Source organism: Shewanella sp. KT0246, from assembly GCF_019654955.1.
In the GTDB taxonomy this organism is placed as follows: domain Bacteria; phylum Pseudomonadota; class Gammaproteobacteria; order Enterobacterales; family Shewanellaceae; genus Shewanella; species Shewanella goraebulensis.
Genome location: NZ_BPEV01000005.1, coordinates 1 through 115343, shown reverse-complemented (window position 1 = coordinate 115343; position 115343 = coordinate 1). Strand labels below are relative to the sequence as shown.

The following is a 115343-nucleotide window of genomic DNA, read 5'->3' as shown; positions in this document are numbered from 1 at the left end:
CCTGGTAAATTGACTGACGAAGAGTTTGAAGAAATTAAAAAGCATCAAGTGTATGCCGTAGATATTATGAAAGAAGCGGAAGGCTTATCGCAAGTGAGTAAAGATGTTTGCTTAATGCATCATGAGAAACTTGACGGTAATGGCTACCCTAAAGGGCTGAAAGGCGATGAAATACCACAACATGGACGAATGAGCTGTATTGTGGATATTTTTGATGCCCTTACAGCCACTCGTTGCTATAAAGAAGCAATGAGCCCAGCAGCTGCATTTAAAATCTTAATGAAGTTAACCCCATTTCATCTCGATCAATCACTAGTTTATGAGTTCATCCGCTGCGTCGGGATTTACCCTGTGGGTTCACTAGTGCAATTATCCGATGAAAGAGTCGGCATTGTTTGGGAATCAAAGGGTCGTGATGCATTAAACCCTGTGGTGAAGTGTTTTTATTCGCAAAAGCATCGACGTTATACCGATGTCACCTTTGTAGATTTACGTAAATCAGATTTAAATATCGAACGAGGTATTTCACCTCGTTCGCTTGAAGTCGACCCTAGCCCATTTTATTAATGTTTTTCCAGTTTTGACTACTTAAATAGATAGTTAAGTCATTGTTAAATAAGATTGCTTAACTGTTTATTCATTTGCTCTTGATGGTTTGATAGCTCCTACTAACTGCTTCACACTTTTAAGTTTTCTTGCTGTATATTCTCTTTGGCTTACTCTCAACCCACTCTCGGAGATAATATGAAATCCTTGGTTAGCATCAGTGTCATTATCCTTTCGTTAGCGTTACTTATTCCAGGGGTGACACAGCCAATTTTGACCATACAAGGCAGTATTGAAAAAGCTGAACTGGTGGAAACTGGGGTGAATATGTTTACTGAAAGTCTATCTGAAAGCTCGCGTGGTAATGCACGAAGCATGATGGACATGGCGATAAGTATGTTCGGTTTTGACACTATCGAAGGTGAAGTTGAGGTGTTTTATAAAACCCGCAGTATTGTCGATACTGTGGATGAGCTTTATCAGTCAAATAATGTGGTTGTGGCAGGGTTAGTTGGCTTGTTTAGTGTGGTATTTCCTGCGATGAAACTATCGCTGCTGTTAGTTATCTGCTTGCCTTGGTTTTCTCGTCAACAGCAAAGTGTGGTTAAGGTGATTAGCGCTATTGGAAAGTGGTCAATGGCAGACGTGTTTGTGGTTGCCTTAATCATTGTCTACATGGCGGGTAATGCTTCTGCTGGGATGGGGGAGTTGTTGAAAACCACAGCTCAATTTGAAACTGGCTTTTATTTTTTTAGTGCTTACTGTGTGTTTTCTATTGCTAGTCAGTGGTTGGTGTCTGCTTTGTTTATCAATACTTCAACTCAGCCTTTTAAAGGGGAACGTTTAAAAGTAATGAGTAAGGCAAGTAAAGAGGCATAAAGGTAAGGTAACGAGCTCATATCACTTAATGTTAAGAAATGAGCTTTAATGTGTAAGTGTATAACTTAGAAACAATCAGTATTGGCGGCTTAAATAGACAATTTAGATAATGAACCTGAGTATTTTCACTGAGGCAATTTTTCATTGTTTAAAAATAGGTTTAACAGCAAAGCCAAAATCAAACTATTTAAAGTCATTGCGATTATTAGTTTGTGTATTATTGCCATAGTTGCATCTGTGCAAACAACGGGACTTACTCGCGCGGTGATAGAGCTATTAGCTTTCGGCGGACTTATTGGGCTGGCGTTAGCTAAGCCGTACATTCAGCCGCAAGATGCACAGGATTCTGAATAGTCAGCGTTTAAATTTTTCAGCCTTCAAACTCTTAGTTCTAGGCTCGTAGTTCTAAGCCCATAGTTCTAACCTCATAAGTCATCAGCGATAAATAACTAGTGATAAATCCTATTTATTGCCCAATCCATAAAATATATCCAAGTGATGAGCTACCAATAGCAAGCCAGAGTAATACGCCCAATAGTAATGGTTTAGGCCCGTTGGCGCGCATTTTACTCACCGTGATCCCCGCGCCAATCAAAAATAAGCATACAATCAATAATTGTTTAGATACGTTAAATAGTACTTCATAAACTGGTTGGCCTTGAGGAATAAAGTAAGCCGTTAGAATGGCTAAACAATAAAAACCAATAAAATATGGAATAGATATTTTCGACTTATCACCACCAAATATAATGGCGCTGAGTAATGCGATTGGAATAATCCACAATGCACGGGCCAGTTTAATCGTGGTTGCTGTTTTTAAGGCTTCATCGCCATAGGCTGATGCTGCGCCAACCACCGAAGAGGTATCGTGAATTGCAATGGCGCTCCAAACCCCAAAATCATATTGGCTTAATGATAAGGCGTGACCAATGGTGGGGAATAAGAATAACGCGGCTGAATTGAGTAAAAAAATACAGGCTAACGAAACCGCAATTTGATCATTCTTAGCATTAATTGCTGGTGCAACAGCGGCAATTGCACTACCACCACAAATTGCAGTACCGCAACTAATCAAATGTCCGGTCTTTTCTTCAAGCTTCATTAATTTAGTTAAACCAAAGCCTAAAATAAGGGTAAAGAAAATAGACCCCACAATTAAGCCTAAATTATTACTGCTCGCAGCAATCGCTTCAGGTAAGTTGATGCCAAAACCTAAACCGACAATCGAGTAAGCTAATAATTTTTTTGTGATTTTATTTAGATCGATACTGACTGGCACCATGCCTAAACTGGCAAGAGTAAAACCCATTAACAGAGCTATTGGAGAAGAGATAAACGGCGCTAGACACATTAAACCTACAGCGACAAAAAGCCATAATTTGAATTTCGAAGAAAAACCAGTAGTCATGAACAATCACTCAAAATATCGATGGCTTATTGTAGCAACTCCAGAGTCATTGAACGATAACTGAAGATGAAAAAGCATCAGCTAAAGATAATTGTGGATGTTAACTAAATACATTCAGTTATAGGTCGCGAAATATCGTGACCTGATTATAATAACAGTAATATTGACCATTTTGATGGAAGGGAATGCAATGACATCGCCAAAAAACTTTGCTTCTAGTCACTTTTTACCAGAGAACACACTACTGCTTAACGCGATTACTGAAGGGGTTTATGGCTTTGATCTTGAAGGTAATGCAGTATTTATTAATCCTGCGGCAGAGCAAATGACGGGATGGAAAAGTGCTGAATTGATTGGTAAAAATATCCATGATTGTCATCACCATAGCCACGCTGATGGTAGCCATTATCCACAACATGACTGCCCGATTTATCGCACTTTGCATGATGGTGTGGCTCGACAAGTTTCAGAAGATGTATTTTGGCGAAAAGATGGCACTTGCTTCCCTGTTTATTATAGCTCTACACCTGTTTACGATAATGGCGTTTTAATCGGAGTAGTCGCGATATTTCGAGATGTGAGCATTCAAAAGCATACCGAAGACTCATTGCGCGAGGCATTAGCACAGGTGCAGGCTCTGTCGGAGCGACTCGCCTCTGAAAACCAATATTTGCTGACTGAACTTCAAGGTAAACAAGGTGCAATGGGGCTATCTGGTAATAGCCAAGCAATTAGCCATTTAACTCAGCAAATCAATCTGGTGGCTAATACTGACAGTACAGTGTTGATTTGCGGTGAAAATGGCACAGGTAAAGAGCTGGTGGCACGAAGCCTTCATCAATTAAGTCATCGTAAAGATCACCCACTAGTGAGTGTAAACTGCGCGGCATTTTCAGCTTCGATTTTAGAAAGTGAGTTATTTGGTCACGAAAAAGGCGCATTTACAGGCGCGATAAGCAGACGTAAAGGTCGTTTTGAATTGGCCCATAATGGTACCTTATTTTTAGATGAAATTGCTGAGCTAAGCCTTGAAGCCCAATCTAAGTTACTGCGAGTTATTCAAGAGCAGTCCTTTGAGCGAGTTGGCAGTAGTGAAACCATAAAGGTTAATATTCGCCTAATTGCCGCGACTCATCACGACTTACAGGCAAGGGTAGAGCAAGGCTTGTTTAGAATGGACTTGTATTATCGCCTCAATGTATTTCCAATTTTGGTACCGCCCTTACGCCAACGAAGTGAGGATATTCCAGCATTAGTGAGCGATTTGGTGGACTCTTTAAGCCAGAAACTGGGTAAAAAGATAACTAAAGTCAGTGCAAAAGGTTTGAAAAAACTTCAGCAATATTCTTGGCCTGGTAATGTACGCGAGTTGCAAAACTTAATTGAGCGAGAAATTATTCTTAGCCAAAATCAAACTTTGGACTTTAATAGTCTATCGCTTGGTCATGCTCAAGTAAGTGGGCAAAATACAGCTTCAGTAACCAAACCTATTTTAACCATGGCACAGGCGGAAACTGCTCATATTGAAGAGACACTTAATGCTGTCCAGTGGCGGATCTCGGGCCCGACTGGCGCTGCGGCAATACTCGATATGCCACCCAGTACTTTACGTTCAAAAATGAAAAAACTATCCATTAACCGATAAACCGAATCATAACCTCTAATTTGAGATCACGATATATCGCTAATAAGTGATATTTCGTGACTTTTAATATTCCCTAATTTAATTTTGTTATTTATAATCAACAACTTAATTTGCTGTAGTGGTTGGCGTAGGTTTTGCTATTTAGCTGTGAGCTAATAAAGGCAAATTAGGACCAGACCATGTCAAAAGCAGCAATGTCAAAACCAGCGACGTCAAAGCCAGTCTCGAGTCGGCTACCCACACCATCTACCCAGCGCATTCCTGTTGTTAATGTCAGCGCCTCTGGCAAAATTCATGTTCGCGAACAGAAAGGGGTATTTCAAAAAATCCGTCAGCAAACTAATACTTTGCTGATTGCGATATTTTTCCTGATCCCTTTCATCAATTTCAACGGGCGTCAGGCTATTTTGTTTGATGTGACCGAACAGCAATTTTTCTTTTTTAATATCACCTTATGGCCGCAAGATTTTACCGTGTTGGCTTGGGTCTTTATGGCTGCCGCATTCGCATTGTTTTTTGTCACGGTATATTGGGGCAGAGTTTGGTGCGGCTTTTTATGCCCACAAACCGCGTGGACTGCGATGTTTATGTGGGTTGAAGCGAAAGTTGAAGGTAATCATCATCACCGCACCGCATTAGATAATGCGCCCTTATCTATGTCCAAAATCGGTAAAAGGGTATCAAAGCACACTGCTTGGGCTGTTATAGCATTGCTGACTGGCTGTGGTTTTATGGGCTACTTCATGCCCGCCCGGGAGTTATATTCGGATATTTTTAGTTTCAGTAGCGGGTTTTGGACCGGTGTTTGGGTTTGGTTTTTTGCACTATGTACTTACCTTAATGCAGGGTGGATGCGAGAAATGATGTGTTTACATTGTTGCCCATATTCGCGTTTTCAAGCTGTGATGTTCGATGCGAATACTAAAACCGTTAGCTATGATGCTGCTCGTGGTGAAAACCGTGGTCCGCGTAAGCGTAACAAGAAGCAATTAGCACTGGTAAATGATAACAAGCCTGCTGGTTTAGGTGACTGTGTCGATTGCCATTTGTGTGTTGATGTTTGCCCAACAGGTATAGATATTCGTAATGGCCTGCAATACGAATGTATTAATTGCGGCGCCTGTGTCGATGCCTGCAATCAAACGATGGAAAAGTTTGGCTATCTTCCAAACCTAATCAGCTTTACCAGTGAAAACGCACTGAAAAAAGGTGAAAAACCCTCGTTCTGGTCAGTAAAAGCATTGGGTTATGCCGGTGCATTAGTGGTGATGCTAGTCATGATCGTACTGGATTTACAAAGCCGTACTGACATTCAATTAAACGTTATTCGTGATCGTCAAAGTCTATATCGTGTGGTCAGCACCGAGCTAAACAAAGAGGTCACTGAAAATAGCTATTTACTTAAAATCCGTAATAAAACCCAGCAAGCCGCTTTTTATAATATCAGTATCAGTTACGACAACTTATCAGCTTATGATTTTGCGATTGCAAATGACACTGTGGTGTTGATTAAAGCGGCTGAGCAACTTGAATATCCTATTACAGTCACCAGCTCGATGAAGCACCCTGATAAACAGGGGTTATCTCAAACACGCGAAACGCTGACATTTTTTATCACCGAAGTGAACTCGGGCGGTGAAATTGTCCAAGGAAAACCGCTTAATCAAGTGGCTCAAGCTTCACGCTTTTTTAGGCCTTAGTCATTCAACCTTAAGGATAAATACAACTTGATTGAAATTTTTGATGACGTTCCAATATAGGGCAGGATGAATAAAAAACGAGCTATTATAGTGCTTTAACTCATTAGCTTATGGTACACCTTTATGTTAACAAGTTGTTTAATTTGACTTTTTTATAGTGGCATAGAACTCGCAAAACATGACCAGAATTAAATCTAGGAGTGTGAAGCTATGTCGTATATTGAACCAAAAGAGTTCGCAGCCAAAATGGTCGATGCTGGTGAACAAAAAATTTTCATGTCAACCAAAGATACATTGGTCCGTGCTTTTATGGCGGGAGCTATTTTAGGTCTAGCAGCATTTTTTGCCATTACGGTGATAGTTAAGACTGGCAGTTTGCTAACGGGGTCTCTCTTATTCCCTGTTGGTTTTATCATGCTATATTTAATGAAGTTTGATTTGTTAACTGGGGTATTTACCTTAGTGCCATTGGCGGTTTTGGATAAAAGAAATGGCTGTACAGTAGACCAAATGCTGCGGAATTGGGGCCTAGTGTTTGTGGGCAATTTCGCCGGCGCCCTCACGGTTGCTTTCTTTGCATCGTTTATTTTAACTTATGGTTATAACACTGATGGTGGCGTACTCGCTGCGAAAGTGAGTAGCATCGGTGAGTCACGTACTCTGGGTTATCAAGAACATGGCTTTGCGGGTTGGATGACCATTTTTATTCGCGGCATGTTGTGTAACTGGATGGTATCAATGGGAGTCGTTGGTGCAATGATTTCTACTTCTGCAAGCGGCAAAATGATGGCAATGTGGATGCCCGTTATGCTGTTCTTCTTCATGGGTTTTGAGCACTCAATTGTCAATATGTTCCTGTTCCCATTCTCAATGATCATGGGTGGTGACTTTACGGTTATGGATTACCTCGTTTGGAATGAAATCCCTACCGCACTGGGTAATTTAGTGGGTGGATTTGTGCTTGTTGGTTTACCGCTGTATTTAACTCACGTAAAAGAAAGTCCAGTGCGTAAGCGCAAACAAGCTGAAGCTCGTCGTGAAAAGCTTGCTTAATATTGGACACTTAAGTGAGTTCTTACCGCCACACGGTTACGTTAATGACACTGTAATTGTTGTGGCGGCAAGGAAGCTTTAATGCAAAATTTGCTTAAACTCACGATTGCACAACAAAGCGTTTGCGGACTAAAGCAGATCAATCAAGATTGCTGTGGCAGTATGCAACCAGATAATGCCTTGATACATAGTAAAGGCGTAGTGGTTGCGATTGCTGATGGTATTAGTTCTAGTGAAGTCAGTGGTGTTGCCAGTGAAAGTGCGATAAGTAATTTTATCAGTGATTACTATGCAACCTCTGAAGCCTGGTCAGTTAAAAAATCAGCGCTTAAAGTGCTGCAGGCACTTAATCATTGGCTATATGCTCAAAGCCAAAATGGCCCGCATCGTCATGACTTGAATAAAGGTTATGTCTGCACTTTTAGTGGGTTAGTGTTTAAATCAAATACAGCACATATTTTTCATTGTGGTGATTCTCGCATCTACCAATTGAGCGGGAATAGTTTAGAGCAATTAACAGAAGATCATCGACGTTATGTCGACGATGAAGTCAGTTACCTTAATCAAGCATTAGGTATTAACCCGTTACTCAATAGTGATTATCACTCCTGCTCGATTAACTTGGGCGATATTTTTGTATTGACCACTGATGGTGTGCACGAGTTTTTACCAACGAGAACCATTGCCAATGCCATTAATGATGCAATAGAGCAAAACAGCGATTTAGCCAATGTTGCGCAAGAGCTGGTTCAGCAAGCGCTTGATGCTGGTAGCGATGATAATTTGAGTATTCAAATTGTGCGGGTAGATTCTCTACCTGATCCAGACGTCAATGAGTTCAAACAGTTATTGAATCGACTCCCTTTACCGCCACCATTACATAGCGGCCAAGAATTCGAAGATGTGGTGATTCAACGTGAACTATATGTGAGTAGTCGCAGCCGAGTTTACCTAGCTCAAGATACAGCCTCTGGTCAGCGTGTGGCAATTAAGGTTCCTTCTGATGAAATGCGCCAAAATGAAGACCACTTAGAAACCTTGTTAATGGAAGAATGGGTGGCACAAAGGGTATCTAACACGCATTTATTAAAACCAGTTAAGTCACGTGTTCCTAAGGGTTACCTTTACACGGCAACAGAGTATGTTGAAGGTTGCACGCTAGCCCAATGGATCCACGATCATGAACAGCCCGATTTAGATTCAGTGAGAACGATAGTGGTTCAAATCGCTCGGGGGTTACAAGCTATGCACAGACAAGAGATGGTGCACCAAGATTTACGCCCTGAAAACATCATGATCACCACAGAAAGTGTGGTCAAAATTATTGACTTCGGTGCGACAGCTGTTGCAGGAATCATTGAAACTCAAGGGATTGATGACCACATTTTGGGTACGGCCCAATACAGTGCTCCTGAATATTTTGTGGGTGAGCTTGGCGATGGTCGCAGTGATATTTTTTCTCTGGCGGTAATAACTTATCAAATGCTGACAGGTCAGTTGCCCTACGGGGTGGATGTTGCCAAAGCAACGACGTTAAAAGCGCAGCAAAGCTTACGCTATGTTCCTGCCCGAAGTAGAAATGCCGCAGTGCCTCAGTGGGTAGATTATGCCCTTGAAAAAGCTCTTGAAGTGTCCCCGTCAAAACGCACTGCTGAAGTATCGGAATTTATTTATAACCTTAAACATCCTCACCCTAAATCAATACGTGAGCACACGCCTTATATTGATAAAGACCCCATTTTATTTTGGCAGCGTTTATCTTTCTTATTAGCACTAGGGTTAGTGATAGCCTTATTTTATTAAGCACGACCTTAATGCTTGTCAGTATTAACGCAGCAGCAAGAGTACTGCGTTAATACAAACCCGATATCGAGCTTTCATCAGGCTATCAAGGATTAATTACCATGCTTTATAAGGTAAAAACTTACCGTTCATGGTAATCACGACCCTATCGCCCTTAGGATCAGTTTGTTTTGCAACATCCATTGAAAAATCAATGGCGCTCATTATGCCATCACCAAATTGCTCCTGAATGACTTCTTTCAATGTGTCGCCATATACACCAACCACCTCATAGAGGCGATAGACCAGTGGATCTTGTGGTACATCACGTTGCCATTGTTTGGTTGGGTAAGCCGTGAGCGCAGCTTGTGAACCTGCAGGAAGCTCAAGTAGCTGGCACAATTTATCGGCGACGTTCTCTGGCATGCTGTTCATGCCTAAACATGCTGAGGTGACCCAAACACAGCCCATTTCTAACTCATCTGCAATATTTTGCCAGCTTAGTTGGCGGGCATGTTTCGCTAAAATAATTGCTTCAACCACTTGTTCTTTATTCATTATAAATTCCTATAGGCATGATAAACGTCTATAAGAACGCGCAAGAGTTAGACCATTATTAAATAGTATATTAATCAGCAAGTTAATTTTTATAGGATAGGAGCACGGCTATTTTAGTGCATTATTAGCTAATTGTTGGTGCGACAGGAGGAGAGGTTTGTATTCACTGACAAAAAGGCCGGCAATGATGCCGACCTTGAGAGTGCAATGTAATCTAGTGGCTTATCGAGCTGATTAACGCTGGTGAAGTGCGTAATCAGTGCCATCTTTTGCAGTAAACACTTTGCAATTTCCTTCAGTAGGTAAGCAGCGAGAATGCAGCATGCTTACCCATTGTTTGTAAGGTGTCGGTAAGTTTTTAATTGGCAGTGCCACTTGAATATCTTCAATGTGAGCAGGATCGTTAGCGCCTAGCTCGCCATTTCTGTCAAAGCATACTTCAACATGGGTATCGTTATTTTTTAATACCACTGATGTCGGGTCGCTTTTATGTCCCGTTAGAGCAACAAACTGACACGGATTTTGTAATCCACATTGGCTGCCATCTTTCATAAACGCTAAAAGATGAGTGTAGTAAATAACATAGCTACTCACATCGGCATGTGTGCCTTCGGTTAGCGGGAAGTTGTCATCTAAAAATACTTTCGCATTGGTAATTTTATCAGCGTTAGTACTGGTCGCCACAAATTGTTCCTCAATGAAGCTGTTAAGGTTGTGAGCTGCTGTATTGGTGTGCATTGTAGTCATAGTCATAACCTTATCCTCTTCGTTTGGGTCATTACACTGTCTGGTCAATCTGTCAGTTCAGTGTTACTTCTCTTAGCTTTGATTCAAGTTGCAAGCTGCGGTGAACGATTTCCAAAAACTGTTTCCCGATTGCTTAATTTGTAGTCTAGTGTATTTTTCACTACAATTTCACAATAAAAATTTTACAGTGTGAATTTTACAAAATGCGTAATGAACAAAGCTTGATGAGAAAGTCACATTTCCTGGGTACAAAGATTCGCAATCTGCGTAAACGTAATCATCTGACAATGGAAGATTTGTCGGCCAGATGTATACGTGTTGATTCGAGTTCTGCGCCTTCGGTGTCGTATCTATCAATGATAGAACGGGGTAAAAGAGTGCCCAGTGCTGGCATGCTGGCGGTGATTGCCACCGTGTTCCAAAAAGATGTCGACTGGTTTTTAGATGACATGCCAGAAGAGCAATCAATCACCCCTGAAAAGGGACGCCGTGGCGGTATTAGCGGTATGCCACTCGAGCCAAGTTTTCTATTTTCGAATGACATTTTACAAATCGCGATACCTGAAATGCTGTCACAAACAGGCACATCAGGCAGACAATTTGCCCAGTTACTTATTCGTGCTCACCAAGAACATCATCAAAATCACTTTCCAGATTTAGAACGCGCCGCTGAAGATATTGGCAGAAAACAGATGCCGCTTAGCGCTGATGAGATGCTTAGCATTGCTAAGAGTATGGGGCTTAAAATCAAATGGATTGATGAAGTTCCGACTGAAGTGTTAGATGAAACTGGCGCTCGTTCTTCTCGGTTAACCACCTCATTTTTTGAACCACCTGCGACAATTTTTATCAATAAAGCGCTCAAATCCAATGCGCCAAGGCTTAAATATGACTTGGCAGTGCACATTGGACATTGCGTGCTCCACAATAAAGATGGCCTGAAAAGTGTCATGACATCGGGGCGTCGAGTTGAGGCGGATGATGATGCAACTGTGCAGTCAAACACACTTAATGCCCAAGATATCTTGCATGCATGGCGTGATTTTGAATCAAGCTTTTTTGCAGGGGCATTACTCTGCCCTAAAGTGCCATTCAGACAGCTATTAGATCGTCATGGCTACGAAATTGATATCCATAAACAGTTACAAGTATCGGCGTCGGTTGCCATGCGCAGAATGACAGTTGTCTCTCCTTACCCCCATTGGCATTACTTTGATGCGTATGCACCAGGTAAGCTTAAAGCGGTGTATCGCGGCAATGGTATTCCACTGCCTTGGGGCAATATGCGCATTGTGGAAGATCCTTGTCATCATTGGGCTGTATTTAGAAAAATCAATGAACCATCAACAGGAACCTCAGCGCAAATATCTATTTTGAATGTGGGTAATGAGCCGCGAATTTACTGTTGTGAATCAATAAAAGTCGATGATTCAGCGGGTAATCCACATGTGTTATGTGCAGGGATAGATTTAAACCCCGCCATTGAAGCGCAAGGTAAAGATGCCGACAAAATTACCCAAGACTTAAAACAAGCTTGTGTTGATAATGGCGGCTTAGTCGCGATACCTAAGGCGATAAAAGCCGATCTCACCAGTGTGGCAAAAATCCTCAATATTAATTGGATTGAACGTGGAATTGAAAACGATGCCAGAGTGATCTGCTCACGGGGTGCGGTGTGCCCACGTCAACCAAGCTGTTATGCTAGCGGTAAAGCTCAATGTGAGTAGTTTTTCCTGCTATTAATGATTGTATTACATCTAAAAATGCCCTGTTAATGAGTCTCCATTAACAGGGCATTTCGTTATTTGAAGGTACTATTAAGAAGATGATAAAACCACTCTTCGAGCTCTTTTTGAGCTGATTGAATTAACTCATCTTTTTCACTATTTACATCAAAAGGGCAATCTTCACCAAAAGCTTGCTGTAACGCTTTAATTTGTTTTGCATTCCATTCCGGGTGAAATTGAACGCCAATTTGCCGTTGATGATGAAACACCTGTTGTGGCCAACTCATTGAGCTAGCGCTTATTTTTACTTTAGATTCAGTAAAGTTAAACCCTTGGTAATGCCATTGTGGTACCAGCATTGAGTGACCCGTTGAAAGTTTTACAGTTTGCCAGCCTAATTCAGGTGTACTCAAAGTGTCTAAGCTAGCGCCTAAAGTTGATGCTAGCAGTTGTGCTCCTAAGCATATTCCAAGAATAGGCATATCCAACTGAACAGCTTGCTTGATAAGCGCGAGTTCTTCTTGCATCCAAGGCGGGTTATCAATCACATCCATCGGACCACCTAATATGATTAAACCATCAATGTCAGCGAGTTTCGGTAACTCGCTATGGGGCGCCATAAAGAGAGTGATTTGATGCTGATGATTATCAGCCCAACCAGTTATTCGCCCTGCGCCTTCAGCAGGGTGGTGTTGAATGATAACTAATTTGAGTTTTCGCATTTTTTTACTCAGCATTTATTGTAACTCGCCTGTTTCGAGATAAATTTCAATCAGTTGTTGTGGCTTAATTGAAAGACTTTTAGCGAGCGCATCAATATTAGGGTGCAAGTTTCCAATTAACGGGACAGTGACTTGGGGTTGGGCTGAGAATTTATGGTCAACTACCCGTAAAAGGTGGTCTGCTTCCGGCCGATTTTCAATGAGTTTAATTAAAAAATGATGCTGACTTTCAGCATTGGCGGCAATCACCAAATACTGCGCATTTGGCGCTTTATTTTGATCGGTCAACATACTGAGTTCGGAGAAAACTATCACTTTATCAATCACAATTTCTTGAGCCGAATAACGGGTGTTACCACCTCGTTCAAAGTGGCCTTCAACAACATCGATCTGCAAGTGGTTCAGGGGATTAGTATGTATAGGGTGCAAACGCATTAAATCAAAAGGCTTTGGTACTATGGTCCATAACTGATCTGCTTGGTTTGATTGTTGGGTTAGCTTTTGTTTTACCGCATTATCAATATCGGGATCTCGGAAGTGAAATTGCATCACCATTTGCACATTGTGTGGTTGGTGATACATAGGTAGATGCGATGCAAATAAGCCTTCATGACTACCAAACAGGGTCATGCCATGCATGCCAAAGTGGCTGTCGTTTGCATCTGAAGCTGGGGAAATAAGATTAACTATAGCGATGAAAAATAGAGTTAAAAACTGAGGTCGGTACATTGGCGGCTCCTATCTGGAAATTAGTCAGATGGGGCCGTCCCCGTATGAATATCTATTGGAGTAAAGCACTGAATAGTGATTTTACCAATAAACTGAGGTCGTCCTCGGAATTTATTTTACTACAAACAACTAACAATTCGAAGCCGTAGAATTTGATAGATAAAATGACTGTTTTTTAAACAAACCATAGTCTTAATATCTGTATTGCTAGTGATTGATTATAAATAACAAAGTTACTGTTGAATCTATAATACAAACGCTGCAAAATTCGTCATAGCATAATATTTATGTCAGGAATCATTTGCCCAAGGAAGCGGGAATATCAATTATACCTCTTAATATAACCCTGTTTACTTCTAACTTGAGCATTGATTTGTTACCTAACATTAGGTGAATTTTTAAGGATAAAACTATCTGTAATAGATAGATTTCAAGGAGCTACCATGAAGTACATCATAATGATGGTATGGGGAGTGCTGTTGTGCATTTCCAATGTCACTTTTGCGGCATCAGTAGAAGACTATTCTCGTCACAGTGATTACCACAGTGTCAAAATATCCCCTGACGGCAAGCATTTAGCCGTATTAATGAATGATGAAGGCAAGAAGAAGCTCGCTTTTTTGCGTACCGACAACTTTGAACTCACTTTTGCGCTTAATTCCAGTGGTCGGGATCAACCTGCAGATTATTACTGGGTTAACAATGAACGGGTGATTGTTCAAGTGGTACAAAGCCGTGGGAGATTAGAGCAACCGATTAATTTGGGTGAAATTTTTGCGGTTAATTATGATGGCTCTAAGCGAAAAATGATTTTCGGTATTCGCGCTCAGTCAGGCATTGCTTATTCTGGTTATGGTGGATTTTTACTGGATAAACTCGAGGATGATAAAAAGCACGTATTAATTACCAAGCGATTGCTGAGCCGAGACGGTAATGTATTGCCTGAGGTGACCAAGCTTAATGTCTATACTGGTAAAGAACGTCGAGTTAAACGGGCACCCATTTCTTACAGTCAGTTTTTAGTGGATAACGATAGTGTGCCAAGGTTTGTAGTCGGTACCGATAAGAATTTTGACACTAAAATTTATTACTCCGAAGGTAAGGGGGAAGACTGGCAGCCCTTTGAGTCAAAGTTTGAAGGTGAATTTACCCCACTGGCTTTTAGTAGCGATAATAAATCAGTTTATGCGTTAAAAACTGAAGAGAATAAACCGCAAGGGCTGTACCGGTATGATTTAGAAACTGAAAAAGAAACCTTTTTATATCGCAGTGAGATTGCTGACCCAACTTATGCCATTAGTTCTGACTTAAACGAAGTCTATGGCTTGAGATTAGATGAAGACTATTCTAGCTATATTTTTATTAAACCAGATACTCAGGAAGCGAAGTTACACAAAGCCTTAATTCAAGCATTTAATGGCGATAGTGTCGAAATTACCAGTAAAACCAAAGATGGTAAGCAAATGGTGGTGCGTGTTTCTAGTGATCGCAACCCTGGCTCGTTCTATATATTCAATACCGACACGATGAAAGCGCGATTTTTATTGTCTAGTCAGCAATGGATTAAAAAAGAACAACAAGCATCTACCGAACCTTTTCGAATCAAAACACCAGACGGCTTAGTGCTTAATGGGTATCTGACATTGCCAATAGGCAAAAAGCAAAATTTACCGACAGTGGTATTGCCTCATGGAGGCCCGCATTATCGAGACTATTGGCAATTTGATCCACAAGCTCAAATGTTGGCTAATGCCGGTTATGCCGTGCTTAAAGTGAACTTTCGCGGCTCTGAAGGTTACGGAAAAAGCTTTATGGAAGCAGGTTACGGCCAATGGGGCACAGGGATACAGGACGACATTACTTTAGCCCTTAATTATGCCATTCAAACAGGGGTAGCAGATAAAGAACGGGTTTGTATTTTTGGAGCAAGCTTTGGTGGATACAGTGCCTTACAAAGCGCAATTAGGGCTCCTGAAATGTATAAGTGCGCCATTGGGTATGTCGGTGTTTATGACTTGCCTATGATGTTTGATGAAGGCGATATTAAAGGTGCGACATGGGGAGGGGCATACCTGAACACGACACTTGGTACAGATTCTGCTGAACTTATTGCGCAATCTCCAAGTCGTAATGTCGATAAACTGAATGCGCCAGTACTGATTATTCATGGTGAGGATGATCAACGCGCTCACTTTGAACATGCATTAGCACTCAAAGAAGCCTTAGATAAAAAAGGTCACCCATATGAGTGGTTAGTGAAAGATAAAGAAGGCCATGGTTTCTATAACGAAGATAATATTTTAGAAGCCAATAAAGCCATATTAGCTTTCTTAGATAAATACATTGGTACCAACTAAGCTGGGCAATTAACTTCCTTAGGCCCCTACAATAATTATGTTTGCAGGGGCTTTTTTATGTCGAAATCTAACCGGCAAAGACCAAATGAGATGCGGATCACAAACTGATATCGATTGACGCATAAGTTAATCGACATGTTATTAGTTTGGTATTATTTTACGCTCGATTTACTTGATGATGTAGTAGCGACCAAATCTTATTGGCGTTACAAATAAACGGTTCGCACACACCCACCTCCTTAACTTAGTTAATAACCTGTCTGTCTCGAAGGGGAAGCACTTGTGTGTGGACTCTCTAAAATCTGTTTTAGTTGTTCGGATAAATATAATGAACAAACACTTCGAGCTTATTGATAAACCGACATTCTTCGGTGCGTTAACCTTGTTATTTGCTGTTGTTATTCCTCTACTGATTTTTCCAAGTGAAGGTGCTGAATGGATTGCTGTCGCTAAATTATTTATGACAGACAAGCTAGGTTTTGCCTATTTAGGTTTAGGTCTTGCTGCTTTTTTCTTTATGATTTACATCGTTTTCTCTGATATCGGTCAGATTAAATTGGGGGAGCCTGATGAGTCTCCAGAATTTGGGCTAGCATCTTGGGCTGCAATGCTGTTTTGCGGTGGTATAGGTGCCAGTATCTTATATTGGGGCACCATTGAGTGGGCTTATTACTATCAAAATCCACCATTTCAGTTAGAACCAGGCAGTGAAGAAGCTATTCGCTGGGCGGCGACTTATGGCTTATTCCACTGGGGACCCATTGCTTGGTGTATTTATATGATCCCAGCAATACCGATTGCCTATTTTTTCTATGTACGTAAGCAACCAGTACTAAAAGTGTCTGCTGCATTAATGCCGGTAATAGGTGAAGCAAACAGCTTCGGCAAGCTAGGGAAATGCATTGATGTGCTGTTTATTTTTGGTTTACTAGGTGGAGCAGCGACAACGTTAGGTCTTGCTGCACCATTGATTAACGAGGGGATTAGTTATTTATTTGATATTCCTGCCACTACTGGCAGCCAAATCATGGTGCTCATGGTTTGTACTTCCATTTTTGCTTACTCAGCCTATATGGGCATGGATAAAGGTATTAAAATCCTCAGTAATATTAATTTCTGGGGCGCGTTAGGCTTATTGCTGTTTGTACTGGTTTGCGGCCCGACTATTTTCATGTTGGAAACAGGGCTAGATTCAATTGGCCGTATGCTATCTAACTTCTTTGTTATGGCTACTTGGGCTGAACCTTTTGGTGGCATGGGGACATTTGAGGATACCCACTTTCCGCAGGATTGGACGATTTTTTACTGGGCATGGTGGTTGGTTTTTGCGCCGAGCATGGGACTATTTATTGCCCGTATTTCTCGTGGCAGAACCATTAAACAAATGATCTCAGGAGCGGTGTTTTTTGGTTCTTTAGGTTGCTCAATGTACTTTATTATTTTGGGTAACTATGGGCTGTCACTGCAGTTATCGGGTCAATTAGATGTGGTGGGTCTGTTAAACACTGAAGGACCAACTCGCGCAATTTTTGCCATATTAGAGCAACTTCCGTTTAGTACGGTGGTCATTGCATTGTTTACTTTGCTGTGTGTCATTTTCACGGCGACAACCTTTGACTCCATCTCTTATATTTTGGCGTCAGTGGTGCAAAAAAATGTCACCGAAGATCCCATGCGTTGGAACCGATTATTCTGGGCATTTATGTTGTCGTTTATGCCGTCAGCATTAATGTTTATGGGGGGCTTAGCTACCTTGCAAACTGCAGCAATTGTAGGCGGATTACCTTTATTAATTATCGCGGTAATGTTGATGATTTCAGGTGTTAAAGCCGCGTCATTGGATCTAAGCCATCAAGATGATTATGTTGACCCTGTGATTAATATTTCAGACTTGCCGGATGTTGATCCTTGGAGCAAAGAAGGCCAAGCCTTAGCACGCTTTGAATTGTTACGTGACAATGCTATTGATGCTGCCAATGCAGAACGAGAAGCCAATGACTCTATTTGGATACTCAAAAAGCAATTACGCAAAGAGGCATTATCTCGCGGAGAATCCAGTGTCGATTTGGGTGATGCGCCTGATGATATTATTGCCAACTTACAGCAGCTTAATGAAGATGCCTTAAAAGCAAAAGAAGCGAAGCTGGCAGCGTCTGAACTTGCACAACAAGCTCGAGTTTCTTTCGACGCCTTAATGCGTGAGAAAGAAGAGGAGGAAGCGTTAGTGGCTCATGAGGAAGTGAAGCAAGCGATTCAAGCAAGGTTGAACACACCGAATTAGTCACATTTTTAGTTAGCATAGAAAAGCCGCATATCGCGGCTTTTTTCATTTGAAATTGCAGTTAAATAAGTGCTTTAACGCATGGTAACAAATTCTTCTGCGCCTGTTGGATGAATAGCTACAACCGCATCAAAGTCTGCTTTGGTTGCGCCCATTTTCATGGCTACGCCAAAGCCTTGGAGGATTTCATCCATACCAAAACCAATGCCGTGAATACCCACAACGACTTCGTTTTCGCCTGCGCAAATTAACTTCATTTTGCATGCTTCACGGTGTGCAGTAATCGCAGTATACATAGAGGTAAACCCTGATTTGTACACTGTAATGTTATCTTCGCCGTATTGTTCAATGGCTTCTGGTTCAGTTAAGCCCATAGTGCCAATCGGTGGATGACTGAATACTACGGTTGGAATAACGCTGTAGTCCATTTTCGCATTTGGCATGTTGCCAAATAGACGCTCTGATAATAAGCGACCAGCTTTAACGGCAACAGGCGTCAGCTCAACGCCGCCTTCCATAATATCACCGACACAGTAAATACCTTTAGCAGTGGTATTTTGTTGCTCGTCAGTGACCACATAGCCCTTGTCATTCAGTTTTACATCGGTATTTTCTAAACCGATGTTGCCAGTTGATGGTGAACGGCCAATCGCCCAAATTAAGCTATCGACAGTGATGCTTTCACCGTTTTCAAGCTCTAGTGTTAGGCTGTCATCAGCATTTTTAACCACTGCTTTTGGAATGCTATGGGTATGAAGTGTTGGCCCATTGATGTCCATCGCTTCAACTAAAGTGTCAGTCAAAATTGGGTCAAAATTACGAAGTGGTGCATGTTTGCGAACTAATAAATGGGTTTCGCTACCTAGCGCATGCAATACGCCAGCAAGTTCCACGGCAATATAACCAGCACCAACAACAGCAACACGTTGAGGTTGCTCACGTAGGGCAAAGAAACCGTCAGAATCGATACCGTATTCAGCACCTGGAATATTAGGAATCGTTGGCGCGCCACCAGTGGCGATAAGGATATGATCGGCAGTGTAATGCTCGCCATCGACTTCAATGGTTCTACCGTCGACAAACTTACCGTAACCGTTTAGCAAAGTAACATTATTGCTGGCAAAACCACGTCCGTAAGCATCATGGATACGACCGATATAGGCTTCACGGTTATCAACTAGGGTGTTCCAGTTGAAGTTATTTACGGTCACGTCAAAGCCATAATCTTTGGCAAATAAATGCATTGCTTCAGCTACATGAGCGCCATACCACATGACTTTTTTCGGTACACAGCCGACGTTTACGCACGTACCGCCAACATGTTTTGCTTCAATAACCAAAACTTTTGCGCCGCGCATTGCTGCACGATTACCAGATGCGATACCACCACTGCCTGCACCTAGGCAGATATAGTCATAATGTTGAGCCATGTTAACCCTCTCTATTTATTACTTCTGCCAAGCTATCAATTAATTACAGCCTGACTTTAATAAGTGTCTTTTTGAGTTCGAATGATTTTATTGCAGCCATTGTAGGGTGGAATGCCATCACAAGCTAGTTTCAAAGACCGTATTAAATTGTAATTTATTGCAACGGTTTGAGAGGTTGTAAGATGAAATTGACGTCAACGTTTATATTGGCAGCTTGAATGTTGTGCTTGAGTAGGCCCCGAGGTTGCGCAGTTCATACAATCCCATTCTTTTTGTCTGTGACCTAATTCTGTTTGATGATATTCAGCTTGCTGTTGTTTGATGTGACGCTTCAAATAGGTTATTCGACTGGCCAACCAGCGACAACTCGGATCGTTAGCGACTGTCATTGTAGCTGCTGTATTGGTGCTTTTTGATGCCTTTTTTATTGAAGCCTTATTAGAAGATAGCTGCACTGACTCAGATCTATCTAATTGCATTTCATCTGCAGAGTATTCAAGTGCACTTTGCGGAGTTGGCAAAGTGATAGGGTTGCCTTGGTTATCAAGTACGCTGCCAATAGCGAGTGAAGGCAATGGCTTTTTAGTGGAATGCTGTGCACGATGACTTTCAGTTCTGCTTGATTGAGTCAGTTGGCTAAGGTCGCTAGCTTGAGTGGAGCTAATGAGTGGTAAGGCTAAGATCACAACGATTAAAGGTATGAGTTGGTTGTCGCCAAACTTGTTGGCAAGTCTATCGTTGAATAGACGGGAAAGTCCCTGAATTTGTTTCATCAGCATTCCTTTGCTTGTAATGAGCCTGCATCATGACTTGATACGGCTCACTTAGCTTAGAAGGGAATACTGGTGTTTGCCAGAAGTGACTGGAATCGAGTGGGTTATTTTTTTAGGTGTTAATTTTGAAGTATTAACATTAAGCCTAAAAGCTCCAACTTAAGTGAATACCACCATAGCTTTCATCTAAGCTGCCAGTGTAGCCATTAACTTCCGCTTCTTTTTTAATGTCATCCATGGCAATAACATGGCTAAAGTGAGCACTGATTGCCATATTGCTGCTCAAGGCATAACTGGCTTCAACCCCCATTTGGAAATGGTTTGCGCCATTATGTTCTTCGGTAGCGTATTGGAAATCAAATCCTTGGGTGATATATGGGGTGACAGAGAATTGTTCGGTTAATTGCCAAGGACTGTGCAGGCTGACCTCGACAAAATACCCACCCGCTTCTGTTGCATAGGTATAAGCGATTGATGGAATTAACCAATTTACACCTGTGTAAGCTATTTCAGCAAAAAACTCATTATCGTGGCCGCGTTCGTCGCCATAAAACTCAAGTCGTTGATAACCCACTATGGTTTCTAAATCTTCATGTAGGTGTAAAGCGTACTCTAAACCAAAATTCCATTCGGTGTAGTGCTCTGTATCACCTCTCACTACTGCTGCGTAAGTGGTGAGGTCCCCTGAGGTAACGGATGCACCGCCAAGATAGACGCCACCGTCAGCTAAGTTATTTCGACCTTCTGATATGTATTTTGAATCCCAGCCTAAACCAACATCAAATTCAAAATCTTCAGCATGAACTTGGTTAGATAGAATTGCTGAAAAGCTGAACAATGATAAAAGTAACGGGTTAAAATATGTTTTCATATCAGTGTTATTCTCATCGGTGATGTAAATATGTGCTAAGAATATATGATTTGAAGTGATTAGGAATGAGAACGAGTTAGATTTGCGATCGACTTGTCAATAATTATCATGTAAAAGCTGTGTAAATTAGTTTGTGCAACGGTTCACGTTTTTTAAGGTTATTTTAAGGTAGAGCTTAATCGATCTATGCTGATTGAAAAGTTTAAGCTATTTAAGTGCTAATTTTACTGTCCGCGGCCTGTTAATTAGCTGGCTTCAATCAAGCTGTAGACTTGAATTCATCAACTCTAGCCCTTATTAATGAACTACAGGCAATTATTACCCTATTTCCCGAGGAATCACCTATGAGCAACACATTGCTAGATAATCCTTTATTAGAGCAAAGCGAGCTACCGCAGTTTTCGAAAATTAAAGCGGAGCATATTCAACCTGCTGTTGAACATGCTATTGCCCAATGTCGCAGCAAAATTGATGAAGTGTTAGCAGATAACAGTACTTACTCATGGGAAAACTTAATTGAGCCACTAGAAGAGGTAGATGATCAGTTGAGTAAGATATGGTCTCCGGTATCACACATGAACTCAGTCACCAGTACTGATGAATGGCGTGAAGCTCATGATGCTTGCCTGCCGCTATTGTCTGAATACGGTACCTTTGTAGGTCAGCATCAAGGGTTATATCAAGCTTATAAATCGATTCAAGAATCAGCAGACTTCGAGCAGCTTTCTACAGCGCAGCAAACCTTACTGACTCAAAGCTTACGTGACTTCGAACTATCAGGTATTGGCTTAGACGATGAACAAAAAGTGCGTTACGGCGAAATCGTTAAACGCTTATCTGAGCTAACCAGCAGTTTTTCAAATCAATTGCTTGATGCTACGCAAGCATGGACTAAGTTGATTACTGACGAATCACAATTAAATGGACTACCAGAGTCAGCAGTTGCTGCGGCAAAAGCCATGGCTGAAGCGAAAGAACTTGAAGGTTGGTTATTTACATTAGATTTCCCATCTTACTTACCCGTGATGACCTACAGCGAAAACCGTGAGTTACGCGAAGAGTGCTATCGCGCCTTCGTCACTCGTGCATCGGATCAAGGCCCGAATGCTGGTGAGTTTGATAACAGTGCCAACATGGATGAAATCTTGGCGTTACGTCATGAGCTGGCACAATTATTGGGTTTTGATAGTTATGCTGATAAGTCGCTAGCGACTAAAATGGCCAATGACCCTAGCCAAGTATTATCATTTTTAAATGAGCTTGCACTTCGCTCAAAAGAGCAAGGCAAGGCAGAGCTTGCCGAGCTTAAAGCGTTTGCGAAAGAACACTTTGATGTCACTGAAATGGCATCTTGGGATTTAAGTTTTTATGCTGAAAAATTACAACAGCATAAGTATGAAGTGTCACAAGAGTTATTACGACCATATTTTCCTGAAGACAAAGTGTTATCAGGCTTGTTCTATACAGTGTCACGTCTATTTGGTTTGAGCATTGAAGAGCAACAAGGCTTTGATAAGTGGCATGATGATGTGCGTTTTTTCCACATTTATGATGCTGAAAAAGCCCATCGTGGTAGTTTCTACCTTGATTTGTATGCACGCAGCGGTAAACGTGGCGGCGCTTGGATGGATGATTGCCGTGGTCGCCGTGTAACAAGTTCTGGGCTGCAAAAACCAGTTGCCTATTTAACCTGTAACTTCAATGGTCCAGTCGATGGTAAACCTGCACTGTTTACTCACGATGAAGTAACCACATTATTCCACGAATTTGGTCATGGTATTCACCATATGCTGACGCAAATCGAAGTCGGCGGCGTGGCGGGTATCAATGGTGTACCGTGGGATGCAGTGGAGTTACCGAGTCAATTTATGGAAAACTGGTGCTGGCAAGAAGAGGCATTAGCTGAAATCTCAGGTCATTTTGAAACGGGTGAGCCTTTACCTAAAGCCTTATTAGACAAGATGCTAGCGGCTAAGAACTTCCAGTCAGGCATGATGATGCTTCGTCAGTTAGAGTTCTCGTTGTTTGATTTTAGAATGCATCATGAGTTTGATGCAGAGAAAGGCGCAGATATTCAAGGGATCTTAGATGAAGTTCGTAGCCAAGTTGCTGTGAATGTACCACCTGCTTTTAACCGTTTCCAACATGGTTTTGCACACATCTTTGCTGGTGGCTATGCAGCTGGTTACTACAGCTATAAATGGGCAGAGGTGTTATCAGCAGATGCATTTTCTCGTTTCGAAGATGAAGGGATCTTTAACCCAGAAACAGGCAAAAGCTTCCTTAACAACATCCTTGAAATGGGGGGCAGTGAAGAGCCTATGACCTTATTTGTGCGATTTATGGGGCGTGAGCCGAATACTGACGCATTATTACGTCATTCAGGCATTAATGCGTAATCTTTTGAGAAATAGACAAGCATACTGTTATAAGTGATTGTTTAGGCACCGCAAAAATTAAATGATAAAAGGCACCTCAAGGGTGCCTTTTTTGTCTTTATGCTACTTAGGTCAATTAATTTTGCTGATGAACTTATTAATTCATTAAAGTTACATTACTATGTTATCGATTGCATAATTTGAACGGATTCGTATTTTGACAGAGCAACCTTCTCCAGAAGAACAAGTTTTCTTCACCTTAACACCGGGTAGAACGGTGGATATACAAATTGATTTCCCAGTAAAATTTAGAACCAAAGCGACATTGGTGGGTTATGAGCTGGGAAAATATATTATTTTAAAACACCCTGCACCACAGCAAATGAATAACTATAAAGACGTGTTTGTTGAGGGTAATGGTGTGGTTGTGCGTTACCTGTTAGAAGGTCAACAGGGTGAATGCTATGCATTTAAATCTATTATCCGCAATATCACTAAAATTCCGGAAAAGTTTATTTTTCTGTCGTACCCTAAGCAGATAGAAAACCGCCAATTACGCACCCATCAGCGTTACGTGACACATTTACCTGCAGCCATTCAAGCTAAAGACGAGAATGACGCCAGCCATGGAACTCAATTAAAAGGCATTATTTCTGACATTTCATCCAAAGGATGTGGCTTCGTTTTTAAAACTGACAACCCCAATCTAAAAGTGAGTCAGAAAGATATTATCGTGATGATACGCAATCCTAATAATGAGGGGGTTTGTATCCCTGCCAAGGTATGTAATAGCCGTTTTGAAGAGGGTAAGGTAAACGTTGGTATTAAGTTTGAAAAAGATGACGAACAGATTAAAAGCTTGCTGAATCAACTGTATATAGAATTGTAGTGGGTGAACTTAATTGAGATAAAGATAAAAAAGCGACTGGTATCAGTCGCTTTTTTATTATCGATATTTTAGCTTGTATGGTTAAGCTAACTTCAAATCATATTGCTGGCGATACATCACCATGTCTTCAATCGTCAATACTGGCATATTGTGCTTAAGGCCAAAAGCGACTATTTCAGGGGCTTTTGCCATAGTGCCATCTTCGTTAGTGACTTCGCATAGTACGCCAGCTGGTTGCAGCCCTGCCATTTGCATTAAATCTACCGTACCTTCAGTGTGACCGCGACGTGACATAACGCCGCCAGCACGTGCACGAAGTGGGAACACATGTCCTGGGCGAGCCAAATCAGATGCTTTAGCGTCAGCTGCCGTGGCAGTTTTAACTGTTGTCACGCGGTCTTGGGCTGAAACGCCCGTGGTCACGCCTTCTTTAGCTTCAATAGACACTGTAAAAGCAGTTTGATTGGCGCTATTGTTATCCGTCACCATTGGCGGCAGTTCTAGCTTGTTGGCTTGCTCATCAGTTAAACATAAACACACAATGCCGCTGCATTCACGGATCATTAATGCCATTTGCTGACTGGTGAGGTGCTCTGCTGAATAAATAATATCGCCTTCATTTTCACGATCTTCATCATCTAGCAATAATACGCCGTTACCTTCTCGTAAAGCAGATAAGGCTTTTTCGACACGTTCGATAGGATCGCCAAATGGCGAAAGTAGTGATAGCTGATTCATGGTTAACTCCTAAAAAAATACCAGAATCAGGGCTTTAAAGAGGGTTTTTACGCCAAACGAAATACACCAGTAAGCACAATGCTCACTGGCGTATTTCTATTCTCTCTCATCCGGACTATAACCGTCGGCTCTGGAATCGTAGACATTACATCTACATCACCAAATCTGCTGACCTCGACGAATCGAGCGCTCGCGGGCTTAGTTAAGATTACATAAAGGTAAGTTAACATCACCGCCGGTGGGGAATTTCGCCCCGCCCTGAGAATTAAAATAATCTGCTTCACACCCAATGTGCTAAACAGCGCCGTCATGGTAAGCCAAAAGTTTGGATTTAAAAAGTGATAAGGCACTCAGAGTTCATAAATATTTTTATCATCAAGGTGGCTGAACTTTGGCGGATACATTTTCGTATAAGTTGTTCTATTTAATGATTTGTTAATTTAGAGAGTGGACTTGATAGCTGGTATGACCTCTGTTAGCCTGATGCGTTCATAAGGAGTAAGCAGTATATGAATTTATATTTTCGTCTCATTTGGTTGATGTTGTGGCGTAATCGCCAAGCTAAAAAAATTGGTTTTTTAGATACCAGCCGTATTAGTTACCGTGCATTGCCGCTAGATTGCGATATCAATATGCATTTAACCAACTCTCGTTATCCTGCATTTATGGATCTTGCTCGAACTCACATGATTGCAGAAATGGGACTAATGCAGAAATTTCTAAAGCTGAAATGGCTGCCTATTGTGAATGCATCAGAGTTTACTTTTTTCCGTGATATCAAACCGATGGAAAAATTTGAAATCGAAACTCGCATTGTTGGATGGGATGATAAATATTTTTATATTGAACAACGCTTTGTTACCGCAAGAGGCTTACATTGCATCATGCATGTACGTGGCGTGTTTATTTGTAAGGGTAAACAAGTTCCGATTACTGATTTAGTTGCTGCAGCGGGCTATGAAGGGCCGACACCCGCTATGCCTCCGGAGCTGGTTAAGTGGAAAGAATTTTTACAAGTTAAGAAAGACCAAAACCTTGCTCCTAAATTGAGTTTAGCTTCGTAAACGTTATTATACCCAAAGATAATAATGTATTGAGTAGGTAACCCAAGTGGCCACATTAGAGAAGTTTAGCGATATTTTTGACCGCGCAGCCGAACGTAAAGGTGGTGCTAAAGCGCTAGGCTTATTAATGCCGCAAACATTAGATGCTGATGAGATTGGGCAATTTACCGATGCCCAATTGCTATCTGCAATGAGCAAGCAAGTGTTTCAGAGTGGTTTTGTTTGGCGAGTGGTTGAGAATAAATGGCCTGCTTATGAAGAAGCCTTCTTTAAATTTGAGCCTTTTAAAGTTTTAATGTTGTCTCCTGATCAAATTCAAGAGCGTGCCACAGATGCCACGCTTATTCGTCACCAAAAGAAAACCCAATCCATTGTTGATAATGCTTATATGGTGCAGCAATTGGCAGCAGAGCATGGCAGCTTCGCTGAGTTTATTGCTAACTGGCCAGAAGATGACATTACTGGGCTTTGGCAAGTACTGAAGAAAAAAGGCAGTCGCTTGGGTGGTAATACTGGGCCTTATTTTTTGCGCACGGTTGGTAAAGATACCTTTTTATTGACCAACGATGTGCAATCTTATTTAAAAGCCAATAAGGTCGTTGATGCAGGCTTTACCTCGCAAACTGCGCTAAGACAGGCGCAAGCTGCGTTTAACCATTGGCAACAAGAGTCTGGCTTAAGCCAAGCTCAAATCAGCCGTATTATTTCATTAGGAGTGGGTGACAATCGCGTCTAACGACGGGCTAAATTGATGCATTTTGATAGCGACACAAAAACATTTTGGCGACTTCATTGGCTATTTCTTGCTGCTCATCATGGTTAAGTCTGTCAGCAAATTGCATGACTTGAGGCCAAAAACAACTTCCTTTAATCAAGCTATGTATTTGCTGTAGCGCCAATTCCTCATTAGTGACTGAAATCTTTTTGTCGGCCATGGCTGCTCTTATCCAGCGCATTGTGGCGCTTTCTTGCTTTTTAACACGTTGAAACTCTTGGTTCATGGACTCTGGTGTATAGAAAAAATGCCCAATAGCCATACGTGTCAGCTCTATGTACTCATGGCTACTGATAAAATTGATTTCTTTAAATACCACTTCCGATAACTGCTCAAGCAAAGGTGTATTGCTTTGGTATTCTGCAACATTATGTTTGAAAGAGCGGTCCCATAGATCAGCCATTAAGTTCATAACGATCGCTTCTTTAGTGTCAAAGTGATTGTAAACCGTGCGCTTAGACACGCCGGCAACTTCGGCCAGCTTGTCCATACTGGTTGCAGCAACACCAAACTCAGTGAAGGTCACTTTGGCTGCGTTGATGATGGCAGCACGTTTTTTTTGGCTCAAAGTCATTTTTTCAGTCGGCATGGTTTTTACTCGTAATGTAAATCTCGAGACATTCTACACTGGGTAGTTTACTTTTCAATCATATTTTAATAAACTGCACCGTGTAGTTTACTTTCTGGGTTTTACAATGAAATATTTTTTGATTTTGGTGGGGGTATTGGTGATGGCTTTTTCAATTAAATCATTTTTTGCAGCTGATAAAACAGACGTTGTTAAATTTGAAAATACCGATATTCAATACCAATCAGGCTTCAGTGATATTTGGAATATCGCTAAAAGCTACATGACAACCAAACGTTTACATCCAGCTCCAGTGGTTGAAGTACCTGTACAGCCGATTACGGCAACCAGTTTAAGCTTTAGTAATGAAGATCAGCTATTTCGTCTAGGTCATTCAACGATACTTATTCGTCTTGATGGTGATTATATCCTGTTAGATCCCGTATTCAGTCAGCGTGCTTCGCCAGTACAATGGGCAGGGCCTAAGCGTTTTCATCAATCGCCGATCAGTATTGAGCAATTACCGCCAATTAAAGCGGTCATCATTAGTCATGATCATTATGATCACCTTGATAAATCAGCCATTACCGAGCTAAGCGACAAAGCCGAGCATTTTGTCACGCCCGAAAAGGTGGGCGATTATTTAATTGAATGGGGTGTTGAGCCGAGTAAAGTCAGTCAGCTTTCTTGGTGGCAAGAGCTTAATATTGGAGAGTTAACCTTAGCGGCAACACCTGCACAGCATTTTTCAGGTCGTGGATTACGTGATCGTGATACAACGTTGTGGGCAAGCTGGGTTATTAAAGGCACTAACAGCAATCTATTTTTCAGTGGTGATGGCGGATATTTTTCAGGTTTTAAAGAAATTGGAGAACGTTATGGGCCATTTGATATCACGATGATTGAAACTGGCGCCTATAATGAAATGTGGAGTCAGATCCACATGATGCCTGAACAAAGCCTGCAGGCACATATTGATTTAAATGGTTCTGAATTTGAAAGCAGTGTGTTGATGCCAATTCATAATGGCACCTTTGACTTGGCGCTACATGATTGGTTTGAACCTTTAGAGTGGATTAGCGACTTAGGCAAACAGGCCAATGTGTCAGTGATTACTCCCGTTTTCGGAGAGCCTGTTAATGTAGCCTCACCGCAAAAAACACAGGCTTGGTGGCGTGAGATGCTATCGAATGATGAATGGATTTTACAATCTCAATAATTTTTTGCTAATAGATAGAAAAATATCTGGTTTCACCTACAATAAACCAAATAAAATACTATTTCATATGCATTTTTTTTAACGTTATGTTGTATATTGGGTTTTTTTTAACTCATTCAATTGTAACGTTGTAGTAACATTCTAGGCTGTTTAATTTTTGTTAGCACAGCCTTGTTAACAAGCTTGAAACAAAGCCGCAAAACTTATTATTTGTTTACAATTTATAATATTTTAAGTGGTTGTTGAGTTCACATGGGTATGCGATAACAGTGCCCATAAAGTTTAGTCAATTTAAAACGTTAGGATTATCGCTATTTAGCAATCGTTACGTAATGAAGCGTAAGGTTACTGATGATGTCATTAGGAGTAAGAACAGTCATGCACAAAGCACTGAAAATAGCCTCAGTTATCACTGCGGCTTTATGGATTACCGCTTGTGGTAAAGCCGATCAAGGCCATACCCAGCAAAAAGCGCCTCCCGTTCCTGTAGGAGTGTTGAGTGTGACTGAGCAACCTCAAGCTATTCAAGTTGAGTTACCTGGTCGTAGCCGCGCTTATTTAGAAGCAGAAGTTCGTCCACAGGTATCAGGCATTATCACTAACCGTGGTTTTGTTGAAGGTAAGGATGTTGAAGCGGGCCAATCACTATATCAGATTGATTCAGCTACATATAAAGCGGCGCTCGTCAGTGCTGAAGCAGACTTAGCAAGTGCAAATGCTTCTTTAGCATCAGCAAAAGCAACGGCGGATCGTTACGCTGCACTTGTGCAAACTAATGCGATTAGTAAGCAAGACTTTGATGAAGCAGATGCAGCTTACAAAGAAGCAATTGCTAATGTTACTGTAGCAAAAGCGGCAATTAACACAGCAAACATTAATCTTGAGTACACTGAAGTTAAAGCACCTATTTCTGGTCGTATCGGTAAATCAAGTGTAACTCCAGGCGCTTTGGTAACAGCAAACCAGTCTGGCACCTTGGCTAAAATTCAGCAACTTGACCCAATCAACGTTGATATTGCTCAATCAAGTGCACAGTTATTACGTTTAAAGGCAAAACTGAGAGACGGCAAACTACAGCAAAGTGATAACGCTGAAGTTAAGTTGGTTCTTGAAGACGGCACTATTTATGAGCAAGCTGGTACATTACAGTTCGCTGAAGTGAGTGTTGATGAAGCAACAGGTTCAGTCACTTTACGTGCTGAATTCCCTAACCCTGATGGGGTGTTATTGCCTGGTATGTATGTCCGTGCAATTTTGAATGCAGGTCAAGATCCTAAAGCAATTTTAGTGCCTCAAAAAGCTGTGACGCGTAATACCAAAGGCCAAGCTGTTGCTATGGTTGTTGGTGCAGAAAACAAAGTTGAGTCTCGTATCGTGACCACGGCAGAAGTTATTAATCATCAATGGCGTATCACCGATGGTTTAGTCGCTGGCGATAAATTGATTGTTGAAGGCTTACAGAAAATTCGTCAGGGTGCCGTTGTGACACCACAGGTACTTTCAGCAACCCCAGCAACTCCTGCAACTAAATAGGGTAACGTTATGGCTCGTTTCTTTATCGATCGCCCTATTTTTGCTTGGGTGATCTCAATCTTAATCATGCTGGCAGGGATCTTGGCTATTAAAGATCTTCCAGTAGCACAATACCCAAGTATTGCGCCGCCAACCGTAGAGATTACAGCGTTCTATCCAGGTGCGTCTGCAAAGACCATGGAAGACACAGTAACTCAGGTCATTGAGCAGCGTATGACAGGTATTGACCACTTACGCTACATTGCTTCAAGCAGTGACAGTTTCGGTAATGCCACCATTACCTTAACCTTCAACGCTGAAGCAGATCCTGATATTGCGCAAGTACAAGTACAGAACAAGCTTCAAGCTGCAATGACCTTGTTACCGCAAGAAGTACAGTCTCAAGGTGTTAACGTTGTAAAATCAAGTGCGGGTTTCTTGATGGTTGCTGCGTTCGTATCTGAAGATGGTTCTTTACAAAAAAGCGATATTGCCGATTATGTTGCTGCGAACATTCAGGATCCACTTAGCCGTGTTGCTGGTGTAGGTGAAATCCAATTGTTTGGTGCACAGTACGCTATGCGTATATGGCTTGACCCATTAAAGCTAACTCAATATAACTTAACCAGTATTGATGTTATGGCTGCGATTCAAGAGCAAAACGCTCAGATTTCAGCGGGTCAATTAGGTGGTGCACCTTCTATTGCTGGTCAAGAGTTAAATGCAACTGTAACAGCGCAAAGCCGTTTACAAACACCTGAACAGTTCCGCGAGATTATCCTTAAATCAGACTCATCAGGTGCTAACGTTTATCTTAATGATGTTGCTCGTGTGGAATTAGGTTCTGAAAGTTATTCAGTTGAATCTTTCTATAACGGTAAACCAGCTTCTGGTGTCGGTGTTCAGCTTGCTACAGGAGCTAACGCACTTGAAACGGCTAACAATATTCGTGAAAAAATTGCCGAGTTAGAAGCCTATTTTCCTGACGGTTTACAAACTTATTATCCGTATGACACAACACCATTTGTTGAGAAATCAATTGAAGGGGTTGTCCATACTCTGATTGAAGCTGTGATTTTAGTGTTCCTGATTATGTATCTGTTCTTACAGAACTTCAGAGCAACATTGATTCCGACAATTGCTGTACCTGTGGTACTGCTGGGTACATTTGCCATTTTATCAGCAACTGGCTTTACTATTAACACCTTAACCATGTTTGCGATGGTGTTAGCAATTGGCTTGCTGGTGGATGACGCCATTGTTGTGGTGGAAAACGTCGAGCGGGTCATGGCTGAAGAGGGATTAAGCCCACTTGAAGCAACCCGTAAATCGATGGATCAGATTACTGGCGCATTGATTGGTATTGGTTTAACCCTATCAGCAGTATTTGTTCCGATGGCATTTATGTCTGGTTCAACGGGTGTGATTTATCGACAATTCTCGATAACGATTGTGTCAGCGATGGCATTGTCAGTATTGATTGCGATGATCTTAACTCCGGCACTGTGTGCTACGATGCTTAAGCCTATCCCTAAAGGTCATACTCACATTAATACCGGTTTCTTTGGTTGGTTTAACCGAAGCTTTGATAAGTTAACTTCGCGTTATGAAGCCAGTGTTGCAGCCATCTTAAAACGTACTGTTCGTATGATGGGTGTTTATCTTGTTCTGGTTATCGCTACCGCATGGATTTTCATGCGTATGCCGACGGCGTTCTTACCTGATGAAGACCAAGGTATCTTGTTCACTCAGGCTATTTTGCCAACTAACTCAACCCAAGAAAGCACCATTAAAGTGCTTGATGAAGTCAGTGATTTTTACCTGAATGAAGAAGGCGATACGGTCAAATCTGTATTCAGTGTTGCAGGCTTCAGTTTCGCTGGCTCTGGTCAGAATATGGGTATTGCATTCGTTGGTCTTGAAGACTGGGCTGAGCGTGGTGAAGGACAAGATGTTCAATCATTGTCTAACCGTGCAATGGGTCGCTTCATGCAAATGAAAGAGGCGTTAGTGTTTGCCTTTGTGCCACCTGCGGTAATCGAGCTAGGTACGTCGAATGGTTTCGATATGTATCTGCAAGATCGCAGTGGTAAAGGTCATGATGCACTTATTCAAGCTCGTAACCAGTTACTGGGTATGGCCGCACAGAATCCAAACCTAGTTGGTGTACGTCCTAACGGACAAGAAGATGCACCTATGTACGAAATCCACGTTGATCAAGCTAAAATTCGCGCCTTAGGTGTTGATATTGATAATGTAAATAGCGTACTGGCAACAGCCTATGGTGGTTCTTACGTTAATGACTTCATTGACCGCGGTCGTGTGAAGAAGGTATATGTTCAAGGTGAAGCAGAATACCGTATGCAACCAAGTGATTTAGATTCTTGGTACGTGCGTAACTCTGAAGGTGAAATGGTTCCTTTCTCAGCCTTTACAACAGGTACATGGGAGTACGGTTCACCGCAACTGCAACGCTTTAATGGCTTACCAGCAATTAATATCCAAGGTGCAACAATGCCAGGTTATAGTACTGGTGACGCGATGCTCGATTTCGAAGAAATGGTGAAACAACTTCCACCAGGATTTGGTTTAGAGTGGAACGGTTTATCATACGAAGAAAGATTATCTGGTAACCAAGCGCCAGCGCTTTATGCTTTATCTATCTTAGTTGTATTTTTGGTACTTGCAGCGCTATATGAAAGTTGGTCTGTACCGTTTGCGGTTATCTTAGTTGTACCACTGGGTGTCATTGGTGCACTGCTTGCGATGAATGGTCGTGGTTTACCTAACGACGTATTCTTCCAGGTTGGACTATTAACTACGGTGGGGCTCGCAACCAAAAATGCGATCTTAATTGTAGAATTCGCTAAAGAATTCTACGACAAAGGTGCAGGCTTGATTGAGGCGACATTGCACGCAGTTCGTGTACGTTTGCGTCCAATTCTAATGACTTCATTGGCATTCGGTTTAGGTGTTGTACCATTAGCTATCAGTACTGGCGTAGGTTCTGGTAGTAAAAATGCCCTAGGTACAGGTGTACTAGGTGGCATGATGAGTTCAACCTTTATTGGTATCTTCTTAATTCCATTATTCTTCGTTGTGGTAGAGAAAATATTCAGTAAGAAAGAGCGCAAAGGTTACAAGCCGCCAGAAGCGGAAGCACAAACTGAAACATCAGATAAGAGTTAATAAACCCTCTTAACTGGTTCATACTAAAAGCCTGCATCAAGCAGGCTTTTTTATGTCCGAACATAAAATATAGCGATACATTGAGCCGCATTGATCTTTAGCAAGGGCTATAAACGTAGTTAACAACAGCTAGTCGTTAACTGATAGAAGTGGCCAATACGAGCAATTGATGCAAGTCGTCATTTTTATGAGGGTTAACTGAATAGACATCGGCATATAGGGACAGTAAAGATATGACAAACACACAGCCTGTTAAGTTAATGGCCTTTGGTTTTATGCTGATAGCTGCAATAACAGTGTCGAACCAAGCTAACGCCGCGCCTTCTTTAAGTCATATGGTACAAAACGAGCTGGGTGAGCAACTCAGCTTAAGCGAGTTTAAAGGTAAAGTCGTGTACGTGGATTTTTGGTCTTCATGGTGCGGCCCTTGTAGAAAGTCTTTCCCGTGGATGAACCAAATGCATGCTAAATATCAGCAACAAGGTTTGGCCGTTGTTGCCATTAATCTGGATGTTGAATTGCCGTTAGCATTGAGTTTTTTAAAAGACTTTCCCGCTGATTTTGCCGTTCGTTACGATCCAGATAGTGAGGTCGCAAGGCTATTTGCACTCAAAGGTATGCCAAGCAGTTTTATCTTCAATCGCCATGGTGAGTTAGTGCAGCAGCACACAGGGTTTAACTTGAATAAGCTCGAGCAATATGAACAAGAGCTCGTGCAGTTGTTGACACCAGACTCCCTTATTCAACTGAATAATAACCTAAAGTAACCCTGTGGCTGCGAACTGATATATGTTAAATCGCCACCATGTTGAATCATTATCTGTCGCGACAAACTTAAACCAATACCAGATCCCTTTGGCTTAGTGGTAAAAAATGGAACGAACATCATTTCTACCACATGTTCTGGAACTCCAGTGCCACTATCTCGAATATCTAGACTGACTTGAGCTTGGCTATTTTGTTGCAGCGTCAATTGAATTTGTTTATTCGTCTGCGCTGTCACTGCTTCAGTGGCATTTTTAAGGAGATTTATAAGCACTTGTTCAATTTGAGCAGAATCAGCCATTAGAGGATAATCTTTGTGATAGTTGAACAGGAATTCAATATTTTGCTGCTGCCATTGATGTTCAAAAAGTTTTAAGCTGCGTTGAACGATTTCCGTTAATGAAATGATTTTTAGCTTTGGTGCTGGCAGCTGACTCATAGTCCTAAAACGACCAATAAATTCATCTAAATGCCGAGTTCGGTTAGCAATAGTATCTAGCGCTAACGCTAAGTCATGTTTGTCTTCTAAATCATCAAAGACTAATGTGTCAGGGATGAGAGTTGTAGCGGTTTGCGATAGTGAAGAAAGTGGCGTAATTGAGTTTGCTATTTCATGGGTTAGCACCTTAGTGAGCATCTTGTATGCTTGTTGCTCCTTAGCTTGAAGAGCTAAGTAAATTGATTGGATACTTACTAACTTTAATGCTTTTCCATCAATTACTACACATGTTATTTGTACTGATAATCGATCTTGTTGTTCGCCTTTTTTCCAATCTACTACCAGTTTACGATCCGTTGAGCTGCCATTAATACACTCGGCTAAAGCGGGGAGTTCAGCAATGTTTTTTGGTAGAGCCCCTAATAGGCGCTCACTCGCTGGATTTTTCTGGTTGATCTGCCCATCGTCACCAACAACAAAAATGGCAATATCCAAGTGTGATAGCAAGGTTTGTAAATAATGGCTTTGGCTTTGCGCTAGAGTTTGGCTGTGTTTTAGCTTTTGATTAACTTCTTTGAGTTTGGTTTGTAGTGGGTGATGGTGAGATAACCCAAGGCTGGTATCACCATTAGCTATCGCGGTTAGTACGGTTGAAACTTGATGTTGTTGGTTTAGAAACTGGTTTATGATCGTGAAGAAAACCCCTATAGCAGCAATAAGCATAACAACGATAAGGGCAGTTATTCCGTCTTGCGACCATTGAAGCCCAATAAGCACCGCCAAAGTTATTAAAGCGATAAGAAGGCGAACTAATGAGAAGGTATCTTTATTTGGCATCAGTTGATTAAAGCTCATATTTTTCTAACCTGCGATACAGTGCACCACGTGTTAAGCCAAGTGCTTTCGCTGCGTGACTGACATTACCTTGGAAGTGCGCTAGTGCGGAGGCAACCGTATGCTTTTCAACATCTTGCAAGTTGAAATTGTCTGGTTGCTGAGCTGAAGGTGATGGTGTAACTGTTGCTCCAGTATTACTGATAATGGCTGAAATATCTAAATGACTTCCTTCACTGAGAATGACAGAACGTTCAATTGAATGTGCTAACTCCCGAACATTACCTGGCCAACGATATTGACATAAGCGGGATAAATCACTCGGAAATATGCTCAAATGACGTTGATATTTTTGCGAGAAGTGAGACAGATAATGTTGTATTAATAATGGGATGTCTTCTACACGTTCACGTAAAGGAGGAAGTTGAATCTCAATGGTATTGATGCGATATAAAAAATCTTGTCTAAATTCGCCAGAATCGATTGCTTGTAGCAAATTATGATTAGTTGCGCATATGAGGCGAGTATCAAAATTAATTGGTTTATTACTGCCAATAGGTGTTACTTGTCTGTTTTGCAGTACCGCGAGCAATTTCGCTTGTTGTGATAATGGCAAGTTACCGATTTCATCAAGGAATAGGCTGCCATTATGAGCTAATTCGAAGCGACCAACCCTATCTTGTTTAGCGTCGGTAAAAGCCCCTTTTTTATGGCCGAATAATTCACTCTCAAACAAACTATCTGAAACTGACCCCATATCTACACCGATGAAAGCCTTATCTGCGCGTTGACTTGATTGGTGCACAGCACGAGCTGCAAGCTCTTTGCCCGTTCCACTCTCACCTAAAATTAGGATGTTGGCGTCGGTTTTACCAGCTTTCTCTATAGTATTAAAGACCTGCAACATGGCAGGGCTTTCACCGAGAAATGGGATATGTTGACCCGCTAATGCATTATTGAGTCCACGATTCTGTCGACTGAGGTTATCGCGTTCTTGTTTGGTCTGTGCGTGAGTAAACGCCGCTGCAACCACTGCAATTAATGCTTCGTTTTGCCAAGGCTTAGCAATAAAGTCAGCTGCTCCAGCTTTTATCGCTTGAATAGCTAAGTTCATATCGGCGTATGCCGTCATCATGATCACAGTCGTACTCGGTTTAAGTGACAGTATTTGCTGTAGCCAATACAAGCCCTCTTTTCCGCTGATCGCATCCTGAGTGAAGTTCATATCTAACAACACGACATCAATTTCAAATTGTTGTATGTAGTGGCTTATTTGGTGCGGATCAGTTGTTGTTTTAACTTGTTGATAATGCTGCTTAAGCAGTAAACGGGATGCTGTCAAAATATCCGCATTGTCATCAACAATCAAAATACTGCCTTGGGACCTATTCATTGTGCTCTATATGTAGCTAAACGGTTAAATTAATGTACTTATGATTGTCGTTATACACAAGGTTAATGTCCAAAAATGGACAGATTATCGTTTTATAGTGTTCTGTTTACGGACAGTATAATGATTAGTGATTTTTAGAATAACCTATTAGCTATTGATTTTATGAGATTTTTATTTTTGGCATGACTCTTGGAATATGTAAGGAACATTAAAGGATTAGGACGTTCAACATGGACAAGAAAATTACTCCCAATAAAGCAAGACAATGGAAAAAGTGGCTAATCAAAGCATGTTTACCAGTGTTTATTATCAGCATCATTGTTTACTGGCAGTCATTTCAGCCAGAAGGAAGGATGCAAAAGGTAAATCTGAGCAGTGTCACAGTATCGACTGTAGTAGAAGGTGAGTTTGCTGACAGTTTACGCCTAAGGGGCAGTATCAGTCCGAAAACAACACTATTTCTGGACACTATCGCAGGTGGTCGAGTGGAGGAGCGTTTGGTTGAACAAGGAGCTTATGTTGAAAAGGGGCAGCCATTATTGCGCTTAGCAAATACAGCATTACAACTGGATGTAATGAGCCGTGAGGCACAAGTGACCGAACAGCTGAATTTTCTTCGAAATACCCAGATGACAATGGAAACCAATCGCTTAAACCTTAAACGTGACTTGCTAGAAGTTGAATTGCAGTTGGCACATCTCAATCGAAAGATCACTCAGTCTCAGCCATTAGTTGAGCAAGGTGTATTAGCTCAAGAGCACTTGCTGAATTTGAAACAAGATAGAAGCTACTACCAAAAACGACAATCGCTGACTAAGCAACGCCAGCAACAAGAAGATGCGATTAGAGAATTACAGGTTTCTCAGCTTAAAGACAGTGCAGTAATGCTTGAATCTAATCTAAATTTTGCCCGTAAAAATGTTGAAAACTTATTAGTAAAGTCACCTATTAGCGGATACTTAAGTGAGTTTAATGTTGAACTGGGTGAGTCTAAGTCAGCAGGCAGCCGTTTGGGACGAATCGACATTCCGGGTAAGTACAAATTGGTGATTAATGTTGATGAGTATTACTTAAATCAAGTGCAGCTAGGGATGCTAGCTAAGCTGTCTTTCAATGGAACTGAACATGAATTGAATATCACCAAAATCGACAGTCGTGTAAACCAGTCATCATTTAAAATCGAGTTTGACCTTCCTGAAGCTATCGTTGGCGTTAAGCGTGGCCAAAGCCTTGATATTGACTTGATGTTTAGCCCTCAAGCCAGCCAAGCGTTATTACTTGAGCGTGGATCTTATACCGTTGAAACCGGTGGTAACTGGGTGTTCGTAGTAAGCGAGGATGGACAAAGTGCGAGCCGTCGCCAAATTAAATTAGGTAAGAAAAATCAAAAATATTATCAGGTGATCAGTGGCTTGAGCTCGTTTGACAAAGTTATCACCTCTGGATATAGCGCATTTGAGAAAGCCGATTCCTTACAGCTTCTACTTTAAATTTAAAACAGCACTTATTTTACAAATTATTTAACGATTTAGGGATAAAACAAAATGATTAAATTACAAAACTTATCACGTGTATTTCGTACCGAAGATGTTGAAACAACCGCTCTAAATAATTTATCTCTCAATATTGAAGAGGGAGAGTTTCTTGCTGTAATGGGGCCATCTGGATGTGGTAAATCAACCTTACTATCGATTCTCGGGATGTTGGACTCACCGTCTGAGGGACAGTTTTATTTTGACACGACCGAGTTAAGTCAATTTAATGAAAAAAAACTAGCTCAGGTGCGCAAGTCGAATATTGGTTTTGTATTTCAGAGCTTTAACCTTATTGATGATTTAACCGTGAGAGAAAACGTCGCATTACCATTGCAGTATCAAGGGATATCGAAGTCACAACGAACTGAACGAGTTGATGCGATGTTGAAGCGAGTTAATATTGATCACCGAGCTAGTCATTTACCCCAGCAACTATCAGGTGGCCAGCAGCAAAGAGTCGCGGTAGCTAGAGCGTTGGTTATTAATCCTAAACTTATCTTAGCGGATGAGCCCACGGGTAATTTGGATTCAAAAAATGGTGAAGAAGTCATGATGATGCTGCGGGAGTTGAATCAAGCAGGAACGACAATCGTGATGGTGACTCACTCTGAAAAAGATGCCAAGTTTGCTAGTCGTGTAGTTCGCTTATTCGACGGTCAGATTATGCTTGATAACGCGACTGAAACTCAACGTGAGGTGCAGTATGCTTAATAATTACTTTATTTCAGCATTACGAGCATTTAAGCGCCAAAAGCAGCATGTATTGTTAAATCTATTTGGTCTATCAATCGGTCTTGCTGCTGCAATAATGGTGGCCTTATTTGTGAATTTTGAACGCTCCTATGATCAGTTTCAGCCACAACATGAAAATACCTACAGAGTGTCGCAATATTTTATTCCTATATCTGCAAGCGCACCAATATCTAGCCCAGCACTAGCGCAACATCTTGATCGTTTGACTGGTGTAACCGATATTTTTACTTTGACTATTTTAAATAGCATGATCGATGATCAAGTCACCATTAAAGGCGAGTTCGTTAAGTTAGAAAACTTGTATTCCGCAACACCTAATATATTAGATTTTATTGATATTAAATTGCTTGATGGCTCACTCGAAACAGGGTTAACTCAACCTGATAAGTTGGTCATTACTCATAAAGAGGCGTTACGTTTGTTTGGTAATACAAATGTCGTTGGTGAAACTCTTCAGCGTAAAGAAGGTCATTGGACGGTAGCTGCAGTTATTGCTGATTTACCTGAAAATAGTCATTTTTCTTTTGACTCATTAACATATATGCCCCCAGCATTATTGAGCACCATGACGCTTGCATCAAACAATGGTTATAATTATTTACGAGTTAAAGAGGGGGCAGATGTTAAAGATATCGCTGAGCAGGCGCAAATATTGTTTAATGAGTTAGCGTATGAATCCCAAGAAATCGTAAATGTTACCCTACAACCTTTAGCTAAAATTCATCTAACCTCTCACAGTCGTTATGAATTGAAAGAAGGTGGTTCAGAAACCACAGTATTAATCTGTATCGGTTTAAGCATCTTGTTGATTGTTATTGTCAGTGTAAATTTCATCAACATGAGTATCGCGCAGTCAAGCCAACGAGCAAAAGAAGTAGGTGTACGCAAAGCTTTAGGGGCATCAAGGCTACAATTGGTTTGCCAGTTTCTGAGCGAATCTATTTTACTGACAACCATCGCAGCAGTGATAGCCTGTTCAATAGTGGAGCTCTGCCTGCCGTGGTTTAATGGCCTTGTCGAGCGCAATTTAACTTTAGATTACGCCTCCAGTTTTAGTGGCTTTATTCTAATCATTACATTACTTGTTGGCTTGGTTGCAGGGCTGTACCCAGCGCTCTTTATCTCTTCCTTTAGCGCCAAACGTGTTCTGAGCGGAGATCTGCAACGAGGTAAAACTGCTATCTGGGTGCGTAAATCTTTATTGGTGTTGCAATCAGCGTTATCAATCTCACTCATCATTAGCTCTATCACTTTATATCAGCAGCTTCGCTTACTTGATACTTTGCCTGTAGGTTACCAGAAGCAGCATAAATTACTGATCACTGGCTTAGACACCAATGATGTGTTCTATGTCAATAATTCAGCGCTTTTGGGTGAAATTCAACGTATTCCAGGTGTAAATTCTGTCGCTGCTTTCGATACTGATCTCACTCAGGCTATCGGAAGTTCGATAATGTTCTCTTGGCCAGGAGGCCCAGAAGATGGCGAAGTGATTCCTTTTATCGGTGCAGGCTTTGACATTGCTAAAACTCATGGGTTTAACCTTATCGCAGGTCGTGATTTCTCTGCTGATTTTGCAGCTGATTGGTATAAGAAGCATGATGATGGCGTCGCGACAGCATCAATCTTAATAACAAGACAACTGGCTAAGCAGGCAGGATTTCAGGACCCACAAAATGCGATTGGACAAGTATTGACGTTTAACGAAGCTGATCAAGGGAAAGTGGTTGGCGTGATTGAGGACCTAAAAGTCGGTTCGGTCAAAGATGTGTCTATGCCTGTGGTGATCATATGTGGGATGTCGTATCAGAATGTAGCCAGATTGGTAGTGAACTTCGATGCGGAGCATTATGGAACAGTAAAAAGCGACATAAAATCCGTATTAAAAAGGCAAATAAACAAGGAAATTTCAGAGCTTGAACTAGTATCGGATAATTACCAAATGATTTACCGGACAGATCGTCAGGTGACAGAAGTAGTGATGATTTTCTCAGCGCTCGCCATTATCCTTACGTGTGTTGGTATTCTAGGTTTAGCATCATTTAGTGCACTAAGACGCAGCAAGGAAGTCGCGATTAGAAAAGTGTTGGGCGACACAGTATTCGGTTTGGTGAATTTGTTGGCAAAAGAATTCATGTTGTTGGTTGGAGTGAGTGCGCTAATTGCTTTTCCGCTGACCTACTGGCTGGTGAATGATTGGTTAAGTCATTTTAGCGAGAGAGTTTCTCAATCAATGGTGTCATACGGTATTGCTGTAACTATGGTGGCAACGATAACTTGGTTAACAGTAGCTTGTATCGCCTACAGCGTGGCTAGTGCCCGACCATCATTGAAGCTACGTTACGAATAAAGAGAAACTACTTGAATCTCTAGATGGATATTCGGCAGCCAATTGGGCTGCCGAATATCGTTTGATTATCGTGAATGTTGGTAGATTACGGCGTGTAGTAAGTCGCAGCACCAGGACCTACAGGGAAACCAAGTACGAATACCCATAGGAAGAAGAACAGTGTCCAACCAATAAAGAACACGATTGAGTATGGCAACATGGTGGCGATGAGTGTGCCGATACCTAAGTCTTTCTTATAACGACTTGCTACCGCAAGGATAAGCCCGAAGTAACTCATCATTGGGGTGATCAAGTTAGTGACAGAGTCACCAATACGATACGCTGCTTGGATGGTTTCTGGGGCATAACCTACTAACATCAACATAGGCACAAAAATAGGTGCGGTGACTGCCCATTGTGCAGAAGCACTACCTAGCATTAAGTTAATCACGCCACACAGCATAATAAACAACACGAACACTAATGGCCCAGTTAAGCCAATACTGCTTAAGGCATCTGCGCCCGTTACCGCAAGAACTGCGCCTAAGTTTGTCCATTTAAAGAAAGCAACAAACTGCGAAGCAAAGAACACAAGAACGATGTACATGCCCATGGTGCTCATACTGTGTGACATTGCATTAATCACGTCAGTATCTTTATTCATGGTGCCAACGACTTTACCGTAAACTAGTCCTGGTATCGCAAAACCAATAAAGATGAAGGCGACAATTCCCTTTAAGAAAGGTGAACCAGCCACTAAGCCGGTATCAGGGTTACGCAATGCACCCCAGTCAGGCACGATAGTTAGGGCTAATAATGCGGAAAACACTAATACTGAAATTCCTGCCATTTTTAATGCATGTTTTTCAGTTTGTGTGACTTTATCCATCTGTTGTTCAGATAAATCATCAGCCGCTTCTGAAACATCATATTTACCTAATTTGGGCTCAACAATTTTCTCAGTAACAATCGCGCCTAAGGTGGTGATTAAAAACGTAGACACGAACATGAAATACCAGTTTACTTCAGGGCCAACGATATAATCAGGGTCAATCATTTGCGCAGCGGCTTCAGTGATACCAGACAGTAATGGATCGACGGTGCCGAGTAGCAAGTTGGCACTGTAACCACCTGAAACCCCAGCAAAGGCAGCTGCTAGACCCGCTAAAGGATGACGGCCCAATGAATGGAATATCATTGCTGCCATTGGGATAAGCACCACATAACCTAGCTCTGATGCTGTATTCGAGACAATACCTGCAAACACAATTGTTAGGGTAACCAAACGCTTTGACGCGCCCATTACCAATAAACGCATAGCGGCAGAAAGCAGGCCTGAACGTTCGGCAATACCTACACCTAATAAGGCAACAAGTACGGTACCTAGTGGCGTGAAGCCAGTAAAGTTAGTGACGAGGTTTGAGACAATCATTCTCAAGCCTTCGGCATTCATTAGGCTGACAACGTGAATAAGGCCGTCTTCGCTGCGACCTGAACTACCAATTGGTCTAGGGTCTGCGACCGTGAGTTCGAAATAGCCTGCGATACCACTGAGAGCGATCACGGCTAAACAGAACATGGCAAATAAAGTAATTGGGTGAGGTAATAAGTTACCTAAACGCTCAACAATATTAAGGAATTTTACGAAAGCCCCACTTGAAGCGAGATCTTGTGGTGTATTGTTGGTTGGTGGTGCCCCATTATTAGGCGGCGTAGTATTTGATGATGTAACGGACATGATCTTCCCTTTAGCTTGGCTTAATTATTATGAGTTTGAGATTTTGCCAACTTACAGACTAGCTTATAAATTTTAAATTAAGCTTAAATTAACGATGAAAAAGTTGATAAATAATACTTAACAACAGTTATTCAATCAACGCAACGTAATAACAACTCATTTTAATGAAAACATCCAATAAAACCATGATTTTTTTGTGTAAGGGTATAAAAAACACCCATCACTGTTTTGTTTTAGCTTTATGTTTTTTAATGATAAAAAAAATAATATCTATTTTTTGTTCATGATTTTATAGTTTAATCAGTATTTCGTTGTAGCTAAATGTAAAGCATTCATTTTATAAGGTTTTAATCCTGTTTTTAATCGGGTTTTTGGTTAGATTGTAAAAATGTGTTTAATAAAAACACACCGCTTTTAACCGACTAGGATGAACTTTGAACTGATTTGTGGCTATTATGGGGAGATGAGACAGATAACATTAAGCTTAACTGGACTCGATAGCCAAAGGTGAATAAATAGTAAGCCTAGTGTTTTACTAATTGACTTGCTCAAGTAACCAGCTGTGATTGATACAAAAAAGACAGATAGTTTTATTAAATAATTATAAGAAGAATGAATAAATTACTGAGTTTAACTAACAGTGTTGCTACTATTTATGCCGCTAGCGCCTTGCTACTCGGTAGTACCTTTGCTGGGTATGAGTCTGAACCATTGGCAATAGAAAAAGCCAAAGTATCCATGACGCCAATGGCAGAAGAAAGTCTTGCTACTGAGTTAAAACTACAAAAATCGCTTTCTCCTACAGCCGAAGTAAGTGCTAAGGTGGCACCAAAAGCACAGCAAGCAAAACCAGTAAAGCCAAAAAAACAGTATCTTCAATCTTCGTCTCATACTAAACCTACCCGAGTATATGAGCCTCAGGTAGAAGTTAAACCAGAGGCTAAGTCACAGCAGGTGTTATTAGCCCCAATTGTAGTACTCCCTACAGAAAAACCGATCCAAGGTGTAGAAAGTAAAGATGTAGAAAGTCGCCTGCTGTTAAAACCTAAAAAGCAGCAAGTACTTCACCCTGCAATTGTGGCTTTGCCTGATGAGTCGCCTAAACCTATGTTAGTACTGCAACCTAAAGTCATCAAGCAGCCACCGATTGATATAAATACTGTGCAAACACCAGTTAAATCAGTAAGCAAGCCTAAATGGGTTAAGCCATTAAAAACGGCTTCTTTTTCTGATCAAAGCCTGAAGACGAGTAATAAGCCTAAGCGGAAAATCTATCAATATGAGCAGGGTGGTATCACCACCTTCTCTAATATCGTGCCGAACAGCGCAGATTTTGAAGTTTTACTTTATGACTGCTTTGCTTGCCAAGTGAACTCGCAAGTGGATTGGCACAGTATTCCTTTGTTTGCATTTAAACATAGCGATCATGTTACTGATGCTGCAGAACAATTTGATTTAGACCCAGCGCTGATAAGAGCAGTTATTCATGCAGAATCCGCTTTTAATGCTAAAGCGCGCTCAAAAGTCGGTGCAATTGGTCTTATGCAGCTCATGCCAGCAACCGCCAAAGAGTTAGGAGTCAGCGACGCTTTCGACATTAAGCAAAATATTTGGGGCGGCAGTCAGTATCTGGCCTATTTACTAAAACGCTTCGATAACGATATTGATTTGGCCTGCGCGGCATATAACGCGGGACCTACTACAGTCACTAAATACCAAGGCATACCGCCTTATCCTGAAACCCAAGCCTATGTAGAGCGAGTCAAAATACTCTTAAAACGCTATCGCACTGCACTGCAAAGTTAGAGGAACTTATGAAACAAGCATTACAACTCACCAAAACGGCCGTCGCATTGACTGGCCTCATCTCATTAATTAGCTTTGGCGCGAGTGCTGCCCCAGCACCTTCTCAAGAAGACTTACGTTTATATGATATTGCCGCAGCTCCAAAAGCTAAGCGCTTACATGATGATGTCGCCAAACTAGTAAGCTTTGGTACAAGACATACCTTATCGGAAACTAAATCGGATACGCGTGGTATTGGCGCGGCAAGGCGTTGGATTAAAGAAGAATTTGAACGTATTTCAGCTGACTGTGGCGGATGTCTTGAAGTCGTGATGGTAGGCGAAACTGTTACAGGAAAACGTATCCCTGAGCCGACTGAAGTGGTCAATGTTTTTGCAATTCAACGAGGCAAAATTGACCCTAAGCGAGTCGTGATGATGAGTGGCGATATTGACTCTCGCGTGACCGATCCAATGAATTTTACTTCAGATTCACCGGGTGCCAACGATAATGCATCAGGCGTTGCTGGAGCATTAGAGGCGGCGCGAGTACTATCTAAATATGAGTTTAATGGCACCATTGTTTATGCTGCGTTGTCTGGTGAGGAGCAAGGCTTGTACGGTGGTGATGTATTGATTAATTATGCTAAAAAGCATGACTGGCAAGTTCAAGCTGTGCTCAATAATGACATGATTGGCAACATTGCTGGTATTAATGGCGTGATTAATAATTCTACCGTTAGGGTATTCTCTGAAGGGGTGCGAATTGCGGAAACCAAAGAAGAAGCAAAAGAGCGTTACTTTAGTGGCGGCGAAAACGATTCAGCCTCACGTAACTTAGCCCGAAACATTAAAACCTTGGCTGACCAATACATGACAAATTTAGATGTTATGTTGGTATACCGTCTTGACCGCTTTGGTCGCGGTGGTCACCACTTACCATTTAATAAAGCGGGCATGCCTGCGGTTAGGGTGATGGAAACCAATGAGCATTATGATCGTCAGCACCAAGATTTACGTACCGAAAACGGTATTGAATATGGCGATGTGATTGAAGGTGTTGATTTCAATTTTAACGCTAAGCTAACCGCATTAAATGCGATCAGTTTAGCCTCAATGGCATGGGCGCCAGCGCCGCCTACAGGCGTTAAGATTGAAGGGATAATGCAACCCGACACTAAAATTCAGTGGAATGATAATATTAATAAAGATGTTGTTGGCTATCGTGTTTATTGGCGCCTAACAACTGAGTCAGAATGGACCCACAGTCGCTATGTTGGCAAAGTAAACGAGTTTATTATGAAAAACATGGTGATAGATAATTATCTCTATGGCGTTGCTGCTGTCGGCAAAGACGGCAATACCAGCCCTGTGGTATTTCCTGGTGCAGCTGGCGCTTTTTAATATGAACGCTTTTAGATGTTAAGCAAAAGGGAGCAAAAAATGTTAAACAAGGATGTATACATTGAATAAAATATTAATCTTGTCAGTAATCATTGCAGCGAGTGGCATGCTCACAGCTTGCACTAGTAATAACGTTAAAACAGCTTCGATGAATGCTGGTTGTGATTTTGTCGTTGGCGCGGCCAATAACAAGGTTCAGCGCGACGAATGGGAATCTAGGCCAGGTAATACTCGTAGCGATCCACAGCAAGATGTTGCAGTGGGCCTTTTCAGTGCCTTGATGGGTTTGATTACTCGCCCTTTTTCTGCCGATAAAGGATGCGTATAGCTGGTTTTATTTTATCACCTGAAATTCATGTATTAAAAAGCCACCAATAACGGTGGCTTTTTGTTGATGTATTATTGAGCGCTTTTAGCTATTTCACTCTGGCACTTTTTATTCAGGTGCTTTTTACTAAGCACTTTTATTCAGGTACTTTCTATTCAGGTACTTCTAGCTTAACCACTGTTTTACCGCCACTTTGACCTAGGCAGCGCTCTAAGTAATCCAAAGTTTCTTTAGCCGCGGTATCTAGCTGCCAAGGTGGGTTAATCACCCATAATCCAGCAGATGTCATACCAAAGGCATTGTTGTCTGGGGTAATTGATTGCTCAATTCTAAGTTGATTTTTAATGCCGCTATCAGCCAAAATTTTCAACATAGCTTCAGTCTGCGCTCTATCAACCACAGGATACCAAAGCATATATACACCTGTTGCAAAGCGTTTGTGAGCTTTAATGATTGCGTGGGCTACATCTTGATAGTCAGTTTTTATTTCATAACTTGGATCAATTAGTGCAACACCGCGGCGCTCGAGCGGTGGTACAGCAGCAATCAGTCCTTTTAAACCATCACCTTTTACTACGCGAACATGTCTGTCATCAGCAAATTGCTCATCAAGTGAGGCAAAATCAGTCCCGTGTAGCTCATGTAATACCATGCGGTCTTTCTCACGCATGTTCATATCAACAAAAGCAGGAGAACCCGGGTAAAAAGCCAGATCTTCTTCACCTTGGTTGAAGTGTTTTACATCTTCAATATAAAGCTGCAAGGGTTCTGGTAAATCATCTTTGCCCCAAAGCTTAGCGACACCATCTAGATACTCACCTGTTTTCTTAGAAAACTCATCGGTTAGCGCATAACCGCCAGCACCCGCATGACTATCAATGTAAGCCATTGGCTTATGTTTTTTGTGCATGAGTTTAAGCACTTGCAGTAACATTGAATGCTTGAGTACATCGGCATAATTGCCAGCGTGATAACCGTGACGGTAACTTAACATGAGTAATCCCAGATTATTTGAACAGCTTAAGGCTGTGTAATATCTGCATTATAAGTTTTCTATGCCATCAGGTATAGGTATTCACTTTCGCTGGGTTTTGGCATAATACTGATAATCTCATTGAGCCTTGGACAACCCTTTGCAAATACCTGTTTTTTTTAACCAGCAATACCCATCTTTAGTTGATATCAGCGAACGCTGGGGCTTAGTGTGGGATAAAGAAGCTGAGTTTGAATTACGCTTCGAGCAAAACACCTTAACGCTGCATAAACGTGACGAACCTAAGCTTGATGGCATTGAAGTCGATTTTGTTTCAGGTGCGGTTGCGCATCGGCGCAAGTTCGGTGGCGGTCGCGGTCAAACAATTGCTAAAGCCGTTGGTTTGAAACAAGGTATTTCTCCTACGGTTGTTGATGGCACAGCAGGCCTAGGCCGTGATGCGTTTGTGTTAGCGAGTTTAGGTTGCAAAGTGATTATGGTTGAGCGTCATCCTGTGGTGGCCGCTTTACTTGAAGACGGACTACGCCGTGCTTATGAAGATGCAGAAATTGGAGAGTGGATGCGTGAACGCATGAGTCTATTTCATGGCTCAAGTATTGAAGCGTTAGCTGATGCGGCTGCGCAGTCAGGTGAAGAAATTGATGTAGTGTATTTAGATCCTATGTATCCACACCGTGAGAAATCAGCGCTAGTGAAAAAAGAGATGCGCGTGTTTCAAACGCTTGTTGGTGCAGATTTAGATGCCGATGGATTATTAAAGCCTGCCCAAGCATTGGCAACAAAACGTGTGGTTGTTAAGCGCCCAGATTATGCCGAAGATTTAGATGGAGTAAAACCTAGCATGGTATTAGCGCAGAAGAAAAACCGCTTTGATGTTTATGTAAAAGCGGCTATGAAGTAAGCGTGTCTTTATTAATGGGTTAGTCGATTCGCAATAAAAAACCGTCAGGATCTTTAACGAGTTTATTAACACTATTACTTTGCTGTTCTTCAACTCCTTTTAAAGTGAGTCCTGCAAAACCGCTGTGGGTCGATGTATGGTAACTAAAGTCTTCATCCTCAGCGGTGCCGTCAAATTGCTGCAGTTCTAATAGCGTTTCTGGGTATTGCCATAATATTTCCACAATTTTGGCATTCATTGATTTGCCGATTGATTGGCTGGCTGAATTGATTGCAGCTTGTAAATCGGCAAAGGCTTGTGCGTGTTTATCAGCCAGAAAGTATAAGCTCATGTTGCGCTCGTCTGAGCGGAAAGTATGTACTAGCTCTAATCCCAACTCTTGGTAAAACGACAGACTTAATGCAATGTCTTTGACTCTTAAGGTCGATAAATTGAAGTGCGCGGCACTGCCTAATGGGTAATCTGGCGCTTGCTTTATTAATGAGCTTTGGGTGTGTTCAATCAAATGTGTTTGGATTAACTCAATGCTGTAGCCGTCAGGATCTTCAAGGTGACATAAATACGCGAGATTAGGGATTTCTAAGCAAGGCGTAGTGGTAATGCCATTATCGATGAGGTTTTGACGTGCCGTTTTTAAGTGGCCTACCGCAATTGAAAATTTCCAATAGCCATCCACTCGACTTGGTTGCTTTGCAATACTAAAGACGCGCTGAGGATCATGTATTAATTCAAGTTGCGCATGGTTCGCTGCGCTGGGAAACTGCAATAAATAATGACAGCGGCCGCCAATTTGATCCTGCTTTACCAGCTGCATTCCCAACTGCTGCAGATAAAACCCCAAAGATTGCTCAGGGTTGCTGATATATAAACTGTGGTGAGTTATCTGCATTGATTTACTTTCCTTATTACTCAGCTGCGTTAACGCTCGCCTTGAACTTCAAATTCATCGCTAGCTAGGCGTGCTTTGCCATCTGCTTCAACAACCCAAAGCTCACGATGCACAACACCAAAGGCTTTATTCATAGTCCAGCTTGAGGTCAATATATAGCCATTATCACCTTCAGCTTCCCAAGTGACATCGGTGTAGTCAACATCTTTAAATCCTTGATCCATAATACCTTGCCAGAATGCTTCAATCGCTTCACGACCTTCGAATACGCCAAATAGGCGTGCTGTCATAATGCAATTTTGTTGGTACTGGGCGGCGCATCCTTTGGCATCTTGATTATTAAAAGCGCTTTGCCACGCTGCAATACCATTTTTACATGCGGTTAATACTGGGTTTTCTGTAGTGGTTGATTGAGTCATTATTTAATCCTTAAGTGAGTGATGAACCCATCGAATGAGACTGATATTAGTCTTGTCACTACTTCGGAAAAACAGCTATATTTACAATCACTGTTTAATAAAACTGAACAATAAAATGAATCGATTTCGTCAAATGGCCGTGTTTGCCCATATTGTTGAGTCTGGATCAATTACTGGCGCAGCTGACTCACTTGAACTGTCAAAGTCAGTGATCAGCCAGCACTTAAAAGCACTAGAAACAGAACTTGATGTGGTGCTGTTAAAGCGAACAACGCGCAGACAGTCTTTGACGTCTGCGGGTGAGCAGTTTTATCAGCAATGCAAAGCTTTGAATCAAATTGCCAGTGACGCTTGGTTTGAAGTCGAGCAAACTAAACTTGCTCCTCAAGGGCGAGTGCGTATTACTGCACCGAATGCATTAATGGAAACGTTAGTTACACCGGCCATTAGTGGTTTACTTAAACAATATCCATTGCTGGAACCAGAGTTAATCAGTCATGATCAACATTTAGATTTATTATCCGAAGATATTGATTTAGCTATTCGGGTTGGCCAATCAGAACAAAGCATGTTGATGCAAAAACGTATTGGATCATTTCGAGATGTTTTGGTGGGCAGTAAGTCGATTATAGAGAATGCCGACATTGATACACTGCCGTATGTTGCCAACACTTGGCAGGGTAAAAACATTGTTCATCAGTTTGAGTCAAATGCACATCAGTTCAAGCAATACACCGCGAAAGCCCATTGTGTGACCAATTCGTTTCATACCTGCTTAGCCCTGATTCAATCTGGCTGTGGAATCGGAATTGTGCCTGATTTTCACCTTCCAAAATTAAAAGCAGAATTAGTCGAAGTGTTTAAAAATCGAAAATTAACTATAAATACTGTGTTTGCGTTGCATCCGTTTGGCTCTAAAGTGCCACTTAATGTGAAGGTATGCACTGAGGCGATTAGGAAGCAACTAGTAATGACTAAAGCAATATTTTAAGTGGAAGATATCTGGAAATAAGGTATTGTTTTATTTGGTGTTGCTTGTTTTTGCTTCGCTTAAAATTCATTGAATTAGAAAGAGTCATTTAACGTTAAGATTATTTGTGTGAAAGTCTAAGGAACGGACAATTGAAAAAACTATTAATATATGTGCTTTTAGGTTTCTGCGCTTATAAAGCGTGGCAAGACTTTGGACCAAAAGATAAGCTCCCACCATTATACAACGAGTCATACGTTGCGGTTTATGGAAGAGACTCTTGTGGGCATACACAAGGTTTATTGAAAAAGTTACGCCAAGAAGGTATTGAACCATATTATTTTGTAGTTGATGACCCTGAAGTCGCAAGCAATTTACATCAAAGAATGGAAACGCAGGGAATTTCGAGCAAACGCTATAATTTGCCTGTCGTCGATGTGAATGCAAATTTAATCATTAGACCAAGCCCCTCTCAAGTTCAACAAAATTATTATGTAAATAAATGAAGCTGAATGATTGTCAGTATATTTTTGTTTACAGCTTTTATGTTGTGATATTTTCTACAGATAATCATCTCTAAGTCATTATCTAAAAATCAACAATATTTATGGCTTACACCCATATGGACACAAAGCGCCGTTAAATATAAAAGTGAGCCTTGAGGCAATCACAGCCGTATTTTAATCATTCTCAGACCACATTCTGAAACACATAGTGTCTATTATGTTGCATTTTTCAAATTGTCGGTTGAGAGTGTAAGCAAGTATGTCTCAACTGGCTTAGCTAGTTTTATCAGTTTTCCAGTACTGGTCATTTTGCTTTTTATATTTAATTTTATGTTTTATAAGTATTAATTGTGGTTTTTAAATCGATTTTCAATATGGTCGATATGTTGTTTGTGGCATATAGCTGGTTATGTAAATGGGTTAAGGTTGTAGTTTTGTAAAGCCGTGCAAAGTTGAACAATATCAGTATGAATTTTTGCTGCAAATCTCTAAAATTATTAACATAAAAATAATCACACTTTGGAATTTTGGTCGATGAACAAACATTTCACTGTAGCGTTAATAGCCTTATCGCTAAGTGTCTTAGCAGGATGCACCAGTCAGTCATATTTGGATGAGAAACAGGTGACCCCTGAGCTGCCACAAACTTGGTACACCAGTGCCCAAGCATTAAAAGAAAATCAGCCTTGGGTTGAAGCCATTGCCACTGACCAATTATTGGAACTTGCCAGTATTGCGCTAAATCGTAATCAAGATTTGATTAAATTAGCGTTAGACGTTGAAATCAAAAAGCAGCTTCAGACTGTCAGCGATTCAAACTTTTGGCCAGAATTAACTGGCGGGCTAACCTCTGGTCGTAATGGTGATAATGACACCCAAACTAACACCAATAGCCTGAGTTTCGACTTAACTTATGAGCTTGATATTTGGGGTAAGTTATCTGACAACGCTAAGGCCACTAAGCTAGATTTATTAACTGCACAAGCCAACTATCAACAAGCGCGAGATAACCTTGTCGCAGATGTAGTAAGTGCGTATTACCAAGTGGTAACGTCTCAAGAGCTAGTAAAGTTATATGAGCGCCGCACTGAAAATGCCAGAGTAAGCTTTGATATTATTGAGTCTGGTTATTTCCAAGGGCTTAATACGGCCCTTGATGTGTATTTAACTCAAAATGCTTTTTACAACGAACAATCCAACCTCTTCGGCCAACGCAATCAGTTAAATTCCGATATACGCCAATTAGAACGATTACTGGGCGGTTATCCTGCAGCCAAGTTGCTGGTGGATGCTAAATTACCATTATTGCCTCAAGGCATAAAAATTGGTATTCCGAGCGAGCTCGTTAAGCGTAAACCTTCCTTGCAAGGGGCGTGGTATCAGCTGTTATCTCAAGATGCGACCGTCGCTTATACTCAAAAACAGCGCTATCCGTCGCTGCGCTTAGGCGGCAGTGTAGGCAGCAGTGGCAGTGAATTTGATAATCTGTTTGATGGTGACTTTAGCAGTTGGTCTGTATTTGCTGGGTTAACCTCACCGATTTTTAATGCAGGACGGTTAAAAGCGCAAACTGAGCAGCAAAAGCTGATTTTAAAGCAGCAAGAGCAACAATACCTCAGCACCTTGTTTACTGCATTCGAGCAAGTGGAAAACACGCTGGGTTTAGATGCCAGTTTACAACAACAGTATCAAGCCACACTTAAGTCACAAGAAAATGCACTGCAAGCCGAAACACTTTCATTTGAGCAGTATCAAGTTGGGCTAGAAAGCTACACCACAGTTTTGGATGCGCAAACTCGCTCGTTTGTGGCGCAAACCTCTGTGATCAATTTAAAAAATCAAATCATTGCTAACCGTATTCAATTGCACCTGGCACTAGGTGGCGATCTCGATGCTGGTGTAACCCAAGATGAATAATATTATGAATAAAAAATACCTTGTTCCAGTCGCCATTATTGCAGTTGTCGTTATCGCGATATTTGTCATTACTAGCAATCCTCCAACATCTAAGCGTGGTGCTAAAAAGGCGGCGAGTAATGTCACTGTCGAAACTCGTCAGATCCATTTGCAAGATTATCAAATTGAAGTCAGTAGCTTTGGGGTGGTTAAGCCTCGAACTCAAAGCTCACTTGTCACCCAAGCATCCGGGCAGATTCTATCAATTAGTTCTAACTTTCGAGAAGGTGGTTTCTTTGAAAGAGGCGAAGTTTTAGTTCAATTAGACGACCGAGATTATCTGGCTGAAGTGAAGATAGCTCAAGCGGGTTTATTACAAGCCAAGCAAGGCTTACAAGAAGAGCAGGCCCGAGTTGAACAAGCATTAATTGATTGGAAGCGTTTAGGTAATGGTCGTGAACCAACAGAGTTGGTGTTACGTAAACCACAATTAGCTGCCGCCCAGGCATCAATGCTATCTAATCAAGCGCAATTGGATAAAGCACTACTCGCCTTAGAGCGAACTAAAGTTGTTGCGCCATTTGACGGTCGCATTTTAGAGAAAAGTGTCGATGTTGGCCGTGTGGTGTCAACCAATGCAACCCTCGCAACTATTTACGCCACTGATTATGTTGAAATTCGTCTGCCAATTAACAATAAAGATTTAGCCTTAGTTGACTTGCCTGAACAAGGTAAAAAGGTCATTGCACCTGTGCAATTTGAATCAGACTTAATTGGTTTACAGAACTGGCAAGGCCAGCTGGATCGCACTGAAGGTGCGATTGATGATAGCTCGCAGCAGCTTTATGTCGTTGCGCAAATTGATGAGCCATTTAGCTACCAAAGTCATAAGCAAATGCCATTGAAAATCGGTCAATATCTTACTGCGAAAATTCAAGGAAAGGTGTTAGCTGGCGCAATTGTTATCCCTACAAAATCGATTTACCAAGGCAGTTACGTTTACATCGTAGAGGATGGAAAATTACTGCGTACCGAGGTCTCTATTTTGTGGAAAAACAGCCAAGATGCCGTAATAGCGTCAGGGCTTAAAGCCAATGATAATTTAGTGACAACATCTTTAGGTCAAGTGAGCTCAGGGACGCCTGTATTAATTTCTGGTGCAGCTAAACCGCAAAGAGCGCGACCTGAAAATCGCCCGACAGATGAAGCGATGGCAAAAGGCCCTCGTCAGGGTGAAAAAGGCCCTCGTCAGGGTGAAAAAGGCCCTAAAACTAAGGAGGCGCAATAATGATTGCTTGGTTCACTAGAAACCATGTTGCCGCCAACTTATTGATGTTGTTCTTGTTGGTGATTGGACTGGGGTCGTTATCGACACGTATTCCGCTGGAAGTTTTCCCGAGCGTGGATTCTGAAATTGTTTCTGTCAGTATTTCGCTGCGCGGTGCGACTCCTGAAGATGTTGAACAAGGGGTAACAATTCGAGTTGAAGAAGCGGTTCAAGATCTTGAAGGGATAAAAAAGATCACTTCGAATTCTTCTGAAGCTTCTTCTAACGTCAGCATAGAAGTTGAGAGCAGCTATGATCCCCGTGAATTATTGGCCGATATTAAAAGCCGCGTCGATGCGATTAATACGTTTCCTGCAGACGCTGAAAAGCCTGTTATCGCGCTGGCACAACGTAAGCGCGAAGTTATAGCGGTTACCGTTACCGGTAAATATAGCGAAAAAGAAACCTTAGAGTTTGCAGAGGTCGTGCGTGATGAATTGCTGCGCCTTGAAGGGGTGACTCAGCTTGATTTAAGCGGAGTGCGAAATTACGAAGTAACCCTAGAAGTCTCACAGGATAAATTGCAGCAGTACCAATTAACCTTAACTGAAATTGCTCGTGCTATTAATGGCTCGAGTACGGATATTTCGGCAGGTAACTTAAAAACCCAAGGCGGTGATATTCTGCTTCGCTCAAAAGGCCAAGCGTATTACAAAGATGAGTTTGCCAATATTGCCATTAAAACGGCAACAGACGGTACGATCATTCGCTTAAGTGATGTTGCCAACGTGGTTGATGGTTTTGAAGAAACCCCAGTGCGTACTCGGTTTAACGGCGAACAAGCCGCATTTATTGATGTTTATCGTATTGGTCAGCAAAGTGCGATTGATGTGGCGGATAAAGTCAAAAACTATATCAACTCACGCCAAGACAGTTTACCTGCAGGTTACAGTTTAAGTTACTGGGACGATGATTCAGAAATCGTTAAAAACCGTATTTCAACGCTGGTGGGAAGCGCTATGCAAGGTGGCATATTAGTGCTGCTATTACTGACGTTATTTTTACGACCTTCTATCGCGTTCTGGGTATTTATTGGTATTCCAGTATCATTTATGGGCGCATTTATTTTCATGCCGTTTTTTAATGTATCGCTAAACGTCATGAGTTTATTTGGTTTTATTTTGGTATTGGGTATCGTGGTGGATGACGCCATTGTCACCGGCGAAAATATCTATAGTCATTTAAAAACCGCACCTAACGGTGAAATAGCGGCAATTAACGGGGCTAAAGAAGTGGCTGCACCAGTGACCTTTGGTATTTTAACCACAGTCACCGCCTTTTTACCTATGCTGTTTATTGAGGGAAATCGTGGGGCGATATTTGCCCAAATTGCCATTGTGGTGATCCCTGTTCTGCTATTTTCACTCATTGAATCTAAGTTTGTACTGCCAGCTCACCTTAAGCACATAAAGCTGCGTCACGAAAATCAAAAGCAAAATCGTTTTGAGAAAATGCAGCAAAATTTTGCTGATGGTTTTGAAAAGGCGATTATTAAGTTTTATCAGCCATTTTTACGGGTGGCATTAAAAAATAAAGCCGCTACGTTAAGCTTATTTACGGGTGTGTTGTTTATTATTTTTGCCCTGTTGATGACGGGCTGGACTAAGTTTACTTTCTTCCCACGTATCCCAAGTGAAACGGTGCGCTTAAGCCTTACCATGCCAGCGGGCACGCCATTTGAGGTGACCAACCAATACATTATTGATATCGCCGCTAAAGCCAAGGTTTTGCAGGATAAGTATATTGATGAAACCACTAACGAAAGCATTATTTTGAATATTCTTGCGACCACTGGCGGTCGTGGTGGTACGTCTAACGCTGGTAGTGTGCGTTTTGAAATTACTCCACCAGAAAAACGTGAGTCGGATATTACCTCAGGGCAACTGTTAGCGGAATGGCGGCGTATGGTGGGTGATGTCCCAGGTGCTGAGTCAGTGACATATCGTGCTGAAATTGGCCGTAGCTCCGACCCTATTGATGTGCAGTTAAGTGCAAACTCATTGGATACACTTAGGGAGATTGCAGATCAAGTCAAAATCCATTTAGCTAATTACCCAACGGTGTTTGATATTTCCGATAGCTTATCAAACGGTAAAGAAGAATTACTGATTGAACTGACTGAGCAAGGTAAAGCGCTGGGCTTGACCCGTGAAGAAGTGACTAATCAGATCCGTAGTTTCTACTTTGGCTCTCAAGTGCAACGTATTCAGCGAGGGCGTGATGATATTCGGGTCATGGTACGTTTGCCACTTGATGAGCGTCAGTCGTTGGCCGATCTTGAAAAAGTATTGATCAGTACCAGTGATGGTTCCCAAGTACCACTTGGGCATGTGGCAAAAATGACCTCGGGTAAGAGTCCATCGACCATCAAGCGTATTGACCGTTATCGAGTGTTAAATGTCACGGCCGATGTGGACAAAGACAATACCAATATGACGGTCTTACAGGCTGATTTAAAAATTTATCTTGATGGGTTAGTGGCGCAGTATCCTGGCGTACGTCATTCATTAGAAGGTGAGGCTAGAGAGCAAAGTGAAAGCTTTGGTTCATTACAATGGGGCTTAGTGTTTGTCACATTTATGATTTACAGCTTATTGGCGATTCCATTTAAGTCTTACATACAACCCTTGATTGTCATGAGCGTGATCCCATTTGGTTTAATTGGTGCTGTGATGGGCCATTGGATAATGGGTTCTGCACTAACGATATTCAGTATTTTGGGTATGTTGGCGTTAGTGGGGGTAGTGGTGAATGACTCGCTAGTCTTGGTTGATTTTATCAATAAAAAACGCGCAGAAGGTATGGCGCTGGTGGAAGCAGTACTCACGGCAGGGGCAAAACGTTTTAGACCAGTGATGCTGACTAGTTTAACCACCTTTATTGGCTTAATGCCGCTATTGCTAGAGCGTTCAACTCAAGCACAGTTTTTAGTCCCAATGGCGATATCACTGGGCTTTGGTATTATTTTCGCTACGTTTATTACGCTTATTCTGGTGCCGGTTAATTACATGGTGGTAGAGCGTATTAAGGGCGTTAAAGTCGATGAAGCGGAGTTTGATAAAGATTACGGCGACAGTTTCGCGCCAGTTCCGTTTGTGAATGAATCTGCTATTAATGAGCCGACTAAGGCAAGTTAGTTAACGAGGCATCTAAAAGGGATTTTTATTACAGCTGGTTGTTTGAAATATTAATAACCAGCTGTTTAAATGAGACTTTCCAAAACTTAACTTAGCGGATATACGCGTCACTCTTTAAGATAGACTAGAACTTAAAAATAGCTTAAAATACTAATATTAAAGGATTAACGCATCATTAAGGGATTATAATGAAGTTTGTCGCTCAATTCGTTCACCTGCTGTTATGGCTTTCTGTTGCCATGTCCCCAACGCTATTTTTTACCATGCTTGGCTTAATACTTGTTTATAGCAGTGAAGGGCAAATGGGAGAGTTCACCGTGCCTATGATGGCGCTTGTCGGTTTTGTGCTCGGTGCCATCTGGGCAGAAAGAGTTCGTAAGACTGTGGGCTTATCTAATTTCTTTGGCCGACTAGTAGGCATGAGAAATGGTTAGCTAAAACAGGCTGATTTATCGAAATGCTAAGCAATATTTAATAGTAAGCATTCTTTGATAATAAACAGTCTTTAATAATTTAATAACCACTAACACTTACCGCCGCAATCTTTACCGATTTTACGGGTATAAGAAACGAGATTACCTTTGGCATCAAGGTGAAAATCACAACATTGATTAAATAAGCTGTATAGAGACTGACGGCTTTTTTGCACTCGCGACTTTAAGGTCGAGTATTTAATATCTTGTTGAGCAGCATAGGCTTTTTGGGCGACACCATTTAGCTCAACTGCAGTCAGCAACTCCGCTTCTTCTGGTGGTAGGCCATTAATAAAGGGCGTAATACAATCAGTCATTTGTTCAAAAATATCTTCGCTTTCTTCTAAAGCCCAGTCATGTTGATCTTGTAATTCGCTTGTTTGGTTTCTAGCACGCTTACGATAAAAATCGATGATGGTGTGATTAGCTATTTGAAATAGCCAAGATTTAAGCTTTTTAGTGTCTTGGATTTTGTCTAAGCTGTTATAGCTTTTGATTAGGATTTCTTGCAGTAAATCATCAACATCAGCATGATTTGAGACATTTTTAGTCAAAAATGCCTTAAGGCTAGTGCGATATTCAGCCCAAATAGTTTCAATGCTTATAGCTGTTGATGTTGTCATCGTGTTTCCTATGATGTTTGTTTTCTCAGAACGCAAAAACTGATCTAAGCATACTTAGATCAGTTCGTGTGTTGTCATTATCCAGTGTAGCGCTGAATTATCAGGATGTATAACGCCTGCAGTTTCTTGCTTAGTAACCTGAATAGCTACTTTAAAAGCGATTTAACCGCAGCAACTCGCACTACCACTGCAACCCGTTTGCACAATATTTTTACCTTCAGCCAAATAGGTATTGGTTAAGTAAAAGCCTGAAAATTTCTCTACAAAGTCACTCGATACTGTTTTTTCAACTAAACCTATTGCCATGATAGCTTGTTGCCATGCTTGCATTTTAGGTAAACCACAGAGCATGTCATAGCCCGACTTTTGCTTAATAATATCAGCACGGTGAAGTAGTGGTAGCCAAGCTAAATCGACGTTACTTAATGCATCAGATTTAAAAAACTGGGTGCTGCCAGTAAGCTGTTCTTCAGCTTTTTGGAATGCTTTGTACAATTTATTAAATCGAGTTTCTAAGGTCGCTTTATCTTTGCTGCTCATCGCGCCACATTGTGCCAAGTAATGCTTAGAACCTAAGTAACTCCATGCACGATCTAATGCGCGTTGCTCATTGGTAACGTTTTGCTCAAGCGGACCATATTCATCTTCGATGTATTCAATAATCGCATCAGACTCAAACAATGCGGTGCCATTGTCTGTCACCATCACAGGCACTTGACCGTTGGGTGAGATATCTAAAAACCATTGTGGTTTGTCACTTAAGCTGATGTATTCGATTTCATAAGCGATATTTTTAGCCGCTAATGCAGCTGTTACACGCTGAACAAAAGGGCAAATTTTGAAACTGATAATTTTAATCATGGATTGAGCCTTCTTACGATGAACGCAAATTTAATTGTTTAATTACTCATAAGACGAAGGCAGATAAAAAAAGACGAATTTTTTATCTTCTACTCAAAAAATTATCAATTTAAATCTAGTTAATAGCTTTATATCAATTACTTACTGGTTTTAAGCTAACATTGCTGCCGCAGCCAACAGAACAAACAAACCTGCTGTAATTCTGCGTATTAATGCTAATGGCAACTTGTCTGCAGACAGTTTTCCGATAATCACAACTGGCACATTAGCGAGCAGCATGCCGATAGTGGTGCCTATCACCACCATGGCTAAAGCATCAGCGTATTGAGCGCCAAGAATGGAGGTGGCTATTTGGGTTTTATCGCCAATTTCGGCAATGAAAAAGGCAATAAAGCTGGCAACAAAGGGGCCTCTGTTGGAGATTTTTTCATCATCATCAAGCTTATCAGGAACCAGTATCCACGCTGCCATGGCTAAAAAGCTGATTGCTAATACCCAAGTTAATAGCTGAGGAGAAAGGTAATCGGCAATCACCACACCTAAATATGCTGCTAAAGCATGATTGGCAATCGTGGCTAAGAATATGGCGGCAATAATAGGAATAGGTTTACGGTAGCGGCTAGCTAGCAGTAAAGATAACAGTTGGGTTTTATCACCAATTTCGGCCAAGGCGACAGTGGTAATGGATATGGCTAAAACGCTCACAGGGTTCTCTTTTGGAGGTGGGGATTGTGATTAACCTAAGACAATGCTCACTCCCCACCTCGGGTTGTGATCATTGTCTATGGTCTCACTAAACTCAGTTGGCACTGAGTCTTGAACGCCATGATGATGTGCATCAATTATGTTGACGAACAAACCGACTTATTTAAAGGCTGTTTAAATGAGTGGCAAGTTACTCCCCAAAGACAGCGGCATTGTAAAGATTGTCAGGATTGATTTCAAGCTTAACCGAATATCAGCAATGATGAACTCGCGAGGGTTATTGACTGAGCTCGTGTGATTTACAGTGTAAATTTTTACTGAATAATTGATTGAGAACAAAAAAACCTTCAATGAAATTGATTTAGTTTGATTATCAAGGTATTTTATTTAAATGCTTTGATAATCAAACTAAAGGTGCCGCGTGCGATTTACTACCGAACATCAACACGACTTTTGTCCTCAGCAAAGTGCTGGCGAAAAGAGAACACTCTACGTATTAATATTAACTGTGACCGCCATGGTTGTTGAGATCATTGCTGGCACAGTATATGGCTCGATGGCCTTGCTAGCTGATGGTTGGCATATGGGAACCCATGCAGCAGCGTTTTGTATCACTTTATTTGCCTATCGCTATGCGCGAAAGCATGCTGATTCTGATAAGTTTTCGTTCGGAGCGGGTAAGGTTAGTGTATTAGGTGGCTACACCAGCGCGATTGTTTTGGGTGTGGTGGCGTTATTGATGATGGTTGAATCCATTCATCGGCTGCTTAATCCGCAAACCATTCATTTTAACGAAGCCATTATGGTGGCCTTTATTGGCTTGGCTGTGAATGTTGCCAGTATTTTCTTATTGGGCGAGCACCATCATCATGATCACGATCATTCGCATGGCCCTTCACACAGTCACTCACATGGCCATTCTCACGATCACTCACACGTCTCTTCACAAAAGCATTCGCACGGCCATTTTCACGATCATGCACATGAACATAATGAGCATAGTAAAGATCATCAACATGAGCATCAACAGCACGAACACAAGTCAGGTGAAAAGCATCATGATCATAATTTGCGTGCTGCCTATATGCACGTGTTAGCCGATGCATTAACATCTGTATTAGCGATTATCGCGCTTGTTTTTGGTAAGTTTTATGGCTGGCATTGGCTCGATGCTGTGATGGGTATGGTTGGTGCGATTGTAATAACCAAATGGACTTTAGGTTTAATGAAACAAACTAGCCCTGTGCTATTGGATGAGAGTATTGATTCGCAATATAAACAGCAGATAGCTGACGTATTAAAGCCTTATGCTGATATTAAAGATATGCATGTTTGGAAAATTAGCGGTCATCATTATTCGGCAGCGCTAACCTTAGTTGCAAAACAGGCTGATTTTTCTATTGCTGAATATAAGAACTTATTGAGTCAATTTGATAAAATTCATCATCTAACAATTGAAGTTCACCCAATGAGTTAATCCATGCCAAATACTGAGTTATTAAATCAAACGATTATTGAGTTTTACGACAAGATGTCTTCTTGGGAGCAGTCTGTTGTTAAAGAAACAGGCTATAGTCTTGCGCAGACTCATACCATCGAAGTGCTGGGAACATTCGGCGCGCTCAGAATGAAGGAATTAGCACAAAAACTCGGTATCACCACAGGAACGCTTACTGTGCAGGTGGATAAATTAGTGAACTTAGGGCTGATGGAGCGAACTCCTCATCCAGAAGATGGCCGTGCAATTGTGGTGCAATTAACCTCATCTGGGTTAGATATTCACCATCAACATCATCAACTACACCTTGATTTAATGGGCGATCTCACTCGCCATATTGATATTGAAGAAGCCAAAGTACTGTTGTCATGTTTACAAAAAATGAATCAAGAGTTTTAGTACTAAATTTTTGAAGCATTGTTATATATGTAACTAAAGGTAACAAATATACCTTTAAATCAATATTTTAACCTTGATGAAATACTGTGTTACCCTGAAAAAGATATACTACAAAAGGGCTATGATGTTGAGGTTTTATATGGACATATTATTGGTGAAAAGGTGGCGTATTTGCCTATTCGGCTGCCTTTTTGTACTCAGCGCTAGCGGATTTGCTAAAGAGACCCTATTAGAATTGCAAAAAACAGTGGCCAAAGTCAGTCCTGCTGAAGCTGTAGTGTTGCTGGATAAGTTTGATATAACCAGCAGCGGCTTTTCGCCTGAAGAACAAGCGCAGGTGTATTTTCTTTATGGTCAAGCTTACGAAAAGACCCGTCAATTAAATCAAGCGATAAATAGTTATGATAAAGGCATTGCGCTGGTTAAATACCTACCCGTTTCAGACATTCTTATTGATAGCCATTTAGAGCGCTCTTTTGCGCTATATCTTCAATCAAATGACCCTATAACCTATTGTGTTGATAGGAAGCTGGCACTTGAATATGCCCGCAAACACACCAATTCAGAACTCCTTGCTAAAACGCTGACCCAAAATGCTTTCTGTTTCATAGAACCTGATACAGTCTATAAAGGCATCGATTTACTTGATGAAGCCTTACTGGTGGTGGATAAAAGTGAGAATCTCAATGTTAACCGTAAGGCTCTGATTTATAATGCCACTGGCAGTTTGTATCGTCGTGTTGGATTACATCAACGAGGTTATGAAAACTTCAAAATAGCCTATGAAACCTGGAAAACCATTAACGATATTGAAGATATGTTTAACATGCAGCACAACATGTTAAGCCAAGCAATTAAGTTAGGTGATTGGGGTAAGGCTGAAGAAAGTATCCAACAGCAATTTGAATTAGCAAGAGTTGCCAATGGTGAAGGTGATTTATTGTTTTTCTCGCACCTGAATGCGGGTCAATTGGCGCTGAGAACCTATGACTTTACTCAAGCTGCGGTTCATCTTGAAAAGGCGCTTTTGTTACAAGATACCACCAGAGAACAGTATTTTATCACTAGCACCTATTTGTATCTCGCGCTTGCCTATACTCGCAGTGGTGATTTAAATAAAGCTGCTGAAATGGCAAGAATATTTAGGTTGGATGATAAATTTCCAGCCAATATGAAGGACATGATGTTAAAGGCTGATGCCATTATTGCATTAGCAGAAAATGAGCCAGTAAAAGCGGCTAATTTATTTTTGCAGGTTGTTGATATTGAGCGAGAGAACAATCAGAGCATTATTGACAGTAAAGTACTGACGACATCACTGGATCATAATATTAAACTCGCAGCATTTGAGAATGAGCTACTTGAAAATCGCCTTGCTATTAATGAGTTAAATTGGGCTGCTGTTGAAGATAAAGAACGAATTAGCGATTTAAGGCTTACCTTATTTCTAGTACTGGCTGTGGTGTTATTTGGCATAGTATTGATTTTATTGCACTCAAGAAAAACCCTTAAAGAACGTGCTCAAACTGATTATCTCACTGGCTTATCGAATCGCGGTTACACCTTCCAAAAAGGTCAGAAGATTATTGATAGAGCCATCCGTAAGCGCCAACCTGCCTCTGTGATTATTTTTGATATTGATAATTTTAAATCGATCAATGATCGTTTTGGTCATCATATCGGTGATTTAGCGATTAAAGCAGCAGCCAAAAGAGCCCGAAGTTGGCTTAAAAAGACTGACTTAGTCGGTAGAATTGGCGGCGAAGAGTTTTTAATTATTTTGGATAATACCAACCTTGATGAAGCCTTTACTATTTCTGATAGGCTGCGTAACGGTATTGCGTCCCAGTCATTCCACTTTGATGGCATTGATGTTGAATTTACCATTAGCTTAGGTGTGGCCACGTTAGATAGTGTATCAACGACATTAGCAGATCTGAGTAAACATGCTGATGACGCACTTTATCAAGCTAAATACTCAGGTAAAAATAAAGTCTATCTTGCCAAACAGTGTGCTTAAATAACCGAAAATTGAGCGGTTAAAAACCGCTGCCAACATTAAAGTAGAGCGCACTTTGCTCCTCACTAAAGGCGATATCAACCCCCATATGGATGCCGTAACGACGGGCTATTTGATAGCGAAATCCGACACCGTATGCAGAGATGAGCTCATCTGATGCAGACTCTGTCATCGCGTTTACCGATGACGAATTTAGTACTGCATTATCTTGATAGGTGTAACCCAAGCCGTAAAAGCCAGATAAGGTCCAACGATGGTTAAGGTGATACATGACCTGTGTTTGCAATGTGGCAGTTTGATCCCCTTGATAGCGATATGATGACACCCCGCGTAAATCAATATAAGGCTTAACTGTAGGCGGTAGCGCATCGTCTTTTGCGTAAAAAGCTTGGTAATTTCCCGCAACAGCCAATGTCCACTTCTCTGCCACCGGCCAAAAGCTTTGACCACTTATTTCAAAGCTATCATAGAGATAGTCTGAACCAAGCGCCTCGTTATAACTCATGTATTCTGCTGACACTAAATAGCCTTTAGAAGGGTAAAATATATTGTCGCGGGTATCATATTCAGCGGCTAAACCAAGACCTGATGAGGTGTTATGTTCTCCAAGCGTTTGCTGGAAAATCCAATCAACAATTTGGTTTGAAGACGAAATGCTCGATTGTGCCCAAAATTGTTTTACACCCAACATTAATTGAGTTTCAGGAATGCGAAACAACAATTTTTGACTCGCAAAAGCCGCAGTGGTTTGGGTATCAAAACTGACAGGTTTGTCGACGGGCAGTAAGCCGCCTAAGTTAGAGTAAAGGTCAAAATTGACCTTGCCCGCTCCTCCAATAACGGTATAACGAATATGATCTTGCTGCCATGAGTGGCGGTGTCCGGCAAAGGCAAACCAAGAACCATTTTCAGTGGCTAATGCTCCTACAGCAGTCATGGCTGGTGGGATTAATTGGGCACCACCATCTAAGGAGGCCATGGCCTTTTCTTGTCTGTGGGCTTTTTCTTCCTCAGATTCATGCAAAAATAATCCTGCAATACCGCCACCGAAACCGACAGCGGGCTCGGTAATGATTACTGGTACAGGTAGAAAACCATACGCATTTTCTGCTAGGTAATTACCCATATCAAATTTGCCATCAACAGGATCATAGAAGCTGCTATCGGTGCCTGCAAAGGCAGAACCACTCAGCATCAATGATGATAAGACTATTTTTTTGAACATGAATGTATACCTGAGATCGATTTGTTGTCAGTGCAGTGATCAAAGTGATTAGGGAAGCCATCTCACAATAAAAAAAGCGGCAACGGGAACCCTTGGAGTGGTGAAGTGTACTTATATTGGCGATAAGTACTCCCGTTGCCGACTAATGCCCTAAGGCGAGATAGAATTTACTCGATGAATGTAATTTAACGAACTCACCTTTGCAGGATCAAATCCTCTTAGTTAATAAAAGTACTCAGAGGCGAACAGTGTTTCACTGTTTTCTATTGCCGTTACTTTATTGAGATATCACAGTTGCTCTGTTTGTTTTAAAAGCATGTTTTGATGTTTGTTGCACCTTATTGGTGCGATGGGTGAGTTAAAAGTCAGCATGTCAGTGTTTGAATTGATATTTCAAATATACAAAAAATGCAATTGGAATAATTATTTTAACATTTAAAATCAACATCTAACATTAAGTATTGAACCATTGTAGTGCAAGCTTAGATAAGCTGGCATGTTCCCTGTAACGTTTAAGTTCATCAGCAAGTGATGCGTGAAATGGAAGGGAAAGCACATGATGACAAAACCGCTTATTTTTACCGATATGGATGGTACTTTACTGGATCATTATGATTACAGCTTCTCCAGTGCAATTGGCGTGATAGAAGCGCTAATAGAAAAGCAAATTCCCATTATTGCTAATACCAGTAAAACTTTTGCTGAAATGGAGAAAATTCAACAAACCATTGGTTTTAATTCACCATTCATTTCTGAAAATGGTGCAGTGGTGTATATCCCTATCGGTTATTTCGACAGCCAACCAGCAGATACGTTTACGCAAGGTTATTACTGGGTAAAAGAGTTTTGCGAACCCCGCGAGCATTGGTTACAGCTACTCGACGCCAAGGCTGATGAGTTTGCTAGTGACTATATTGGTTTTTCGACATTAACATCTCAAGACCTATGTGAACTGACTGATTTATCGGAAGATAAAGCCACTTTAGCCCTCGTAAGACATTATTCAGAACCGTTATTGTGGACGGCAGATATCGACCGTAAGCAAGCCTTCATTAAACATATGAACAGTCTAGGAGCCAATATGTTGCAGGGTGGCCGTTTTTTACATGTGGGTGGGCATACTGATAAAGGCCGTGCCATGGACTGGTTAGCCCAAGTTTATGCCGATGTTTATCAAACCAGTGTGCAAACCATTGCACTGGGTGACAGTGGTAACGACAGTGCCATGTTAGAAGCTGCCGATGTGGCGATTCAAATTAAATCTCCGACACATACTTTCCCAAAAATTAAGACTGCCAATAAAACCATGCAAAGCCAGCAATACGGCCCTAAAGGTTGGGCTGAATGCTTGCAGGCTTTGTTACTAGAATCATCGGCACCAACATCATCATTTACGCTTGAGGAGGCATAACATGGCTGATTTTTATCAAAATGGCATTGTTACTACGCTACATAATTTAACTCAGCGTACCCATGAAGAAATGGAAAAGGACTTGATGAAGTTTTCTAAAACTCGTCCTTTAGGCTTAATCTTGCCTTCACTATATTCTGAGCTAGAAGGTGAAGCATTACCTCAAATTATTAATCAACTGAAAGAAGTGCCTTATCTTAATGAAATTGTAATTGGTCTCGATAGAGCTGATAAAGAACAGTATAAGCAAGCGTTAAGCTTCTTTAATCAATTGCCGCAGCATCATAGAGTGTTGTGGAATGATGGCCCTAGGTTACAGGCATTAGATGCCAAGCTGAGTAAACTAGGTTTAGCCCCCAAAGAGCTCGGTAAGGGGCGAAATGTGTGGTATTGCATGGGCTACACCTTAGCATCGGGTAAAACTGAATCGGTGGCATTGCATGACTGCGATATCGTTACCTATGAAAAATCTTTATTAGCACGTCTCTTGTATCCGGTGGCAAATCCACAATTTAACTACGAATTCAGTAAAGGCTTTTATGCCCGCATGTCTGATGGAAAAATTAATGGTCGAGTATCACGCTTACTGGTCACGCCATTGATTAAAGCTTTGCAAAGAGTCGTGGGTCATAACGATTATTTAGAATATATGGATAGCTTTCGTTATCCATTAGCTGGAGAGTTTTCATTCCGCCGTGATGTGTTAAACGACCTACGTATTCCAAGTGACTGGGGCCTTGAAATTGGGGTGCTCAGTGAAATGCACCGTAACTATGCCCACAATCGTATTTGTCAGGTAGATATTGCAGATAATTACGATCATAAACATCAAGACTTGTCGTTAGATAATGCCGAAGAAGGGTTATCTAAAATGTCGATAGATATTACTAAAGCCTTTTTTAGAAAATTAGCGACTCAGGGTGAAACCTTTAATACAGAAGCCTTTAGAACATTAAAAGCGACCTATTATCGAATCGCACTCGATTACGTAGAAACCTACCATAATGATGCCTTAATGAATGGATTAACTACTGACATCCATACTGAAGAAAAAGCCGTCGAAATGTTCACTCAAAATATTGTTACAGCAGGTCAGCGCTTTTTAGATAACCCGATGGAAACCCCGTTTATGCCGACGTGGAGTCGTGTAATCAGTGCTATGCCAGATGTGCTTGAACAGCTTAAAGCAGCGGTTGAAGCAGATAATGCCGAGTTCATGTAAGACTAATGATTGGATTTTCTGGCCTATCGTTTTTACTGTGAGCCCCTTGGGTTAAGTATCATCAAGTGGCTTACAGTAAGTAATAATGTTAGAAGAAAAACTTATGACTGAAATTGAAAGTTTAAAACACAAACTTATTCAACAGCTTGATTGTATTTATAAAGATGTTGAGCTTAAGCAATCTAGCGATGAATTAGCTGAATCGTTAATTGATACTATGCGTATTGAGCAAGGTGGCTTTACCCCAAAGCCCTATAGTAACCATTGGTCTGAGCAAGATGTGGTGATGATTACTTATGGTGATAGCATCATTTGCACTGATCAAAAGCCGTTAGCGACCTTGTCAGAATTTATGAATACCCATCTTGAGTGCATTAATTCGGTGCATATTTTACCGTTTTTTCCATTTAGTTCAGATGATGGTTTTGCAGTGATTGATTACTCCAGTGTTAATGACGGTTTAGGGGATTGGTCTGACATTAAAACCATTGCCAACAAGCGACGGTTGATGTCTGATTTAGTGATTAACCATTGCTCTAGCCGTAGTGCATGGTTCCAAAATTTTATTAAAGGCGAAGGTGTCGGTCATGACTACTTTTTTACCGCTAATATTAATGATGACTTATCTCAAGTCGTTCGCCCGAGAACCTCAGAATTATTAAGACCGACTCACACCAGCAAAGGTTGGCAGCAGGTATGGTGTACATTCAGTCACGACCAAGTTGATTTTGACTTCCGAAATCCGCAAGTCATGATGGAATTTGTACGAATTATTCGCCAATATCTCGATGCCGGAGTGAACATATTTCGTTTAGATGCGGTGGCTTTTTTATGGAAAATTGTTGGGACTAAATCCATTAACTTGCCACAAACCCATGAGGTCATCCGCTTACTGCGCACCCTTATAGAGCATGCACAACATGATGCTGTAGTCATCACCGAAACTAATATTCCAAATACTCAAAACCTGACCTATTTTGGTAACGCCAATGAAGCCCATTGCATTTACAATTTCTCATTGCCTCCGTTACTGATAAATACATTAATTACAGGTAGTTGCTTGTATTTGAAACGCTGGCAAATGAGTATGCCGCCAGCTCAAGATGGTACAACTTACTTTAACTTTATTGCTTCCCATGATGGTGTGGGTTTAAGACCTGTTGAAGGAATATTGGAGGATGAGGAGGTCAAGTCGCTAGTTGAAACCATGGCATTATTTGGTGGGAAAATCTCCAGTAGAACCAGTGAAGATGGCCAGAAAAAGCCTTATGAAATAAACATTGCGCTCATTGATGCGCTACAGGGCACCACTAAGGGTAAAGATCAGTTTGGGCTAGCACGGTTTACTTGTGCTCATGCGATTATGCTCGGCCTTGAAGGCATTCCAGGGATTTATATTCATAGCCTGTTAGGCACTGAAAATGATTATGAAAAGCTGGCAAATACTTCCCATAACCGATCGATTAACCGTCATCGCTGGGATTACCACACGCTAAATGGTTTGCTATCTGATGAGCGAAATAGTCACAGTAAAGTGTTAGCGTCATTGACTAAGCTCATTAGTATTCGAACCAATCAGAAAGCCTTTAATCCCAATGCCACCCAGTTTACCTTGCATTTGGGCTTGCAGTTATTTGGATTTTGGCGTCAAAGCCGTGATCGTAGGCAGAGCATTTTTTGTATCAGTAATATTACCGATCAACCTATGGATTTACCGTTAGCTGAGCTTAACTTGATCGGTACTGAAACTTGGTTTGATTTAATCGATGGTGAAGTGATTAGTGATATTACCGCAGTGCAGTTACTAGAGCCTTATCAAACGGTATGGATAAGTAATGTGGCGTAAAGTTCGCCATCAAGAATAAAAAAACCAGCATTCATGCTGGTTTTTTTATGATTTTATGTAGTCTAGAGATTACTTTTCTGCAAGGGTATATTGCTTCAAAATATCATCAAGGCCTGCAGATGATTGTGATAAATTGGCCGCTAGAGATACCGAGCGGTGTGCTGTTTCTCGAATGGTTTCTGCCTGACCACGAATATCATTTAACTGTCCCGCAATATCACGTGAAGCGGCACTTTGTTCTTCTGAAGATGCTGCAATTTGCGAGCTCATATCAAATACATGGCTAATTGAGTCCACCATGTTATCTACATCTTGGCCTACAGATTCAATCGCTGTTCTGCCTTGATCGGCTTGAGAAACAATATCGGTAGTAATATGCGATAAAGTATTGGTGTCTTTTTGCAGCCCTTCAATCATGGTTTGAATTTCAACCGTGGCTTGTTGGGTTCGACTTGCAAGGGTGCGAACTTCATCGGCAACGACTGCAAAACCTCGACCTTGTTCCCCAGCGCGCGCAGCCTCAATGGCTGCATTCAATGCCAGTAAATTTGTTTGCTCAGAAATACTATTAATTGTTGTCACAACCGCACCAATATTGGCAGCAGCTTGGGATAACTCGCCTACAGAGGTTGAGGCTTCTGAAATACGACTAGTGAGAGTACCAATACGGTTAACCGCTTCAACAATTTGCGCTTGACTGTTACTGGCTTGAGTTGAATTTTGCTGGCTTTGGTCTGAAGTGCTACTGGCATTATTAGAAACTTCTTCGATAGCGGCGGTCATTTGTGTCATTGCGACCGATACCGTATCTAAAAACTCATGCTGGAATTGAGTCAGTTCTTCGCTTTGATTGGCCTGTTGATTAAATTCATTAGCGGCTTCTGACAGAGTGTGTGCGTTAGCGGCAATCGCTGTGACCATTTCACTCATATTATCTGCGCTGCGATCAATCTCGCGTGCGATTAAACTGAAATCATCGGTGCCAAAAAAATTAAGTCTGCAAGTCAGGTCACCATCAGCTAAGCGCTTGATTGCCACATACATATCCCATAAGCCACCGCCCAGTGAGGTAGAAGTCCAATAGCAGACTAAATACAGCGGTAACAGACTAAGGAAAGCGTATATTAATAAGTTATTTGCACTTGAGAGTACTGCATCTTCCATCTTTGCGACATTAATAGTGCTGACGAGGTGTTGGTTTCCGGCAGGAGCACTAACAGTAATGTTGTCGCCACTGCGGCGGTTTTCAGCGGAATAGGAAACGCGAGCATCGATTGACTGAGCAAACTCATTTAAAGCTTGTTCTGATAGGCCTTGAACTTGCGCACTTTGGGCAAAAGCATCGATACGAGTTTGTGCAAATTGCTGAGAAGACTGTTCAATTTGTGCAGTGGTATTTAGGTAATTGCTGATGGCGACTAAAGCGGTTAGCGCAGTAACAAGCGCACAAATTACCCAGAATTTACCGTTCAAACTGAGCTTGATGAGTATGGCGTCTACTTTACGAAAGTTAATCTGTTTCATTTCAGTCATTCCTTGGCAACAATTGAATGCTTGGTTGCATGTCAGTTTGTTGTGTTTTGCTGTACTGATATATGAGTATATGTTTATTCGGGTTAAATATTTTTAAAGTCGCAATTTTAGCGTCGATATTTCATTTAAAGCCGAATACATCCCATAAAAGTCGCATGGTAACGAGAATTCAGTGCGATTAATTCGAGGCAGATCGCAGTCTGAGTTTTCATGAAAACTTTTTATAAATTTTGGGTTCTTTAACCTAATGAGTTATCGGCGTGAAAATAGATAAGTTTAATTTTGCTCGACACTAATCTAGTTAAACGTTCCAAGCACTTATATTCACTTTTAAAAAAATGCTTGTTCCATATAGAGAGCATGCAGAGTAATAGTTGATGATGACAATTAATTTTTCTCGAACTCTACAAGTGTAAATTATTGATATAAATCTTTAAATTTGCGATGGCGAACGATTTTTGTTGCGATAAAAAAGATTAATGTAAATCGTCAAATAATATAGAGCTTAGCGCTTATATTAAGGCAGTTTTACAAGTTAAGTTTTGATTGAGCTAATTTGAAAAGGCAGAGTACTCAATATAAATAATACAGAGTCCTAGGTCATGCTTTGGATAAATGTTGAATTGGGCGAGTGCTTTTGTGTCGTTTATTGGTGAATGATAGTTTTAAAAAGTCTGAGGGAAATATGAATAAATGGATAGTCGCGGCGGTGTTACTAACCCCGGTTTCAATGAATGTGATTGCATCTGAAGAGGTTGAGTTTAGAGCCGCTGGTAGTTTAAAAACGGCAATGACAGAGCTCGTTGGCAGTTATCAAAGTACCTATGAAGTGAATATTACCTCACAGTTTGCACCTTCGGGTTTATTGCGTAAACGCATAGAGCAAGGGGAACACGTAGATTTGTATGCGTCAGCAAATATGAAGCATCCAAGCACGTTAAATAAAGCGGGTAAATCTGGCCCAGTTGTTCGTTTTGCTGGCAATAAATTATGTGCGATTGCTCAAGAGAATATTACTGTTAGCAGTGAACGTTTGTTAGATAAAATGTTAGAGGAAGACGTCAGAGTCGGTACCTCAACTCCAAAAGCAGATCCGGCGGGTGATTATGCATGGAAATTATTTGCACGAGCTGAAAAAGTTCAAGTGGGTGCCGAAAAGGCACTTCAGGCTAAAGCTTTGCAATTAACAGGAGGAGAAAACTCTGCCAAAGCACCTGAAGGACGAAACCCTTATGGATGGGTGATGGAAAATAACCAAGCTGATATCTTTTTAACGTACTGTACTAATGCAGTATTGGCGCAAAAAGAAGTACCTGCGTTACAAATTATTACCGTGCCAGATGCTATATCTGTGGGGGCACAATATGGTCTGACATTGATTAATGACGCTAATCCTGATGCGGCAGGTTTAGCTCATTTTATTCTGTCCACAGAGGGACAGGCTATTTTGTCAAAATATGGCTTTGATACTCCGCTTCTATAAATATCTATTGAAATTTTATAAATTGATCGATGACGGACTAATTCTTAATTAATACGTCATCGAGCTTAGTTTCATTAGTCGTATATATTGTTTACTGTGTTATTGACTAATTACCATATCGTCATTCGCATTTGGATAACGCTGATGACTAACTATGGCTAATTTAGCTTTATGCTCTGAGGAGCTTGCATCAAATTGCTTTATCAAATTACGCCCCGCCTTTTTGGCGCTATATAAGGCGATATCTGCATGTTTATAAGCAAGTGCGGCGTCACCTGTGATTTTAGCGATGCCACCACTAATGGTGAATGGCAATATATTACTAGACTGAATGACATCTTTAAGCCTATTTAACACCTCATGCGCGTGTTCTATGCTGGTGTTAGGCATCAATAAGGCAAACTCTTCGCCGCCGACTCTAGCAAATAAGTCTGTTTCACGACATTGAACAATTAACAGTTCGGCTAAGTTAGTCAGAGCTAAATCACCAATATCGTGACCGTAAGTGTCATTAATATTTTTGAAGTGATCAATATCGATGATTCCCAAACAGGCTTGAGCATTCGGGTATCGTTTGGTAAATAGGCTCAAGCTGTTCAGTTCATTATCAAATTTTCTACGATTCCATAAGCCTGTTAAAGGGTCTGACTCGCTTTGTTTTCGTAGCTTTTCTTCAAGATGTTTGCGCTGAGTAATGTCAGTAAATGTAATCACATATTTTTCTACAGCGCCTAAACCATTTCTTAAAACTTGAATACGAGCCATTAGTGCATAGTCATCGCCTAATTTGTTTTGTCCCATAATTTCACCTTGCCAGCAGCCTTGCTGTAAATAGTGCTCAATGTCTGTAATTTCGGCCTGCGAAAGGTGAAAGTTAAGCTTACTGAGTGGCTCACCGATTAACTCGTTGTGAGTGAAACCTGAAACGCGCACAAATTGCTGGTTAGTTTTGATTAATTTGTAGTGCTTGTCGGTAATAATAACGCCAGCCACACCATTGAAGGCCGCTTCCATGAGTTGTTCACTCATCAGGTTATTTTCATGATTATTATACAGTTTAAAAATGTAGCCACTGACGCCTAAAAGGAGCAGTAATAATAAAGAGGCAATAATAAATAGGTTCTTTTTTTGCTCGACTACGTAGGCTGAACTCGTTGGTGTGGTAATAACAATGTACTTTCCTAAATGAGCATAAACCTCATTTAAGCCTAATTCAGTATATGAATAGGTTTTATCATCAGTAGTTAACCGACCTTCATCCGATGACAAAATTTGTTGCCATAAAATTGGAACAGTATTTTTAAGATTATATTGTTCAGCTCCTGCGATTAAATGGCTTAATACTTCAGATGGGTTGTCACTGGCGAGTATATTGCCATTTTCATCAATAATTCGCGTAATAAAGTTCTCACTTTGCATTTCATCAAAGGTGTTAAGAATATTGGTCACGCTAAGGTTAACCACTATATAACCTTGACGCACAGATTGATGATAGACAGGTGTCATAATTCTTAAACTGCTTTGAATAGGCTTACTGATTTGACCATTTTTAACGTCAATATCCACTGGCCAAGTACCAATTTCCCCTTTTTTAAGCTGCTGTGCATATAAAAAATATGGACGTTTTGATTTGTTCTCTAATTGAGTTGATGGTATTCGCTCAATGCTATTTTGGGTGCTATTCACTCTTATTTGCTCAATTCCTGCCTCATTCAAATAGCGTATTTGTGAGTAGACATTTTCGTTCTTCATAATGAAATAAAACATATTTTCTAAAGCAGTACGATTGCGCGAATTAGTCGTTTCTGTGAATAGCTGGACCTGTGGGCTGGTGGATATTTTTTTAATGATGTCATCGACATCTTCCACCTCACTTGATAATTGTTCAGAGGCAAAAGCAAGGCGCTGATTATGGCTCTCATTAGTGCGAGTTGATTGGTCCGCCTCAATCCGCAGGTATTGATTAAAAACATATAGGCCTAAGCTGATCCCAAAGATCAGTACGATGCTAAAAATAAGTTTGAATACACGGATATTCTTATTTCGCAGGGTATTATGCATAGGTTTTAGTTGCTCACTTAAAAGGAAATGAGATTAATGGGGTTAATCTCTTCTGCGGATACTGTAAATGAGTGGATTAATTGATAGTTACCTTTATGTGCCAATCTCCAAGGGTAATTGCGAATTAATAAATCATTGAGGTAAAGTTTGTGTGAGCGTTAATCGTTTAAAACTAAAGTGACGAACTATTTGATGAATAAAAGAGTACTAAACTAATGTTTTTAAATGTTTAATATAAAATCGTGAAATTCAAATTAAAGCGTAAAAACTATTGCGCTACTTTAATCAGCTGGTTAATCTAACAGCAGAAACATATTGTGAGTCGAATAGTGAAGGATTGCTATTGAGTAAGTGAAAAGGAGCTTTCGAGTTGTTGATATTTCTCTATTTCTTTGCATTTTCCTGTAACAAACTATCCCTAATATGCCTTCAGTAACAATTAGTTATTAATGTTTAATAATACCTGCTAGATAGTGGGTTTAACGAGGTCAACAATGAGCGAAGAAACAAGTTTACAAGTAGAAGAGATTAATCAAGATTCAAAAAATCTGGCGTTATTATGCTGGATAGGCACCATCTTTTTTGGTTTTATTCCTGGGTTGATTTTATATCTGGTTAAAACCGATGATAACTATGTTCGTGAGCAAGCCAAAGAAGCATTAAACTGGTCGATTACTTCCACAATTGCGTATTTGATCTCATTTATTTTGACCTTTATTCTCATCGGCGCACTGTTTATGTTTGCCTTAGGTATTTGTCATTTAGTGTTTTGTATTATGGGTGCAGTAGCAACTGCAAAAGGCGATACCTTCAAGGTACCTTATACCCTGCGTTTAATTAAGTAAGCGTTTGGGCTGAGATTCTGCAAGGCGATACCGATTAGTTGGCTATATTAATCGAGTGCTCGTCTTGCTGTTTCAGCGTAAAGCTTAAAAGGAATATTAAGTGGAAACGAACGTTTTTGACCGTAGGCACACCACAGATAACATTATCAGTGGCCCTTTATACAATTTAGTCATTGGCCTAACCCTATGTTGGGGCTTTGGCGTTAATTGGTGGATGGTCACTAACATCTCCCCTGAAGCCATTGCGTCTGTTAATTCATGGGTTTTCTTTATTGGTTACTTTGCCTCATGTTTTTTGGGTGTTTACCTCTTTTCATCATCTGATAAACCCATTGTCAGTTTTATTGGTTATAACTTTGTGGTGGTGCCATTTGGCTTCATTATTAATTTAGTGGTGAGCCAGTATGACGCGGCATTAGTGTCAGAGGCGATTCGAATAACAGGTTTGGTCACTATAGGGATGATGTGTTTAGGCACTTTATTTCCAGCATTTTTCAGTAAAATTGCCGGTGCGCTAACCATTGCTTTATTACTGGTGATCATTGTTGAACTGATTGAAATATATGTATTTGGTATTCATCACGGCATATTAGATTGGATAGTGGTGCTGATATTTTGTGGCTACATTGGTTACGACTGGGGCCGCGCCAATCAAATCCCTAAAACAGTTGATAATGCGATTGACAGTGCAGCAGCACTTTACATGGATATTATTAATCTATTCCTCAGAATTTTACGTATTCTGGGTCGTAAATAAATATCAAGCTGGCTGTAAATGAAAGAGCCGCCAGGCTCTTTTTTTGTTTTAAAAATGGCTATTTAACATGATTTATAGGGAGTTTTGATGCAATTAGTGAAGCCAAGTTTGCAATATCGCCAAAGCTATTTACATTACATTGTAGAACTGGGAGATGAAGAGCGTTACCCATTTCCTCTTGATTTTGATTGTCAAAATTTTGAAGCTATGCTGCAAAGAAATCAGGACTTTGCTGATGGAGTTAATTTACCTAAAGGCTTTGTGGCTAGCGAAACCTATTGGCTTGTATCAGGAGCAGAGCTTGTTGGTGTGGCGAATTTGCGCTTGAGTTTAAATGACAGTATTCGTCATTGTGGCGGCCACATAGGTTTAGGCATTCGCCCAAGCTATAGAGGTAAAGGTTTAGGGGTAGAACTCTTGGGCCAAACTATTGCTGTAGCGAAACTTAAGGGCATGAAAGAGTTACACATTCATTGTTATCAAAACAATCTTGCTTCAGCCAAAATGATTATCGCAAATGGCGGTGTGTTGCACTCTGAAATTGAGTTGGAGGACGATAACGCTGCGGCAATAATACAGCGTTATCGAGTACAGTTATAAGTTAAAACCTAGGTTAACTAATCAGTTGAGTTACGGCTTCTGTGAGCTGTGTAGCAAGTTCAGTGTTAGATAACTCACCTGTTTCAGCATCAAAGTTCTGATAAAAACTAGGTACTGACATTGAGCCTTTTACTTCAGCGGCAAAGTAAGGTGCTGACCCCGTCGCGGCGGCTAAAACACTGCCTGCACCACCAGGGCCAGGTGATGTGGCAAGTAGCAATGTTGGCTTACCTTGGAATACTTTTTGCTCTATGCGAGACGTCCAATCAAACAAGTTTTTATATGCCGCGGTGTACGAGCCATTATGTTCTGCAAATGAAATCACGATAGCATCGGCGCTGCCAATTTTTTCAAAAAATGCTTTAGCCAATTCAGGCTGACCGAGCTCTTTTTCACGATCTTCACTGAATAACGGGATTTCGTAGTCATTAATATCTAATAGTTCAACTTCTGCGTTTTCAGCTAAGTTAGCTGCTTGATGAGCGGCATAGTTTGCCAGCTTTTTGTTGATTGATTGACGACTGCTGCTTGCTGCGAATGCTAAAATTTTCATGTTATTGCCTTAGGCTTTTAAGCCAATTTAAGATTATTTTTGGACAAGAAGTAAACCTAGCTTATAGCTGATTTAATCCTTTATATTCAATAAATTCAACCACATTTCTGTCAGGGTCTCTGATAAAAAATGAGGTTCCTGTTACATGGGTCATTGGCTCGCCACTGAGTGGAATATTCAATTCTGCCAATGTTGCCATAACAGCCTTTGCATCAGTCACTTCCAGTGCCACATGGGTGTAACCAGTATGTTTGGTTGGAATGTCCATTAACACATTGGTATCTGCGTCTGCAGCATTCAAAATGAAATTGATATTAATTCCACTTGGATGTTCAACAATGGCTACGGGCTCAGGCCCCATTGGCCCTGCTATGTATTTGAAACCGAGTTGGGCATAAAAGGCTTTTGATACTTCAAAATCTTTTACACGTAGTCCGTAATGATTAATGCGAGTGATGTGTTCCATGCTCTCTCCTGACGATTCAATTGGGTAGATTATTGCTAACCGATGGAGCTACTTTACTGATTTGAGCGACAGTGATTAAGTGACTAAAAGGCAAATTATTGTTTCCATTTGGCTTGTAATGGGTATTGTTTTATTTAATTCGGCCTTTTATGGAATCGATAAGCTAGGTAAAGTAGGAAGTGAAATGGCTTTCTTTGATAGGAGTGGCTATCAAGTTTCGCTCAATAAAAGGGAAGGGATATGAAGTTGGATACTAAGCTGTTTGATGGTGTAGTTATTTTTACTCAAGTGATTGAGTCTGGCAGTTTTTCTGAAGCAGCAGAAAAAACAGGTCATTCGACGTCTTTCATTAGTAAAGCGATCACTAAGTTAGAGCAAAGATTAAAAACTCGCTTATTGCATCGAACAACACGTTCACTGAGTTTGACTCCTGAAGGTAAGTTATTCCATCAGCAATGCGTGCAAATGGTGGCCGATGCTGAGCAGGCTGTTGTGATGCTCGATAGCAATCAGCAAACGCCGACAGGTACGCTTAAAATTAGCTGTCCTGTGACATTTGGCCTGCAATATTTACAGCCGATTCTGTCAATTTATATGAATTTATATCCGCAAATTAAATTGGATATTGATTTTAGTGACCGTCATGTGGACTTAGTCCAAGATGGTTATGATTTAGCGATTCGTGCCACACAGCAGCTAGATGATTCCAGTTTGATTTGTAAACGCATTAGTCAGTTTCATGCTTATACCATTGCTACGCCTGCTTATTTAGCGAAACACGGCACGCCGCTGACCCCTGAAGATTTAATCACTCATCAATGCATTTGCTACAGCAATTTGAAGCAGCCTAACCGCTGGGTGTTCGAGCATTCGCAAAAGGACACGATTACCATAGATGTACCACAGGTGATTGCTTGTAATAATGCCGATATGGAATTGGCGATGGTGCTAGATGGTCATGGGATTTCGAGGTTGCCTTCGTTTTATTTAACCAAGGCATTAGCTAAAAATAAGTTAACTGTGCTGTTTCAAGACTACCATCAGCCAGAAGTGGATATTTATGCGATCTACCCGAGCCGTAAGCACTTAACCCCAAAAGTGCGCTGCTTTATTGACTTGCTGGTGGAGCATATGCCGTCGCAAACACCACATACTCCACTTGCTGATTAACTTATATTGATAACTGTAGACTAGCTGGCGATTTGTTCTGGTATGAGTGGGTTTTTAGCCAAATATTCGAACAGGCCTGTTTGCATGTTCACATTCCAGAATCTGCCCGCAAGTGTGAGACTGAGGGCATTAGCGTCTATAGCGGCAAGTCCATTTTGTTGCCAAGCCTCAAATAACGGCTGCAAATGAGCGAGTACCGTTGTTTCTATATTGCCGAATTCCAAAACTCCAGAATCTAAGCCACGTTTAAATACGGCATCAAATGCTGCTGATGGATTAGGACTTAATGCCATTCCTGGTACTTGTGCAGGTGCTAGCTCTGACAATTTTTCAGCTGTTTGTGCTTGATGCCATTCTTTTAAATCTCGGGCATTCATGATGCCATGACCATGAATACTGCCGCCGCCTCCTGCGCCGAAGGGTAAGATTTCAATGCCACTTTTAGCCAGAGAGTTATAAATGCTGCGCTCACGATTATCACGACGCCAATGACAGCTCGATAAGCGTTGCCAGTCATTTGATTCTAACTTGCTTGCACCATAGGCATACATATTGGCGCGAGTCTGACTGTCGGCTTGAAACTCGCTGGTGTCGGTACCCAGAACTTTGCCTTTTTCACTGGCTTTATCTATTCGATTGCCCGCCAAACCAATGAGTTGATATAAGTCGACGCCGTGGGCTCCACTTTCCATCGCAGCTTGAATATCTTGCTGCCAAATCTCCATGGTTTGACCCGGTAAACCAAAGATTAAATCAATAACAATGCTAGCCGTAGGGTGTTTACTTAAATGCTGCAGCCTCTCAATTAAAGTTTGCTTATCATCGAAGCGACCGGCTGCTTTACGCACTTCGGTATCAAAACTTTGTACCCCAAATGAAAATCGATTGAAACCATTATCAAGGGCGCTATGCCACTTATCGTCATCAAATCCGTTAAGGCGGCCTTCAAGGGTTATTTCCGTATCGGCCCTTAAAGGAAATTGCTGAATGGCCTTACCCAGCACCGCAATTTCTTCAGCTTTAATATCGGTTGGCGTGCCTCCGCCAACGTAAACGGTATCAAAGGGCTGACTTTGCGCTAGAGGTGTTTTTGCAGCAATGGTCAGTTGTTGACACAAACTGGTCATGTAATCGCTGATACGTTCAGGTTTAGCACCATTTTCAAAGAAGTTACAAAAGCTGCAGCGTTTACGGCAGAACGGAATATGGATATACAGCGCTCTTTTATCTGCCCCAGTTGGTTGCTGCCACCACTGAATCCACAAGTCATTGCTAACTTGTAGAGGTTTACTGCCGCTTCGACCAGCATGGGGTGCACTTTTTACTTTAAAAGCATGTTGTAATGGATCAGGGCTAGCAATACCTGTCATGGTCGGAGTTAGTATCATGATGATTCTCAGCAAATTGAAAAACTATTACTGTAATGATAACTATTATCATTTGATCTTTTGTAGGGATAGATCAAGTTTGCTGGCTTTGCATTGTAAATTTTGTCAGTGGAAAGCATAAAAAAGCCCAATAACATCAGTGATTGTTATTGGGCGTTTTATTGATAACTTAAGCCGTCTTCTTTATTTACTATATCGCTCTGCGAATTGAGCGCTCAGCTAAGTCGTCATAAGTACAGCGTCAATTCATTATAGAATAAACGTCGCCACTAAATCGTTTAATGATTTAGCCTGCACTTTTAAGTCTTTTGCCTTTTGAACGCTTACCTCAGCCACTTTGGTTATGTCATCTGTGACATCTTTAATTGCCACAGTGTTTTGAGTGATCTCACTGGTGACTTGGGTTTGCTCTTCAGCAGCGGTGGCAATCTGGCTAGCCATGTCTGAAATCAAGGCAACAGCTTGAGTGATTTCTTCAATCGCGACTGTGGCTTCGTTAGCATCATTAACACTGTTGCCCGCTAATGCTTGGCTACTTTGCATTAAAGTGACGGCATTGGATGTGGTTTGCTGCAAAGTTTCAATGGTTTCATAAATCTCTTGCGCTGAATCTTGGGTGCGTCGAGACAATACTCGAACTTCATCTGCAACGACCGCAAATCCACGACCTTGTTCGCCTGCGCGAGCCGCTTCAATTGCAGCGTTCAATGCAAGTAGGTTAGTTTGCTCAGCAATCCCTTGAATGGTAGAAAGAATGCTCGAAATCGCATTGGCGTGTCGGCTTAGTTCACCAATGACATCGGTTGCTTGGGTCACTTCATCGGCTAATAAGTTGATTGATTGGCGGGTGTTATCCACTAAACTTTGACCCTGGACACTACTATTGCTCGATTGCTGCGCAGCGGTGGCAGTGCTTTCCGCATTGGCAGCAATTTCTTGAGTGGCGCTAGCCATTTCGGTTACCGCAGTAGCAACCATGGTGACTTCTTGCTGCTGAATTTGCAGCTCTTTCTCTGCCAAATGGGTATTGTTTAGGCTTTCATCCGCTTCTTTATCCAGCTTACTGGCTAACTCGCGAATTTGGCTAATCAACTGATGTTGGCTGCCTACAAAGCGGTTAAAGCTGATAGCTAAAGTCCCCACTTCATCTTCAGAGTCTACTTTAATACGTTGGGTTAAATCCGCATCGCCATCGGCGATACGGACTAATGCTTGAGAAACACGTGATAGTGGTGCTAAAAGCTGACCCATTAACCATGAAATCACCATCATACTAACGACAAGCACTAAGGTTGAAATGCCCAATTGGGTCAGCAACAGTGAGCTTAATGGCGCTTCAAGAGTCTGTTTATCTAGCACTAAAATTAATTCCCAATCGGTATTCGGAATATCTTCAGCCCAGACTAATTTGTCACGTCCTTCAGGATCAAAATGAATTGGAATAAGTTGGTTTGGTAAGCGGTTTTGAATTAATAAATTGTAATCTAGATCTTTATCAATCGCGCTAACATGTCCCATTGCCTTGCTGGCATCTTTGTAGGCGATAACGGTCCCATCTTTATGCATCATTATAGCGAAACCATTTGACGGTAGCCTCATGCGGTTAATGTCTTCGACTAAGTCATTGATGGTGACGTCGCCCGCAATCACACCATTTTGAATACTCTTAGCCAGTGTGATGACGATTTTTTCGGTCGGATAGTCAATATAGGGCTTGGTTAAAATGAGCTTTGTATCCGCGACTGCTTCTTGATACCAAGGACGGGTGCGAGGATCGTAACCTGTGTTATCAATGCTGGTATCAGCGTCAACCATTTCGCCACTATCTTTGCCGAAGTAAACAGATTCAAAACGCCCAGATTCCAGTGATTGTTGTAGCGTCAAAACAGCATTGCTATTACTCACCCGACTTTCTAGTGCAAGAATGATATCAGCCTTTGATGCTAGCCACTCACTCACTCGTTCAGCTTGTTGCGTACTTATACGCTGAACCTGTTCAAGGTTAGATTGTAATAACATGGCTTTCTGGTTTGAATAGCTTTGCCAAGAAAGCAAAGCAATGACCATTGAAAGGGCTACTAATACAGGAACAAGAATTTTTTGCTTTAACGAATATGATTTCATAGCAACCGATAATGTCAGAGAGTAAAGTAAGCGCAGCATTGAGTCATTGTATTGAACCACTACTGAGCTAATTAGGGCGGCGGATAATGGCATAAATCAGTATGCTTTAATAGCAAGGTGATTGATAAATAAGCCGATTAAACAGTCTGTTAACCAAAGCCTTACCAGTTGGATACAAGTCGACTTTAATTGCTAAAAATGAAGGCTATCATCATTGTCCGCTGAACAGCATAAAGCGACCTAGATGGGGGGATTCTTTAATGATTCAGCACTCGTCTGATGACTATCTCGCATGGGAAAGTCACCAGTACTGAATCATCAGTTATTGATTAATAATGGCTACATTTTTGCCGCTGCTTGACTAAGATTGGTTAACTCACGTCGACATACAATTGCTTAAATAGCCCCGGCTGAGCTTGTAAGCTTTGCTCTGTTCCCGATTGACTAATATTGCCATCATCAAGTACTAAAATACGGTCAGCTAAGCGAAGGTTATTAAGTCTATGGGCAATAATAATGGACGTACGCTGCTGTAAAAACTCGCTAAGATTCGCCAGCACTTTAGCTTCAGTTACCGCATCTAATGCCGAGGTAGCTTCATCTAAAATCACTACTTGAGGCTGGCTTATCCACATTCTGGCAATCGCCAAGCGTTGCATTTGACCGCCAGAAAGCCGAGTGGTTGAGCGGCCCAAGTCGGTATCAAGCTTATCCTGCCATTGTGAAACAGTGTCACTCAGCTCTGCATGGGCTAACGCTTGCCACAATTTGTCATCGTCAATCTCCAGCCCAAAGGTTAGGTTATCGCGTAAAGTGCCTGCAATTAACTTGGGGTGCTGAGGTACATAGCCCACTTGTTGACGGAATCGATTGATGCCATATTCCGTCATGTTTTGGCCATTAATACAAATACTGCCCGATCGCGGCGAATAAAACCCTAATAACAAATTAATCAATGTCGACTTTCCGCCGCCGCTCATAGCCAGTAATGCTACAGACTCTTTTGGCGCAAGCTGCAGGGTTAACTGTTTGAATAAATGCGGCTCTTGCTCAAATCCAAAGCTGACATTATTAAAATCAATGCTGATTTCTGATGTGGGCGAGCGTTGTGGTTCAGTCTTGGATAAACCCGTATTTTCCTCAGTTGGTTCAATGTCTAAATCTAGTAAATGGTTGAGCCTTTCCATCGATGCCTGAGCGCCAAAACGTGCGTATTGAATATTCAGTAGTTCTTGTATTGGCCCCATTAAATACCAAAGGTAACTGAATACCGCGAATATCTGTCCGACGGTTAAGTCTGATACCAACACCATGAATATCGCCATGGCGCGAAAGCATTCAAACCCAAGTAAGAAGGTAGTGAAACTGAGCTTGTTTAATGCATCTGTTTTCCATTGGTTAGCAATAGCGTGGTGGCTAAGACTAGACGCGAGTCCAAATACTCTTTGATAATAGTGCTTTTCTTGTTGAGCTAAACGTAACTCTCGAGTGGCATCTACTGTATCAACAAGGGCTTGTTGAAAAGCTTCTGTGGCGGCATTTTCTTTACGGCGCAAAGTTTTTACATGCTCAGCAAAACGTGATGAAAAATAAATAACTAATGGATTAAGCAAGATGATCATTAAACCGAGTTGCCAATTTAGCCACAGTAAAACACTGGCAATGGCGACAATGGTGAGAACGCTGATGATTAATCGTGACAGGGTGTCACTGACAAACCGCTCGACAGTATCGACATCGGTAATACATCTTGACGCTAATCCAGCACTGCCATATTTGTCGAAGGCGCTAATTTGCATCTTAGGTAATTGCATCAACATTCGCTGACGCACATCTAAACTGATCCGTTTAGCTATTTTGGTAAATTCGCGCGCCTGAACAACTTGGGTGATCATGGTGAGTAAGCGCAGCAGAATAACGGCGACTAATACAGTGGCAATGTAAACGCTAGGTTTATGCCAAGCTTCGGGCAACATTGGCTGTAAATTATTGAGTAGCCAACCTGTTTGCCCCAATAAGACTTCATCCACTAATAATGGCATTAGCATTGGGATAGGTAAGCTTAATAAGGTTGCTAATACAGCAATCAGGTTTGCTTGAATAAGCTGACGTTTATGAGTAACGATTTTTTGCTTTAACCAAGCCCAATTGAGCCTGGAGTGATCTTGTATGCTTGTTTGAGCGGATTGCTTGCCTGCTTGAGGGTCTTGCTGAGGAATATGTTGAGCCAAAACTAATGTCCTTAATCGGAACGTTACTGCACAAATGCTTGAGCTAGCCAGTGCTAGCTCAATACCCAAGGAATATATGTCAGTTGATATGTATTGAGTGGTTATTTAAATGAATACATCAGTGATAACCGTTAAAAAATTAACGGTAGATTGCTTTTAGGGTCGACCACTAAAGTAGGTTTGTAATGCCAAACCTTCTCAATGATGTCTGCTGTCAGCGCTGTATGAGGTTCACCATCACTCACCACTTCACCTTTTTCCAGTACTACCAATCTATCGGCATAACGACAGGCTTGATTCAAGTCGTGTAATACCACCACTACGCAGTAGTTATGTTGGTGAGCTAAGGTTTGTGCTAACTCAAGTACTCTATGCTGCTGAGCCAAATCTAATGCTGAAGTGGGTTCGTCCAATAATAAAATGGGATTGCTTGGTGCTTGAGCAAGTTGAGTCAATACTCGGGCCAGTTGTACTCGCTGTTTTTCCCCTCCAGATAGAGTAGGGTAACTGCGAAATTTAAGTGCCGATAACGCGACTTGTTCAAGTTGCTTATCGACGAGATCACTACCTTGTTGCTGACCAATGGTTAATGGATACAAACCCATTTGCACCACTTCGTGAACTTTAAAGGGAAAGGTCAACGAGGCGTGTTGTGGTAATACGGCTAATGACTTGGCTAACTCTGCTCTGTTCCATTCAAGCAAGGGCTTGCCAAACATGGAGATATCACCTGAAGACAGCGCGGTTTCTTGGCATAAGCTTTTCAGTAAAGTCGATTTACCTGCGCCATTAGGGCCTAACAAAGCAGTGACTTGCCCGGGTTGGATTTCAAGATTTATGTCGTTGAGCACTGGTTTTTTACCAATATGCACCGACAGATTATTAATACTCACCACAGATTTATTTAATGCATTATTGGATTGGACTTTTTCAGCTGATGACTCAGGTTTTGGTGTGAATATCACGCTGTCTTTACTGGTACGGGACATGCCCGCTCTATCAAGTCCAGCAAGCTCTAAACCCGATAGCTCAGGTGCTGATTTATGTGTCTTTAGCATTGATTTTAGCTCTAGATTTCTCAACATATTACACCAACTTATTGCGCTGTTTGAGTAATAAAATAATGAAGAAAGGCGCACCTAATAAAGCTGTCACTAAGCCAACAGGTAATTCAGACGGCGCAACAATTGAGCGTGCGCCAATATCTGCAACCACCAATATTGCCGCACCTAACATGGCGCTTAATGGCAGTAATAAACGATGGTCGGGTCCAATCATCATTCTGACCAAGTGCGGTACCACTAAGCCGATAAAGCCAATAATGCCCGTTGCCGCTACCGCAATACCAACGCCAATGGCGCAAAGCACAATGAGTTTAAGTTTTAGGTTATCGACATCAAGGCCGAGGTGACGTGCTTCTGATTCACCTAATAATAGGGCGTTTAATGCTTTGGCACTTTGATTAAACTGCCAACTAATAACCGCAAGTGCCACTAGACTGAGTACAACATAATGCCATTGTGCACCTGCAACTGAGCCCATTTGCCATAGGGTCAAATCCCTTAGAGCCATGTCATCAGCCATATAGGTGAGTACGCCGATACCAGCGCCAGCAAGTGCAGCAACAGCAACACCAGAAAGCAGTAATAACACCACTGAAGTACCGGTTGGGCTCGCCGCTAGTCGATATACGATTAATGTAGTTGCAAGGCCAGCGACAAAGGCACTAAACGCCACTAAGTATTCGCCACCAAAAGGGAATAATACGATACAGATTGCAGCCCCTAATGCCGCGCCAGATGACACGCCGATAATGCCTGGGTCAGCTAAAGGGTTACGGAATAACCCCTGCATCACAGCACCACATTGTGCCAGTGTTGCACCTACCGCCAGTGCTAATAAAGTGCGAGGTAAGCGAACATTGTTAATGACCAGTTGCTCATGGGGAGCAACTGATGCCAGCTCTTGGCCTGTGGCCCAATTCACCATGGCATTAAAGCTGGTGGTCGGGCTAATTTGTAATGGTCCGATGCTGACAGACAACAGGCTTGTAATCACCAAAGCGGTGAGTAAACAAGGCCAAAGCCAACGTTGATTTTCCATAATGCGTCCTAGTAAGACTGATTAATTCTGTAAAAAAGACCTATATCACTACAGCTTTTTGATACTGATAAAGTCGCTGGCTAAGTCATCTGCAGCTGCAACAGCACTTAAACCAAGGCCACCGATTAATGCTTGAGACGGCAAGCTCTTAATGTGTTTATGCTCGCCTGCTGGTGTGTGCTCAAGTAATGGCATTGCTTTCAGTAACTCGCTGACTGGGTCGGTAGAGTCAACTTCGCTGCGGTTTGAAATCAAAATCACATCAGGCTGTAAGGCTAAAATACCTTCTTGAGAAACACTTTTGTAACCATCAAATCCAGCGATGTTTTGGCCGCCAGCGAGATTGATAATAATGTCTGCTGCTGTGTTATTACCGCCGACGCGGGCAGGTCTGTCTTGTTGAAGTAGCAGGAACAACACTTTCGGTGCATCACCGTGTTGACTAATTTTTTGTTGCTTAGTTTCTAGCTGGTTAAATGATAAATCGAGTTTCTGCTTAAGCTCATTGGCTTGTGATTCGCGGTTGAGCAATTTACCCATTTGCTCCACATTATTGACAAGTTCATCTTTGGTATTCGCGCTTGGGAATGTGACCACTTCAACATTAGCATTAGATAATATGTCTAAAGTGTTTTTGGGTCCCATAGCTTCAGAACCTAATAATATGCTCGGTGAAAGGGCTAAAATGCCTTCTGCAGATAACATGCGGTGATAGCCAAGTTTAGCGACCGCATCTAACTCATCAGGGATCAGACTAGTTGAATCAACACCCACTAATTCATCGCTAGCATCGAGAGCTAAGACTAATTCTGTGATACCAGCGCCAGCACTAACTACACGATTTTCTGCTGTTGCCATTTGGCTAAACAAGGCTGCTGAAAGTAGCATGGTTGCTGTCATCATGCTGGTGAGTGATACATTGTTAAGCTTGAAATTTTGTAGCTTGAGCATAATTTATTAAACTCCGAATAAATAAAATGAGTTGGGTAATCCCTAATGAATAGCGCTGACAACTATCTTTAATAGATACAATAGATAAATATCTTTAATAGATAAGTGACCGCAGTATTAGGGCTCCATTAAAATTTGGGTATTAGTAATTTGCTGTCGTTGTAGTAATGCCAGCACAGTCATTAGTGGCTGCACAGGTGCATTTTTATCTGCCGCGACAACAACATTGATATCAGGTGTCTCAGTGAACGCTTGAATAAAGGCTGCTTCAAATTGATCAAAATCTTCAAATTGTTGACTGTCTAATGCCCAGTGTGGCGCTTCAGTCAGAATATTGATTGAAATATGTTGTTCCTGAGACAAGCCCACGAGTTCAGAGTCGGCTTCTGTTGGAACATCCACAGGTAATGTCAGCAGCTGGGTATTAGCGGTCAGCAGCAAGAACACCAACACAATAAAAATAATGTCGATGAGCGGGGTTAAATCAATCCCGACACTTGCTTGAGCTGAAGAGCCGGCGCTAGGGTCTGCGCTGATCATCAGTTTGACTCCGATAGCGTTGCATTCATTGGTGCAGTCATATTGGCAGTAGAAGACTGTTGTTGATTGGTGTTGCTCTTACCCGCTTTAAGGCAAGGTGCATTGGCTCCGCACGGCGCTTCACAACCAATGTTTAATGCTTGATCAAAACCTTCTAACCATAGGTTTAGCTGATTTAAAGCATGAGCCATTTTATTGCAGCGCTTTTCAGCCCATAAACTCAGTAAGTGAGACATGGTGATAGCTGGTACCGCAATAATTAACCCCGCAGCAGTCGTATTCATTGCAAGTCCAAGACCCGTTGCGAGTTGTGATGGTGTTACTGGACCATCAGAAATACCCAGCTGACTGAACATTTCAATCAAACCTAATACTGTGCCTAATAGACCAAGTAGGGGAGTAATTACGCCGATAATCTGCAGGACTTTTAAGCCTGATTGCAGCTTTTCTTTTTGCTTTATTAGCCAAAGATTTAAAATCTCTTCTCGCATAGCGCGTGGATGATCGCCATGGGATAACAACAGGCCTGTTCCCTTAGCTAACATAGTGCGGCCTTTACTTAATTGGGTCAGCAGTTGTTGTCTTTGTTCAGGGGTTGCACTGCGAGTTTTTTTTCTCAGTTCAGTGAGCCATGCATCTCGCTTTAAAAGCTCGTTGGCCATTAAAGCTACACGCTCTAATATGATGAGAATGGCTAAGAATGCACAAATAAATAACGGCCAAGTTAAGTAGCCTAATTGCTCTGACAGTTGCAAATATAATGGTTGAGACATGTTGGTTTCCTATCTTCAGATTAATTTAGCGCAAACTTCACCGGTACTCTTACTGTGTAAGCAAAAGCTGTTTGTGGTGATGGTGCGGCAAATTGCCACTTTTCAACGGCATCGATAGCTGCTGCATCAAGTAAGCTATAACCTGAACTATTAACTAAAGTGAGCGAGAGTTGCTCACCAATTTGATTAAACATGACTTCCACTGTCGCGGTGCCCTCAAAACCTCTTTTACGGGCTTTTCTAGGGTAATTAGGTTGAGATGGTGGCGCTGAAAACGTCGGTTGTTGCAGTGCAACGGTTTCTTGAGTGATCCCTTGCTTAGCATCAACTTGCTGTTGATTGTGAGTTGCGCTGGCATCTGCGCTGGCAAACTCTGTTACTTCTGCTGGTGGCTGCTCAGTTGTTTCTGGCTCAACAACTTTAGTGTCAACTATTTCTGTCTTAGGGGTTTCAGGTTTAACTGTTTCAGGTTTAGTTACCGGAGGCTTAACCTCCTCAACTTTGGCAATGACTTTTTCTGGTGCTGGCTTTTTAGGATCGGTTTTAATTTCTGGTTTAGGCTGAACTTCAGGTTTAACAATGGATTCAGGCTGAGCAACTGGCTCCGGTTGTTTCACTTCTGCCACAGTGTTTTCAATACTTGATGCCTGTGCGCTGGCTTGCATTGCAATCATGACGCTGACAGCTTGATTTGATCCCATTGCAGCACCTTCAGATAACTGAATAGTTGGCTCGCTATTTTGAGAGGCCAGTACCCCTCCTTGGATTAAAATCGTTAAACATCCGAAAGCAAAATATCGTTTAGGTGTCATCTGCAATATTCTTCTACAACATCAATGCGGTTAAAGGTTGAACAATTCCAATTGAAGTAATTAGTTAGCTTAGAATCTTTACATTCTTTACAAATCTATTAATAACAACAGGTTATATTCATTCCTTATTAGTATTGAGTTAAATGTACATTAATACTAATGAGATCGCAAATGATAATGATTTTCATTTGATCTATGTTTTGTTCTCAGGTAAAGTGCGGCAATTAGTCAGGCAGTAATAATACTTTGTGATTAGTTTTTCAGCATGATTCATTAACTTTTTCACTAACACAAAGTGGTCATTACTTCTCTCGAACTAAGCCGAATTTTGTATTTATACTTTGAGGATTTAATCATGACCAAGAAGCCACTCGTAGTAGCAATGGCAATGGTTTTCAGTACAACCGCATATGCACAAGAAAGCAAAACAGTCACCGAATTTGATGAAGTTTTAGTCACAGCAACGCGTATCAGTGAAAAAGTATCTGATACTAGCCGAAGCGTGACAGTGATCAGCGAAGAGAAAATGCAAGAGTCACAACCTTCATCGGTTGCAGATGCACTGAAAAACGAAGCTAACGTCAGTGTGACAAATGGTCCTCGAGCTTCTTCTCAGGGTGTTGAAATTCGTGGTTTAAGTGGTCAACGAGTATTACAAACCATTGATGGTGCACGTCAAAATACTAATTCAGGTCACCGTGGCACTTACTTCATGGATCCTGAGTTACTAAGCTCAATCGAAGTTGTGCGTGGCCCTGCAAGTAGCTTATGGGGCAGTGGTGCTATTGGTGGTGTGGTTGCACAAAACACTAAATCTGCCCAAGACTTCTTAGATGAAGGCGATACCTTCGGTGGTTATATCAAGCAAGGTTTTGAAACGAACGGCGACAAGATTAAAACCAGCGGTACATTATATGGTTTAGCTGACAACATTGATTGGTTATTAAGTGGTAGCTACCACGATAGCAATAATATCAAGATTGGTAATGACCAAACCCTTGAAAACAGTGCTTCTGAAGCAACGAGCGGTTTAGCAAAAATTGGTTGGGAACCCACTGATGACCAACGCTTACAGTTATCTGCACGTTTTTCAAATACCGATGAGTTAGTGCCAAGTAACCCATCAACTAATGTCGGCAGTTCAGTCCCATTAGTACAACGTGATACTGAAGATCAAAACGTGACGTTAGATTACAGCTTAAATCCAACTGATAACCCATTATTGGATTTAAACGCCACCGTTTATTGGAACAGCACCAATTACGACGAAGACCGTGTCACTAAAGACCAATTCGATAGCACTGAATTTGAAACCATTGGTTTTAGCATTAATAACAGCTCAACTTTCGGCAATACTGTGCTGACTTACGGTGTTGACGGTTATAAAGACACGATTAACACAGTACGTGACGATTATGGGCAAGTGGGTGAGCGACCAGAAGATATTGATGGTGAAACCACAGTTTGGGGCGCATTTACTAAAGCAGACATTAAGTTAACTGAAACAGTCGCTTTAGACGTTGGTGTACGTTACGACACGTTCGAAAACGAGAGTAATAACTTAGGTTTGTCATCTGATGATAACGCTTTTACCCCTTCTGTCGGCTTAGTGTGGAACACCACTGACTGGTTAACCTTAAGTGCTCGATATGACGAAGCTTTCCGTGCTCCAAGCATGGAAGAAATGTATTCAACTGGTACCCATTACTGTATTCCTTCAATCCCAGGTTTCTTACCTGATGGCCTGTGTAATACCTTCGAAATCAACCCAGATTTGGAAGCTGAAAAAGCTCAAAACAAAGAGATAAAAGCAGATATGCGCTTTGCTGATTTAGCCGGTGACGACGAGTTAGCGATTACCTTAAGCGTGTTCAGAAATGATGTTGACGATTTCATTGAGCAATCGGTGTCTAACCCGCTTTATGGCATTCCAGGACTTGAGCAAACGACCTCTTGGGATAATGTTGATGAAGCTAAATTAACCGGTTTTGAATTCAATACTCGTTACCGTTACAAGCAAACCCGTGTGACATTTAACTACGGTCAGACCGAAGGTAAAGACAAGAATACCGATGAGTATTTATCAAATATTCCAGCTAAAAAAATGGGCATAGATTTATCGCAGTCGATTATGGAAGGCGATATGAAGTTTGGTACACGTTTCACTTACGTTGCTGAGCAAGACGATTTACCAGCAGATAACCTTGAGCAATATGACTCATACAAATTGTGGGATGTATATGTAGCTTGGGAACCTGCAATGGGAACTTTTGAAGGTCTACGTGTTGATTTTGCAGTAGAAAATATCGGTGATGAGGAATATCGCCAAGCGTGGCAAACCTTGTACGAACAAGGCAGGAATTTCAAATTGTCAGCGCGTTACTCATTTTAATCCTTTATCCACAAGCGGATATAAATCATAAGTCAGCATTATGCAGTGAAATATTCGTTTAATGCTGACTGAAATAAGCTTCTCAAGCACTAAAGCTTGAGCGGCTTTTTCAAGATTCTGGTTTTGTAAAAATTAGCATCCGCGACATGGCTTTATAAATAATTGGAGATATTCCATGGCTGTATCAGTAGAACAAATTAAACAGTATTTAGCAGATAACCCAGCAGCAATGCCAGGGCAAGTTGCTGCTGAGTTAGCAATCACAGAACTTGAAGTGGTTAACGCCTTACCAGTCGAGCAGTTGGTATTACTGCCTTTATCAGAAAAAGATAGCTTATTGGCGTCGCTACCTGAGTGGGGCAACATGACCACTATCGTATCCGCTTCAGGTAGTATTTTTGAATTTAAAGGCTCGTTTCCTAAAGGAAAATATGCCCATGGTTATTACAACTTAATCACCAAAGGTGAAGGACTACATGGTCATTTAAAATTAGATGATATTAGTGCTATTGCTTTGATCAGTAAACCGTTTAGAGGGACCGAAAGCCACTCAATTAACTTCTTCGGTGCACAAGGTGAAGTAGTCTTTAAAGTGTATTTAGGTCGAGATAAAAAGCGCGTGCTGCTAAGCGATCAAGTTGAGCGCTTCCAAGCGTTGAAAGACAGTGTGCTCGCAGCGGCTTGATGACCGCAGCAACCTAACTAACGCTTAATAAAATAGAGCGCTCAATAAATATAGAAAGAGGAAATCGTGATGTCGACAGAAAAAGAGCAACGTTTACGAGAAAAGCTACTCCCAGAAATTGAAGAATTTAAAGCCCAGCGTTCAACATTACAGCTTGCTACCCAAGATGCTGACGGCATACCTAATGCCAGTTACGCGCCTTTTGCTCTAGCTGATGACGGCTTTTATATTCTAGTGAGTGAGCTGGCTCGCCATGGCACCAACTTAAAAGCCTCTGACAAGCTATCTGTTATGTTAGTTGAAGATGAGTCTGAGTCGAAAAGCGTGTTTGCCCGTAAACGATTAACTTTTGATGCGACAGCCGAAATAGTTGCAAGAGATACCGATACATTTACCAAAGGCGTAGCGGCATTATCGACTCGTTTTGGTGAAATGATTGATAACTTAGCAGCATTAAAAGACTTCAATCTATTTAAACTTAATCCACATCACGGCTTATATGTTAAAGGCTTCGGACAAGCATTTAGCTTATCTGGTGCTGAGTTGTTAGATGTAGATTGGAAGCGCGATGGCCACCACGGTACCCCTAAGCAAGTGGCAGTCGAAGCGTAACTATTTAGTGAAAAGTTAACCCCATTGTCTAAAGCTAAATAGTTATAAGCCCGCTGAGTTCAGTGGGCTTTTTTATGCCCAGTTAACAGGTCATGATTCAAATTAACTCCCACTTTTTACCTAAGCTGTTAAACTAAAATCTTGGCTTTCTATCTCAAATAAACACTAAAAGGCATTAATCTTATGAGTAATATTGTGTTCATTGCTACTAGCCTTGATGGCTATATCGCTGACAAAAACAATAATATTGATTGGCTTCACGATATGCCAAACCCAGAAGGTTCAGATATGGGGTACAGTGTTTTTATGAGTCGAATCGATGCATTGGTTATGGGCCGTAATACCTATGAAAAGGTGATGAGTTTTGACTGTGACTGGCCTTATCACAAACCTGTATTTGTACTTAGCAATACCCTGACAACAGTTGCCCCTGAAGTGGCGGATAAGGTGTTTATTGTTAACGGTGAACTTGAACAAGTAGTGAATGAGCTTAATCAAAAAGGGTTTAACGAACTGTATATCGATGGCGGTGCGACGATTCAAAACTTTTTAAAGCAAGATATGATTGATGAGCTGAACATTACTACCATTCCGACTTTACTCGGCGGCGGTATTTCTTTGTTTGGTGAGTTGGCTGCGCCGTTAAAATTCAAACATATCAGCAGTCAACAGCATCTAGGTTGTTTAGTGACAAATAGCTTTATTCGAGTACGCGAAGACTAAACTGATGGCAACGAGTTACTCAAAATTGCCATATATATCAATCACGAACTCTCTTGATTTGGCGTACTCTCTAGGGGTATTGCCAATGGCATTTTTCAAATAGCGGATTAAATGCGGTTGATCGCTAAAACCAAATTGCTGCGCAATATCGCTCCAATTAATATCATTATTTTCATGTTTTGATAAATGCGTCAGTAGATTATCGAGCTTATTGATTGACTGACATTGTTTTAATGTCATCCCTGTTACACGTAAAAAGCTGCGCTCTAAGGTTCGCTGGGAGCAATGTAACTGCTGTCCCATTTGCGAAATGACCACTTCAGGTGGTAGCGCAATGGCTTTTCTGACTAATTCACTGTGTTTATCATCTTTTGCGGTGCTCACCCAAGGCAGCAGTAATTGGTCTAGCAGTTCTGCGCAGGCCGTTTGATCCTGTTGGCCTACTTGTAGCAATGATGCTAAAGATGATTCTAAATATGAGTCTAAAGATACGTTTAATTGAGCTGCTAAATTGCTATCTGGCTTTGGCGGAAATTGCAGGAATAGTTGCTCCACATCAACTTGAGCAATACGGTTTACCTCAACAGTATTGGGCTCAAGATTTAATGAGTACAGTGCACCAGTATGAAATTTAATTCCAAGTAAGGTCATCGGTTCACTATGATCCATAGTGTAGGTTTTATTATAAGGAAATAACCAATGACTGCCTTTTCCTTGAGTGGAGTAGGCCTCAGATTGATAGTCATAAGCTTGAGATTTAGGCGTGAGAATTAAATGTCCACAAGTATCAGGGTTAAGCTTTGGGTGAGCGATACCATCGTCATCTTTGACGGTGTTAATAAACCAATAGCATTCGACATAACGGGCAACAAGGCTATCAATTGGTGGGATCATCCAGCCGTTCAAGATGCCGCCTTTGGAGTGCATTCCTCGTCAGCGCAGCATTCATTCTGTAAAAAACTAATCACAGATTCAAGTTGTTCAAACTCAGCCACGCAGTATAAGGTGCGACCTTCACGACGCTGGGAAATCAGTCCAGCAGAAGCCAAACTTGATATGTGGTGAGATAACGTTGAACCAGGAATCGCTAAACTTTCTTGTAGAGCACCGACCGCTACTCCCTGATAACCCGCACGTACCACTTTATTATAAATGGTTAGTCTTGTCGGATGTCCGAGTTCTTTCAATGCCTTAGCGATAGTTTCAATTTCCATGACGATTCCTTTTTGAAATTATATTTCGATAATACTAGAAATATCTTGATCTATCCAGTTTTAAGGTTTATATTTCGACCATTCTAGAAATATGGTTAAATTAGGTAGTAATTATGTTTGATTCTAACTTCATTAATATGGATATGCTCAAAGAAACGCTCGACATGTTTATGTTCTTAGCAGTTGAGCTGACCATCTTATTTTTGGCGATTAGTTATTTTGTGGGAGTATTACAGCTATACATTCCACCGGCAAAAATTCAAAGTATTTTGAGCAGTAAAGGCGGCCGTGGTTACATTGTTGCTGGTTTTTTAGGCGCAATAACCCCATTCTGTTCTTGCTCGACCATCCCTTTTTTAAAAGGACTATTAAGAGCAAAAGCAGGGTTTGGCACCATGATGGTGTTCTTGTTTGCTAGCCCTTTGCTAAACCCAATTATCATTGGTTTATTTGCTGTGACATTCGGTCTTAAAGTGACGTTATTTTACTTTGTTATGGCAATGGGCGTATCAGTTATTGCGGGTTACACCCTTGAAAAACTTGGGTTTGAAAAATATGTAAAACCTGAAGCCTATATCGCCCCTGAGTCAAAAGGTTGCAGTAGTGGATGTGGTGGTAAAGCTAAAGAAGTCAGCAAATGGCGTAAAGTGTGGAACAGCACATGGGCAGATTTTAAAACGGTTTTACCTTACTTATTAGGCGGTATTGCAATTGGTTCATTAATTTACGGCTTTATGCCAACGGAGTTTGTGGCCAGTTTTGCTAGCGAAGATAACCCATTAGCTATTCCGGTTGCTGCGGTTATTGGTATTCCTTTGTATATCCGAGCTGAAGCGGTGATCCCATTAAGCGCTGCGTTAGCTGCAAAAGGGATGGGACTAGGTGCGGTCATGGCGCTGATTATTGGTAGTGCTGGTGCCAGTTTAACTGAAGTCATCTTGCTTAAATCGATATTTAAAAATCAAATGATTGCGGCGTTTTTAGTGGTCATTATATCAATGGCGATTGCAGCAGGTTTCTTATACCAGTTTATTTTCTAACGGTATAAGAATCAAAGATTAAGCACTCATCACTTGTGGTGAGTGCTTTTTTGTTTGCTGATGAGCTAACTTTCATCAGTACAGGCGGTAAATTTCTCTTCTGAAATCCCCAACTTATCTGAAAAATTCGACACTAAACACGCTGTGGTTTTCTCATCATTTTCATCTAGCATGTGTCTCTCAACACACGTGCGCATGACCGAGCGAAACACCGACTCAACTTTGGTTTCAGATTGATTAGTACAGGTGGCCATCTTGGCAAATTCGCCTTCATTTTTCATTTGATTGACTGACATTTGAATCACCATATCCAATTGTTCTGGGGTGAGTTCTTCAGCATAGGTTGATGTTGTCATGACAAATGATGACAGCAGTAATGGTAAAATAATCGCGGCTTTCATGTATTAATCCTTTAATGTAATGTCCATATTGATGGTTAACTTATATCGCTATCCTGCGACGTGATTGCATAACCATAAAAATAACATAGCAGTAATCGCTCGATGAATGAATAGCACCAATGGTGTGATTGAAGAGCAAGTATGGCGTAAGCCAATAAAAATATCAGCTTTAGCAACTGCAAACTGGTGGAACCAATATGCTGACGCGTTCAGATGATTTAGAGATATTACTTACAGTGGTTGATAGTGGCGGATTCTCTGCCGCCGCTGAGGCGCTTGATATTCAAGTGGCAAAGGTGTCGCGTTCAGTGACTCGTATAGAGCAACAACTGGGGGTAACAATATTAAATCGCACGACTCGTCGGGTCGATTTAACCGATGAAGGGCGGCAGTTTATTGATTCTGTGCGCTTAGGATTACAATGCTTGAACCAAGCTGAGCATGATTTAATATGCCGTGGCGATTTGCCAAAAGGGCGGCTACGAGTGAATGCAGCAAGTCCATTTGTATTTCATCAACTTGTGCCCTTAATACATGAATTTAAAGCCTGTTATCCAGATATAGACTTAGAAATTACCTCAAATGAAGGTTTCGTTGATTTACTGGAAAAGCATACCGATGTGGCAATCCGCATTGGTGAGCTGGTTGATTCAACTATGCACGCAAGGCTACTTGGTAACAGTATTTTATACTTAGTGGCAACACCTGAATATATCCGTCAACGTGGCGCTCCCAAACAAGTGTGCGAGCTTAATTATCACGACTTGGTTGGTTTTTCTGAGCCTAAAAACTTAAATCAATGGCCGTTAAAAGGAGGGTTTACAGCTAAACCCTCTATGAGGTGCAGTAATGGTGAAACCATCAGGCAGCTAGTCCTTGCCGACCACGGCATAGGTTGTCTATCTGGGTTTATGATTAACAAGGATATTGCCGAAGGCAGGCTTGTTAAGGTGTTAGAGTCGGAAAAATTAGTCAATGCTGGCTGTAGGCAAGTGAATGCGGTTTACTATAAGTCCTCTTCGGTGGCGCGGCGCATATCCGCTTTTATTGACTTTATTCAACCTAGGTTAACCTTATGAGTGTGAGCATTGACCAAATATAAGAAATGGAGCGATTGATGAAGTCGATAATGGAGTATTTACGACTTATTTTGTTTGTTAGTGGCGTATTACTGGGTGTGCAAGTGCCTGCATTTGTTGACCAATATGGTCAGCGACTTCATGCACACTCTCAAGAAGCCAAACTCAGTTTGGCTGAGTTTCAGCGCGATGCAGACCGTTTCTTTGGTGGTGATATTCAACAGTTGATTGCCCATTATCAACAAAATCCTGATCAAGTGATTAATGCTGGTGGTGACAGTATTGAAGCCATATATCAGCGGTATCAGCTACTTAATGTTGCGCTAATCCAGTTTAACCAAACTGACTTTAGTGGTTTTAAGCAAGTGGCATTTGAGCCTATGGAAGATATTCGCCAAGAGGTTTGGCACCACTTTAGTCATACGATCATGCTTGATACACGAGCGATCAGCATAGGGTTATTATTGGGATTGTTATTGTCGTTAGCCTGCGAATTGTGCCTAGTCGGTTGTGGCAAAGGCTGTAAGCATGCTTATAGAGCCATTAAGCCTAAAACTAAAACTAATCCTGAATCTAAAGCCTAAGTCTAAAATTTAAAGCTAAAGACGAGTCAATAAATTAACCATACAAAGCATCGGTGTTTGTGAAGTCGATTTCGTTTTATGCTTACCTCATTCACATTCACATTCAAATTCAAATTCAAATTCACTAAGCACTACACTAAGGACTTACCATGATTCAACAAGGACAAACCTTACCTACTGGTACATTATCTGAACTCACTCTTGACGGTATGCTAAATCACGATGTAAGTGAATTATTTGCCAATAAGAAGGTTGTGTTATTTGCAGTACCGGGCGCCTTTACGCCAACCTGTTCAGAGTCGCATTTACCGGGCTTTGTCATTTTTGCCGATCAAATAAAAGCTAAAGGCGTGGATTTAATTGCCTGTGTTTCGGTTAATGATGCCTTTGTTATGAAAGCATGGGGCGCGGCGCAAAATGCATCTGAGCTGACTATGCTTGCTGATGGTGATGCGAGTTTCACTAAGGCATTAGGCTTAGATATGGATACCGCTGGGTTTGGTGGCGTTCGCTCGCAACGTTATGCCATGGTTGTCGATAACGGCGTAGTGACTACGCTAAATGTTGAAGCGCCAAAATCTTTTGAAGTCAGTACTGCTGAAGCTATTTTAGCCACGCTATAAAAGCATTGGCTGGCTTAACTCTTGAAAAGCGACTTAACAAAGTCGCTTTTTTATTTGCGTTTAATCGACGTAATCGAATAAAAGTCGAAGAAAAATAATGACGAGTAAAAGCCTTTATTGAATCATTTGAATGACTAAAAAGGCCCTTTCTTTGTTGCTGCAGACGAGACTAATTCTGCTTCTATCCCTAAGCTTTGTTCAATTGAATTAACAGATTCAGCGACTTCAGATGCAATATGATGGCTTTGATCTGATGCGCTTTGTGCATGGTGTTTTAAGCTGTCCATTGCGGTGCCAAATTCATCGAGGTAGTTCACTTGTTGATTCGCAAAGTCAGTGCCTTGTTTGGCAGTACTGACCATCTCTTGCGCTTGTGCTTGCACTGTTTTCGCCACGTCTAACAAATTTGTTGCCCGCGCTTGCTGGCTTTGGGTGGCTTCGCCAATACCTTGGACACTGTCGGTTAAGGCTTTGTTTGAAACTGTTAACTGCTCCAAAATATTGAGAATGTCTTTTAGCGAGCTTTGGGTGCGATGAGATAAATTACGCACCTCATCTGCAACAACCGCAAAGCCTCGCCCTTGCTCACCTGCACGGGCTGCTTCAATGGCTGCGTTTAATGCTAACAAATTGGTTTGCTCAGCAATGTTGCCAATGACATCAATAATTTGTGATACGTCAGTCACCGAAGTGGATAGTTGGTCTAAGGATTGATTACAGTGGCTCACTGCTTGATGCGAGATTTTGGTGGCATCTAGTACAGCTTCAGCTTGTTTCTGGCTTGCTTGCATATGTTCCATTGTCAGCGCCGCTTTTTGCTCAACTACAGATGAGGTTTGTTTAACTTGATCGGCAAGTTCACGTATTTGCCCAGTTTGCGTTTGGGCAATATCAACCACTTGCTGAGTTTGCTCTGTACCATTGGATAACTGTTTAATACGATCTATCAGTAAACTCAAAGATTGCGATACTTTGCTGACCTGTTGTCGCTGTTGTTCATCTTCTTGCTCGAACTGATGCAGTAACTGATTAAAATGACCTGCAATTTGACCTGTTTCGCAGCGGCTATCTATGCGTAATTGCTCGCGGTGGTTTGATTCACTTAGTTGCAAAAAAGCGGCATTAAGTTGCTTTAGCGGTTTAACCACTCGGCGTTGTTGTAGCCATAAATAGATCACTGCAAATAAACCAATAATGATCACCATCGAATACAGAATGGTTTGTAATTGTTTTTTCAAATTTTGATCGTATTTACTGTGGACTTCACCCAAGCGCATTAGTTGCTGCTCTACTTGATTCGTGTCGGCGGTGAGCTGCGACTGAACGGCTAAGTTGTCAGCCAACATTTGGTAAGTATTGGCCACTTCTTTATCGTAGCGTAGGCTTAAACTTAATAGCTCATTACGGTAACTTTCACCAATTTCAAACTGTTCTGGCTCATCGGCGCTTAGGGCAAACTCATCTACTTCTTCAAGCTCATAAATACCAATAAGTGCTAGTTTTTTGAGTTGGTTATGCCATTGATTAAGCTCGTCAATACTACGCTGTAAACTGGCTTCTAAACGCGAGTCTTTGTTAATTAAATAGCCATCTGTGAGCTGCGATAACCTAAATACCAGTGGCGGTAGCTCGCGGCTAAGGTGTAAAAAGCCTTGGGCTAAATCAGCATTGATAGCTAAACCTTGTTCGGCATAAGCTGCCAGACGCATATTGTTGTCGAGCATTTCGGACTCTGAGTGAGCGAGTAGCTGCCTTGGATTGCCCGCAAGCTTTCCTGCTGCGCGGTAGCGATTATCCAGGTTATCAACAAAACCACGCAGAAATTGCTGTAGGGTTTGAATGTCATTCGTTGCTGAAGGTAAGTTTATTTGGTCGATGCTCGCTGAAATGTCGGTGAGTTGCTGTCTTGCTTGGTTTAATGTGCCACTGTCGCCAGCTTGAAGGTACGCATTGATATTAGGGCGGACTTCAAGCAAAAAAGCTTGTTGGATTTGTTGTAGTTCAGAGGCTTGTAATTCTAGTTGCTGACGTTTATCAGTGCTCCAAAGTACAGTAGTAGCTAGTAGGGCTGCTAGCAGCAACAAGATCGCCGAAGCTGTTAAAGAAAGAGTGGAAATCTTCATTTAAATGTTAGTTTTTTGGAAGTTAAGTGTTGTGGATTTTATGAATTAAATATGACAGAAAGATTACACCGTATGTATCAACTTGTATCTCCTTGTGTTATTAAACCCTTGTTTTATTTATGGTTAAATTTAAAGAAGGCTTAGTCATTTACAACGAAGTAGATGATTAACACCTAAATAGAGTTAAACCACAACGCTATGTTTGGGTGAAGCTGTTTGTAACGCGAAAACGGCCTGATTTATACAATTGATGCCTAAAATAGCGCTAGATAAAATGAAATTAATCTAAAATATATTGATCTAAATCAAATGCATGTTTATTATCTCGTTAAAACATGCATTTTAAATACATATTAGAGGTTGTTTATGTTAGATCAGCATACTAAAGACGTTGTTAAGAGCACTATTCCATTACTAGAAGCGGCAGGTCCTGCGCTAACCACTCATTTTTATCAACGTATGTTCGAACATAACCCTGAGTTAAAAGATGTATTTAACTTGGCTCATCAACACACTGGCGGTCAGCCTGTTGCATTATTTAATGCCGTTGCCGCTTACGCTAAAAATATAGATAACTTAGAAGCCCTTGGCACTGCCGTTGAGCGTATTGCCCATAAACACACTGGCTTTTTAATTAAACCTGAGCAATATGCCATTGTTGGCGGACATCTTCTAGCCACGTTAAAAGAGTTGGGTGGTGATGCAGTGACTGAAGAAGTCCTAACCGCTTGGGGCAATGCTTATGGCTTTTTAGCCGACATCTTTATCAATCGTGAAGCGCAGCTTTATCAGCAAACCGCTGCGAAAACTGGTGGCTGGGAAGGTAAGCGCCGTTTTGTTGTAAAGGCTAAAACAGTAGAGTCTTCAGTGATTACTTCATTTTTATTAGAGCCAGAAGACGGTGGATCAGTTGTCGACTTTACTCCTGGGCAGTACTTAAGCGTGTCGCTTGAGCATGAACAATTAGAGTTTAAAGAAATTCGTCAGTATTCATTATCAGATGCACCTAATGGCAACACTTACCGCATTAGTGTTAAGCGTGAATCAGAAGGCAAGGTGTCGAACTTGCTTCATGATCATTACCTAGTAGGCGATGTGATTGATGTTGTAGCGCCAGCAGGTGACTTTGTATTGGCTACAGCAGCACAAACACCAGTAGTGTTATTATCAGCTGGTGTGGGTGTGACGCCAATGAAGAGCATGCTTAACCAGTTACTGTCTCAATCACACCAAGCAGATATTACGTGGGTTCATGCCTGTGAAGACGGTACGCAGCATGGCTTTAAAGATGCGATAAAAGCTAAGCGTAATGCCAGTACTCACCTTGAAAGTTACGTTTGGTATCGTCAACCATTAGCGACAGATTTACCCGCTGAAGATTTTGATTTTGAAGGGACAGTTGCACTGGAAAATATCGCTGAGCGTATTGTGCCAAATGCACAATATTACTTCTGCGGCCCTATCGGCTTTATGAAAGCCATTAAGCAGCAGTTACTCGCGCTTAATGTGCCAGAGTCGCAAATTCATTACGAAGTGTTTGGCCCACATTCAGACTTATAAACTGAGCGATAGCCGATCAGAAAAAAGCGACTCACTATTTACTCTATAGCAGTCGCTTTTTTGTTATCAAACTTTGGGCTGTTAACAAGGTCATTAACTATTATCTATTGGCAACCATACTTGTGCTTTTAAGCCGCCTTCAGGACGGTTACTCAGTTCAATTTTTCCGTGGTGACGGTCAATAATCCGCTTCACAATGGCCAAACCTAGGCCAGACCCTACTGAACCACGGGCGCTATCGCCTTGGGTGAATGGTTGAAATAGTTCATCGATTTTAGCTTCATTAATGCCAGGGCCGTTGTCTTCGACAATAAAGCTGACATATTTGGGCTTATGTTTAGAGCTGATTTTTATCCAGCCACCGCCATATCTAAATCCATTTTCAACTAAGTTACTCAGTACCCGTTTAATGGCGACACTTTGAAAGGGTACCAATGGACACTCTTGTAGATCTAACTCGATTTCACCATCACGATTAACCTCTTGCTGGCTAATTTCTTGGATTAGGCGATTGATTTGATTAGGCTCGCGTACGCTTTCTTGATCGTGACGTACATAGGCAATAAATTGCTTAATGATGTCATCCATATCTTCAATATCATTGATAATGCCTTCTTGAAGATACTTGTCTTCATCGACCATCATTTCAGATGCGAGGCGAATACGAGTCAGCGGGGTGCGAAGATCGTGCGATATCCCTGCCATTAATAGGGCGCGGTCTTGCTCAAGCTGTTTCATGCTATGGGACATTTGATTAAAAGCATGGGTTACTTCGATAATCTCAGAAGAGCCACTTAATGGTAATGGCTTAGGAAACTCGCCTTTTGAAACGGTCACTGCAGCACGCTGTAAACGTTTAAGGGGTCTGTTGAGCCTACGGGCAAACCACCATCCACCGGCAACACTTAGCGCGCCAATGACTAATAGGTAAAGTGTCAGTGGCGATAAATCATTTTCATTTAAGCCAGTTAGTGGGACTTTTATCCATAATGTGGGTGCTTGGGGAGGCCGAATCCATACTTGCAGTTGTGTGCCTTGAGAAAAACGTACTTCAGCTTCACCGCCAAGGTACTCTGACATTTGTTCTGACAAAAAACCGTAGTAGGTTGCAGAATCAAGTCCTGCTGCAACCGCATTTTGCTGGTTATAGATTTTCATCTCATCGTCACGCACTTTAGCGTTTAGCGCATCAACAATGGTGAGATGATCACGGGAGAGCTCAACCCCATCAATAAACAACAGGTTTATTTGACGAGCAATGAGTTGGTTAATTTGTTCGTAGCTAGGCTTAATAAAATAAACCGTCACAGAAAGATAAGAAACCAGTTGGTTAATCAGCAACAAACTACCAATGAGTAATACCGTTTGACTGAAAGAATTGCGTGGCAGAAAACGCTGCCACCACTTCAGTTTGATTGCTTTTGACTGGCTGATAGGAAATTAACCTCGAGCAGTGCCATCTGGCACAAACACATAGCCTAAACCCCATACTGTTTGGATATAGCGAGGGTTTGCGGCGTCCACTTCTATTAAACGGCGTAAGCGAGAGACTTGTACGTCAATTGATCGCTCTAGTGCAGAATAGTCCCGACCACGGGCAAGGTTCATTAGCTTATCGCGAGATAATGGCTCTCTTGGATGAGATACCAATACTTTAAGCACCGCAAATTCACCAGAGGTGAGGGCAATGCTCTTATCTTCATGGAACATTTCGCGGGTGGCCAAATTCAGTGAAAAATCACCAAAACTAATGACTTCTTCTTGCTGGGCAGGAGCACCTGGCACTTCAGTGGTTTGACGACGCATAACCGCTTTAATTCGTGCTAATAGCTCACGTGGATTAAACGGCTTTGGTAAGTAATCATCTGCGCCTAACTCTAAACCAATAATGCGGTCTACTTCATCGCCTTTAGCGGTCAACATGACAATCGGAATTGGATTTTCTTGCTGACGCAAACGGCGACAAATGGATAAACCATCTTCACCTGGCAGCATTAAGTCTAAAACCAATAAATGAAAGTTTTCGCGCTCTAATAAGCGATCCATTTGCTCAGCATTGGCTGCGCTGCGAACTTGATAACCTTGTTCAAGTAAGTAGCGTTCCAATAATGATCTGAGTCGCATGTCATCATCGACAACGAGAATTTTAGATGTTTCCTGGCCCATGAAATATCCTTTTGTCTAAATTTCGGCGCTAAATACAGTTATTAAGCTAAATATAGCGACTTTATTAGAGTGCAAACAAGAGGTGTAACAGTAGTTTGTGATTGTGCAGGAACAATATGACGAAGTTATACCATTAAGTCTATGAAATTAAGTGAATTTAATGAGTTTGGTAGGATTATTAGAAATTGTAACTAAATCAGTTTTTTCGCATCAGCCGAGAAAAAGTATCTATTACGCCATCTTCATTGTTATCTAGCAGAAAGATCAACTGATCATCATGAAGTTTGACATTAAATGCTGCAGAGGCAATTTCGCCATAACGACTGAAACCTGTTTGATGATTGTCATCAAATTGAGCTTGGAAATACACTTCGTCAGATTCTGCTTGATGTTGGTATTGCCCCCACTCCATGCCAGTTAATTCGTCGTTATGTTCAAAGTTAATTTGCAGTTGCACATACAAGCCATTATCGAGCATCAATACCGCATACAAATCATCGAATTCTTGGCTGTACCAATATCCTTCTATGTCCCGCGAGCGCAGCTGTTCATATTCGACAATGCTGTCGATGGAACTGTCGCCCATTCTATCCATGTTTAATTGTAGCCGTGAAGCGTCATTGTTGAGATAAACGTTACTGCGATTACGTTCGGTGAGCAGGGTAATAAACCCTTTAGCAGGATTGTTACTAAAGGTGGGATTGAAGGAAATGGATAAAGGCATATTGGTAAAAGTATCAGTATCAGATAAAGCAAAACTGCCCCATTCTGCAAAACTATTACTGGGCTCTTTTAAGTCTAAACCAATTTGAAGATAACTTTGATCTTCATTAATTTGTAGTAGCTCGATATGGCCAGCTTGCTGACTTAGCCAGTTACCTATGATGTGCGCGGGGAGGTGGCTACTTGGCAACGCCTTAAAGCTCACTAGCAATAATATTGCTGCACCAATTAACACCAACCAGAACACTCTACAGCACATAAAAGTTCCTTTTTTATGTTATTTACGCAAAATAAGGTAAATAAAAATGGGATCTCAAGTTTAGTAAAGAACGTTAATAGGGCAAGAAATTGTAGATTAAATCGCCATAAAGTTGACGTTTAAGCAACTAATGCTCTATTTTAGAGCGGACGTCAAGTTTTTTATACCTATAAAGCAGTATAGGATATTTTATTGATATACCAATCTTGCGGGCCTGCAGGGGTTGGGACGACCGCATCGTCGTCGACTTCTTTTTTTAGTAATGCCCGTGCCATTGGGGAATCGATAGAGATATAACCTTTGGCATCGCCATAAATTTCGTCAGGGCCGACGATGCGAAACTGTAAGATATCACCGGCATCGTTTTCGATTTCAACCCAAGCACCAAAGAAGATTTTACCTTCTTGCTCGGTAGCATATTCGACCACTTTAAGATTTTCGATACGTTTTCTTAAAAAGCGGACTCGGCCGTCGATTTGGCGTAATAAACGTTTATTTTCTTTGTAGTCAGCATTTTCGCTACGGTCACCAAGACTGGCCGCCCAAGTCACTTTTTTAGTGATTTCAGGCCGGTATTCGCGCCATAAATAATTTAATTCAGTTTTTAGTTTGGTCATCCCTTCCGGGGTGATGAGATTGGTCTTCACTTGGGTTTCTACTCAATGCTGATGATGGTGTGGAGCTTAAGAGAGAAATTACCTAAAAGGAGTGGGATTGTCGATGATTTTAGGACTTAGCTACCTATATTTCAGGTCTTGTTTCGTCTACGGCGTTGCTTGGTTTTAATTTAGCGTTTTGACTTAACTGCCCATATTTCGACTTTGGCTGCGACGCTGTTGGCGTAATTGTGCCAGTTGATTCATGGCTGAAATGACTTTATGACTTTGATTGCAAATAACCGCTTGGCGAGCATCAACACTTTGGTTGGTTTTTGCATGTTCATCTGCATGTTTAAGGCACTGTTTTGCGTAGTGTTCAGTCATTTGCACAATTAATGCTTCAGCTTGGCTGAGATCATTACTGTTGATCTCTTTAACGAATAACAGCAAAAAGCAGTCGAATAACGCGCTAAATACATCGGCATCATCAAATTCAGAGTCTATACAAGCTTGGCGTTTAGTTTCATCAATCAGTGCTGCAACTAAATTGGCTGTAGTTGTAGCGTTGGTTGCACCCGCAAAAAGGCTGTTTACGTAGGTGTCTTGCTGCCAAAATGATACTAATTGGTGAGACCATTCGGCCTTATCCCATTGCTCGCCTACGGCATGTATCACTGACATAACAACTCCTACGAAAACAACTTAATTAACCAGAAACTCTTTTCACTAGAAACACTGTTCACTAGGAACTATGGCTTATGGTTAATGAGTATAAAACGGCGTTAAGTGACTCATTATAAGAAACTCAAATCAGTCACTCTAATCACTTATCTAAATAACTTTCTTGGCATTGGTAATACGTTAAACGCATCAGCAAGCTCTGCTAAGTAATCGTTAGCTAGTAATGAAATACCGACATAAAAATCAGTTTCAGCATTCACTTTTGCAAGCTCCAAACAGCGACCAGCCCAAGGCAGCATATGCTGTTGCAATAATACCTGAATAAACTGGGTTAACTGCTGCGCATCTGTATCTGAATCAGGGTTTGTTGCGGCTTGTTGCAACTTGGCAAAACTTGAATCAAGTACACTGAAAAACAGGCCAATATGATCCACTGGTTGCGGCATTTCGAGTTCGAAACTCACGCCATGCTGCTTATAAAAGTCAATCAAGGCAATGGTTGAGGCATCAAAATGTACTTGATCTTCACCTAAATATGCAGACCCTTGCGGGATTGCTTTAGGCTCACCAGGACCAAAAAATAGCTGACCATAATCGACTTTTAAATCCATTAACTGTTCAGCTTCATCCCAATGGTTGAGATAGGCTGTTAGAGCGTCACGTCCTTGTTGATTATCACTGCGACCTGCGAATGTTGGCCAAGTGGCAGCAACGTCATTGTCTTTAAAGCTGGTGATAAGCTCAGCCTCAGGATAATGACAAAATAGGTTATGCAGAATACGCGCTATTGCTTGGTATTCGCCTAACTGTTCAACTGACTGTTTAATACTCATTTATTTTTCCTCAAAAAGGGCAGTGGTTAAGCACCACTGCCAGATCTGATTATACTTCTTTCGGGTTCAAGATATTGCCCGCACCACCACCTGTTGGTTGACCATTGCGATTTGCTTTAATGATCAAGTTAGGGGTAGTGATTGATGGGTTTGGTAATGGCGCAATATGTCCGTCACCTGTGCCATATTTCTTTTCGATGTTTTCAGTGGTATCGAAATCAAGTGCACGAAGTGGACAAGACTCAACACAAACTGGCTTACGACCTTCAGCTAAACGATCATAACAACCATCACATTTGGTCATCACTTTACGTTCTTGGTCCAATTGTGGCGCATCGTAAGGACATGCACGTGAACAGCTTTCACAGGCAATACATAACTCTTCAGCCACTAGGACTAAACCGTCTTCACGACGTTTGTGCATTGCGCCTGTTGGACAAGCTTTAACACAAACTGGCTCACTACAGTGGTTACAACCTACAGACATGTAGTAAGCATATACGTCTTGCTCGAAAGTACCTGTTGCTGGGTCAACCGCCCATGTTCCGCCACCGTACTCATATACACGACGCCAGTTAACGCCGTTTAGGCTTGGTACACCGTTTTCAACTGGCTTAGTTGCGTTACGGATTTGTTCGCCTTGTCTGTCTTTACAAGAGATATGGCAGGCTTTACAGCCAGTACATTTAGTCGAATCGACATAAAAACTATATTGGATAGCATCGCTCATTGTAGCGCTCCCTTATAAAACTTTACGAATTTGAACACGGTTAGTGTGTTGTGGATTACCTTTAGCCACTGGGCTAGGCATGTATTTAGTCAGCGAGTTAATTGCGCCGCCAATATCAACCACTTTACCTGTTGAGCCTGTACGGCCGTCTGGATCAGCTAAGAACCAAGCGCCTTGACCTAGAGCTACAACACCCGGAACAACACGTGGGGTGATACGCACTACGACTTCAATCGAGCCACGGTCGTTATACATTTCAACTGTGTCACCAGAGGCAACGCCGTATTGCTGTGCATCAATTGCGTTAATCCATACTGCATCTTCAACGGCTTCACGTAACCAAGGTACGTTGTGGTAGCTAGAGTGAGTACGACCTTTAGTGTGATAACCTGCTAATTGCAGTGGGTAATCTTCTTTAGTATCTTCATCTTCGTAGCCGTCCCAAGTTACTGTGTACTGTGGGATTGCTGTGATGGTGTCGCCTTTAACTTTGTTTTGTTCCCAGTTAGCTGCGCGCCATGCAAGCTCAGCTGAATGGATTTCAATTTTTCCAGAAGGTGTTGCTAGTGCGTCACCGCTGTTCACAAAGCCTTGAAGTGCAATGTTGCGGTTTTCCATGTTCTTACGGAAGAAACCAATTTCTTGTGCTTCTTTGTAAGTGGCAGGGAACGCTGGGCTAACACCTAAGTTTTTGCTGTTGTCGCGAGTTTGTTGGTATAACTCTTCTAACCATTCGTCTTCAGTTTTACCTTCAGTGAATGCTGCGCCTACGCCCATTGCTTCAGCAATCATTGCTGATACTTGGTACATAGACTTACAGTCCCAAATTGGGTCTACTGCTGCTTTCATTGCAGTGATGTAACCCATAGCGCCTGAAGCGTATGAGTCATCCACTAAGTCGTTAGACTCTAACCATGACGTATCTGGAATGATGATGTCGGCAAATTTAGCGCCTGGAGTCATCCAACAATCACACGATACGATTAGCTCAACACCGCTTTCATCTTTTAAGATTTCAGCTGTGCCGTTAATGTCTGCGTGTTGGTTTAGTAGTGAACTGTCAGATGCTGAGATGATCACTTTGATGTTAGTGCCTAGTGGCGTGTCTAAATCATCAGTACCGGTAATACCATGGGTACGAGCTGTCATGGTTTCGCCGTTGTGAATAGCTTCAGACCAAGTGAAGAAAGAGATTTTTTCTTTTACTGGGTTAGTCCCTGTAGGGATTGAAGCACGGTACATGTTAGTCATGTTTGGTAGTTCACCGTTAGATGAACCTTCACGACCTAACTTACCTGCTAAAACACCTAGCATGTAAATAGCACGAACTGTTTGTTCACCGTTTGCTTGGCGGTTAACACCTGCACCAGCGATGATATAAGGCTTTTCAGATGCCATTAAGTCGTCAGCGACTTTTTGGATGTTAGATTCTGAAATACCAGTGATCTTTGCTGCCCACTCTGGAGTGCGTGCTTCACGGTCTGAGAATTTACCTTGACCCATGATGTAGTCAAAGTAGTTTTCCTCAGGGTTCATTGCCGCAGCATATTCGATTTTCTTGGCATCGCCGCTTGCTTCAAACTCAGCAATTTGTGCTTCAATAGAAGCAGCGTCATAACCAACACTGTGTTGATTAATAAAACCGATAGAGTTCGCATCAACCCAACCTGAGCTGATCATCAAATATGCAATAGCTTCGGCTAATGCAGCATCAGTACCTGGACGGATTGGTAACCAAGATGATTCTTTACCTGTCATAGAGTCAGTGTAACGAGGGTCAATCATGGTCACTTTAAGGCCGTTAGCGCGTTGCAGAGCCTGTAAGTAATCGTAACCTTCGCCAGAACCTGACTGACGAATTTCGCTTGGGTTGTAAGCAAAACCTAATAAAAAGTCACTGCTTTCTAAGGTTACTGTTGCTGAACCAGAAGTACTGCCTGTACCAAAAGTGTGCTTAGCAGCTTCAGTTTGTTGTGCCCAAGAGTAGTTACCGAAGTATTGTAAACAACCGCCAACTAAGTTGAATAAACGGTTAAAACAGCCATTTGATGCGAAACCGTAGTAAGCACCAGAACCGTAACTTCTGAAAATAGCTTTGTTGCCGTGCTCAGCGATAACTGAAGTCAGTTTACCACCGATAGTGCTTGCGGCTTCTTCCCAAGTGATTGGTACGAATTTACCTTCACCACGTTCACCAACACGCTTCATAGGTGATTTTAGACGGTCTAACGCGTAAGTGCGTTGACGTAATGAACGGCCACGAGCACAAGCTCGTACTTGGTGCATACCGTAAACATCTTCTACTTCGTGGTCAGTCTCAACGCGGGTAATCATCCCGTCGCGGCTGTAAACTTTAACAGGGCAGTTTGAGCCACAGTTAACTAAACAGGCAGACCACGTTAGTGTTTCATCAACTGGTGGTTGTGGCTCTACTGGCTCAGCATCTTTTGAACTGGTGTTACAACCAGTGACTGTAGCAGCACAACCCAATGCAGCACTCATTTTTAAGAAACTTCTGCGTTCCATTATTATTTCCTCTTACTAAAATAAATTCAGCGCGTTTGTTAAACGACTACAGCACATAGCTGAAATTCAGCATGATTTGATGGGCGTTATAATTGTGATTAAGCTCGCCCAGGGTAACCATGCCTGGCACTTGGTCAGGGGTCATTTGAGCGTCATCGGTGTCGTAATAGCGTTCGTAGCGGTAAGTGAGCTTCAATGCCATGTCATCACTCAAGGCATAGTTAGCGTATAGGCTAGCGCTATGGTTATATGAGTAGTAATCGCCGTACGGACTCGTACCATCTGCGGTGACATAAGTGTCACTGCTTGAATTACTAAATAGGTAATCAGCACCTAAGGTCAGTTTGTCTTCCATTAAGCCGCCATAGCTTACGCCTGCGCCAAGGTTGATAAACTCATCTTCAATATCGGCATACCAGTCAGGGCTGCTGTATGTTTGGCTGCCAGCTTGAGCAGAGTTAATCCACTGCTGACCTGCAAAACCATAAGCAGAGAACTGTTTAGTTAGCTGCATGTTGACGTTGATGTCGTAGCTGTAGTCTTCTGATTCAGTTAAACCAATCACGGTGTCGTCGTAATCGTCTTTGGCATAACGACCAGTAAAGTCGATGCTTAACCAATCCAGCGGAGTGTGGCTAACACGTAGCTCAACTTCGTTACGTTCTCTGTCGGCTAAGTAGTACTTGCGCATTAGTGAGTTTTCTTCGCTAGAAGTTAACTCTGTTGCTTGATACTCAGAGCCACCACGGTTGCTGTGACCAGCTTTAACGTCGATGGTAAAGTTGTCGATGGCGCGAATAGACAGTTTTGCCCATAAGCTATCTTCGTTGGTTTCTTCACGTTCGCTGTAGCTGCGCTCGATATCTTTACGGTCGTATCCTGCTTGTAAACGGTAACCACTGGCAATGCGGTAGCTGGCGTTCACTTTGAACGTTGAGCGCTCAATATCGGTGGCGACATTTTCTTTAAAGGTGCCACTGACGCTATCGAAGTTGTACTGTTGGAATTCATACACTGAGCTGTTGTTTTCACGGTTGCTGTAGTCGTAACTACCGCCAACGCGTAAACGATTGCTGAGCATTGAAGTGATGCGGAAGTTCGCATCTGTGGTGTCGACTTCGCCGTCCCAGTTTTGAATCGGATTGCCTGCCACTTGGATTAAGTCATCATCTTGGATCATGCGACCTAAAATGAAGCGGCCTGACATCACGGTGCGATCAAGTTGATATTGACCAGACAACGATACTTGATGCGCTTCATTATCAGGTGTGGCCGAGTACACATCGTAATAGGTTGGTAGGCTTAAGTTTTCGGTGTTGTTTTTATACTGACTACCAAAGTAGCTCAATTCAGTTAACCAGTTGTCACCGGTTAATGCAGCGCCTGCGGTGAATGAGTCAGTGGTTGAATCAACACGTTGGCCAAAGTTAGTTGGACTTGGGCTCACTAAGCTACTGCTTTTATATCCGGTTTTATCTTCACTATCGAAGCGCACATAACCTTGGTAAAAGTCTTGCTTGAAATCTGCGCCGATGCCGACTTTTTCACGTTGCTGTGAAAGCTCGAAGACATAGGTTTCGCCAGAGGTCATCATGCCGTTGTCGTAGTAAAGATTACTTTGTGCATCGCCAGACTGATAAGTGGTGATTAACGAGTAATCCGCATCAACATTGAATAAACCTTTTTGGCCAACACTAATGCTAGCGCTGCTGTTTTCAAATCCCAGTTGATGAGCTTGAGCACGTGCTTGGTAACCATTTTCATCTTGGTATTCAATATCGCCGCTCAATGCGGTAACAAAACCATCTTGGTCTGTTCCGAATGCGTTGGCAGCATGCACATCATCACTGTCGATGTAACCTGCAGAAATATCGACACTACCGCTATAACCCATTGAGCTAGTACAGCGCTTACACTCATACTTTTCTTGATTAAGGTTTTCAGTATTGGCATTACCGACGGCAAAGTTTGCCGCCATTGCAGGTGCTGAAGCCAGTAATAAAGAAGCAGTAATTAAATTCAGTTTAAAGTTCATGTTATGGCTCCTAATTAGCGCTGCAGTAAGCTGCCGGCTGGGTGGTTAGAACCATGGATTTGGCTATGACAGTTCAAACAGCTTTTTGCGCCGCCAAAGGCATCCATTCCAGGTTGTAGTACAACGCGACTTGCGTGACCGTCGTCAGCGTGACATTGCTGACATAACTGAGGTGCACGGTTGTTTAGCATGCCTTCATTAACGCTGCCGTGTGGGTTATGACATGTCACGCAGTTTTCAGTCACTGGTGCATGTTCCCAAAGCATCGGGCCACGTTTTTCTGCATGACAGCTATAACAAGTGTCATTAATGGTCGGTTTGTTCAGTGCGCTTTCAGACATAGAACCATGTGGCGAGTGACAATCAATACAGGTCATCTGGTCCCATTTCATTGGATGAGCAGAGCGCTTGTTCATGTCCGCTTTTTCACGGGTATGACAGCTAGTACAAGTGTCATTGACGGTGAGTTTGTCTAAGGCTGGATCTTTAGCAGCGTGAACCACGTGACAATCAGCACAGGCAATCTCTTCTAGATTGTGGGTGCTGCTATGCCATGCCATTTGCTCAGGGTCGTTATGACAGCCTTGGCAAACGGTATTCTGGGTTGGTGCATCTAGCTTGCTGTCTTTGCCAAATTGAATCATTGGCTCTTTGCCGCCACGGTTGTGACTGCCTTGAGGACCATGACAGGCTTCACATTGCAGGCCCGCCATCGGTGAGTCTTTACTGGTTAAATCGCCATGTGCGCCTTTAAAGATGTCAGCGACACCTTCAGTGCGTTGGTGACACATTAAGCAGCTGTCTGCTCCTTTAGGGGAATACTTACCTTCAGCGAATTTCTCAACGAGTTTTTGAGAGAGCTCTTCACCTGTCATGTCATCCCATGGCGCTGCTGCGGCATTAAATGAACACAAGCAAAGGATTACACTGATAGAAGCTATTAAGTTTCGACACCAGTTCATCATGTCACCTGACCTTATTAAATCTTAAATAAAAATGGAGTAATCAATTGGAGGTATTTTAAAGAAGAGAGGATTTCAAATCTAAGAATAGTGATTATCAAAAAACGACATTTGTGATCTAAATCTACATCATAGTTAGCAAAAAAAACTAAAATATATTTTCCAATAGTTCCTTTACTTAAAAAGTTCCCCAAATGATAAAATATAAATGCAGACATGCAATTCACACAAAACTTGTT

General features: G+C 41.6%; 98 protein-coding genes and 1 riboswitch (1 of these 99 running past the window's edge). Of the genes, 51 read left to right on the top strand and 47 right to left on the bottom strand.

Annotation, left to right across the window (positions count from 1 at the left end; genetic code table 11):
• From K5Q58_RS03995 to K5Q58_RS03985, 3 genes are all read left to right on the top strand, one after another.
• On the top strand, nucleotides 1–567 hold the end of the coding sequence (locus K5Q58_RS03995) for an HD-GYP domain-containing protein (protein WP_220752577.1). Its footprint begins 612 nt before the window's first position; only the last 567 of its 1179 coding nucleotides appear in the window; the start codon falls outside the window, past its left edge; it ends in the stop codon at nucleotides 565–567.
• 177 nt (nucleotides 568–744) lie between these two features.
• Nucleotides 745–1425 carry a paraquat-inducible protein A gene (locus K5Q58_RS03990; RefSeq protein WP_220752576.1) on the top strand — a complete coding sequence of 227 codons (681 nt, stop codon included), beginning with the start codon at nucleotides 745–747 and terminating at the stop codon, nucleotides 1423–1425.
• 144 nt (nucleotides 1426–1569) lie between these two features.
• Nucleotides 1570–1779 carry a hypothetical protein gene (locus tag K5Q58_RS03985; RefSeq protein ID WP_220752630.1) on the top strand — a complete coding sequence of 70 codons (210 nt, stop codon included), beginning with the start codon at nucleotides 1570–1572 and terminating at the stop codon, nucleotides 1777–1779.
• A 112-nt stretch (nucleotides 1780–1891) separates the two neighbouring features.
• Here K5Q58_RS03985 and K5Q58_RS03980 read toward each other — a convergent pair whose 3' ends face one another.
• Nucleotides 1892–2833 (bottom strand): YeiH family protein, encoded by a 942-nt coding sequence (locus K5Q58_RS03980; RefSeq protein ID WP_220752575.1) that lies wholly within the window; start codon nucleotides 2831–2833, stop codon nucleotides 1892–1894.
• Between the two features lie 190 nt (nucleotides 2834–3023).
• Here K5Q58_RS03980 and K5Q58_RS03975 point away from each other — a divergent pair, with 190 nt between their 5' ends.
• From K5Q58_RS03975 to K5Q58_RS03960, 4 genes are all read left to right on the top strand, one after another.
• Nucleotides 3024–4478: a sigma-54-dependent Fis family transcriptional regulator gene (locus tag K5Q58_RS03975; RefSeq protein ID WP_259651225.1), complete on the top strand. Its 1455-nt coding sequence runs from the start codon at nucleotides 3024–3026 to the stop codon at nucleotides 4476–4478.
• Nucleotides 4479–4672: 194 nt separating this feature from the next.
• A complete protein-coding gene (ccoG, locus tag K5Q58_RS03970) occupies nucleotides 4673–6178 on the top strand; it encodes a cytochrome c oxidase accessory protein CcoG (RefSeq protein WP_220752625.1) in 1506 nt (501 codons plus the stop codon).
• Nucleotides 6179–6388: 210 nt separating this feature from the next.
• Nucleotides 6389–7231 (top strand): formate/nitrite transporter family protein, encoded by an 843-nt coding sequence (locus K5Q58_RS03965; protein WP_220752573.1) that lies wholly within the window; start codon nucleotides 6389–6391, stop codon nucleotides 7229–7231.
• Nucleotides 7232–7312: 81 nt separating this feature from the next.
• On the top strand, nucleotides 7313–9034 hold the full coding sequence (locus tag K5Q58_RS03960; RefSeq protein WP_220752572.1) for a bifunctional protein-serine/threonine kinase/phosphatase: 1722 nt from the start codon (nucleotides 7313–7315) through the stop codon (nucleotides 9032–9034).
• Between the two features lie 96 nt (nucleotides 9035–9130).
• Here K5Q58_RS03960 and cynS read toward each other — a convergent pair whose 3' ends face one another.
• Nucleotides 9131–9571 carry a cyanase gene (gene cynS / locus K5Q58_RS03955; protein ID WP_080914537.1) on the bottom strand — a complete coding sequence of 147 codons (441 nt, stop codon included), beginning with the start codon at nucleotides 9569–9571 and terminating at the stop codon, nucleotides 9131–9133.
• Nucleotides 9572–9805: 234 nt separating this feature from the next.
• Nucleotides 9806–10324, bottom strand: coding sequence for a malate synthase (locus K5Q58_RS03950; RefSeq protein WP_220752571.1), 519 nt, complete (start codon nucleotides 10322–10324; stop codon nucleotides 9806–9808).
• 197 nt (nucleotides 10325–10521) lie between these two features.
• Here K5Q58_RS03950 and K5Q58_RS03945 point away from each other — a divergent pair, with 197 nt between their 5' ends.
• Nucleotides 10522–12045, top strand: a complete 1524-nt coding sequence (locus K5Q58_RS03945) for a DUF3612 domain-containing protein (protein WP_220752570.1) — start codon at nucleotides 10522–10524, stop codon at nucleotides 12043–12045.
• 74 nt (nucleotides 12046–12119) lie between these two features.
• On the opposite strand, the gene K5Q58_RS03940 is transcribed toward K5Q58_RS03945, so the two are convergent.
• Both K5Q58_RS03940 and K5Q58_RS03935 read right to left on the bottom strand, forming a co-directional pair.
• The gene (locus K5Q58_RS03940; protein WP_220752569.1) at nucleotides 12120–12767 is read right to left on the bottom strand and encodes a type 1 glutamine amidotransferase; all 648 of its coding nucleotides are present in this window, start codon (nucleotides 12765–12767) and stop codon (nucleotides 12120–12122) included.
• A gap of 15 nt (nucleotides 12768–12782) precedes the next feature.
• Nucleotides 12783–13496 (bottom strand): hypothetical protein, encoded by a 714-nt coding sequence (locus tag K5Q58_RS03935; RefSeq protein WP_220752568.1) that lies wholly within the window; start codon nucleotides 13494–13496, stop codon nucleotides 12783–12785.
• Between the two features lie 443 nt (nucleotides 13497–13939).
• On the opposite strand from K5Q58_RS03935, the gene K5Q58_RS03930 reads away from it, so the two are divergent.
• Nucleotides 13940–15853 (top strand): S9 family peptidase, encoded by a 1914-nt coding sequence (locus tag K5Q58_RS03930; RefSeq protein ID WP_220752567.1) that lies wholly within the window; start codon nucleotides 13940–13942, stop codon nucleotides 15851–15853.
• 328 nt (nucleotides 15854–16181) lie between these two features.
• Nucleotides 16182–18134 carry a BCCT family transporter gene (locus tag K5Q58_RS03925; protein ID WP_220752566.1) on the top strand — a complete coding sequence of 651 codons (1953 nt, stop codon included), beginning with the start codon at nucleotides 16182–16184 and terminating at the stop codon, nucleotides 18132–18134.
• A 74-nt stretch (nucleotides 18135–18208) separates the two neighbouring features.
• Here K5Q58_RS03925 and gorA read toward each other — a convergent pair whose 3' ends face one another.
• The 3 genes from gorA to K5Q58_RS03910 form a co-directional block, all read right to left on the bottom strand.
• The gene (gene gorA, locus K5Q58_RS03920) at nucleotides 18209–19564 is read right to left on the bottom strand and encodes a glutathione-disulfide reductase (protein ID WP_220752565.1); all 1356 of its coding nucleotides are present in this window, start codon (nucleotides 19562–19564) and stop codon (nucleotides 18209–18211) included.
• Nucleotides 19565–19758: 194 nt separating this feature from the next.
• Nucleotides 19759–20337: a hypothetical protein gene (locus K5Q58_RS03915; protein ID WP_220752564.1), complete on the bottom strand. Its 579-nt coding sequence runs from the start codon at nucleotides 20335–20337 to the stop codon at nucleotides 19759–19761.
• 145 nt (nucleotides 20338–20482) lie between these two features.
• Entirely contained in the window at nucleotides 20483–21208 is a 726-nt protein-coding gene (locus K5Q58_RS03910; RefSeq protein WP_220752563.1) for a hypothetical protein, read from the bottom strand.
• Between the two features lie 344 nt (nucleotides 21209–21552).
• On the opposite strand from K5Q58_RS03910, the gene prlC reads away from it, so the two are divergent.
• Both prlC and K5Q58_RS03900 read left to right on the top strand, forming a co-directional pair.
• Nucleotides 21553–23607, top strand: a complete 2055-nt coding sequence (prlC, locus tag K5Q58_RS03905) for an oligopeptidase A (protein WP_220752562.1) — start codon at nucleotides 21553–21555, stop codon at nucleotides 23605–23607.
• Nucleotides 23608–23803: 196 nt separating this feature from the next.
• Nucleotides 23804–24475 (top strand): flagellar brake protein, encoded by a 672-nt coding sequence (locus K5Q58_RS03900; protein ID WP_220752561.1) that lies wholly within the window; start codon nucleotides 23804–23806, stop codon nucleotides 24473–24475.
• 81 nt (nucleotides 24476–24556) lie between these two features.
• On the opposite strand, the gene ribB is transcribed toward K5Q58_RS03900, so the two are convergent.
• Entirely contained in the window at nucleotides 24557–25213 is a 657-nt protein-coding gene (gene ribB / locus K5Q58_RS03895; protein WP_220752560.1) for a 3,4-dihydroxy-2-butanone-4-phosphate synthase, read from the bottom strand.
• Between the two features lie 94 nt (nucleotides 25214–25307).
• Nucleotides 25308–25483, bottom strand: a riboswitch (FMN riboswitch).
• Nucleotides 25484–25722: 239 nt separating this feature from the next.
• Here ribB and K5Q58_RS03890 point away from each other — a divergent pair.
• Together K5Q58_RS03890 and K5Q58_RS03885 are read left to right on the top strand one after the other, a co-directional pair.
• Nucleotides 25723–26277: a thioesterase family protein gene (locus K5Q58_RS03890; protein WP_220752559.1), complete on the top strand. Its 555-nt coding sequence runs from the start codon at nucleotides 25723–25725 to the stop codon at nucleotides 26275–26277.
• Nucleotides 26278–26323: 46 nt separating this feature from the next.
• Entirely contained in the window at nucleotides 26324–27013 is a 690-nt protein-coding gene (locus K5Q58_RS03885; protein ID WP_220752558.1) for a DNA-3-methyladenine glycosylase I, read from the top strand.
• A 7-nt stretch (nucleotides 27014–27020) separates the two neighbouring features.
• Here K5Q58_RS03885 and K5Q58_RS03880 read toward each other — a convergent pair whose 3' ends face one another.
• The gene (locus tag K5Q58_RS03880) at nucleotides 27021–27641 is read right to left on the bottom strand and encodes a TetR/AcrR family transcriptional regulator (RefSeq protein ID WP_220752557.1); all 621 of its coding nucleotides are present in this window, start codon (nucleotides 27639–27641) and stop codon (nucleotides 27021–27023) included.
• Between the two features lie 106 nt (nucleotides 27642–27747).
• Between K5Q58_RS03880 and K5Q58_RS03875 the strand changes: the two genes are divergently transcribed.
• From K5Q58_RS03875 to K5Q58_RS03860, 4 genes are all read left to right on the top strand, one after another.
• Complete coding sequence (locus K5Q58_RS03875) at nucleotides 27748–28839, top strand: MBL fold metallo-hydrolase (RefSeq protein ID WP_220752556.1); 1092 nt, start codon at nucleotides 27748–27750, stop codon at nucleotides 28837–28839.
• 378 nt (nucleotides 28840–29217) lie between these two features.
• Nucleotides 29218–30372, top strand: a complete 1155-nt coding sequence (locus K5Q58_RS03870) for an efflux RND transporter periplasmic adaptor subunit (protein WP_220752555.1) — start codon at nucleotides 29218–29220, stop codon at nucleotides 30370–30372.
• 9 nt (nucleotides 30373–30381) lie between these two features.
• Nucleotides 30382–33540, top strand: a complete 3159-nt coding sequence (locus K5Q58_RS03865; RefSeq protein WP_220752554.1) for an efflux RND transporter permease subunit — start codon at nucleotides 30382–30384, stop codon at nucleotides 33538–33540.
• Nucleotides 33541–33815: 275 nt separating this feature from the next.
• On the top strand, nucleotides 33816–34307 hold the full coding sequence (locus K5Q58_RS03860; protein ID WP_220752624.1) for a TlpA disulfide reductase family protein: 492 nt from the start codon (nucleotides 33816–33818) through the stop codon (nucleotides 34305–34307).
• Here the strand turns inward: K5Q58_RS03860 and K5Q58_RS03855 are convergent.
• Together K5Q58_RS03855 and K5Q58_RS03850 are read right to left on the bottom strand one after the other, a co-directional pair.
• Nucleotides 34283–35599, bottom strand: coding sequence for a PAS domain-containing sensor histidine kinase (locus K5Q58_RS03855; RefSeq protein ID WP_220752553.1), 1317 nt, complete (start codon nucleotides 35597–35599; stop codon nucleotides 34283–34285). The genes K5Q58_RS03860 and K5Q58_RS03855 overlap by 25 nt on opposite strands.
• A complete protein-coding gene (locus K5Q58_RS03850; RefSeq protein ID WP_220752552.1) occupies nucleotides 35589–36971 on the bottom strand; it encodes a sigma-54 dependent transcriptional regulator in 1383 nt (460 codons plus the stop codon). The genes K5Q58_RS03855 and K5Q58_RS03850 overlap by 11 nt, the downstream gene beginning before the upstream one ends.
• 230 nt (nucleotides 36972–37201) lie before the next feature.
• On the opposite strand from K5Q58_RS03850, the gene K5Q58_RS03845 reads away from it, so the two are divergent.
• The 3 genes from K5Q58_RS03845 to K5Q58_RS03835 are packed head-to-tail and all read left to right on the top strand — an operon-like array spanning nucleotide 37202 to nucleotide 41609.
• Nucleotides 37202–38461 carry an efflux RND transporter periplasmic adaptor subunit gene (locus K5Q58_RS03845; RefSeq protein WP_220752551.1) on the top strand — a complete coding sequence of 420 codons (1260 nt, stop codon included), beginning with the start codon at nucleotides 37202–37204 and terminating at the stop codon, nucleotides 38459–38461.
• 54 nt (nucleotides 38462–38515) lie between these two features.
• Entirely contained in the window at nucleotides 38516–39217 is a 702-nt protein-coding gene (locus K5Q58_RS03840; RefSeq protein ID WP_220752550.1) for an ABC transporter ATP-binding protein, read from the top strand.
• The gene (locus K5Q58_RS03835) at nucleotides 39210–41609 is read left to right on the top strand and encodes an ABC transporter permease (RefSeq protein ID WP_220752549.1); all 2400 of its coding nucleotides are present in this window, start codon (nucleotides 39210–39212) and stop codon (nucleotides 41607–41609) included. The genes K5Q58_RS03840 and K5Q58_RS03835 overlap by 8 nt, the downstream gene beginning before the upstream one ends.
• A gap of 85 nt (nucleotides 41610–41694) precedes the next feature.
• Here the strand turns inward: K5Q58_RS03835 and K5Q58_RS03830 are convergent, their stop codons facing one another.
• Nucleotides 41695–43326: an AbgT family transporter gene (locus K5Q58_RS03830; protein WP_259651224.1), complete on the bottom strand. Its 1632-nt coding sequence runs from the start codon at nucleotides 43324–43326 to the stop codon at nucleotides 41695–41697.
• 612 nt (nucleotides 43327–43938) lie between these two features.
• Here K5Q58_RS03830 and K5Q58_RS21310 point away from each other — a divergent pair.
• The 3 genes from K5Q58_RS21310 (at nucleotide 43939) to K5Q58_RS03815 (ending at nucleotide 46842) form a co-directional block, all read left to right on the top strand.
• Nucleotides 43939–45132 carry a lytic transglycosylase domain-containing protein gene (locus K5Q58_RS21310; RefSeq protein ID WP_374758474.1) on the top strand — a complete coding sequence of 398 codons (1194 nt, stop codon included), beginning with the start codon at nucleotides 43939–43941 and terminating at the stop codon, nucleotides 45130–45132.
• A gap of 8 nt (nucleotides 45133–45140) precedes the next feature.
• Nucleotides 45141–46514: a M28 family peptidase gene (locus K5Q58_RS03820; protein WP_220752548.1), complete on the top strand. Its 1374-nt coding sequence runs from the start codon at nucleotides 45141–45143 to the stop codon at nucleotides 46512–46514.
• Between the two features lie 61 nt (nucleotides 46515–46575).
• Complete coding sequence (locus K5Q58_RS03815) at nucleotides 46576–46842, top strand: hypothetical protein (protein ID WP_220752547.1); 267 nt, start codon at nucleotides 46576–46578, stop codon at nucleotides 46840–46842.
• A 151-nt stretch (nucleotides 46843–46993) separates the two neighbouring features.
• Here K5Q58_RS03815 and K5Q58_RS03810 read toward each other — a convergent pair whose 3' ends face one another.
• Nucleotides 46994–47836 carry a 23S rRNA (adenine(2030)-N(6))-methyltransferase RlmJ gene (locus tag K5Q58_RS03810; RefSeq protein ID WP_220752546.1) on the bottom strand — a complete coding sequence of 281 codons (843 nt, stop codon included), beginning with the start codon at nucleotides 47834–47836 and terminating at the stop codon, nucleotides 46994–46996.
• Nucleotides 47837–47975: 139 nt separating this feature from the next.
• On the opposite strand from K5Q58_RS03810, the gene K5Q58_RS03805 reads away from it, so the two are divergent.
• Nucleotides 47976–48737 carry a class I SAM-dependent methyltransferase gene (locus K5Q58_RS03805; RefSeq protein WP_259651223.1) on the top strand — a complete coding sequence of 254 codons (762 nt, stop codon included), beginning with the start codon at nucleotides 47976–47978 and terminating at the stop codon, nucleotides 48735–48737.
• Between the two features lie 19 nt (nucleotides 48738–48756).
• On the opposite strand, the gene K5Q58_RS03800 is transcribed toward K5Q58_RS03805, so the two are convergent.
• The gene (locus K5Q58_RS03800) at nucleotides 48757–49626 is read right to left on the bottom strand and encodes a VOC family protein (protein WP_220752544.1); all 870 of its coding nucleotides are present in this window, start codon (nucleotides 49624–49626) and stop codon (nucleotides 48757–48759) included.
• 29 nt (nucleotides 49627–49655) lie between these two features.
• The gene (locus K5Q58_RS03795; RefSeq protein ID WP_220752543.1) at nucleotides 49656–50045 is read right to left on the bottom strand and encodes a nuclear transport factor 2 family protein; all 390 of its coding nucleotides are present in this window, start codon (nucleotides 50043–50045) and stop codon (nucleotides 49656–49658) included.
• 115 nt (nucleotides 50046–50160) lie between these two features.
• Here K5Q58_RS03795 and K5Q58_RS03790 point away from each other — a divergent pair, with 115 nt between their 5' ends.
• The 6 genes from K5Q58_RS03790 to K5Q58_RS03765 all read left to right on the top strand — a co-directional run bounded on the left by K5Q58_RS03790 (nucleotide 50161) and on the right by K5Q58_RS03765 (nucleotide 58315).
• Nucleotides 50161–51036 carry a LysR family transcriptional regulator gene (locus K5Q58_RS03790; protein ID WP_220752542.1) on the top strand — a complete coding sequence of 292 codons (876 nt, stop codon included), beginning with the start codon at nucleotides 50161–50163 and terminating at the stop codon, nucleotides 51034–51036.
• Nucleotides 51037–51167: 131 nt separating this feature from the next.
• Nucleotides 51168–51521, top strand: coding sequence for a hypothetical protein (locus K5Q58_RS03785; protein ID WP_220752541.1), 354 nt, complete (start codon nucleotides 51168–51170; stop codon nucleotides 51519–51521).
• 534 nt (nucleotides 51522–52055) lie between these two features.
• Nucleotides 52056–53438, top strand: a complete 1383-nt coding sequence (locus K5Q58_RS03780; RefSeq protein ID WP_220752540.1) for a TolC family protein — start codon at nucleotides 52056–52058, stop codon at nucleotides 53436–53438.
• Nucleotides 53439–53442: 4 nt separating this feature from the next.
• Nucleotides 53443–54705 (top strand): efflux RND transporter periplasmic adaptor subunit, encoded by a 1263-nt coding sequence (locus K5Q58_RS03775; protein WP_259651222.1) that lies wholly within the window; start codon nucleotides 53443–53445, stop codon nucleotides 54703–54705.
• Complete coding sequence (locus tag K5Q58_RS03770) at nucleotides 54705–57881, top strand: efflux RND transporter permease subunit (protein ID WP_220752538.1); 3177 nt, start codon at nucleotides 54705–54707, stop codon at nucleotides 57879–57881. Before K5Q58_RS03775 ends, K5Q58_RS03770 begins: the two co-directional genes overlap by 1 nt.
• A gap of 188 nt (nucleotides 57882–58069) precedes the next feature.
• Nucleotides 58070–58315, top strand: coding sequence for a hypothetical protein (locus K5Q58_RS03765; RefSeq protein ID WP_220752537.1), 246 nt, complete (start codon nucleotides 58070–58072; stop codon nucleotides 58313–58315).
• 89 nt (nucleotides 58316–58404) lie between these two features.
• On the opposite strand, the gene sigZ is transcribed toward K5Q58_RS03765, so the two are convergent.
• From sigZ to K5Q58_RS03750, 3 genes are all read right to left on the bottom strand, one after another.
• A complete protein-coding gene (gene sigZ / locus K5Q58_RS03760; protein WP_259651221.1) occupies nucleotides 58405–58977 on the bottom strand; it encodes an RNA polymerase sigma factor SigZ in 573 nt (190 codons plus the stop codon).
• A gap of 162 nt (nucleotides 58978–59139) precedes the next feature.
• Entirely contained in the window at nucleotides 59140–59838 is a 699-nt protein-coding gene (locus K5Q58_RS03755; protein ID WP_220752536.1) for a glutathione S-transferase family protein, read from the bottom strand.
• A 150-nt stretch (nucleotides 59839–59988) separates the two neighbouring features.
• The gene (locus K5Q58_RS03750; RefSeq protein WP_220752535.1) at nucleotides 59989–60543 is read right to left on the bottom strand and encodes a TMEM165/GDT1 family protein; all 555 of its coding nucleotides are present in this window, start codon (nucleotides 60541–60543) and stop codon (nucleotides 59989–59991) included.
• A gap of 421 nt (nucleotides 60544–60964) precedes the next feature.
• Here K5Q58_RS03750 and K5Q58_RS03745 point away from each other — a divergent pair, with 421 nt between their 5' ends.
• The 3 genes from K5Q58_RS03745 to K5Q58_RS03735 all read left to right on the top strand — a co-directional run bounded on the left by K5Q58_RS03745 (nucleotide 60965) and on the right by K5Q58_RS03735 (nucleotide 64460).
• Nucleotides 60965–62020, top strand: a complete 1056-nt coding sequence (locus K5Q58_RS03745; RefSeq protein WP_259651220.1) for a cation diffusion facilitator family transporter — start codon at nucleotides 60965–60967, stop codon at nucleotides 62018–62020.
• Between the two features lie 3 nt (nucleotides 62021–62023).
• Nucleotides 62024–62440, top strand: coding sequence for a MarR family winged helix-turn-helix transcriptional regulator (locus K5Q58_RS03740; protein WP_220752534.1), 417 nt, complete (start codon nucleotides 62024–62026; stop codon nucleotides 62438–62440).
• Nucleotides 62441–62579: 139 nt separating this feature from the next.
• Complete coding sequence (locus K5Q58_RS03735; RefSeq protein WP_220752533.1) at nucleotides 62580–64460, top strand: GGDEF domain-containing protein; 1881 nt, start codon at nucleotides 62580–62582, stop codon at nucleotides 64458–64460.
• A gap of 19 nt (nucleotides 64461–64479) precedes the next feature.
• Here the strand turns inward: K5Q58_RS03735 and K5Q58_RS03730 are convergent, their stop codons facing one another.
• Entirely contained in the window at nucleotides 64480–65685 is a 1206-nt protein-coding gene (locus tag K5Q58_RS03730) for a BamA/TamA family outer membrane protein (protein WP_220752532.1), read from the bottom strand.
• A 556-nt stretch (nucleotides 65686–66241) separates the two neighbouring features.
• On the opposite strand from K5Q58_RS03730, the gene K5Q58_RS03725 reads away from it, so the two are divergent.
• From K5Q58_RS03725 to K5Q58_RS03715, 3 genes are all read left to right on the top strand, one after another.
• A complete protein-coding gene (locus tag K5Q58_RS03725; RefSeq protein WP_220752531.1) occupies nucleotides 66242–67096 on the top strand; it encodes a mannosyl-3-phosphoglycerate phosphatase in 855 nt (284 codons plus the stop codon).
• Between the two features lies 1 nt (nucleotide 67097).
• Nucleotides 67098–68318: a glycosyl transferase gene (locus K5Q58_RS03720; protein ID WP_220752530.1), complete on the top strand. Its 1221-nt coding sequence runs from the start codon at nucleotides 67098–67100 to the stop codon at nucleotides 68316–68318.
• 103 nt (nucleotides 68319–68421) lie between these two features.
• Nucleotides 68422–70164: a sugar phosphorylase gene (locus K5Q58_RS03715; protein WP_220752529.1), complete on the top strand. Its 1743-nt coding sequence runs from the start codon at nucleotides 68422–68424 to the stop codon at nucleotides 70162–70164.
• 69 nt (nucleotides 70165–70233) lie between these two features.
• Here the strand turns inward: K5Q58_RS03715 and K5Q58_RS03710 are convergent, their stop codons facing one another.
• Entirely contained in the window at nucleotides 70234–71688 is a 1455-nt protein-coding gene (locus tag K5Q58_RS03710) for a methyl-accepting chemotaxis protein (protein WP_220752528.1), read from the bottom strand.
• Between the two features lie 694 nt (nucleotides 71689–72382).
• Here K5Q58_RS03710 and K5Q58_RS03705 point away from each other — a divergent pair.
• Nucleotides 72383–73180: a molybdate ABC transporter substrate-binding protein gene (locus K5Q58_RS03705; protein ID WP_220752527.1), complete on the top strand. Its 798-nt coding sequence runs from the start codon at nucleotides 72383–72385 to the stop codon at nucleotides 73178–73180.
• Nucleotides 73181–73279: 99 nt separating this feature from the next.
• Here the strand turns inward: K5Q58_RS03705 and K5Q58_RS03700 are convergent, their stop codons facing one another.
• Complete coding sequence (locus tag K5Q58_RS03700; RefSeq protein WP_220752526.1) at nucleotides 73280–75241, bottom strand: GGDEF domain-containing protein; 1962 nt, start codon at nucleotides 75239–75241, stop codon at nucleotides 73280–73282.
• 494 nt (nucleotides 75242–75735) lie between these two features.
• On the opposite strand from K5Q58_RS03700, the gene K5Q58_RS03695 reads away from it, so the two are divergent.
• The 3 genes from K5Q58_RS03695 (at nucleotide 75736) to K5Q58_RS03685 (ending at nucleotide 77443) form a co-directional block, all read left to right on the top strand.
• Nucleotides 75736–76086 (top strand): DUF4870 domain-containing protein, encoded by a 351-nt coding sequence (locus K5Q58_RS03695; protein WP_220752525.1) that lies wholly within the window; start codon nucleotides 75736–75738, stop codon nucleotides 76084–76086.
• Between the two features lie 100 nt (nucleotides 76087–76186).
• The gene (locus K5Q58_RS03690) at nucleotides 76187–76843 is read left to right on the top strand and encodes a Bax inhibitor-1 family protein (protein WP_220752524.1); all 657 of its coding nucleotides are present in this window, start codon (nucleotides 76187–76189) and stop codon (nucleotides 76841–76843) included.
• An 87-nt stretch (nucleotides 76844–76930) separates the two neighbouring features.
• Nucleotides 76931–77443 (top strand): GNAT family N-acetyltransferase, encoded by a 513-nt coding sequence (locus K5Q58_RS03685; protein WP_220752523.1) that lies wholly within the window; start codon nucleotides 76931–76933, stop codon nucleotides 77441–77443.
• Between the two features lie 13 nt (nucleotides 77444–77456).
• On the opposite strand, the gene K5Q58_RS03680 is transcribed toward K5Q58_RS03685, so the two are convergent.
• Together K5Q58_RS03680 and K5Q58_RS03675 are read right to left on the bottom strand one after the other, a co-directional pair.
• Nucleotides 77457–77996 (bottom strand): NADPH-dependent FMN reductase, encoded by a 540-nt coding sequence (locus tag K5Q58_RS03680; protein ID WP_220752522.1) that lies wholly within the window; start codon nucleotides 77994–77996, stop codon nucleotides 77457–77459.
• Nucleotides 77997–78057: 61 nt separating this feature from the next.
• Nucleotides 78058–78462, bottom strand: coding sequence for a VOC family protein (locus K5Q58_RS03675; RefSeq protein WP_220752521.1), 405 nt, complete (start codon nucleotides 78460–78462; stop codon nucleotides 78058–78060).
• Nucleotides 78463–78702: 240 nt separating this feature from the next.
• Between K5Q58_RS03675 and K5Q58_RS03670 the strand changes: the two genes are divergently transcribed.
• A complete protein-coding gene (locus tag K5Q58_RS03670) occupies nucleotides 78703–79632 on the top strand; it encodes a LysR family transcriptional regulator (protein WP_220752520.1) in 930 nt (309 codons plus the stop codon).
• A 20-nt stretch (nucleotides 79633–79652) separates the two neighbouring features.
• On the opposite strand, the gene hutW is transcribed toward K5Q58_RS03670, so the two are convergent.
• From hutW to K5Q58_RS03625, 9 genes are all read right to left on the bottom strand, one after another.
• Nucleotides 79653–81020 (bottom strand): heme anaerobic degradation radical SAM methyltransferase ChuW/HutW, encoded by a 1368-nt coding sequence (gene hutW / locus K5Q58_RS03665; RefSeq protein WP_220752519.1) that lies wholly within the window; start codon nucleotides 81018–81020, stop codon nucleotides 79653–79655.
• Between the two features lie 249 nt (nucleotides 81021–81269).
• The gene (locus K5Q58_RS03660; RefSeq protein WP_220752619.1) at nucleotides 81270–83144 is read right to left on the bottom strand and encodes a methyl-accepting chemotaxis protein; all 1875 of its coding nucleotides are present in this window, start codon (nucleotides 83142–83144) and stop codon (nucleotides 81270–81272) included.
• A gap of 371 nt (nucleotides 83145–83515) precedes the next feature.
• On the bottom strand, nucleotides 83516–85375 hold the full coding sequence (locus K5Q58_RS03655; RefSeq protein WP_259651219.1) for an ABC transporter ATP-binding protein: 1860 nt from the start codon (nucleotides 85373–85375) through the stop codon (nucleotides 83516–83518).
• A 131-nt stretch (nucleotides 85376–85506) separates the two neighbouring features.
• A complete protein-coding gene (locus K5Q58_RS03650) occupies nucleotides 85507–86271 on the bottom strand; it encodes a heme ABC transporter ATP-binding protein (protein WP_259651230.1) in 765 nt (254 codons plus the stop codon).
• Nucleotides 86272–86461: 190 nt separating this feature from the next.
• A complete protein-coding gene (locus tag K5Q58_RS03645) occupies nucleotides 86462–87478 on the bottom strand; it encodes an iron ABC transporter permease (RefSeq protein WP_220752518.1) in 1017 nt (338 codons plus the stop codon).
• 48 nt (nucleotides 87479–87526) lie between these two features.
• A complete protein-coding gene (locus K5Q58_RS03640) occupies nucleotides 87527–88429 on the bottom strand; it encodes a hemin ABC transporter substrate-binding protein (RefSeq protein WP_220752517.1) in 903 nt (300 codons plus the stop codon).
• A 117-nt stretch (nucleotides 88430–88546) separates the two neighbouring features.
• Complete coding sequence (locus tag K5Q58_RS03635; RefSeq protein ID WP_220752516.1) at nucleotides 88547–88969, bottom strand: biopolymer transporter ExbD; 423 nt, start codon at nucleotides 88967–88969, stop codon at nucleotides 88547–88549.
• The gene (locus K5Q58_RS03630) at nucleotides 88969–89742 is read right to left on the bottom strand and encodes a MotA/TolQ/ExbB proton channel family protein (RefSeq protein WP_220752515.1); all 774 of its coding nucleotides are present in this window, start codon (nucleotides 89740–89742) and stop codon (nucleotides 88969–88971) included. The genes K5Q58_RS03635 and K5Q58_RS03630 overlap by 1 nt, the downstream gene beginning before the upstream one ends.
• Nucleotides 89743–89762: 20 nt before the next feature.
• Nucleotides 89763–90554 (bottom strand): energy transducer TonB, encoded by a 792-nt coding sequence (locus K5Q58_RS03625; protein ID WP_220752514.1) that lies wholly within the window; start codon nucleotides 90552–90554, stop codon nucleotides 89763–89765.
• Nucleotides 90555–90909: 355 nt separating this feature from the next.
• Here K5Q58_RS03625 and K5Q58_RS03620 point away from each other — a divergent pair, with 355 nt between their 5' ends.
• The 4 genes from K5Q58_RS03620 (at nucleotide 90910) to K5Q58_RS03605 (ending at nucleotide 94966) form a co-directional block, all read left to right on the top strand.
• On the top strand, nucleotides 90910–92946 hold the full coding sequence (locus K5Q58_RS03620) for a TonB-dependent hemoglobin/transferrin/lactoferrin family receptor (protein WP_220752513.1): 2037 nt from the start codon (nucleotides 90910–90912) through the stop codon (nucleotides 92944–92946).
• A gap of 175 nt (nucleotides 92947–93121) precedes the next feature.
• Complete coding sequence (hutX, locus tag K5Q58_RS03615) at nucleotides 93122–93631, top strand: heme utilization cystosolic carrier protein HutX (RefSeq protein WP_220752512.1); 510 nt, start codon at nucleotides 93122–93124, stop codon at nucleotides 93629–93631.
• Between the two features lie 69 nt (nucleotides 93632–93700).
• Nucleotides 93701–94243 carry a heme utilization protein HutZ gene (gene hutZ, locus K5Q58_RS03610; RefSeq protein WP_220752511.1) on the top strand — a complete coding sequence of 181 codons (543 nt, stop codon included), beginning with the start codon at nucleotides 93701–93703 and terminating at the stop codon, nucleotides 94241–94243.
• A gap of 183 nt (nucleotides 94244–94426) precedes the next feature.
• The gene (locus K5Q58_RS03605) at nucleotides 94427–94966 is read left to right on the top strand and encodes a dihydrofolate reductase family protein (protein ID WP_220752510.1); all 540 of its coding nucleotides are present in this window, start codon (nucleotides 94427–94429) and stop codon (nucleotides 94964–94966) included.
• Between the two features lie 15 nt (nucleotides 94967–94981).
• Here K5Q58_RS03605 and K5Q58_RS03600 read toward each other — a convergent pair whose 3' ends face one another.
• Both K5Q58_RS03600 and K5Q58_RS03595 read right to left on the bottom strand, forming a co-directional pair.
• Nucleotides 94982–95872 carry an AraC family transcriptional regulator gene (locus K5Q58_RS03600; RefSeq protein WP_259651218.1) on the bottom strand — a complete coding sequence of 297 codons (891 nt, stop codon included), beginning with the start codon at nucleotides 95870–95872 and terminating at the stop codon, nucleotides 94982–94984.
• The gene (locus tag K5Q58_RS03595) at nucleotides 95869–96180 is read right to left on the bottom strand and encodes a helix-turn-helix transcriptional regulator (RefSeq protein WP_220752509.1); all 312 of its coding nucleotides are present in this window, start codon (nucleotides 96178–96180) and stop codon (nucleotides 95869–95871) included. The genes K5Q58_RS03600 and K5Q58_RS03595 overlap by 4 nt, the downstream gene beginning before the upstream one ends.
• A 113-nt stretch (nucleotides 96181–96293) precedes the next feature.
• Between K5Q58_RS03595 and K5Q58_RS03590 the strand changes: the two genes are divergently transcribed.
• A complete protein-coding gene (locus tag K5Q58_RS03590; protein WP_220752508.1) occupies nucleotides 96294–97220 on the top strand; it encodes a permease in 927 nt (308 codons plus the stop codon).
• A 65-nt stretch (nucleotides 97221–97285) separates the two neighbouring features.
• On the opposite strand, the gene K5Q58_RS03585 is transcribed toward K5Q58_RS03590, so the two are convergent.
• A complete protein-coding gene (locus K5Q58_RS03585) occupies nucleotides 97286–97621 on the bottom strand; it encodes a hypothetical protein (protein WP_220752507.1) in 336 nt (111 codons plus the stop codon).
• Between the two features lie 197 nt (nucleotides 97622–97818).
• On the opposite strand from K5Q58_RS03585, the gene K5Q58_RS03580 reads away from it, so the two are divergent.
• The 3 genes from K5Q58_RS03580 to K5Q58_RS03570 all read left to right on the top strand — a co-directional run bounded on the left by K5Q58_RS03580 (nucleotide 97819) and on the right by K5Q58_RS03570 (nucleotide 99907).
• Entirely contained in the window at nucleotides 97819–98700 is an 882-nt protein-coding gene (locus tag K5Q58_RS03580; RefSeq protein WP_220752506.1) for a LysR family transcriptional regulator, read from the top strand.
• 38 nt (nucleotides 98701–98738) lie between these two features.
• The gene (locus K5Q58_RS03575; protein WP_259651217.1) at nucleotides 98739–99284 is read left to right on the top strand and encodes a DUF2937 family protein; all 546 of its coding nucleotides are present in this window, start codon (nucleotides 98739–98741) and stop codon (nucleotides 99282–99284) included.
• 149 nt (nucleotides 99285–99433) lie between these two features.
• A complete protein-coding gene (locus K5Q58_RS03570; RefSeq protein WP_220752504.1) occupies nucleotides 99434–99907 on the top strand; it encodes a peroxiredoxin in 474 nt (157 codons plus the stop codon).
• Nucleotides 99908–100041: 134 nt separating this feature from the next.
• Here the strand turns inward: K5Q58_RS03570 and K5Q58_RS03565 are convergent, their stop codons facing one another.
• Nucleotides 100042–102030, bottom strand: a complete 1989-nt coding sequence (locus tag K5Q58_RS03565) for a methyl-accepting chemotaxis protein (protein WP_220752503.1) — start codon at nucleotides 102028–102030, stop codon at nucleotides 100042–100044.
• Nucleotides 102031–102396: 366 nt separating this feature from the next.
• Between K5Q58_RS03565 and hmpA the strand changes: the two genes are divergently transcribed.
• On the top strand, nucleotides 102397–103590 hold the full coding sequence (gene hmpA / locus K5Q58_RS03560; protein ID WP_220752502.1) for an NO-inducible flavohemoprotein: 1194 nt from the start codon (nucleotides 102397–102399) through the stop codon (nucleotides 103588–103590).
• 93 nt (nucleotides 103591–103683) lie between these two features.
• Here hmpA and envZ read toward each other — a convergent pair whose 3' ends face one another.
• From envZ to K5Q58_RS03510, 10 genes are all read right to left on the bottom strand, one after another.
• Nucleotides 103684–105006 (bottom strand): two-component system sensor histidine kinase EnvZ, encoded by a 1323-nt coding sequence (gene envZ, locus K5Q58_RS03555; protein ID WP_220752615.1) that lies wholly within the window; start codon nucleotides 105004–105006, stop codon nucleotides 103684–103686.
• A 24-nt stretch (nucleotides 105007–105030) separates the two neighbouring features.
• The gene (gene ompR / locus K5Q58_RS03550) at nucleotides 105031–105756 is read right to left on the bottom strand and encodes a two-component system response regulator OmpR (RefSeq protein ID WP_220752501.1); all 726 of its coding nucleotides are present in this window, start codon (nucleotides 105754–105756) and stop codon (nucleotides 105031–105033) included.
• Between the two features lie 196 nt (nucleotides 105757–105952).
• On the bottom strand, nucleotides 105953–106738 hold the full coding sequence (locus K5Q58_RS03545) for a hypothetical protein (protein WP_220752500.1): 786 nt from the start codon (nucleotides 106736–106738) through the stop codon (nucleotides 105953–105955).
• 167 nt (nucleotides 106739–106905) lie between these two features.
• Nucleotides 106906–107385 carry a transcription elongation factor GreB gene (greB, locus tag K5Q58_RS03540; protein ID WP_220752499.1) on the bottom strand — a complete coding sequence of 160 codons (480 nt, stop codon included), beginning with the start codon at nucleotides 107383–107385 and terminating at the stop codon, nucleotides 106906–106908.
• A gap of 153 nt (nucleotides 107386–107538) precedes the next feature.
• On the bottom strand, nucleotides 107539–108018 hold the full coding sequence (locus tag K5Q58_RS03535) for a hypothetical protein (protein WP_220752498.1): 480 nt from the start codon (nucleotides 108016–108018) through the stop codon (nucleotides 107539–107541).
• 146 nt (nucleotides 108019–108164) lie between these two features.
• On the bottom strand, nucleotides 108165–108851 hold the full coding sequence (locus K5Q58_RS03530) for a molecular chaperone (RefSeq protein ID WP_220752497.1): 687 nt from the start codon (nucleotides 108849–108851) through the stop codon (nucleotides 108165–108167).
• A gap of 49 nt (nucleotides 108852–108900) precedes the next feature.
• The gene (locus K5Q58_RS03525) at nucleotides 108901–109581 is read right to left on the bottom strand and encodes a 4Fe-4S dicluster domain-containing protein (RefSeq protein ID WP_220752496.1); all 681 of its coding nucleotides are present in this window, start codon (nucleotides 109579–109581) and stop codon (nucleotides 108901–108903) included.
• A 12-nt stretch (nucleotides 109582–109593) separates the two neighbouring features.
• On the bottom strand, nucleotides 109594–112107 hold the full coding sequence (locus K5Q58_RS03520; protein WP_220752495.1) for a DMSO/selenate family reductase complex A subunit: 2514 nt from the start codon (nucleotides 112105–112107) through the stop codon (nucleotides 109594–109596).
• Between the two features lie 46 nt (nucleotides 112108–112153).
• Nucleotides 112154–114142, bottom strand: a complete 1989-nt coding sequence (locus tag K5Q58_RS03515) for an MtrB/PioB family decaheme-associated outer membrane protein (protein WP_220752494.1) — start codon at nucleotides 114140–114142, stop codon at nucleotides 112154–112156.
• Nucleotides 114143–114156: 14 nt separating this feature from the next.
• Complete coding sequence (locus K5Q58_RS03510; RefSeq protein WP_374758473.1) at nucleotides 114157–115107, bottom strand: DmsE family decaheme c-type cytochrome; 951 nt, start codon at nucleotides 115105–115107, stop codon at nucleotides 114157–114159.
• Between the last annotated feature and the right edge of the window lie 236 nt (nucleotides 115108–115343).

Bases quoted from the DNA above. Each gene is read 5' to 3' on its own strand.
- K5Q58_RS03930 (WP_220752567.1), top strand. From the start codon at position 13,940: ATGAAGTACATCATAATGATGGTATGGGGAGTGCTGTTGTGCATTTCC.
- K5Q58_RS03520 (WP_220752495.1), bottom strand. From the start codon at position 112,107: ATGGAACGCAGAAGTTTCTTAAAAATGAGTGCTGCATTGGGTTGTGCT.
- K5Q58_RS03510 (WP_374758473.1), bottom strand. From the start codon at position 115,107: ATGATGAACTGGTGTCGAAACTTAATAGCTTCTATCAGTGTAATCCTT.
- K5Q58_RS03570 (WP_220752504.1), top strand. From the start codon at position 99,434: ATGATTCAACAAGGACAAACCTTACCTACTGGTACATTATCTGAACTC.
- K5Q58_RS03635 (WP_220752516.1), bottom strand. From the start codon at position 88,969: ATGATCAGCGCAGACCCTAGCGCCGGCTCTTCAGCTCAAGCAAGTGTC.
- K5Q58_RS03790 (WP_220752542.1), top strand. From the start codon at position 50,161: ATGAATCGATTTCGTCAAATGGCCGTGTTTGCCCATATTGTTGAGTCT.
- K5Q58_RS21310 (WP_374758474.1), top strand. From the start codon at position 43,939: ATGAATAAATTACTGAGTTTAACTAACAGTGTTGCTACTATTTATGCC.
- K5Q58_RS03525 (WP_220752496.1), bottom strand. From the start codon at position 109,581: ATGAGCGATGCTATCCAATATAGTTTTTATGTCGATTCGACTAAATGT.
- K5Q58_RS03765 (WP_220752537.1), top strand. From the start codon at position 58,070: ATGAAGTTTGTCGCTCAATTCGTTCACCTGCTGTTATGGCTTTCTGTT.
- prlC (WP_220752562.1), top strand. From the start codon at position 21,553: ATGAGCAACACATTGCTAGATAATCCTTTATTAGAGCAAAGCGAGCTA.
- K5Q58_RS03940 (WP_220752569.1), bottom strand. From the start codon at position 12,767: ATGCGAAAACTCAAATTAGTTATCATTCAACACCACCCTGCTGAAGGC.
- K5Q58_RS03700 (WP_220752526.1), bottom strand. From the start codon at position 75,241: ATGCATAATACCCTGCGAAATAAGAATATCCGTGTATTCAAACTTATT.
- K5Q58_RS03950 (WP_220752571.1), bottom strand. From the start codon at position 10,324: ATGACTATGACTACAATGCACACCAATACAGCAGCTCACAACCTTAAC.
- K5Q58_RS03645 (WP_220752518.1), bottom strand. From the start codon at position 87,478: ATGGAAAATCAACGTTGGCTTTGGCCTTGTTTACTCACCGCTTTGGTG.
- K5Q58_RS03545 (WP_220752500.1), bottom strand. From the start codon at position 106,738: ATGTGCTGTAGAGTGTTCTGGTTGGTGTTAATTGGTGCAGCAATATTA.
- K5Q58_RS03880 (WP_220752557.1), bottom strand. From the start codon at position 27,641: ATGCCGACTGAAAAAATGACTTTGAGCCAAAAAAAACGTGCTGCCATC.
- K5Q58_RS03730 (WP_220752532.1), bottom strand. From the start codon at position 65,685: ATGTTCAAAAAAATAGTCTTATCATCATTGATGCTGAGTGGTTCTGCC.
- K5Q58_RS03890 (WP_220752559.1), top strand. From the start codon at position 25,723: ATGAATTTATATTTTCGTCTCATTTGGTTGATGTTGTGGCGTAATCGC.
- K5Q58_RS03860 (WP_220752624.1), top strand. From the start codon at position 33,816: ATGCTGATAGCTGCAATAACAGTGTCGAACCAAGCTAACGCCGCGCCT.
- K5Q58_RS03845 (WP_220752551.1), top strand. From the start codon at position 37,202: ATGGACAAGAAAATTACTCCCAATAAAGCAAGACAATGGAAAAAGTGG.
- K5Q58_RS03870 (WP_220752555.1), top strand. From the start codon at position 29,218: ATGCACAAAGCACTGAAAATAGCCTCAGTTATCACTGCGGCTTTATGG.
- K5Q58_RS03720 (WP_220752530.1), top strand. From the start codon at position 67,098: ATGGCTGATTTTTATCAAAATGGCATTGTTACTACGCTACATAATTTA.
- K5Q58_RS03740 (WP_220752534.1), top strand. From the start codon at position 62,024: ATGCCAAATACTGAGTTATTAAATCAAACGATTATTGAGTTTTACGAC.
- K5Q58_RS03975 (WP_259651225.1), top strand. From the start codon at position 3,024: ATGACATCGCCAAAAAACTTTGCTTCTAGTCACTTTTTACCAGAGAAC.
- K5Q58_RS03990 (WP_220752576.1), top strand. From the start codon at position 745: ATGAAATCCTTGGTTAGCATCAGTGTCATTATCCTTTCGTTAGCGTTA.
- K5Q58_RS03735 (WP_220752533.1), top strand. From the start codon at position 62,580: ATGGACATATTATTGGTGAAAAGGTGGCGTATTTGCCTATTCGGCTGC.
- K5Q58_RS03590 (WP_220752508.1), top strand. From the start codon at position 96,294: ATGTTTGATTCTAACTTCATTAATATGGATATGCTCAAAGAAACGCTC.
- K5Q58_RS03630 (WP_220752515.1), bottom strand. From the start codon at position 89,742: ATGTCTCAACCATTATATTTGCAACTGTCAGAGCAATTAGGCTACTTA.
- K5Q58_RS03965 (WP_220752573.1), top strand. From the start codon at position 6,389: ATGTCGTATATTGAACCAAAAGAGTTCGCAGCCAAAATGGTCGATGCT.
- hutW (WP_220752519.1), bottom strand. From the start codon at position 81,020: ATGATACTAACTCCGACCATGACAGGTATTGCTAGCCCTGATCCATTA.
- K5Q58_RS03515 (WP_220752494.1), bottom strand. From the start codon at position 114,142: ATGAACTTTAAACTGAATTTAATTACTGCTTCTTTATTACTGGCTTCA.
- ribB (WP_220752560.1), bottom strand. From the start codon at position 25,213: ATGAATCAGCTATCACTACTTTCGCCATTTGGCGATCCTATCGAACGT.
- K5Q58_RS03670 (WP_220752520.1), top strand. From the start codon at position 78,703: ATGAAGTTGGATACTAAGCTGTTTGATGGTGTAGTTATTTTTACTCAA.
- K5Q58_RS03660 (WP_220752619.1), bottom strand. From the start codon at position 83,144: ATGAAATCATATTCGTTAAAGCAAAAAATTCTTGTTCCTGTATTAGTA.
- K5Q58_RS03835 (WP_220752549.1), top strand. From the start codon at position 39,210: ATGCTTAATAATTACTTTATTTCAGCATTACGAGCATTTAAGCGCCAA.
- ompR (WP_220752501.1), bottom strand. From the start codon at position 105,756: ATGGGCCAGGAAACATCTAAAATTCTCGTTGTCGATGATGACATGCGA.
- K5Q58_RS03810 (WP_220752546.1), bottom strand. From the start codon at position 47,836: ATGTTAAGTTACCGTCACGGTTATCACGCTGGCAATTATGCCGATGTA.
- ccoG (WP_220752625.1), top strand. From the start codon at position 4,673: ATGTCAAAACCAGCGACGTCAAAGCCAGTCTCGAGTCGGCTACCCACA.
- K5Q58_RS03945 (WP_220752570.1), top strand. From the start codon at position 10,522: ATGCGTAATGAACAAAGCTTGATGAGAAAGTCACATTTCCTGGGTACA.
- K5Q58_RS03755 (WP_220752536.1), bottom strand. From the start codon at position 59,838: ATGATTAAAATTATCAGTTTCAAAATTTGCCCTTTTGTTCAGCGTGTA.
- K5Q58_RS03715 (WP_220752529.1), top strand. From the start codon at position 68,422: ATGACTGAAATTGAAAGTTTAAAACACAAACTTATTCAACAGCTTGAT.
- K5Q58_RS03910 (WP_220752563.1), bottom strand. From the start codon at position 21,208: ATGAAAACATATTTTAACCCGTTACTTTTATCATTGTTCAGCTTTTCA.
- hmpA (WP_220752502.1), top strand. From the start codon at position 102,397: ATGTTAGATCAGCATACTAAAGACGTTGTTAAGAGCACTATTCCATTA.
- K5Q58_RS03625 (WP_220752514.1), bottom strand. From the start codon at position 90,554: ATGACACCTAAACGATATTTTGCTTTCGGATGTTTAACGATTTTAATC.
- K5Q58_RS03855 (WP_220752553.1), bottom strand. From the start codon at position 35,599: ATGAGCTTTAATCAACTGATGCCAAATAAAGATACCTTCTCATTAGTT.
- K5Q58_RS03605 (WP_220752510.1), top strand. From the start codon at position 94,427: ATGAGTAATATTGTGTTCATTGCTACTAGCCTTGATGGCTATATCGCT.
- K5Q58_RS03775 (WP_259651222.1), top strand. From the start codon at position 53,443: ATGAATAAAAAATACCTTGTTCCAGTCGCCATTATTGCAGTTGTCGTT.
- K5Q58_RS03770 (WP_220752538.1), top strand. From the start codon at position 54,705: ATGATTGCTTGGTTCACTAGAAACCATGTTGCCGCCAACTTATTGATG.
- K5Q58_RS03580 (WP_220752506.1), top strand. From the start codon at position 97,819: ATGCTGACGCGTTCAGATGATTTAGAGATATTACTTACAGTGGTTGAT.
- hutZ (WP_220752511.1), top strand. From the start codon at position 93,701: ATGTCGACAGAAAAAGAGCAACGTTTACGAGAAAAGCTACTCCCAGAA.
- K5Q58_RS03925 (WP_220752566.1), top strand. From the start codon at position 16,182: ATGAACAAACACTTCGAGCTTATTGATAAACCGACATTCTTCGGTGCG.
- K5Q58_RS03535 (WP_220752498.1), bottom strand. From the start codon at position 108,018: ATGTCAGTGATACATGCCGTAGGCGAGCAATGGGATAAGGCCGAATGG.
- K5Q58_RS03675 (WP_220752521.1), bottom strand. From the start codon at position 78,462: ATGGAACACATCACTCGCATTAATCATTACGGACTACGTGTAAAAGAT.
- K5Q58_RS03695 (WP_220752525.1), top strand. From the start codon at position 75,736: ATGAGCGAAGAAACAAGTTTACAAGTAGAAGAGATTAATCAAGATTCA.
- K5Q58_RS03705 (WP_220752527.1), top strand. From the start codon at position 72,383: ATGAATAAATGGATAGTCGCGGCGGTGTTACTAACCCCGGTTTCAATG.
- K5Q58_RS03565 (WP_220752503.1), bottom strand. From the start codon at position 102,030: ATGAAGATTTCCACTCTTTCTTTAACAGCTTCGGCGATCTTGTTGCTG.
- K5Q58_RS03850 (WP_220752552.1), bottom strand. From the start codon at position 36,971: ATGAATAGGTCCCAAGGCAGTATTTTGATTGTTGATGACAATGCGGAT.
- K5Q58_RS03915 (WP_220752564.1), bottom strand. From the start codon at position 20,337: ATGAAACAAATTCAGGGACTTTCCCGTCTATTCAACGATAGACTTGCC.
- K5Q58_RS03585 (WP_220752507.1), bottom strand. From the start codon at position 97,621: ATGAAAGCCGCGATTATTTTACCATTACTGCTGTCATCATTTGTCATG.
- K5Q58_RS03780 (WP_220752540.1), top strand. From the start codon at position 52,056: ATGAACAAACATTTCACTGTAGCGTTAATAGCCTTATCGCTAAGTGTC.
- K5Q58_RS03840 (WP_220752550.1), top strand. From the start codon at position 38,516: ATGATTAAATTACAAAACTTATCACGTGTATTTCGTACCGAAGATGTT.
- K5Q58_RS03865 (WP_220752554.1), top strand. From the start codon at position 30,382: ATGGCTCGTTTCTTTATCGATCGCCCTATTTTTGCTTGGGTGATCTCA.
- K5Q58_RS03640 (WP_220752517.1), bottom strand. From the start codon at position 88,429: ATGCTCAAGCTACAAAATTTCAAGCTTAACAATGTATCACTCACCAGC.
- K5Q58_RS03875 (WP_220752556.1), top strand. From the start codon at position 27,748: ATGAAATATTTTTTGATTTTGGTGGGGGTATTGGTGATGGCTTTTTCA.
- K5Q58_RS03575 (WP_259651217.1), top strand. From the start codon at position 98,739: ATGAAGTCGATAATGGAGTATTTACGACTTATTTTGTTTGTTAGTGGC.
- K5Q58_RS03710 (WP_220752528.1), bottom strand. From the start codon at position 71,688: ATGAAACAGATTAACTTTCGTAAAGTAGACGCCATACTCATCAAGCTC.
- K5Q58_RS03680 (WP_220752522.1), bottom strand. From the start codon at position 77,996: ATGAAAATTTTAGCATTCGCAGCAAGCAGCAGTCGTCAATCAATCAAC.
- K5Q58_RS03725 (WP_220752531.1), top strand. From the start codon at position 66,242: ATGATGACAAAACCGCTTATTTTTACCGATATGGATGGTACTTTACTG.
- K5Q58_RS03820 (WP_220752548.1), top strand. From the start codon at position 45,141: ATGAAACAAGCATTACAACTCACCAAAACGGCCGTCGCATTGACTGGC.
- K5Q58_RS03935 (WP_220752568.1), bottom strand. From the start codon at position 13,496: ATGTACCGACCTCAGTTTTTAACTCTATTTTTCATCGCTATAGTTAAT.
- K5Q58_RS03595 (WP_220752509.1), bottom strand. From the start codon at position 96,180: ATGGAAATTGAAACTATCGCTAAGGCATTGAAAGAACTCGGACATCCG.
- K5Q58_RS03795 (WP_220752543.1), bottom strand. From the start codon at position 50,045: ATGACTCAATCAACCACTACAGAAAACCCAGTATTAACCGCATGTAAA.
- K5Q58_RS03830 (WP_259651224.1), bottom strand. From the start codon at position 43,326: ATGTCCGTTACATCATCAAATACTACGCCGCCTAATAATGGGGCACCA.
- K5Q58_RS03620 (WP_220752513.1), top strand. From the start codon at position 90,910: ATGACCAAGAAGCCACTCGTAGTAGCAATGGCAATGGTTTTCAGTACA.
- K5Q58_RS03960 (WP_220752572.1), top strand. From the start codon at position 7,313: ATGCAAAATTTGCTTAAACTCACGATTGCACAACAAAGCGTTTGCGGA.
- gorA (WP_220752565.1), bottom strand. From the start codon at position 19,564: ATGGCTCAACATTATGACTATATCTGCCTAGGTGCAGGCAGTGGTGGT.
- sigZ (WP_259651221.1), bottom strand. From the start codon at position 58,977: ATGACAACATCAACAGCTATAAGCATTGAAACTATTTGGGCTGAATAT.
- hutX (WP_220752512.1), top strand. From the start codon at position 93,122: ATGGCTGTATCAGTAGAACAAATTAAACAGTATTTAGCAGATAACCCA.
- K5Q58_RS03800 (WP_220752544.1), bottom strand. From the start codon at position 49,626: ATGCAGATAACTCACCACAGTTTATATATCAGCAACCCTGAGCAATCT.
- K5Q58_RS03685 (WP_220752523.1), top strand. From the start codon at position 76,931: ATGCAATTAGTGAAGCCAAGTTTGCAATATCGCCAAAGCTATTTACAT.
- K5Q58_RS03530 (WP_220752497.1), bottom strand. From the start codon at position 108,851: ATGAGTATTAAACAGTCAGTTGAACAGTTAGGCGAATACCAAGCAATA.
- cynS (WP_080914537.1), bottom strand. From the start codon at position 9,571: ATGAATAAAGAACAAGTGGTTGAAGCAATTATTTTAGCGAAACATGCC.
- K5Q58_RS03980 (WP_220752575.1), bottom strand. From the start codon at position 2,833: ATGACTACTGGTTTTTCTTCGAAATTCAAATTATGGCTTTTTGTCGCT.